The sequence below is a fragment of the Streptomyces sp. NPDC050759 genome (assembly GCF_044456945.1).
GTDB lineage: Bacteria > Actinomycetota > Actinomycetes > Streptomycetales > Streptomycetaceae > Streptomyces.
This window is the reverse complement of the sequence record NZ_JBITGI010000020.1, coordinates 1-112,840: the sequence shown is the minus strand read 5'-3', so window position 1 is coordinate 112,840 and position 112,840 is coordinate 1. Positions and strand designations below refer to the sequence as shown.

101 protein-coding genes and 5 pseudogenes (1 of these 106 cut by a window edge) are annotated in these 112,840 nt (G+C 70.9%); 60 read left to right on the top strand and 46 right to left on the bottom strand.

From position 1 onward, the window contains the following. On the top strand, positions 1–80 hold the final stretch of the coding sequence (locus ACIBJB_RS40290; RefSeq protein ID WP_398938642.1) for an NCS2 family permease. The gene continues 1,315 nt to the left of window position 1, outside the view; 80 of the gene's 1,395 nt are visible here — the last part of the coding sequence; its start codon lies off the left edge, out of view; the stop codon is at positions 78–80. Between the two features lie 21 nt (positions 81–101). On the opposite strand, the gene ACIBJB_RS40285 is transcribed toward ACIBJB_RS40290, so the two are convergent. Then, entirely contained in the window at positions 102–284 is a 183-nt protein-coding gene (locus ACIBJB_RS40285; protein ID WP_030317890.1) for a hypothetical protein, read from the bottom strand. A gap of 151 nt (positions 285–435) precedes the next feature. Between ACIBJB_RS40285 and ACIBJB_RS40280 the strand changes: the two genes are divergently transcribed. Further along, complete coding sequence (locus ACIBJB_RS40280; protein ID WP_057608571.1) at positions 436–873, top strand: MarR family winged helix-turn-helix transcriptional regulator; 438 nt, start codon at positions 436–438, stop codon at positions 871–873. A gap of 91 nt (positions 874–964) precedes the next feature. Then, positions 965–2,239, top strand: a complete 1,275-nt coding sequence (locus tag ACIBJB_RS40275) for an MFS transporter (protein ID WP_398938740.1) — start codon at positions 965–967, stop codon at positions 2,237–2,239. A 3-nt stretch (positions 2,240–2,242) separates the two neighbouring features. Here ACIBJB_RS40275 and ACIBJB_RS40270 read toward each other — a convergent pair whose 3' ends face one another. Then, positions 2,243–2,773 (bottom strand): GNAT family N-acetyltransferase, encoded by a 531-nt coding sequence (locus ACIBJB_RS40270; RefSeq protein ID WP_398938640.1) that lies wholly within the window; start codon positions 2,771–2,773, stop codon positions 2,243–2,245. Positions 2,774–2,799: 26 nt separating this feature from the next. Here ACIBJB_RS40270 and thpR point away from each other — a divergent pair, with 26 nt between their 5' ends. Beyond that, complete coding sequence (gene thpR / locus ACIBJB_RS40265) at positions 2,800–3,372, top strand: RNA 2',3'-cyclic phosphodiesterase (protein WP_398938638.1); 573 nt, start codon at positions 2,800–2,802, stop codon at positions 3,370–3,372. Between the two features lie 197 nt (positions 3,373–3,569). Here the strand turns inward: thpR and ACIBJB_RS40260 are convergent, their stop codons facing one another. Beyond that, positions 3,570–4,562: an aldo/keto reductase gene (locus ACIBJB_RS40260; protein ID WP_398938636.1), complete on the bottom strand. Its 993-nt coding sequence runs from the start codon at positions 4,560–4,562 to the stop codon at positions 3,570–3,572. A 158-nt stretch (positions 4,563–4,720) separates the two neighbouring features. Here ACIBJB_RS40260 and ACIBJB_RS40255 point away from each other — a divergent pair, with 158 nt between their 5' ends. Beyond that, a complete protein-coding gene (locus ACIBJB_RS40255) occupies positions 4,721–5,659 on the top strand; it encodes a nuclear transport factor 2 family protein (protein WP_398938634.1) in 939 nt (312 codons plus the stop codon). Positions 5,660–5,719: 60 nt separating this feature from the next. On the opposite strand, the gene ACIBJB_RS40250 is transcribed toward ACIBJB_RS40255, so the two are convergent. Both ACIBJB_RS40250 and ACIBJB_RS40245 read right to left on the bottom strand, forming a co-directional pair. Continuing rightward, positions 5,720–6,358 carry a 1,4-alpha-glucan branching protein gene (locus tag ACIBJB_RS40250; protein ID WP_398938632.1) on the bottom strand — a complete coding sequence of 213 codons (639 nt, stop codon included), beginning with the start codon at positions 6,356–6,358 and terminating at the stop codon, positions 5,720–5,722. A gap of 17 nt (positions 6,359–6,375) precedes the next feature. Further along, on the bottom strand, positions 6,376–6,966 hold the full coding sequence (locus ACIBJB_RS40245) for a Uma2 family endonuclease (protein WP_057608563.1): 591 nt from the start codon (positions 6,964–6,966) through the stop codon (positions 6,376–6,378). 91 nt (positions 6,967–7,057) lie between these two features. Between ACIBJB_RS40245 and ACIBJB_RS40240 the strand changes: the two genes are divergently transcribed. Then, the gene (locus tag ACIBJB_RS40240; RefSeq protein WP_398938629.1) at positions 7,058–7,816 is read left to right on the top strand and encodes an aminoglycoside adenylyltransferase family protein; all 759 of its coding nucleotides are present in this window, start codon (positions 7,058–7,060) and stop codon (positions 7,814–7,816) included. On the opposite strand, the gene ACIBJB_RS40235 is transcribed toward ACIBJB_RS40240, so the two are convergent. Continuing rightward, positions 7,809–8,543: a helix-turn-helix domain-containing protein gene (locus ACIBJB_RS40235; protein WP_398938627.1), complete on the bottom strand. Its 735-nt coding sequence runs from the start codon at positions 8,541–8,543 to the stop codon at positions 7,809–7,811. The genes ACIBJB_RS40240 and ACIBJB_RS40235 overlap by 8 nt on opposite strands. 223 nt (positions 8,544–8,766) lie before the next feature. Here ACIBJB_RS40235 and ACIBJB_RS40230 point away from each other — a divergent pair, with 223 nt between their 5' ends. Genes ACIBJB_RS40230 through ACIBJB_RS40220 form a run of 3 tightly spaced genes read left to right on the top strand, consistent with a single transcriptional unit; the run spans position 8,767 to position 11,208 of the window. Beyond that, complete coding sequence (locus tag ACIBJB_RS40230; protein ID WP_398938625.1) at positions 8,767–9,435, top strand: DUF4097 family beta strand repeat-containing protein; 669 nt, start codon at positions 8,767–8,769, stop codon at positions 9,433–9,435. A gap of 28 nt (positions 9,436–9,463) precedes the next feature. Further along, positions 9,464–10,426, top strand: a complete 963-nt coding sequence (locus ACIBJB_RS40225; protein ID WP_398938623.1) for an ATP-binding cassette domain-containing protein — start codon at positions 9,464–9,466, stop codon at positions 10,424–10,426. Further along, complete coding sequence (locus ACIBJB_RS40220) at positions 10,423–11,208, top strand: ABC transporter permease (RefSeq protein ID WP_398938621.1); 786 nt, start codon at positions 10,423–10,425, stop codon at positions 11,206–11,208. The genes ACIBJB_RS40225 and ACIBJB_RS40220 overlap by 4 nt, the downstream gene beginning before the upstream one ends. Positions 11,209–11,319: 111 nt before the next feature. Here ACIBJB_RS40220 and ACIBJB_RS40215 read toward each other — a convergent pair whose 3' ends face one another. Then, the gene (locus tag ACIBJB_RS40215; protein WP_398938619.1) at positions 11,320–11,997 is read right to left on the bottom strand and encodes a GDSL-type esterase/lipase family protein; all 678 of its coding nucleotides are present in this window, start codon (positions 11,995–11,997) and stop codon (positions 11,320–11,322) included. A 114-nt stretch (positions 11,998–12,111) separates the two neighbouring features. On the opposite strand from ACIBJB_RS40215, the gene ACIBJB_RS40210 reads away from it, so the two are divergent. Beyond that, positions 12,112–13,104, top strand: coding sequence for a WD40 repeat domain-containing protein (locus tag ACIBJB_RS40210; RefSeq protein ID WP_398938617.1), 993 nt, complete (start codon positions 12,112–12,114; stop codon positions 13,102–13,104). Here the strand turns inward: ACIBJB_RS40210 and ACIBJB_RS40205 are convergent. Further along, positions 13,087–13,860: a TetR/AcrR family transcriptional regulator gene (locus ACIBJB_RS40205; RefSeq protein WP_398938615.1), complete on the bottom strand. Its 774-nt coding sequence runs from the start codon at positions 13,858–13,860 to the stop codon at positions 13,087–13,089. The genes ACIBJB_RS40210 and ACIBJB_RS40205 overlap by 18 nt on opposite strands. A gap of 93 nt (positions 13,861–13,953) precedes the next feature. On the opposite strand from ACIBJB_RS40205, the gene ACIBJB_RS40200 reads away from it, so the two are divergent. The 3 genes from ACIBJB_RS40200 (at position 13,954) to ACIBJB_RS40190 (ending at position 17,372) form a co-directional block, all read left to right on the top strand. After that, positions 13,954–14,919 carry an ATP-binding cassette domain-containing protein gene (locus ACIBJB_RS40200; protein ID WP_398938612.1) on the top strand — a complete coding sequence of 322 codons (966 nt, stop codon included), beginning with the start codon at positions 13,954–13,956 and terminating at the stop codon, positions 14,917–14,919. Then, the gene (locus tag ACIBJB_RS40195) at positions 14,916–15,725 is read left to right on the top strand and encodes an ABC transporter permease (protein WP_398938610.1); all 810 of its coding nucleotides are present in this window, start codon (positions 14,916–14,918) and stop codon (positions 15,723–15,725) included. Before ACIBJB_RS40200 ends, ACIBJB_RS40195 begins: the two co-directional genes overlap by 4 nt. 129 nt (positions 15,726–15,854) lie before the next feature. Then, positions 15,855–17,372, top strand: coding sequence for a cellulase family glycosylhydrolase (locus ACIBJB_RS40190; RefSeq protein ID WP_398938608.1), 1,518 nt, complete (start codon positions 15,855–15,857; stop codon positions 17,370–17,372). 72 nt (positions 17,373–17,444) lie between these two features. On the opposite strand, the gene ACIBJB_RS40185 is transcribed toward ACIBJB_RS40190, so the two are convergent. Continuing rightward, entirely contained in the window at positions 17,445–18,326 is an 882-nt protein-coding gene (locus ACIBJB_RS40185; RefSeq protein WP_398938606.1) for a carbon-nitrogen hydrolase family protein, read from the bottom strand. Positions 18,327–18,985: 659 nt separating this feature from the next. Here ACIBJB_RS40185 and ACIBJB_RS40180 point away from each other — a divergent pair. Beyond that, the gene (locus ACIBJB_RS40180; RefSeq protein ID WP_398938604.1) at positions 18,986–19,864 is read left to right on the top strand and encodes a hypothetical protein; all 879 of its coding nucleotides are present in this window, start codon (positions 18,986–18,988) and stop codon (positions 19,862–19,864) included. A 69-nt stretch (positions 19,865–19,933) separates the two neighbouring features. On the opposite strand, the gene serC is transcribed toward ACIBJB_RS40180, so the two are convergent. Next, on the bottom strand, positions 19,934–21,052 hold the full coding sequence (serC, locus tag ACIBJB_RS40175; RefSeq protein ID WP_398938602.1) for a phosphoserine transaminase: 1,119 nt from the start codon (positions 21,050–21,052) through the stop codon (positions 19,934–19,936). 91 nt (positions 21,053–21,143) lie between these two features. Here serC and ACIBJB_RS40170 point away from each other — a divergent pair, with 91 nt between their 5' ends. From ACIBJB_RS40170 to ACIBJB_RS40155, 4 genes are all read left to right on the top strand, one after another. Then, on the top strand, positions 21,144–24,086 hold the full coding sequence (locus ACIBJB_RS40170; RefSeq protein ID WP_398938600.1) for an FAD-binding and (Fe-S)-binding domain-containing protein: 2,943 nt from the start codon (positions 21,144–21,146) through the stop codon (positions 24,084–24,086). Between the two features lie 99 nt (positions 24,087–24,185). Then, entirely contained in the window at positions 24,186–24,950 is a 765-nt protein-coding gene (locus tag ACIBJB_RS40165; protein WP_398938598.1) for a metallophosphoesterase family protein, read from the top strand. 22 nt (positions 24,951–24,972) lie between these two features. Then, a complete protein-coding gene (locus ACIBJB_RS40160; protein WP_398938596.1) occupies positions 24,973–25,461 on the top strand; it encodes a GNAT family N-acetyltransferase in 489 nt (162 codons plus the stop codon). A gap of 109 nt (positions 25,462–25,570) precedes the next feature. After that, positions 25,571–26,500: an EamA family transporter gene (locus ACIBJB_RS40155; protein ID WP_398938594.1), complete on the top strand. Its 930-nt coding sequence runs from the start codon at positions 25,571–25,573 to the stop codon at positions 26,498–26,500. Positions 26,501–26,524: 24 nt separating this feature from the next. Here the strand turns inward: ACIBJB_RS40155 and ACIBJB_RS40150 are convergent, their stop codons facing one another. Next, a complete protein-coding gene (locus ACIBJB_RS40150; protein WP_398938592.1) occupies positions 26,525–27,271 on the bottom strand; it encodes a class I SAM-dependent DNA methyltransferase in 747 nt (248 codons plus the stop codon). A gap of 85 nt (positions 27,272–27,356) precedes the next feature. Here ACIBJB_RS40150 and ACIBJB_RS40145 point away from each other — a divergent pair, with 85 nt between their 5' ends. The 11 genes and pseudogenes from ACIBJB_RS40145 (at position 27,357) to ACIBJB_RS40095 (ending at position 38,966) form a co-directional block, all read left to right on the top strand. Continuing rightward, positions 27,357–27,716: a DUF6247 family protein gene (locus ACIBJB_RS40145; protein ID WP_398938590.1), complete on the top strand. Its 360-nt coding sequence runs from the start codon at positions 27,357–27,359 to the stop codon at positions 27,714–27,716. A gap of 36 nt (positions 27,717–27,752) precedes the next feature. Continuing rightward, on the top strand, positions 27,753–27,953 hold the full coding sequence (locus ACIBJB_RS40140) for a hypothetical protein (protein ID WP_398938588.1): 201 nt from the start codon (positions 27,753–27,755) through the stop codon (positions 27,951–27,953). A gap of 179 nt (positions 27,954–28,132) precedes the next feature. Then, positions 28,133–28,921 (top strand): annotated as a pseudogene (locus ACIBJB_RS40135) (TIGR03084 family metal-binding protein); the annotation flags it as partial. 137 nt (positions 28,922–29,058) lie between these two features. Further along, positions 29,059–30,726, top strand: coding sequence for an acyclic terpene utilization AtuA family protein (locus tag ACIBJB_RS40130; RefSeq protein ID WP_398938586.1), 1,668 nt, complete (start codon positions 29,059–29,061; stop codon positions 30,724–30,726). Next, positions 30,681–32,321 carry an acyl-CoA carboxylase subunit beta gene (locus tag ACIBJB_RS40125; RefSeq protein WP_398938583.1) on the top strand — a complete coding sequence of 547 codons (1,641 nt, stop codon included), beginning with the start codon at positions 30,681–30,683 and terminating at the stop codon, positions 32,319–32,321. The genes ACIBJB_RS40130 and ACIBJB_RS40125 overlap by 46 nt, the downstream gene beginning before the upstream one ends. A 12-nt stretch (positions 32,322–32,333) precedes the next feature. Further along, the gene (locus tag ACIBJB_RS40120; RefSeq protein WP_398938581.1) at positions 32,334–34,178 is read left to right on the top strand and encodes a biotin carboxylase N-terminal domain-containing protein; all 1,845 of its coding nucleotides are present in this window, start codon (positions 32,334–32,336) and stop codon (positions 34,176–34,178) included. A 68-nt stretch (positions 34,179–34,246) separates the two neighbouring features. Further along, on the top strand, positions 34,247–35,377 hold the full coding sequence (locus ACIBJB_RS40115) for an acyl-CoA dehydrogenase family protein (protein WP_398938579.1): 1,131 nt from the start codon (positions 34,247–34,249) through the stop codon (positions 35,375–35,377). A gap of 17 nt (positions 35,378–35,394) precedes the next feature. Further along, the gene (locus tag ACIBJB_RS40110) at positions 35,395–36,963 is read left to right on the top strand and encodes a 4-coumarate--CoA ligase family protein (protein ID WP_398938577.1); all 1,569 of its coding nucleotides are present in this window, start codon (positions 35,395–35,397) and stop codon (positions 36,961–36,963) included. Then, the gene (locus ACIBJB_RS40105; RefSeq protein ID WP_398938575.1) at positions 36,960–37,694 is read left to right on the top strand and encodes an enoyl-CoA hydratase family protein; all 735 of its coding nucleotides are present in this window, start codon (positions 36,960–36,962) and stop codon (positions 37,692–37,694) included. The genes ACIBJB_RS40110 and ACIBJB_RS40105 overlap by 4 nt, the downstream gene beginning before the upstream one ends. Beyond that, a complete protein-coding gene (locus ACIBJB_RS40100) occupies positions 37,682–38,296 on the top strand; it encodes a TetR/AcrR family transcriptional regulator (RefSeq protein WP_398938573.1) in 615 nt (204 codons plus the stop codon). The genes ACIBJB_RS40105 and ACIBJB_RS40100 overlap by 13 nt, the downstream gene beginning before the upstream one ends. 196 nt (positions 38,297–38,492) lie before the next feature. Beyond that, positions 38,493–38,966 carry an RICIN domain-containing protein gene (locus ACIBJB_RS40095; RefSeq protein ID WP_398938571.1) on the top strand — a complete coding sequence of 158 codons (474 nt, stop codon included), beginning with the start codon at positions 38,493–38,495 and terminating at the stop codon, positions 38,964–38,966. Between the two features lie 74 nt (positions 38,967–39,040). Here ACIBJB_RS40095 and ACIBJB_RS40090 read toward each other — a convergent pair. Beyond that, positions 39,041–39,519, bottom strand: a pseudogene (locus tag ACIBJB_RS40090) (IS5 family transposase); the annotation flags it as partial. A gap of 193 nt (positions 39,520–39,712) precedes the next feature. Continuing rightward, on the bottom strand, positions 39,713–40,825 hold the full coding sequence (locus ACIBJB_RS40085) for a citrate synthase 2 (RefSeq protein ID WP_398938569.1): 1,113 nt from the start codon (positions 40,823–40,825) through the stop codon (positions 39,713–39,715). A 169-nt stretch (positions 40,826–40,994) separates the two neighbouring features. On the opposite strand from ACIBJB_RS40085, the gene pdxH reads away from it, so the two are divergent. Beyond that, positions 40,995–41,624: a pyridoxamine 5'-phosphate oxidase gene (gene pdxH, locus ACIBJB_RS40080; RefSeq protein WP_398938737.1), complete on the top strand. Its 630-nt coding sequence runs from the start codon at positions 40,995–40,997 to the stop codon at positions 41,622–41,624. Positions 41,625–41,684: 60 nt separating this feature from the next. Here the strand turns inward: pdxH and ACIBJB_RS40075 are convergent, their stop codons facing one another. From ACIBJB_RS40075 to ACIBJB_RS40065, 3 genes are all read right to left on the bottom strand, one after another. Next, entirely contained in the window at positions 41,685–43,097 is a 1,413-nt protein-coding gene (locus ACIBJB_RS40075; protein WP_398938567.1) for a PAS domain-containing protein, read from the bottom strand. A 121-nt stretch (positions 43,098–43,218) separates the two neighbouring features. After that, positions 43,219–43,677 carry a GNAT family N-acetyltransferase gene (locus tag ACIBJB_RS40070; protein WP_398938735.1) on the bottom strand — a complete coding sequence of 153 codons (459 nt, stop codon included), beginning with the start codon at positions 43,675–43,677 and terminating at the stop codon, positions 43,219–43,221. After that, positions 43,670–44,068, bottom strand: a complete 399-nt coding sequence (locus ACIBJB_RS40065; RefSeq protein WP_398938563.1) for a RidA family protein — start codon at positions 44,066–44,068, stop codon at positions 43,670–43,672. Before ACIBJB_RS40065 ends, ACIBJB_RS40070 begins: the two co-directional genes overlap by 8 nt. Before the next feature lie 264 nt (positions 44,069–44,332). Here ACIBJB_RS40065 and iscB point away from each other — a divergent pair, with 264 nt between their 5' ends. Next, complete coding sequence (gene iscB, locus ACIBJB_RS40060; protein WP_398938561.1) at positions 44,333–45,964, top strand: RNA-guided endonuclease IscB; 1,632 nt, start codon at positions 44,333–44,335, stop codon at positions 45,962–45,964. Between the two features lie 286 nt (positions 45,965–46,250). Here the strand turns inward: iscB and ACIBJB_RS40055 are convergent, their stop codons facing one another. Further along, positions 46,251–47,027 (bottom strand): SIS domain-containing protein, encoded by a 777-nt coding sequence (locus ACIBJB_RS40055; RefSeq protein WP_398938559.1) that lies wholly within the window; start codon positions 47,025–47,027, stop codon positions 46,251–46,253. A 205-nt stretch (positions 47,028–47,232) separates the two neighbouring features. Between ACIBJB_RS40055 and ACIBJB_RS40050 the strand changes: the two genes are divergently transcribed. After that, positions 47,233–47,925 (top strand): metal-dependent transcriptional regulator, encoded by a 693-nt coding sequence (locus tag ACIBJB_RS40050; protein ID WP_057608532.1) that lies wholly within the window; start codon positions 47,233–47,235, stop codon positions 47,923–47,925. Positions 47,926–48,469: 544 nt separating this feature from the next. Next, the gene (locus ACIBJB_RS40045) at positions 48,470–49,399 is read left to right on the top strand and encodes an alpha/beta fold hydrolase (RefSeq protein ID WP_398938557.1); all 930 of its coding nucleotides are present in this window, start codon (positions 48,470–48,472) and stop codon (positions 49,397–49,399) included. Positions 49,400–49,437: 38 nt separating this feature from the next. On the opposite strand, the gene ACIBJB_RS40040 is transcribed toward ACIBJB_RS40045, so the two are convergent. From ACIBJB_RS40040 to ACIBJB_RS40030, 3 genes are read right to left on the bottom strand one after another with little or no spacing between them, the layout of a single operon-like run. Beyond that, positions 49,438–51,027, bottom strand: a complete 1,590-nt coding sequence (locus ACIBJB_RS40040) for a transporter (protein ID WP_398938555.1) — start codon at positions 51,025–51,027, stop codon at positions 49,438–49,440. Continuing rightward, positions 51,024–51,794 (bottom strand): ABC transporter ATP-binding protein, encoded by a 771-nt coding sequence (locus ACIBJB_RS40035; RefSeq protein WP_398938552.1) that lies wholly within the window; start codon positions 51,792–51,794, stop codon positions 51,024–51,026. Before ACIBJB_RS40035 ends, ACIBJB_RS40040 begins: the two co-directional genes overlap by 4 nt. Before the next feature lie 24 nt (positions 51,795–51,818). Then, on the bottom strand, positions 51,819–52,481 hold the full coding sequence (locus ACIBJB_RS40030; RefSeq protein ID WP_398938550.1) for a bifunctional DNA primase/polymerase: 663 nt from the start codon (positions 52,479–52,481) through the stop codon (positions 51,819–51,821). 468 nt (positions 52,482–52,949) lie between these two features. On the opposite strand from ACIBJB_RS40030, the gene ACIBJB_RS40025 reads away from it, so the two are divergent. Continuing rightward, positions 52,950–54,335, top strand: a complete 1,386-nt coding sequence (locus tag ACIBJB_RS40025; protein WP_398938548.1) for a transcriptional regulator — start codon at positions 52,950–52,952, stop codon at positions 54,333–54,335. 182 nt (positions 54,336–54,517) lie between these two features. Further along, entirely contained in the window at positions 54,518–56,326 is a 1,809-nt protein-coding gene (locus ACIBJB_RS40020; protein ID WP_398938546.1) for a hypothetical protein, read from the top strand. A 33-nt stretch (positions 56,327–56,359) separates the two neighbouring features. On the opposite strand, the gene ACIBJB_RS40015 is transcribed toward ACIBJB_RS40020, so the two are convergent. Beyond that, a complete protein-coding gene (locus ACIBJB_RS40015) occupies positions 56,360–57,709 on the bottom strand; it encodes an ABC transporter substrate-binding protein (RefSeq protein ID WP_398938544.1) in 1,350 nt (449 codons plus the stop codon). A 118-nt stretch (positions 57,710–57,827) separates the two neighbouring features. Between ACIBJB_RS40015 and ACIBJB_RS40010 the strand changes: the two genes are divergently transcribed. Together ACIBJB_RS40010 and purU are read left to right on the top strand one after the other, a co-directional pair. Further along, positions 57,828–58,328 (top strand): hypothetical protein, encoded by a 501-nt coding sequence (locus ACIBJB_RS40010; RefSeq protein WP_398938542.1) that lies wholly within the window; start codon positions 57,828–57,830, stop codon positions 58,326–58,328. Between the two features lie 46 nt (positions 58,329–58,374). Then, entirely contained in the window at positions 58,375–59,244 is an 870-nt protein-coding gene (purU, locus tag ACIBJB_RS40005; RefSeq protein WP_398938540.1) for a formyltetrahydrofolate deformylase, read from the top strand. Between the two features lie 100 nt (positions 59,245–59,344). Here purU and ACIBJB_RS40000 read toward each other — a convergent pair whose 3' ends face one another. Further along, complete coding sequence (locus ACIBJB_RS40000; protein ID WP_398938733.1) at positions 59,345–60,784, bottom strand: zf-HC2 domain-containing protein; 1,440 nt, start codon at positions 60,782–60,784, stop codon at positions 59,345–59,347. Between the two features lie 305 nt (positions 60,785–61,089). Continuing rightward, positions 61,090–61,671 (bottom strand): sigma-70 family RNA polymerase sigma factor, encoded by a 582-nt coding sequence (locus ACIBJB_RS39995; protein ID WP_398938538.1) that lies wholly within the window; start codon positions 61,669–61,671, stop codon positions 61,090–61,092. Positions 61,672–61,985: 314 nt separating this feature from the next. Here ACIBJB_RS39995 and ACIBJB_RS39990 point away from each other — a divergent pair, with 314 nt between their 5' ends. Both ACIBJB_RS39990 and ACIBJB_RS39985 read left to right on the top strand, forming a co-directional pair. After that, positions 61,986–62,366, top strand: coding sequence for an STAS domain-containing protein (locus ACIBJB_RS39990; protein ID WP_398938536.1), 381 nt, complete (start codon positions 61,986–61,988; stop codon positions 62,364–62,366). A gap of 164 nt (positions 62,367–62,530) precedes the next feature. After that, positions 62,531–63,043, top strand: a complete 513-nt coding sequence (locus ACIBJB_RS39985) for an EF-hand domain-containing protein (RefSeq protein WP_398938534.1) — start codon at positions 62,531–62,533, stop codon at positions 63,041–63,043. Here ACIBJB_RS39985 and ACIBJB_RS39980 read toward each other — a convergent pair. Beyond that, positions 63,022–64,530 carry a class I adenylate-forming enzyme family protein gene (locus ACIBJB_RS39980; protein WP_398938532.1) on the bottom strand — a complete coding sequence of 503 codons (1,509 nt, stop codon included), beginning with the start codon at positions 64,528–64,530 and terminating at the stop codon, positions 63,022–63,024. The genes ACIBJB_RS39985 and ACIBJB_RS39980 overlap by 22 nt on opposite strands. A gap of 140 nt (positions 64,531–64,670) precedes the next feature. On the opposite strand from ACIBJB_RS39980, the gene ACIBJB_RS39975 reads away from it, so the two are divergent. From ACIBJB_RS39975 to ACIBJB_RS39960, 4 genes and pseudogenes are all read left to right on the top strand, one after another. After that, entirely contained in the window at positions 64,671–65,804 is a 1,134-nt protein-coding gene (locus ACIBJB_RS39975; RefSeq protein ID WP_398938530.1) for an acyl-CoA dehydrogenase family protein, read from the top strand. A 1-nt stretch (position 65,805) separates the two neighbouring features. Beyond that, a pseudogene (locus tag ACIBJB_RS39970) lies at positions 65,806–66,072 on the top strand (acyl-CoA dehydrogenase family protein); the annotation flags it as partial. 726 nt (positions 66,073–66,798) lie between these two features. Then, positions 66,799–67,212 (top strand): annotated as a pseudogene (locus tag ACIBJB_RS39965) (acyl-CoA dehydrogenase family protein); the annotation flags it as partial. Positions 67,213–67,700: 488 nt separating this feature from the next. Beyond that, the gene (locus ACIBJB_RS39960; protein ID WP_398938731.1) at positions 67,701–68,162 is read left to right on the top strand and encodes an ATP-binding protein; all 462 of its coding nucleotides are present in this window, start codon (positions 67,701–67,703) and stop codon (positions 68,160–68,162) included. A gap of 316 nt (positions 68,163–68,478) precedes the next feature. Here the strand turns inward: ACIBJB_RS39960 and ACIBJB_RS39955 are convergent, their stop codons facing one another. Continuing rightward, positions 68,479–69,405 carry a cyclase family protein gene (locus ACIBJB_RS39955; RefSeq protein WP_398938528.1) on the bottom strand — a complete coding sequence of 309 codons (927 nt, stop codon included), beginning with the start codon at positions 69,403–69,405 and terminating at the stop codon, positions 68,479–68,481. 85 nt (positions 69,406–69,490) lie between these two features. Here ACIBJB_RS39955 and ACIBJB_RS39950 point away from each other — a divergent pair, with 85 nt between their 5' ends. The 4 genes from ACIBJB_RS39950 to ACIBJB_RS39935 all read left to right on the top strand — a co-directional run bounded on the left by ACIBJB_RS39950 (position 69,491) and on the right by ACIBJB_RS39935 (position 74,024). After that, the gene (locus ACIBJB_RS39950) at positions 69,491–70,357 is read left to right on the top strand and encodes an SDR family oxidoreductase (protein ID WP_398938526.1); all 867 of its coding nucleotides are present in this window, start codon (positions 69,491–69,493) and stop codon (positions 70,355–70,357) included. Between the two features lie 109 nt (positions 70,358–70,466). Beyond that, on the top strand, positions 70,467–71,618 hold the full coding sequence (locus ACIBJB_RS39945; protein WP_398938524.1) for an acyl-CoA dehydrogenase family protein: 1,152 nt from the start codon (positions 70,467–70,469) through the stop codon (positions 71,616–71,618). Next, entirely contained in the window at positions 71,618–72,667 is a 1,050-nt protein-coding gene (locus tag ACIBJB_RS39940) for a Zn-dependent alcohol dehydrogenase (protein WP_398938522.1), read from the top strand. The genes ACIBJB_RS39945 and ACIBJB_RS39940 overlap by 1 nt, the downstream gene beginning before the upstream one ends. A 73-nt stretch (positions 72,668–72,740) precedes the next feature. Then, positions 72,741–74,024: an MFS transporter gene (locus ACIBJB_RS39935; RefSeq protein WP_398938520.1), complete on the top strand. Its 1,284-nt coding sequence runs from the start codon at positions 72,741–72,743 to the stop codon at positions 74,022–74,024. Here ACIBJB_RS39935 and ACIBJB_RS39930 read toward each other — a convergent pair. Further along, positions 73,911–74,975 carry a GlxA family transcriptional regulator gene (locus tag ACIBJB_RS39930; protein ID WP_398938518.1) on the bottom strand — a complete coding sequence of 355 codons (1,065 nt, stop codon included), beginning with the start codon at positions 74,973–74,975 and terminating at the stop codon, positions 73,911–73,913. The two genes, ACIBJB_RS39935 and ACIBJB_RS39930, sit on opposite strands and share 114 nt — an antisense overlap. A gap of 71 nt (positions 74,976–75,046) precedes the next feature. Between ACIBJB_RS39930 and ACIBJB_RS39925 the strand changes: the two genes are divergently transcribed. Further along, a complete protein-coding gene (locus tag ACIBJB_RS39925) occupies positions 75,047–76,354 on the top strand; it encodes an MFS transporter (RefSeq protein WP_398938516.1) in 1,308 nt (435 codons plus the stop codon). A gap of 81 nt (positions 76,355–76,435) precedes the next feature. Here the strand turns inward: ACIBJB_RS39925 and ACIBJB_RS39920 are convergent, their stop codons facing one another. The 6 genes from ACIBJB_RS39920 to ACIBJB_RS39895 form a co-directional block, all read right to left on the bottom strand. Further along, the gene (locus ACIBJB_RS39920; RefSeq protein ID WP_398938514.1) at positions 76,436–77,029 is read right to left on the bottom strand and encodes a flavin reductase family protein; all 594 of its coding nucleotides are present in this window, start codon (positions 77,027–77,029) and stop codon (positions 76,436–76,438) included. 59 nt (positions 77,030–77,088) lie between these two features. Then, on the bottom strand, positions 77,089–77,889 hold the full coding sequence (locus ACIBJB_RS39915; protein WP_398938512.1) for an enoyl-CoA hydratase/isomerase family protein: 801 nt from the start codon (positions 77,887–77,889) through the stop codon (positions 77,089–77,091). After that, positions 77,880–80,105, bottom strand: a complete 2,226-nt coding sequence (locus tag ACIBJB_RS39910; protein WP_398938510.1) for an acetate--CoA ligase family protein — start codon at positions 80,103–80,105, stop codon at positions 77,880–77,882. The genes ACIBJB_RS39915 and ACIBJB_RS39910 overlap by 10 nt, the downstream gene beginning before the upstream one ends. Before the next feature lie 105 nt (positions 80,106–80,210). After that, the gene (locus ACIBJB_RS39905; protein ID WP_398938508.1) at positions 80,211–81,716 is read right to left on the bottom strand and encodes a flavin monoamine oxidase family protein; all 1,506 of its coding nucleotides are present in this window, start codon (positions 81,714–81,716) and stop codon (positions 80,211–80,213) included. Positions 81,717–81,864: 148 nt separating this feature from the next. Then, complete coding sequence (locus ACIBJB_RS39900) at positions 81,865–83,079, bottom strand: flavin-containing monooxygenase (protein WP_398938506.1); 1,215 nt, start codon at positions 83,077–83,079, stop codon at positions 81,865–81,867. 312 nt (positions 83,080–83,391) lie between these two features. After that, positions 83,392–85,029 (bottom strand): subtype B tannase, encoded by a 1,638-nt coding sequence (locus ACIBJB_RS39895; protein WP_398938729.1) that lies wholly within the window; start codon positions 85,027–85,029, stop codon positions 83,392–83,394. A gap of 211 nt (positions 85,030–85,240) precedes the next feature. On the opposite strand from ACIBJB_RS39895, the gene ACIBJB_RS39890 reads away from it, so the two are divergent. From ACIBJB_RS39890 to ACIBJB_RS39875, 4 genes are all read left to right on the top strand, one after another. Continuing rightward, positions 85,241–85,687 (top strand): DoxX family protein, encoded by a 447-nt coding sequence (locus ACIBJB_RS39890; RefSeq protein WP_398938505.1) that lies wholly within the window; start codon positions 85,241–85,243, stop codon positions 85,685–85,687. Continuing rightward, positions 85,687–86,100, top strand: a complete 414-nt coding sequence (locus ACIBJB_RS39885; protein WP_398938504.1) for a Zn-ribbon domain-containing OB-fold protein — start codon at positions 85,687–85,689, stop codon at positions 86,098–86,100. The genes ACIBJB_RS39890 and ACIBJB_RS39885 overlap by 1 nt, the downstream gene beginning before the upstream one ends. 317 nt (positions 86,101–86,417) lie before the next feature. Further along, complete coding sequence (locus tag ACIBJB_RS39880; RefSeq protein WP_398938503.1) at positions 86,418–87,014, top strand: GNAT family N-acetyltransferase; 597 nt, start codon at positions 86,418–86,420, stop codon at positions 87,012–87,014. Positions 87,015–87,053: 39 nt separating this feature from the next. Then, positions 87,054–87,932, top strand: a complete 879-nt coding sequence (locus ACIBJB_RS39875; protein WP_398938502.1) for a GNAT family N-acetyltransferase — start codon at positions 87,054–87,056, stop codon at positions 87,930–87,932. Here the strand turns inward: ACIBJB_RS39875 and ACIBJB_RS39870 are convergent. Together ACIBJB_RS39870 and ACIBJB_RS39865 are read right to left on the bottom strand one after the other, a co-directional pair. After that, entirely contained in the window at positions 87,911–88,576 is a 666-nt protein-coding gene (locus ACIBJB_RS39870) for a pyridoxal 5'-phosphate synthase (RefSeq protein ID WP_398938501.1), read from the bottom strand. The two genes, ACIBJB_RS39875 and ACIBJB_RS39870, sit on opposite strands and share 22 nt — an antisense overlap. Positions 88,577–88,579: 3 nt before the next feature. After that, positions 88,580–89,005, bottom strand: a complete 426-nt coding sequence (locus ACIBJB_RS39865; RefSeq protein WP_398938500.1) for a pyridoxamine 5'-phosphate oxidase family protein — start codon at positions 89,003–89,005, stop codon at positions 88,580–88,582. A 41-nt stretch (positions 89,006–89,046) separates the two neighbouring features. On the opposite strand from ACIBJB_RS39865, the gene ACIBJB_RS39860 reads away from it, so the two are divergent. Next, positions 89,047–90,369 (top strand): hypothetical protein, encoded by a 1,323-nt coding sequence (locus ACIBJB_RS39860; RefSeq protein ID WP_398938499.1) that lies wholly within the window; start codon positions 89,047–89,049, stop codon positions 90,367–90,369. 25 nt (positions 90,370–90,394) lie between these two features. On the opposite strand, the gene ACIBJB_RS39855 is transcribed toward ACIBJB_RS39860, so the two are convergent. The 4 genes from ACIBJB_RS39855 to ACIBJB_RS39840 form a co-directional block, all read right to left on the bottom strand. Next, positions 90,395–91,075, bottom strand: a complete 681-nt coding sequence (locus ACIBJB_RS39855; RefSeq protein WP_398938498.1) for a response regulator transcription factor — start codon at positions 91,073–91,075, stop codon at positions 90,395–90,397. Between the two features lie 37 nt (positions 91,076–91,112). After that, complete coding sequence (locus ACIBJB_RS39850; protein WP_398938497.1) at positions 91,113–91,397, bottom strand: hypothetical protein; 285 nt, start codon at positions 91,395–91,397, stop codon at positions 91,113–91,115. Positions 91,398–91,493: 96 nt separating this feature from the next. After that, positions 91,494–95,168 (bottom strand): S8 family serine peptidase, encoded by a 3,675-nt coding sequence (locus ACIBJB_RS39845; RefSeq protein WP_398938496.1) that lies wholly within the window; start codon positions 95,166–95,168, stop codon positions 91,494–91,496. A 195-nt stretch (positions 95,169–95,363) separates the two neighbouring features. Next, entirely contained in the window at positions 95,364–96,533 is a 1,170-nt protein-coding gene (locus ACIBJB_RS39840; RefSeq protein ID WP_398938495.1) for a thiolase C-terminal domain-containing protein, read from the bottom strand. Between the two features lie 81 nt (positions 96,534–96,614). Here ACIBJB_RS39840 and ACIBJB_RS39835 point away from each other — a divergent pair, with 81 nt between their 5' ends. Then, on the top strand, positions 96,615–97,847 hold the full coding sequence (locus ACIBJB_RS39835; RefSeq protein WP_398938494.1) for an acyl-CoA dehydrogenase family protein: 1,233 nt from the start codon (positions 96,615–96,617) through the stop codon (positions 97,845–97,847). Beyond that, positions 97,844–98,314 carry a nitroreductase/quinone reductase family protein gene (locus ACIBJB_RS39830; RefSeq protein WP_398938493.1) on the top strand — a complete coding sequence of 157 codons (471 nt, stop codon included), beginning with the start codon at positions 97,844–97,846 and terminating at the stop codon, positions 98,312–98,314. Before ACIBJB_RS39835 ends, ACIBJB_RS39830 begins: the two co-directional genes overlap by 4 nt. Positions 98,315–98,387: 73 nt before the next feature. Here the strand turns inward: ACIBJB_RS39830 and ACIBJB_RS39825 are convergent, their stop codons facing one another. Continuing rightward, positions 98,388–99,023, bottom strand: a complete 636-nt coding sequence (locus ACIBJB_RS39825) for a TetR family transcriptional regulator (protein WP_398938727.1) — start codon at positions 99,021–99,023, stop codon at positions 98,388–98,390. A gap of 135 nt (positions 99,024–99,158) precedes the next feature. On the opposite strand from ACIBJB_RS39825, the gene ACIBJB_RS39820 reads away from it, so the two are divergent. The 3 genes from ACIBJB_RS39820 (at position 99,159) to ACIBJB_RS39810 (ending at position 102,938) form a co-directional block, all read left to right on the top strand. Next, entirely contained in the window at positions 99,159–99,911 is a 753-nt protein-coding gene (locus ACIBJB_RS39820) for a VOC family protein (protein ID WP_398938492.1), read from the top strand. Between the two features lie 170 nt (positions 99,912–100,081). Beyond that, positions 100,082–102,430 carry a PQQ-binding-like beta-propeller repeat protein gene (locus tag ACIBJB_RS39815; protein WP_398938491.1) on the top strand — a complete coding sequence of 783 codons (2,349 nt, stop codon included), beginning with the start codon at positions 100,082–100,084 and terminating at the stop codon, positions 102,428–102,430. A gap of 73 nt (positions 102,431–102,503) precedes the next feature. Further along, on the top strand, positions 102,504–102,938 hold the full coding sequence (locus tag ACIBJB_RS39810; RefSeq protein WP_398938490.1) for a hypothetical protein: 435 nt from the start codon (positions 102,504–102,506) through the stop codon (positions 102,936–102,938). Here ACIBJB_RS39810 and ACIBJB_RS39805 read toward each other — a convergent pair. The 3 genes from ACIBJB_RS39805 to ACIBJB_RS39795 are packed head-to-tail and all read right to left on the bottom strand — an operon-like array spanning position 102,935 to position 105,265. Then, the gene (locus ACIBJB_RS39805; protein ID WP_398938489.1) at positions 102,935–103,720 is read right to left on the bottom strand and encodes an enoyl-CoA hydratase/isomerase family protein; all 786 of its coding nucleotides are present in this window, start codon (positions 103,718–103,720) and stop codon (positions 102,935–102,937) included. The genes ACIBJB_RS39810 and ACIBJB_RS39805 overlap by 4 nt on opposite strands. Continuing rightward, positions 103,705–104,112, bottom strand: coding sequence for a Zn-ribbon domain-containing OB-fold protein (locus tag ACIBJB_RS39800; protein ID WP_398938488.1), 408 nt, complete (start codon positions 104,110–104,112; stop codon positions 103,705–103,707). Before ACIBJB_RS39800 ends, ACIBJB_RS39805 begins: the two co-directional genes overlap by 16 nt. Before the next feature lies 1 nt (position 104,113). Then, positions 104,114–105,265 (bottom strand): lipid-transfer protein, encoded by a 1,152-nt coding sequence (locus ACIBJB_RS39795; protein ID WP_398938487.1) that lies wholly within the window; start codon positions 105,263–105,265, stop codon positions 104,114–104,116. Positions 105,266–105,370: 105 nt separating this feature from the next. On the opposite strand from ACIBJB_RS39795, the gene ACIBJB_RS39790 reads away from it, so the two are divergent. Further along, the gene (locus tag ACIBJB_RS39790) at positions 105,371–106,921 is read left to right on the top strand and encodes a FadD3 family acyl-CoA ligase (RefSeq protein ID WP_398938486.1); all 1,551 of its coding nucleotides are present in this window, start codon (positions 105,371–105,373) and stop codon (positions 106,919–106,921) included. Between the two features lie 84 nt (positions 106,922–107,005). Here ACIBJB_RS39790 and ACIBJB_RS39785 read toward each other — a convergent pair whose 3' ends face one another. After that, positions 107,006–107,194: a hypothetical protein gene (locus ACIBJB_RS39785; RefSeq protein WP_398938485.1), complete on the bottom strand. Its 189-nt coding sequence runs from the start codon at positions 107,192–107,194 to the stop codon at positions 107,006–107,008. Positions 107,195–107,394: 200 nt separating this feature from the next. Continuing rightward, positions 107,395–110,409 (bottom strand): BTAD domain-containing putative transcriptional regulator, encoded by a 3,015-nt coding sequence (locus ACIBJB_RS39780; RefSeq protein ID WP_398938484.1) that lies wholly within the window; start codon positions 110,407–110,409, stop codon positions 107,395–107,397. Positions 110,410–110,608: 199 nt separating this feature from the next. Here ACIBJB_RS39780 and ACIBJB_RS39775 point away from each other — a divergent pair, with 199 nt between their 5' ends. Further along, positions 110,609–111,856 carry an amidohydrolase family protein gene (locus ACIBJB_RS39775; protein WP_398938483.1) on the top strand — a complete coding sequence of 416 codons (1,248 nt, stop codon included), beginning with the start codon at positions 110,609–110,611 and terminating at the stop codon, positions 111,854–111,856. A 122-nt stretch (positions 111,857–111,978) separates the two neighbouring features. Here the strand turns inward: ACIBJB_RS39775 and ACIBJB_RS39770 are convergent, their stop codons facing one another. Then, on the bottom strand, positions 111,979–112,611 hold the full coding sequence (locus tag ACIBJB_RS39770; RefSeq protein WP_398938482.1) for a DUF2461 family protein: 633 nt from the start codon (positions 112,609–112,611) through the stop codon (positions 111,979–111,981). Between the two features lie 134 nt (positions 112,612–112,745). Next, positions 112,746–112,840: pseudogene (locus tag ACIBJB_RS39765) on the bottom strand (GNAT family N-acetyltransferase); the annotation flags it as partial.

Below are 112,840 nucleotides of genomic sequence, written 5' to 3'. Positions count from 1 at the left end.
GGGAGGTCCCGGTGCCGATGTACGCCGTCGCGGCGGTGTTCGGCTTCTACTACCTGATGCCGGCGCTGGGACTGACGTGACCCGCCCTCACGTGACCGCCCTCACGTGACCCCGTAGAACTTCTCGGTCTCGTCGACGGCGGTCTGGAACCGCTCGTCGAAGTCGTCTCGGATGAGCGTTCGGATCACATAGTCCTGAACGCTCATCCCCCTTTTGGCCGCATGGTCGCGGAGCCGCTCGAGCAGCTCCCCGTCTATCCGCAGGCTGAGCACGCTGGTCCCCATGAGGACGAGGGTCGCCGCCCACGCCGAGCGGCGTTCACATTCCGCCGCCGACTCACTCGTACGGGTGAAGATCGGGTTTCAGTGGCCCGAGTCACGGGAATCCCCGTGCGCGCGAGCTTGTTTAGCGAGAGTAATGAGTTACCCTAAAGAGATGCCGGACCTTACCCATGGCGACGACGTTGCCGCCGTGAACTCCCTGCGATCAGCCGTGATGCGACTGTCCCGTCGGCTCAAGCACCAGCGGGTCGACGAGTCACTCAGCCCCACCGAGATGTCGGTGCTGGGCACCCTCTCCCTCTGCGGCAAGGCCACCCCGGGCGAGCTCGCCCGCAAGGAGCACGTCCAGCCGCCGTCGATGACCCGCATCGTGGCGCTGCTCGAGGCCAAGGGACTCGTCCGGCTGGAGCCGCATCCCGAGGACCGGCGCCAGAAGGTCGTCACGAAGACCGAGCAGGCCGAGGCCATGCTCGCGGAGAGCCGCGCCAAGCGGAACGCCTTCCTGGCCACCCTGGTCGACGGCCTCGACGAGGACGAGTGGGCGAAACTGCGCGCCGCCGCCCCCGTGCTGGAGAAACTCGCACACCTGTAAGCCACAAAGAGGAGGCGAACGCACTTTGAGTACGGGACCCGGAGCACCCTCCGCCCCCGCACCGACCACCCACGACCCCCGCAAGTCCTCGATGTTCAGCTCACTGACGGTCAGGAACTACCGCCTGTTCTTCGTCGGCCAGGTCGTCTCCAACATCGGCACCTGGATGCAGCGCATCGCCCAGGACTGGCTGGTGCTCAGCCTCACCGGCTCCGCCACCGCCGTCGGCGTGACGACGGCCCTGCAGTTCCTGCCGATGCTGCTCTTCGGCCTCTACGGCGGTGTCCTCGTCGACCGGCTGCCCAAGCGCCGCGCGCTGCTGTTCACGCAGTCCGCGATGGGCGCCACCGGTATCGCGCTCGCGGCCCTCACCCTGACCGGCCAGGTCCAGGTCTGGCACGTCTACCTCGCCGCGTTCGCCGTCGGTCTCGCGACCGTCGTCGACAACCCGGCCCGCCAGTCCTTCGTCGCCGAGATGGTCGGCCCGGACCAGCTGCAGAACGCGGTCAGCCTGAACTCCGCGAACTTCCAGTCGGCCCGTCTGGTCGGCCCCGCGGTCGCGGGCGTCATGATCACCGGCGTCGGCACCGGCTGGGCGTTCCTCGCCAACGGCCTGTCCTTCGTCGCCCCGCTCATCGGCCTGATGATGATGCGGGCGCGTGAGCTGTACGTCGTCGAGCGCGCCCCGCGCGCCAAGGGACAGCTGCGGGAGGGCCTGCACTACGTGGCCGGACGCCCCGAGCTGATCTGGACCATCGTCCTGGCCGGGTTCGTCTCCACCTTCGGCTTCAACTTCCCCGTCTACCTGTCCGCCTTCGCCGACGACGTCTTCCACGCGGGCGCCGGCTCCTACAGCCTCTTCAACATACTGATGGCCGTCGGCTCCCTCGCCGGCGCCCTGCTCGCGGCCCGGCGCGGCACTGCCCGGATGCGGGTGCTGGTGGCGGCCGCGGTGGCCTTCGGCGCGCTGGAGATCGTGGCCGCGATCGCCCCCTCGCTGTGGCTGTTCGCCCTGCTCATGGCCCCGATCGGGATGTTCGGCATGACGGTCAACGTCACCGCCAACAGCAGCATCCAGATGAGCACCGACCCGGCCATGCGGGGCCGCGTGATGGCCCTGTACATGATGGTGTTCATGGGCGGATCGCCGGTGGGCGCCCCGATCGCCGGCTGGATCACCGACGCGTACGGCGTCCGCGCCGGCCTCGCGTCGGGCGGCGCGATCGCCGCGGCGGCGGCCGTCACGATCGGCCTGGTACTGGCCAGGGTCGGCAACCTGCGCCTGTCGGTGGGCTGGAACCACGGTCACCCGCACGTCCGGTTCGTGCCGCGCGAGGCGCGGGAGCAGCTGGCCGCCGCGGCCTGAGCACTACGGCAGCACGCGCATGGCCAGTACCTGGCCCGGCCAGTCGTTGTTCGCCCCGGCGGTGTAGGTCTCCGTCGGGGCGAAGCCGTTGGCCTCGTAGTAGGCGACCAGTTTGCGGTCGTCGCCCGCGTAGCAGTCCACCCGCAGCAGGGCGACGCCCGCGCGCCGGGTCTCCTCGGCGGCGTGCGCGAGGAGGGCGCTGCCCACGCCGTGGCCCTTGAAGCGGCGGTCCGAGGCGAGCCAGTGGATGTACCGCTCGGGCTCGCCGGGCGGCGGGAGATGGGCCAGATAGGCGCCGGGCGAGTCGGTGATCGTGAGGGTCGCGGCCGGGACGCCGTCGGCCTCGGCGATGTACACGCTGCCCTCGTCGATGTACCGGGCGACCGACTCCACGGTCCTGGGGCTCCCGGACAGCGGCTGGGTCCCCCACTGCCCTGGACGTCCCTGCGCGACCAGCCACTCCACGCAGCTGTCGAGCATGCCGAGGATCACGGGTATGTCGTCGGGCCCGCCGTCCCTGATGCTGATCTCCATGCCCTCATGGTGACAGGCTGACCTCCATGAGACTCTTCGCCGCGGTGCTGCCTCCGCAGAACGTGTCCGACGAACTCGCGCTGAAGGTCGCCGAGTTGAGGCGGCTCCCCGGAGCGTCCGAGCTGCGCTGGACCGGCGTTCCCGGCTGGCACTTCACCCTTGCCTTCTACGGCGAGGTCGACGAGACCGTCGTACCCGAACTGTCGGCGCGGCTGGAGCGGGCGGCCCGGCGGACCCCGTGTTTCCCGCTGGCCCTGCGCGGTGGCGGGCAGTTCGGGCACGGGCGGGCGTTGTGGACGGGCGCCTTCGGCGATCTGCCGGCGCTGCGGCTGCTGGCGGAGCGGGCGGAGGCGGCGGGGCGGAAGGCGGGGGTGGAAATGGGGGAGCACCGGCGGTACAAGGCGCATCTGACCGTGGCCCGCAGTCGGGAGGCGGTGGATGTACGGCCGTACCTGGAGGTGCTCGACGGATTCACGAGTCGTACGTGGACGGTGGACGAGCTGGCGCTGGTCCGGAGCGACCTTCCGAGGTCCGGGGTACCGGGAGAGCAGCCCCGCTATGAGGTGGTCGGCCGCTGGGCGCTGAGCGGGGCCGGTTAGGCTCGAGGCGTGGACCCGAAGACCCGGAACCGGATCATGGCCGGTGTGCTGGTGATGATGTTCGTCGTTGTCGTGTTGGCCGCGGCGCTCGGTAGGTAGGGGAACTGCGGCCAGTTGTCGGGCTTGCGGGCCCGTTGTGGCTGGTCGCGCCCGCGGGGCGGAGCCCCTGTCGACTCCGCCCCGCGCCCCTGACGGGGCTACCAGGCGAAGGCCTCCGGAGAAGGACCCGGGCCCGGGAAGATCTCGTCCAGGCCCGCCAGGACCTCCTCGCTCAGCTCCAGCTCGACCGCCCTGATCGCCGACTCCAGCTGCTCGGCGGTGCGCGGGCCGACGATCGGACCCGTCACGCCGGGGCGGGTCAGCAGCCACGCCAGGGCCGCCTCGCCGGGCTCCAGGCCGTGCTTCTCCAGCAGGTCCTCGTACGACTGGATCTGGGCGCGCTTGGCCGTGTCCTTGAGCGTGTCGGCGGCGCGGCCCGAGGCGCGGCGGCCGCCCTCGACCTCCTTCTTGATGACCCCGCCGAGGAGACCGCCGTGCAGCGGGGACCAGGGGATCACGCCGAGGCCGTACTCCTGGGAGGCCGGGATGACCTCCATCTCGGCGCGCCGCTCGGCGAGGTTGTACAGGCACTGCTCGCTGACCAGACCGATGGTGCCGCCCCGCCGGGCGGCGATCTCGTTGGCCTGCGCGATCTTGTAGCCGGGGAAGTTGGAGGACCCGACGTACAGGATCTTGCCCTGCTGGACGAGGGTGTCGATCGCTTGCCAGATCTCCTCGAAGGGAGTGGCGCGGTCGACGTGGTGGAACTGGTAGATGTCGATGTGGTCGGTCTGGAGCCGCTTGAGCGAGGCGTCGACGGCACGGCGGATGTTCAGCGCCGACAGCTTGTCGTGGTTCGGCCAGGCCTCGCCGTCCGCGGCCATGTTGCCGTAGACCTTGGTGGCGAGGACGACCTTGTCGCGGTGGGTGGCGCTCTTCGCGAACCAGTTGCCGATGATCTCTTCGGTACGGCCCTTGTTCTCGCCCCAGCCGTACACGTTGGCGGTGTCGAAGTAGTTGATTCCGGCGTCCAGCGCCGCGTCCATGATCGCGTGGCTGTCGGCCTCGTTCGTCTGCGGTCCGAAGTTCATCGTGCCGAGTACGAGCCGGCTGACCTTGAGTCCCGTGCGTCCGAGCTGCGTGTACTTCATGACCACCCAGCCAACGGCTTTGAGTGCGCTCTATGCAAGGGATGCAGCGGGGTACGGGGATTCAAGGGATCTTGACGCTAACTGGTGGTTAGTGCTTACCTGTGGGAAGCGTGCGCTTGAACTTTCAATATCTGATGTCGACGGCTGGAGAGAGTCCCATGCCCCCCACCACGTCTGTCCGCAGGGCGCTTGTCGCCTTCGCCGCCTCCGCTGCTGTGCTGGGCGCTGTCGCTGTGCCTGCTGTTGCGGCGCCGCACATCGCTTCCACGGGTTACGCCCGTCATGGCGGTTACGGCGATTCCGCCCGCCTCAGCTACCAGAAGGCCGTCGCCGTCAGCGTCCTCAAGGGCGTGTTCGAGCGCGGTGACACCGAGGTCGTGGACCGTTTCGTACGACCGGACTACATCCAGCACAACCCGCTCGCGCCGGACGGTGCCGAGACGCTGAAGAACCTGGGCGTCGCCATCCACAAGCAGTTCCCGGACGCCGCGTACGACGTCAAGCGGGTCATCTCCGAGGGGGACCTCGTGCTGGTCCACTCGAACGTCGTCATGACGCCGGGCACGCGGGGCCAGGCCGTCTTCGACATATTCCGCTTCCAGGGCGGGAAGATCGCCGAGCACTGGGATGTGGGACAGGCGGTGCCGGACTCCACGGCCAACGGTAACGACATGTTCTCGACGGTGAGTTGGCCGCGGACGGATCGGCCGACCCAGCATTTCCTCACCGAGTACAACAAGCAGCTGGTCGTGAAGGCCTTCGACGAGCTACTCGTCGACAAGGACGTCTCCGCGATCGACCGGTACTGGGGGCCCGGGTACGAGCAGCACAGCACGAACATCCCGAACGGGGTGGACGGCCTGAAGGCCGGGCTGGGGGCCTACTTCAAGGCGTTCCCGCAGCTGAAGGTGGAGCCCAAGCGGGTCATCGCCGAGGGAGACCTCGTCGCCGTCCACAGCCACTACGTTCCGGCGCCGGGGGAGCGGGGGCAGGCGATCGTGGATCTGTTCCGGGTGCGGGGCGGGAAGATCGTGGAGCACTGGGATGTGATCCAGGACGTTCCGGAAACTTCCGCCAACGGGAACGGGATGTTCTAGGGGCTGGAGGAGGGCGAACTCCGTCCAGGTGGTGGGGGTGGTGACGCGGGGCTTCGGCCTTCAGCCCTGAGGGGCGGTGTGCAGCACGGCGAACACGGCTCGGGCGCGGGTGCCGTCCGGGGCGTTCCAGGCTCCGGAGACGTGGCCGGCCGTGCCCTCGGGGGCCGTGGGCAGCGGGCGTCGGTGCACGCGGAGAACCGTGCCGTCCGGGAGGGCGAGCTCGGTGCCGTCCTGGTCCTCGGTGACCTCCGCGGGGCCGGTGGGGAGGACGGGGCCCGTGTAGGAGTGGGTGACCTCGTGGTCGGGGGTGTCGCTGATGCTCTGTGCCATGGCCTGGGTGCGGCCCTCGAACAGGGCGAGGAGTTCGGTGCGCAGGACGGGGTCGTGGGTGCCGTCGTAGGCCCAGCGGGGGCCCAGGACGCCGTGTTCCATGGTGCCGACGAGGGCGTGGTCCGCGCCGGGGAGCGGGGCGGCGCGGTAGGTGAGGGGGGCCAGGTAGGCGACGGGTTCGGGGCCGGAGGAGTCGACGGCCACCATGAACTCGATCCCGACCTCGCCCTCCGGGTCGTCCAGCCGGAAACCGCCGGCCTTGGTCAACTCGGGGGTGCGGGTGCCGGTGTACCACGGGCGGGTGGGCAGCCAGGTGGTGAGCAGTTCCACCTTGGTGGGCTTGAGCGTGGTGTGATGGATGAGCGCCATACGGCGGATTCTGTCAGTCAGTCGCGGGGGAACTTATCGGATTTGAGGGTGAGGTTGAGGGGGGTGGCGGTCATGTCGACGTCTCCGCCGTAAGTGATGGAGAGGTCGCTGACGTAGTCGCCATCCTTGGGTTGCGTGAACAGGTGGCACTTGCCCGTATAGGGGTCGGCAATTACATAGACGGGCACTTCGGCGAGGGCGTAGGCGGTCTTCTTGGGGCCGTAGTCGTTCTTGGCTGTGTCCTGGGAGATGACCTCGGCGATGAACTCGACGTCTTCGTAGCGCCAGCGGCCCTTGGAGGTCTTCTCGGCGCCGTCGCGCAGTTTCACCACGTCTGGTGCGAGACCGTTCTTGCGGCCGGGGAAGTCGATGCGGACGTCCGAGAGCACCTTGACGTCCATGCCGAACGTGTCTTCAAGGGCTCGGACGATCCTGCGGATGGTCTCCCAGTGGATGTCCCTTTGCGGCGACATGTAGATGGCCCCCTCGACGATCTCGACCTTGTATCCCTCGGGGACCGGCAGTTTCTCAAGCCGCTCGAACATTTCGTCGAGCCAGCTCGTGTCGTCGCTCTCGGCCATCGCGATCCTGTCTTCAAGGACGGTCATCGTGGCGCTCCTCCCCGGCTGCTCCATGGACAAGCACAGCCGCGCAGTACAACGATACGCACGGTGACCAGGACACGGAGGGATGACGCACATGCCAGTCGACGACGGCGCCCCGGCAGTCGCGCGCATCGTCCACCGCACGCTCTCCGACACCCCCCTCGGCATCTACCTCCACGGCTCCGCCGTCCTCGCCGGCCTTCGCCCGTACAGCGACATCGACGTCCTGGTCGTCGTACGGACCTCGCTGACTCGTGACGAACGCCGGGCGCTGGTAGGCGAGTTGATGCGGGTGTCCGGCGTTCCGGGCGCTCGGCCCGTGGAGCTCATCGTCGTCGTACAGGACGAGGTACGGCCGTGGCGGTACCCGCCCGTCTGCGACTTCCTGTACGGCGAGTGGCTGCGCGGGGATTACGAGCGGGGTGTGCTTCCCGAGCCCGAGTCCAGTCCCGATCTCGCGCCCCTGCTCACCATGACCCTGGCCGGGGACACGGCACTGTACGGCCCCCCGCCCGCTCAACTCCTGGACCCCGTACCCCTCGTGGACCTCAGGCGCGCGATCGTCGCCGGGGTGCCGCAGCTCCTGGGCGACCTGGACCACGACACCCGCAACGTCCTGCTCACCCTCGCCCGTATCTGGACCACCCTCGCCACGGACAGCATCCGCTCCAAGGACGCCGCCGCGGACTGGGTACTCGAGCGGCTGCCGTGCGCACACCGGGCTGTCCTCGCCCACGCCCGGGCGGTCTACCTCGGAGAAGAGAAAGAGCGGTGGGACGGCGGGCTGCGTGCCGGTGTCCGGCCCTGCGCCGATCTCCTCGTCGACGCCATCGGGCGTCAGTCGCTCACGTAGCGCTGTCCGAGGGTGTCTCCGGTTTCGTGTGCAGGACCTCGCGGGCCTGGTCCGCGGCGCGGGTGAGGCTCTCGGAGACGAAATCGAGGAAGCGGGCGATGTTCTCCAGGCGGGTGGCGGCCGGGGTGCCCGGGCCGAGGACGCCCACGCCCTGACGGGCCGTCTCGGCGAGCTGGATGGTGCCACGGGCGCTGGCGATCATGGACTGGTACCAGACGTCGTCGTCGGCGACATAGCGCTCGCGGCGCCGGTCGTCGCGTTCGCGGCGGACCAGCCCCTGGTTCTCGAGGTAGCTGATGGCCTTGGAGATGGACGCCGGGCTGACCTGGAGGCGCTGGACGAGTTCGGCGGCGGTGAGGCTGCCGCTGTCGCTGGTGTAGAGGCAGGTCAGCACCCTCGACATCATCTTGGGCGCGCCCTGCCGCATGAGGACGGTGGTGAACGCCTCCTCGTACTCGCGCACCGCCTCGGGATCGCGGCCGTGGGTCGGTTCGGGGGTCTGCGCACCTCGGGGTGCGGTCTGGCGGCGGCGGTGGGCCCGGCGTTCGGTGGCGCGGTGGGCCAGGTCGGCGCGGTAGGCGGTGGGGCCGCCGTTGCGCATGACCTCGCGGGTGATGGTCGAGGTGGGGCGCTCCAGGCGGCGGGCGATCTCCGCGTAGGCGAGGCCGTCGGCCACTCCCAGCGCGATCTGCTGACGTTCCTGCTGGGTGAGCCTGCCTCCCGGCATCGCGGTCTCCTTCGTGGTCCCTGGTGCCCGCAGCATAGCGTTCACCTTCAGCCTATTGCAACGATCGGACGCCTGGCGTTGCGTTACTTTTAGAACCGTTGCAATGAAATCACTGCAACTGCCTGCGGTTATAGCGGTACTTCGCAACGAACCTGTTGCCGGATCTATGAATGCAACGTAGCTTTTCGTTCATCGGAAACAGCGACGAACGCAGGAGCACCTGATGCAGAAGTTCGACACCACCGCCCCCGTCAGCACCGTCATCGACCTTCCCGCCGGCCGCGTCCAGGTCATCGCCGCCGACCGCACCGACACCACCGTGGAGATCCGTCCCGTCGACCCCGCCAAGAGCCGTGACACTCGCGCCGCCGAGCGGATCGAGGTCACCCACGGCGACGACGGTGTCCTGCGGATCGCCGCCCCGGCCGCGAAGAACCAGTACTTCGGGCCCTCCGGCGCCGTCGAGATCACCGTCCAGCTCCCGACCGGCTCTCATGTCGAGGCCAAGACGGCCGCCGCCGAGTTCCGCGCCGTCGGACGCCTCGGGGACGTCGTCTTCCAGGGCGCCCACGGCCCGGTCAAGATCGACGAGGCCGCGAGCATCCGCCTCACCGCCGCCGACAGCGACATCACCGTCGGCCGTCTCGCCGGACCCGCCGAGATCAGCACGCAGAAGGGCGACATCACCATCGCCGAGGCCGTCACCGGCTCGGTCGTCCTGAGCACGCAGCAGGGCGACATCACCGTCGGCACCGCCGCCTCCGCCTCCCTGGACGCCGGCACCTCCTACGGCCGCGTCCACAACACCCTCAAGAACGCCGAAGGAGCCCATGCCGGCCTGGCCATCCGCGCCACCACCGCGCACGGCGACATCACCGCCCGCAGCCTCTGACCCGCAGCCCTCACAAGGAGCACCCACCATGACCGACCTGGCCATCGCGGCGAACGGCCTGCGCAAGTCCTACGGGGACAAGACCGTCCTCGACGGCATCGACATCCAGGTGCCCGCCGGCACGATCTTCTCCCTCCTCGGCCCGAACGGCGCCGGCAAGACCACCGTCGTCAAGATCCTCTCCACGCTCATCTCCGCCGGCCCGGGCACCGGTGACATCCGCATCGGCGGCCACGATCTGGCCACCGACGCGCAGGGTGTGCGAGGCGCGATCGGGGTCACCGGCCAGTTCTCCGCCGTGGACGGGCTGATCACCGGTGAGGAGAACATGCTCCTGATGGCGGACCTGCACCACCTGCCCAAGGCCGAGGGACGGCGGGTCGCCGCCGAACTGCTGGAGCGCTTCGACCTCACCGAGGCCGCGAAGAAGCCCGCCTCCACCTACTCCGGCGGCATGAAGCGCCGCCTCGACATCGCCATGACCCTGGTCGGCGACCCGCGGATCATCTTCCTTGACGAACCGACCACCGGACTCGACCCCCGCTCCCGGCACACCATGTGGCAGATCATCAGAGAGCTGGTGTCCGACGGGGTGACGGTCTTCCTCACCACGCAGTACCTGGAGGAGGCCGACGAACTAGCCGACCGCATCGCCGTCCTCCACGACGGCAGGATCGCCGCCGAGGGCAGCGCCGAGCAGCTCAAGCGGATCGTCCCCGGCGGTCACGTCCGCCTCCGCTTCACCGGCCCGGACGCCTACCGGAACGCCGCCTCCACACTGCGCGACGCCACGCCGGACGACGAATCCCTCGCCCTGCAACTCCCCAGCGACGGCAGCCAGTCCGAGCTGCGGGCGATCCTCGACCGGCTCGACGCGGCCGGCATCGAGGCCGACGAGCTGACCGTGCACACCCCCGACCTCGACGACGTCTTCTTCGCCCTGACCGGCGGCGCCGACGTCACCGACCAGCCCAAGGAGACCGTCCGATGAGCAACCTCTCCCTCGCCGTACGCGACTCGTCCACGATGCTGCGCCGCAACCTCCTGCACGCCCGGCGCTACCCCTCGCTCACCCTGAACCTGCTGCTCACGCCGATCATGCTGTTGCTGCTCTTCGTCTACATCTTCGGCGACACCATGAGCGCGGGCATCGGCGGCGGCGACCGCTCCGACTACATCGCGTATCTCGTCCCGGGCCTGCTGCTGATGACCATCGGCTCCACCACGATCGGCACCGCGGTCTCCGTCTCCAACGACATGACCGAGGGCATCATTGCCCGCTTCCGGACCATGGCGATCCACCGCGGTTCGGTGCTCGTCGGACACGTCGTCGGCAGTGTGCTGCAGTCGATCGTCAGCGTGGTCCTGGTCGGCGCGGTCGGCGTGGCCATCGGCTTCCGTTCCACCGACGCCACCGTCCTGGAGTGGCTCGCGGCCTTCGGACTGCTCGTGCTCTTCGCCACGGCGCTCACCTGGATCGCCGTCGGCATGGGCCTGATCAGCCCCAACGCCGAGGCCGCGAGCAACAACGCCATGCCGCTGATCTTCCTGCCGCTCATCTCCAGCACGTTCGTGCCGGTCGACGCGATGCCGGGCTGGTTCCAGCCGATCGCCGAGTACCAGCCCTTCACCCCGGCCATCGAGACCCTGCGCGGACTGCTCCTGGGGACCGAGATCGGCCACAACGGCTGGCTCGCCGTCGCCTGGTGCCTCGGCCTCGCGGTGCTCGGCTACCGCTGGTCGACCGCGAAGTTCAACGCCGACCCCGAGTAACCGCCATGACAGCGCGGGCCGGCTCCCGCACCCCGACCCACCCCAGGGCGGCGTACACCGACACCTCGTCGGAGTGCGCCGCCCCGTTCCTGTCCGCCTCGAACCGCCGGATCAGCCGACCTGGTACGGCCCGCCCAGGTCCCACGCCTGGTGCATCGCCTCCGCGAAGGCCGCCGCGATCCTGTGCTCGCCGCTCGCGTTCGGGTGGGTGCCGTCGTAGGTGTCGTGGTGGATGTCGTACGACGCCGGGGGCGAGACCGGCAGCAGGGGGGAGCGGGGCTCGTCCAGGTCCGCGATCGCCTTGGCGAGGAGCTCGTTGAAGCGGGTGACCTCCGTCGCGAAGGGCGTGTCCGACTCCGCCCGGACATTGGGGATCACCGGGAGGACGGCCATCCGGATCCGGGGGTCGGCCCGGCGGGCCTCGGCGACGAAGGCGCGGACGTTCTCCGCTGTCTGTTCCGCGTTCGTGTAGAAGCCCAGGTCGATCAGGCCCAGCGACACCAGGAGCACGTTCGCGCGGTGCGCCCGGACCGCGTCGCCGATCAGCGGGGCCATGTGCAGCCAGCCCTCGCCCCAGCCGGCCAGGTGGGCCCGGGGGAAGTCGGGATCGGCGTACTCGTACGACGTCGGGGCGTCCGCCGCCTTGTCGTACAGCGTCTCGCGCGGGCCCACGAGGGCGAAGGGGCCGCCGTAGGTGTCCCGGAGGTGCCGCCACATCCGGTAACGCCAGGTGTGCTCGCCCGCGCTTCCGATCGTCATCGAATCGCCGACCGGCATGAATCTGAGCATCCGCTCATGATGGATCATCGGCGGGGGCGCTGACATGTGAGTCCGGCCACGCTTCCCGCGGGGCCCTTCCGGCCTCTCCCCTCCACACACATGTCGGGATGGCAGGCTGGGGGCATGCGTCGACCCTTCGCCCTCCTCGCCGGGACCCTGCTCGTGGGCGCCTTCACCCTGCCCGCCGCCGTGCCCGCCTCCGCCGCAGACGGAGACGGGAAGGGGGACAAGGGCTTCACGATCTCCGACCCCCGGATCACCGAGTCCAGCGGGCTCGCCGCCTCGCGGCAGCACCCGGGCATCTACTGGACCCACAATGACCAGGACACCGGCGCATATCTGTACGCCGTCGACAGCTCCACCGGCAAGACCGTCGCCAGGATCACCATGACCGGCGTCGGCACCCCGAGGGACGTCGAGGCGATCGCGATGGGGCCCGACAACGAACTCTGGGTCGGCGACGTCGGCGACAACGACGGGGTCACCTGGCCCTATGTGTGGATCTACAAGCTGCCCGAGCCGAAAGTCCTCAAGGACCAGTCCGTCAAGGCCACTCAGTACGTCGTGAAGTACACCGACGGCTCGCGCGACGCCGAGTCGATGGTCGTCCACCCGAAGACCGGGCGCGTCTACATCATCGACAAGCAGGAGGACGGCGGGCACCTCTACGAGGGACCGGCCACCCTCTCCCCCTCGGGGACCAACGTCTTCAAGCCCGTCAAGCCCGTCGACCTGTGGGCGACCGACGCCGCGTTCTCGCCCGACGGCCGGCAGCTCGTCGTACGCGGGTACCTCGGCGGCATCTGGTACGACTGGAACGGCGGCGACATCAAGCGCGGCGGCCGGATCAGCGTGCCGCTCGGCCAGGGGGAGTCCGTCTCCTACTCGCCCGACGGGACCAAGATCCTGCTCGGCATGGAGGGCGCGGACAGCGAGGTGGTGGCGCAGGACGCACCCGGGGACGGCGGGTCCAAGTCGCCCTCCGGGACCGGGAGTTCCTCGGCCTCCGGAGACGACGGCGGCGGGAACTCCGACCGCACGGTGAAGATCGGCGTCCTCGCCCTGGGGGCCGTCGCCGCCCTCTTCGGACTCCGGCGGCTATTCCGCCGCTCGTGAGCCCTCGCGCCGGCCGGCCACGAACACCTCGAGCCCGTCCAGGATCCGCTGCAGCCCGAACTCGAAGTGGTCGAACTCCGGGCTCCACGTGTCCTCGGCGAGGGAGCCGAGGACCGGGTAGCGGCCGGTGGCCATGACCTTCTCGATGAACGGTGCCTGGGCCGCGAAGAAGTCCGCGGTCGTCATGCCCGAGGTGCGCTCCGCCTCCCGCTGGTAGACCTGCGTGCGCGCGGCCCCGACGACGTACCCGTCGACCATGATGACCGCCGACACCAACTCGGGGTCGCTCAGGCCCATCGGGCGGATCCGGCCGAGCACCTTCTCCATGCCGTCCAGCGCGCTCGGGCCGAGCAGCGGGCGGGCCTGGTTGACGCCGAGCAGCCAGGGATGGCGGGTGTAGAGGGCGAGCGTGGCGCGGGCCATGGCCTCCAGGGCGGAGCGCCAGGTGCCGTCGCCGAGGTCGGCCGGGTTCTCGGAGGGCCGCTGGACGCGGTCGAGCATCAGGTCGAGCAGCTCGGCCTTGCCGGGGACATACCTGTACAGGGACATCGCGCCGGTGCCGAGCTCGGTGGCGATCCGGCGCATCGAGACCGCGTCGAACCCCTCTTCGTCCGCGATCCGGACGGCCGCTTCCACGATCCGGTCCAGCGTCAGCCCCGGCTTGGGTCCCCGGCTGGGGCGTGGAGCCCCGTCCCACAGCAGCTCGAGCGTGCGGACGATGTCCCCGCTGCCACTGGTGTCCCCGCTGCTCGTCATGGGGGCAGCTTAGTTCCGACGCAAAATTGAGTACAGCGTACGCGCAATCGGGTACGGTGTACTCAGTTATCTCGGTCCCGAGAAGGGGGAACCATGACCGACGACGGATACGCCGTCCGCGCCGAGGGCCTGGAGAAGCGCTACGGCGAGAAACGCGCCCTCGACGGCTTCGACCTCGCCGTCCGCGAGGGCACCGTGCACGGCCTGCTCGGGCCGAACGGCGCGGGCAAGACCACGGCGGTCCGCATCCTGTCCACGCTGGTCCGGCTGGACGGCGGCCGGGCCACCGTCGCAGGCCTTGACGTGGCCCGGCAGGGGCGCGAGGTGCGGTCGAGGATCGGGCTCACCGGGCAGTACGCCGCCGTGGACGAGGTCCTCACCGGCCGGCAGAACCTGGAGATGTTCGGGCGGCTGTTCCACCTCGGCGGGAAGCGGGCCAGGCAGCGGGCCGCCGAACTCCTGGAACAGTTCGACCTCACCGACGCCGCCGACAAGGGCGTAGGGAAGTACAGCGGCGGTATGCGGCGCCGGCTCGACCTCGCCGCCTCCATGATCCTCGCCCCCGCCGTGCTCTTCCTCGACGAGCCGACGACGGGCCTGGACCCCCGTAGCCGCGGCGAAGTCTGGGAGTCCGTACGGGCGTTGGTGGCAAGCGGCACCACCGTGCTGCTGACCACGCAGTACCTCGAGGAGGCCGACAAGCTCGCCTCCCGCATCACCGTCATCGACCAGGGCCGGGCCATCGCCGACGACACCCCGGACGGGCTCAAGGACCGGGTCGGCGGCGACCGTATCGAGGTCGTGGTCGCCGAACGGTCCGAGATCCCGCGCGTGGTGAAGGTCGTCGCCCGGGTCTCCGACGGCGAACCCGAGGCGGAGGAAGGGGAGTTGCGGGTGCACGCCCCCGTGGCCGACCGCGTCTTGGCGCTCACCGAAGTCGCCCGCACCCTCCAGGACGAGGGCGTGCGGGTCGAGGACATCGGACTGCGCAGGCCGAGCCTCGACGACGTGTTCCTGCGCCTGACCGGACACCGGACGGACAAGGAGACGGCTGCATGAGCACCATGGAGGCCACCCACGGCCGTACCTACTGGGTCCTCGCCGACGTGTGGAACATCGTCCGCCGCGGCCTCACCCACTACCGGCGCCAACCCGTCAACATCGCCTGGCAGCTGGGCTTCCCGATCCTCTCCGTCCTGCTCTACGGCTATGTCTTCGGCAGCGCCATGCAGGTCCCCGGTGGCGGGGACTACAAGGACTTCCTGATGCCCGGCATGTTCGTGATGACGATGGCCTTCGGCTTCATCAACACGGCCACCCTCGTGGTGTACGACGCCACGAAGGGCGTGATCGACCGGTTCCGCTCGATGCCGATGGCCTCGTCCGCGGTGGTCGCGGGGCGTGGGGTGACCGATCTGCTGGTCGCCTGCGCCGAGTTGGCGATCATGATGCTCACCGCGGTGGCCATGGGCTGGCGGCCCGACGGCGGGCTCGGCTTCCTCGCCGCCTTCGGGCTGCTGCTGTGGCTCAGGTTCGCGCTGATCTGGATCGGGGTGTGGCTGGGCCTGATGGTCCCCAACCCGGAGGCGGCGGGCGGCCTGTTCGCGGTCGCCTTCCCGCTCACGATGATCTCCAGCATCTTCGTCGCACCTCAGCTGATGCCCGACTGGCTGGGCGCGGTGGCCGCGTGGAACCCGATCTCCTCGACCGCCGCCGCCAGCCGCGACCTGTTCGGTACGCCGGTCGGCGGCGGGGACTCCTGGGTCGAGCGGCACGCCCTGCTGATGGCCGGCGTGTGGCCCGTCGTTCTCACGGCGATCTTCCTGCCGCTCGCGGTACGGAGGTTCCAGAAGCTGAGTCGGTGACGTCCCGCGCACAAGTGACGTCCCATGTCTTGACGTGTCCATGTGACCTGACTTCCATGGGAGGTGCAGGGTGGTGGGAGCGCTCCCACCGGGTTCCGGGCCCGCGCCTCCCGAGAGGAAGCAGCGAACATGTTCCGCAGCTTGCGAAGAGCGCTGTGCGCGGTGGCGGCGGCGTGCCTGTTACCGCTGGGGACCGCCGGTCTTCAGTCGGCCCAGGCCGCCGAGACGGCCGGCGCCGGCTACTGGCACACCAGCGGCCGCCAGATCCTGGACGCCTCCGGGCAGCCGGTCCGGGTCGCCGGGATCAACTGGTTCGGCTTCGAGACCGGCAACCACGTCGTCCACGGCCTCTGGTCCCGCGACTACAAATCCATGATCGACCAGATGAAGTCGCTGGGTTACAACACCCTCCGCATCCCGTACAGCGACGACATCTTCAAGTCGGGGACGGTCCCCGACAGCATCGACTTCTCCAGCGGCAAGAACGCCGACCTGCAGGGCCTGAACTCCCTCGGCGTCCTGGACAAGATCGTGTCGTACGCCGGTCAGGACGGCCTCAAGGTCATCCTCGACCGGCACCGCCCGGACTCCGGCGGCCAGTCGGCGCTCTGGTACACGGCCGCGGTTCCGGAGTCGACGTGGCTCGCCAACCTCAAGGCACTGGCGACGCGTTACAAGGGCCAGGACACGGTCGTAGGCATAGACCTCCACAACGAGCCGCACGATCCGGCCTGCTGGGGCTGCGGGGACACCTCTGTGGACTGGCGTCTGGCGGCTCAGCGGGCCGGCAACGCGGTGCTGGGGGTCAATCCCGACCTGCTGATCTTCGTCGAGGGCGTGCAGACCTTCAACGGCGTCTCCGGCTGGTGGGGCGGCAACCTGATGGGCGTCGCCCAGTACCCGGTGCAGCTGAACGTCGCGAACCGGGTCGTGTACTCCGCCCACGACTACGCGACGAGCGTGGCCCAGCAGAGCTGGTTCAGCGATCCGTCCTTCCCCGCCAACATGCCGGGGATCTGGGACAAGTACTGGGGCTACATCTTCAAGCAGAACATCGCCCCGGTGTGGGTGGGCGAGTTCGGCACCACCCTTCAGTCGACCGTGGACCAGAAGTGGCTGGCGGCGCTGGTCTCGTATCTGCGGCCGACATCGACGTACGGCGCCGACTCCTTCCACTGGACCTTCTGGTCGTGGAACCCCAACTCCGGTGACACGGGCGGGATTCTGAAGGACGACTGGCAGACCGTGGACACCGTGAAGGACGGGTATCTGGCGAGTGTGAAGGCGCCGGGATTCCCGGGCGGCGGGAGCGACCCCGGTGACCCGGGCGACCCGGGCGGGAGTACGGCGGCCTGTACCGCCGCCTACTCCGTCAGCAGCGACTGGGGCGGCGGCTTCAACGCCGAGGTGAAGGTGACCAATTCGGGTACGACGGCTCTCTCCTCCTGGAAGGTGACCTGGACCTGGCCGGGCTCACAGAAGGTCACCTCCATGTGGAACGCGTCGTACACCCAGACCGGCTCCACCGTGACCGCGACGAACGCCTCGCACAACGGGGCGGTTCCGGTGGGCGGTTCGGCGAGCTTTGGGTTCGGGGGAGCGCCGGGAGGTGGGGGTGTGCCGAGTGTGAGCTGTACGGCGTCGTGAGGTTTGCGTGACGGGGGCGCTCGGTGGGTGCCGAGCGCCCCGGACAGCGACCCCTCGGATTCTGCTTCTGAGCTAGAAGGCCGCTGTCCGGTCTTCGCTGCGCGGGTCGCTCACCTGATGCTCCGTGTAAATGCCCGAGCGCGACTCACGACGCCAGGGACGCGCGTAGGTCAGTGCCGATGTGGCGGCCTCGGAGCTGTCGTCGAGGTTCACGACGGCAACCGATGGCGAACCGTCCGCGGGGCACCGCGCAAGCCAGTCGCCGTTGGGAGCGACGATTCCGGTCGGTGCGGTGACGCTGTCCTGTGCCGGCCCCGACAGGCTGACCCAGTAACTGTTGAACGCGGCGTGGCCTTGGACTTGGGCTTGGGCGGTGGTGTTGCCCGGCGTACCGCTGGTGGAGAGCAGCACGCAGTCGACGTCCAGCTTCTCGTATTCCGCGAACAACTCCGGATAGTGGATCTCCATGCCGAGCAGGCAGCCGAAGCGCACACCGTCGACCTCGAAGGTCACCGGCGAGACGCCCGGCGAGTACATGTACGAGACCTTCGTCTTCGACAGCAAGCGCTCGTCATACCGCGTGACGACCTCGCCGCGATCGGAGATGACGTAGAGGCTGTTGTGCGGACGGTTCGGGCCGCTCAAGCGGTGCACCGAGGGGATCACCGTCCACAGCCGCAACTCCCGGGCCAACTCGGCGATCGCGGCCAACTCCGATCGGAGGACCGGCCACTGGCACCGATCCCAGTCCGCCGGGCCGACCGTGTCCGGGCCGTCGACGGACATGACGAACTTGTTGGGAAAGCAGATCGCGCCTTCCGGAAAGTGCGCGATCCTGGCCCCCTGAACACTGGCCTCGCGCATCAGAGCACGGACCTCACGCCCACTCTCGCGCAGCGCTTCAACGTCTCGGGGGTCCTCGCGTACGAGCGTCTGCGCTACGGCGAGCCGCACGCTCTTGGGATTCCTTGCTTCCGACATGACGTCTCCTGATGGAGTCGGACGGAAGTGCCGGAGGGCGGACGTGTAGGACTCACCGGTCTTGGCGGCGCGGGCACGCACCTGGTGCTTGAAGTTCCTACGGGCTGTCATCGCGGCCTTCCACGCCTTGAGCGACGGCACCCCAGCAACCTCGCCCGAGGCGATCGGGCTGCGAGAACGACCTGAGACGCTGGTCCCTTTGCCTCCGATGGGAGACCGTGCTGGGGACGGTCGCGGGAGGTTCGGCGTAGGCCACGCAGTCGGTCATCATGCCGTCGCCCGCAGGCCCCGTCAACGCTGAAGAGAAGAGTTCGGTCACGTATCCCCGTACCAGGTCGTGGGACGTTGACCAGAGGGGTGGCCGAACCTGCGAAAGGGCCCAGTACCGATGAGTTGATCGACTACACGGCCGGCGGCGTTCGTACGGCCGCGTCCGAGGTCGCCGCGGCCCGCCGCGCGATCGAGGAAAGGCATACCACGGGCAAGGTGGTGCTGGTGCCGTAAGGCGGCGGGGATGACGGGGCGGCGCGTGATCTTCCCGCCGGCAATCGCCAGCGGCATGTTCACTCGTACGGTTGATCACGCGGGCATCTGGGTGTAGGGCGTGTGTTCGCTCGATTACTTTCCGTCGCATGGTCAGTTCGCAGCATGACGCTGTACATCGGATCTTCCGGGAGGAGCCGGATCTCCTGGCCCGTCTCGTGCCGGAGACGGGCGTCACGTTCCCCGAGTACAGCTCGATCGAGCCGCTCGACACCGATCTCACCGAGATCAGGCCGCTGGAGCGCCGGGTGGACAGCTTCTTCCGGGTCCGGACTGTCGACGACGAAGGCGGGTTTCTGCTCGCTGTCGAGTCGCAGAGCAAGCCGGACCCGGACAAGCACAACAGCTGGGCGTACTACTTGGCGCACATGTATGCCAAGTACCGGTTGCCGCCGATCCTTGTGGTGGTGTGCCGGGACAAGAAGACGGCGGAGTGGGCGAGGGAACCCATCCGCATCGGACGCAACTTTCACACGAGCATGAGGGTGTTTCCCTTGGTTCTGGGGCCGACCGGCGTGCGTCCGATCACCGACCCGGAGGAGGCGGCGAAGGACTTGGCGCTCACCACCTTCTCCATTCTCATCAACGCCAACGATCCGGGCATCCTTGCGATACTGGACGCGGTGGCGCCGGTGCTGGGGCCGAACGCGGACTGGGCGGAATACATCGAGGCCGGTCTGGACGAAGGTCCCAGCCGCGATCATTGGAGGGAACTGATGGCCGTGTACACCCCGAACTTCCCCGGTTTCGGCAGCGTGATGGAGGAGACCTGGCGCGAGGTCAAGACCGAGGGCAAGGCCGAGGGCAAGGCCGAGGACATTCTTCGGGTCCTTGAAGTGCGGGGCGTCGAAATCCCCGACTCGGTCCGGGGGCACGTCATGTCCTGCACGGACCTGGAGCTGCTGGGCACCTGGTTCGACCGTTCCCTGACCGTGGAGACCGCTGAGGAACTGTTCGCCGACGAGTAGCCGGACGCACGCGAAGGGCGCCCCGCGGCAATGCGCCGGGCGCCCTCGTCGTCGTAACTCTGGAAGCGGCTACAGCTTCTCGATGACGTAGTCGACGCACTTCGTCAGGGCCTCGACGTCCGCCGGGTCGATCGCCGGGAACATCGCCACGCGCAGCTGGTTGCGGCCGAGCTTGCGGTAGGGCTCGGTGTCCACGATGCCGTTGGCGCGCAGGACCTTGGCGATCGCGGCGGCGTCGATCTCGTCCGAGAAGTCGATCGTGCCGATGACCTGGGAGCGCTTGGCCGGGTCGGTGACGAACGGGGTCGCGTGCTTGGACTCCTCCGCCCAGCTGTACAGACGCGTCGAGGAGTCCTTCGTGCGGGCCGTGGACCAGGCGAGGCCGCCCTGGCCGTTGATCCACTCCAGCTGCTCGTTGAGGAGGAACAGGGTGGCGAGGGCCGGGGTGTTGTACGTCTGGTTCTTGCGGGAGTTGTCGATCGCCGTCGGCAGCGAGAAGAACTCCGGGACGTGGCGGCCGGACGCGTGGATCCGCTCGGCGCGCTCGATCGCGGCCGGGGAGAACACGCCGATCCACAGGCCGCCGTCGGAGGCGAAGGACTTCTGCGGGGCGAAGTAGTAGACGTCCGTCTCGGCGATGTCGACCGGGAGGCCGCCGGCGCCGGAGGTGGCGTCGACCAGGACCAGGGACCCGGCGTCCGCGCCCGCGACCCGCTTGATCGGGGCGGCGACACCCGTCGACGTCTCGTTGTGCGTGAACGCGTACACGTCCACGCCCGCCTCGGCCTGCGGCTCCGGGTGCGTGCCGGGGTCGGAGGAGATGACGGTGGGCTCGGCCAGCCAGGGGGCCAGCTTGGACGCCTTCGCGAACTTCGACGAGAACTCGCCGAAGGTCAGGTGCTGCGACTTGTTCTCGATCAGGCCGTGCGTCGCGATGTCCCAGAACGCGGTGGAGCCGCCGTTGCCGAGGACGACCTCGTAGCCCTCGGGGAGGGAGAACAGCTCACTGATGCCCTCGCGCACCGTGCCGACCAGGTTCTTGACCGGGGCCTGGCGGTGGGAGGTGCCGAGGAGGGAGGTACCGGTTGCGGCCAGCGCGTCCAGCGCTTCCGTCCGCACCTTGGAGGGGCCCGCGCCGAAACGACCGTCGGCGGGCTTGATGTCAGCGGGAATCTGGATCTCAGCCACGGGGGGAGCGTAGCCGCTGGGGGAAACCTGGTCGAAACGTAGTCCGTCGGGTGAGACGCGGCGGTGTTGACCGGACTGGTTTGCTGGAGTCATGACGGATCTTGAGGCCGATCTGCGGAAGGTCGTCCGGGGCGAGGTCGGTTTCGACGTCACCTCCCGGGCCCTGGTCACCATGGACGCGTCCAACTACCGGCGGGTCCCTCTCGGGGTCGTCGCTCCCCGGGACGCCGACGACGTGGCCGCCGTGCTGGAGGTCTGCCGCACCCATGGTGTCCCCGTCGTCCCGCGCGGCGGCGGTACCTCCATCGCCGGACAGGCCACCGGTACCGGGGTCGTGCTGGACTTCACCCGGCACATGAACCAGGTCCTGGCGCTCAACCCCGAGGCGCGTACCGCCGTCGTCCAGCCCGGCCTCGTGCTCGACCGGCTCCAGGACGCCGCCGCCCCGCACGGGCTGCGGTTCGGACCCGACCCCTCCACCCACAGCCGGTGCACGCTCGGCGGGATGATCGGGAACAACTCGTGCGGCTCGCACTCGGTGGCGTGGGGCACCACCGCGGACAGCGTGAGCGAGCTCGCCGTCGTCACCGCGCGCGGTGAGCGGCTGCGGCTCGGACAGGGGTGGGCCGGGGCGCCGACGGGGCTGCGGGAGCTGGTCGACGCGGAGCTGGCACGGCTGCGGACCGGCTTCCCCGAGCTGCCCCGCCGGATCTCCGGGTACGCCCTGGACGCCCTCCTGCCCGAACACCGGGCCGACGTCGCCCGGTCCTTCTGCGGCAGCGAGGGCACCCTCGGCGTCCTCACCGAGGCCGTCGTCCGGCTGGTGGAGGCGCCACACGCGCGTGCGCTCGCGGTGCTCGGGTACGCGGACGAGGGCGCTGCCGCCGAGGCGGCGGCCGGGCTGCTGGTGCACCGCCCCCTGACGGTGGAGGGCATGGCGGCCGACCTGGTGCCCTCGACGGCAGCGCTGCCGCGGGGCGGCGCCTGGCTGTTCGTGGAGACGGGCGGCTCCGCCGAGGGCGAGGCACGCGCGCGTGCGGAGGAGATCGTGCGCGCGGCCGACGTCCTCGACGCGCTCGTGGTGACCGACCCGGCGGGGCAACGCGCCCTGTGGCGCATCCGCGAGGACGCCAGCGGCACGGCGACCCGGATGCCCGACGGCACCGAGGCCTGGCCCGGCTGGGAGGACTGCGCGGTGCCGCCGCGGCGGCTGGGCGCGTATCTGCGGGACTTCCGCGGACTGCTGGGCGCCCATGGGCTGCGCGGGACGCCTTACGGCCACTTCGGTGACGGCTGCATCCACGTCCGCATCGACTTCGACCTGCTGACGCGGGCGGGGATCGGGAGGTTCCGCCGCTTCTCCGAGGAGCTCGCCGACCTGGTGGCCGCGCACGGCGGGTCGCTGTCCGGAGAACACGGTGACGGCCAGGCGCGCGCCGAACTGCTGCCGAAAATGTACGGCGACGAGATGGTCGCCCTCTTCGAGCGGGCGAAGGGCATCTGGGACCCGGACGACCTGCTCAACCCGGGAATGCTGGTCCGCCCGGCCCCCCTCGACACCAACCTTCGCTTCTCCGTCCTGCCCCGCGAGCCGGTCGAGGTCGCCTTCGGCTACCCGGCCGACGGCGGTGACTTCTCCGCCGCCGTACGCCGCTGCGTCGGGGTCGCGAAATGTCGTACGACATCGGCGTCCGGGTCCGCCGTCATGTGCCCGTCCTTCCGGGCCACCGGCGAGGAGGAGCACTCCACGCGCGGGCGTGCCCGGCTGCTGCACGAGATGCTGGCCGGTGAGGCGGGCGGACTGGTCACCGACGGCTGGCGGTCCGAGGAGGTGCGCGAGGCGTTGGATCTGTGCCTGTCCTGCAAGGGCTGCCGCTCCGACTGCCCGGTCGGGGTCGACATGGCCACGTACAAGGCGGAGTTCCTGCACCACCACTACGCGGGGCGACGGCGCCCGGCCGCCCACCACAGCATGGGCCGGCTGCCGGAGTGGCTGCGCTGGCTGGACCGGCTGCGGATGGCTCCTGTGGCCAATGCCCTCGCCTTGGTACGGCCGTTGGCGGCCGTCGCCAAGCGGCTCGGCGGGATCGCGCCCGAGCGGCGGATCCCGAAGGTGGCAACGGAGACGTTCAGCCGGTGGCTGCGGCGGCGGAACAGGGAGCGGATGCGGGAGTGGGCGGCCGAGGTGCGGGCGGGAGGGAAACCCGAGGTGCCCGGGAAGACGGTTTTCCTGTGGCCGGACACCTTCACCGAGCACCTCTCGCCGGACGTCGGCCGGGCGGCGGTGCGGGTGCTGGAGGCGGCCGGGATCGAGGCGGTCGAGCTGCCGACGCGGCCGTGGAATGTGCACCGGTCGGAGGACGGCGAGGTCGAGGGCGTCGGTGCGTCCGCGCCGCGGGGACGCCTCCGGGTCCGCGCCTGCTGCGGTCTCACGTATCTCTCCACGGGCCAACTTGACCGTGCCCGGGCGGTGTTGCTCCGCACGCTGGACCTGGTGGAGCCGTTCCTGCTGCCGGAGCTGGACGACGTGGAGGAGGGGCCGGTGTTCGTCGTCCTGGAACCGAGCTGCGCGGCCGCCCTCCGCACCGACCTGCCGGAACTGCTGCACGACGATCCGCGGGCCGCCCTTCTCGCCTCCCGGGTCCTCACCTTCGCGGAGGCGCTGGAGCAACTCGCCCCCGGCTGGCGGCCGCCGGCCCTGAACCGGCCGGTCGCCGGCCAGACCCACTGCCACCAGCACGCCGTCCTGGGCGACCTGGCCGACCGTCGGCTGCGCGAGGCCGCGGGACTCACCGGCGACCTGGCCGGCGGCTGCTGCGGACTTGCGGGCAACTTCGGCTTCGAGAAAGGGCACTTCGAGGTGTCGCGGGCCTGCGCGGAGGATCAACTGCTGCCGTCGGTACGGCAGGCACCCGAGGGCGCGGTGGTGCTGGCCGACGGATTCTCCTGCCGTACACAGCTGGAGCAGCTGGCGGGAGTGCGGGGCAGACACCTGGCGGAGGTGCTGGCGGAGGGACTCGCTCCGAAGCCCTGAACAGGCGGCGCCCCGGCGTGAGTCCCTCCCGCTCGGTGCCCCGCTCGGTGCCCCGGTCGGTGCCCCGTTCGGTGCCCCGTTCGGTGCAGACTCATCACCATGCCCGCCTTCGACCGCATCGCCGTCCTCTCCGACATCCACGGTGTCCTGCCCGCCCTGGAAGCCGTCCTCGCCGAGCCGGAGGTGGCCGCCGCCGACCGGATCGTGCTGACCGGGGACATCACCGCGGGACCGCAACCGGCGGAAGTCCTGGCCCTGTTGAGAGCGCAGGGAGAGCGCGTGCTGTGGGTCGCGGGCAACGCGGACCGGGAACTCGTCGAGTACCGCAGGGGAGAAAGGTCGGAGATCCCCGACCCCATCGGCCCCTACGCCGCCTCCCAACTCACCGACGTCGACGTGGAGTTCCTGGCCACGCTCGCCACCACCCGCACCCTCACCGTCCACGGCCTCGGCGAAGTCCTCTTCTGCCACGCCACTCCCCGCGACGACGAGGAGATCGTCCTGGTCGACTCACGCCCCGCCCGCTGGACGGAGGTCCTCGCGGACGTCCCCGACACCGTCCGCACGATCGTCTGCGGCCACACCCACATGCCGTACGTCCGCCTCGCCCACGGCCGCCTGGTCGTGAACCCCGGCAGCGTCGGCATGCCGTACGGCCGCCCGGGCGCCCACTGGTGCCTGCTCGGCCCCGGCACCGACCTGCGGGTGACGCCGTACGACATCCCGGCGGCCGTCGAACGAGTCGTCGCGGAGTGCGACTGGCCGGGGATCGCGGAGTGGGCGGACTACTACCTCAACGCGCGGGCGACGGACGCGGAGGCGCTGGAGGTGTTCGGGGTGCGGGACGGGAGGGCGGGCTCGTAGGCCCTGTTGGGATACTCCGGCAGTGGAAACGAACACACGTCTCACCGACTGGACCCTGCGTGCCGCGACTCCGGCCGATGTCGAGCCGATAGCCGAACTGCGGGCCGTGGTGATGCGCCCCGATCTGGAGCGGCTGGGCCGGTTCGACGAGCACCGGGTGCGGCAGCGGTTCCGGGACGCCTTCGTCGAGCGGCACATGTCGATCATCATGGCCGGGGTGCGTTTCGGGGGCTGTGTCGCGCTGCGGCCGGCCGAGGACGGCCACTGGCTGGAGCACTTCTTCATCGCCCCGGACCTCCAGGGCCAGGGCCTTGGATCGGCCGTCCTGCGCAGTCTGCTCGCACGGACCGACGCCGGCGGCGAACTCGTCCGCCTGGACGTCCTCCAGGGCAGCGCGGCGCGGCGGTTGTACGAGCGCCACGGCTTCACCGTGGAGAGGGAGGACCCGGTGGATGTCTTCATGGTGCGGCACCCGCGCCGCGCCGGTAGCCGTTCGGGGCGCGGCCACTGAGCCCTGGGGACAGTCGTATAACGGGTTTACGCACATGACCAGGTCCACTATCGTGAACCAGGTAGTGCAGCACGTTGGACGAAACCCGAGCCGATCCCTGGAACCTCCCGTGACCCCCTCCAGCAGCGCCCCGACCTCGTCGCCGACCTCGGTGGCCGCCACCCCCGCCGGCGGACCCCGCCGCTCCGCCTCCCTCGGTCCCGTCGGTCTGGTGCTCGCCGGGGGCGTCTCCGTGCAGTTCGGCGCGGCGCTGGCCGTGACCCTGATGCCGAGGGCGGGCGCCCTCGGGGTCGTGGCCCTGCGGTTGCTTGCGGCCGCGGTCGTCCTCCTCGTCGTCTGCCGACCCCGGCTGCGCGGGTACTCCCCCAGCGACTGGGGCACGGTCGTCGTCTTCGGCCTCACCCTGGCCGCCATGAACGGCCTCTTCTACGAGGCCGTCGACCGCATCTCGCTCGGTGCCGCCGTGACCCTGGAGTTCCTCGGGCCCCTCGCCCTCTCGGTGCTCGCCTCCCGCCGTGCGGTCAACACCGTCTGGGCCGCACTCGCGCTCGCCGGTGTCTTCCTCCTGGGCGGCGGGGACTTCGGCGACCTGGACCCGGCGGGCGTGGCCTTCGCGCTGGGCGCGGGCGCCATGTGGGCGTCGTACATCGTCGTCAGTGCGCGGACCGGCCGCCGCTTCCCGCAGGCCGACGGCCTTGCCCTGGCGATGGCGGTCGGCGCGCTGGCGTTCCTGCCGCTCGGCATCGCGGAGTCCGGCACCAGGCTCCTCGACCCGGTGACCGTGGGCCTCGGCGCGGCCGTGGCCCTGATGTCCTCCGTCCTGCCCTACACCCTCGAACTCCTCGCCCTGCGCAACCTGCCCGCCTCCGCCTTCGCGATCCTCATGAGCCTGGAGCCGGCCATGGCCGCCCTCGCGGGCTTCCTGATCCTCGACCAGGCCTTGTCCGCGCTTCAGGCCCTCGCCGTCGCGCTCGTGATCGCGGCGAGCATGGGAGCGGTGCGGACGCAGGTGGGACGGGGCAAGGCGATCACCCCGTGAGCCTGGCCCGGACCGTACACGGCGTCAGTCCGTGACCTTCTCCCACACCGAGACGCATGACTCGCTCTCGCTCGTGAACTGCGCCCCGCTCCAGTCGGCCCACCGCTCCCGCAGCCGCATCCCGGCCAGCCGGGCCATCAGGTCGAGTTCGGCGGGCCAGACGTAACGGAAGGGGATGGACCGGAAGGAGCCCTGGCCGTCCTCCGTGACTCTGACATGGTGGGAGGCCATCGCCTGGGTGGCGGTGTCGTAGGTGTCGAACCCGAGGCGGTCCGTGCCGACGTGGAACGGCACCGCGTTCTGCCCGGGAGGCAGCTTGCGCAGCTGGGGGACCATGACCTCGACGACGAAGGTTCCACCGGGTCCCAGATGGGCCGCGACATTGCGGAAGCAGTCCACCTGGGCGTCCTGGGTCGTCAGGTTCATGATCGTGTTGAAGACCAGACAGGCGACCGAGAAGGTGCCGGGCGCCCGGGCCGTCGCGAAGTCCCCGATCGTCACCCCGACCGCCTCACCGCCGGGCTTGGCCCGCAGCCGGTCCACCATCGCCCGGGACAGGTCGATGCCGTGCACCTCGACCCCGCGCCGCACCAACGGCAACGCGATGCGCCCGGTGCCTACGCCCAGTTCCAGGGCCCGCCCGCCTGCCCCGGCGAGCTCCGCCAGCACCTCCACGGCCGGCTCGACCGCATCCGGCGAGAACATCTCCGCCAACGACTCGTCGTACGTCGCCGCCACGGGCTCTCCGAAGTAACCGTCGTCATCGATCACCGGGGGACCGTACTGCGGGGGAGGGTGCGGGCGCGCGCGATTTTTCCCAGTACGGCCGAGGCCGGGTGGGGCTACAGTCGGGTCCATGAGCGTGCAGCACCCCGAGCCGTCCGAGGGGGCCCTGATCCCACGCCCGGAGCGCACTCCGGATGCGCTGCGCGCCGCCTGCGCGGTCGTGGCCCCGAACCTTCTGGCCGCCTATGACCAGGCCAAGGACCAGTCACTCGCACAAGCGGTGGAGCATGGCTCGCTCGGTCCGGTGCACGCGTACCTCGCCCACTGGGCCGCCGTGCTGGAGATCGAGCGGCACCCCGAGACGGCGAGGGCTTATCACCGGGCCGAGTACCTGGCCCAGGTCGCGACCACGGCCGAGGAGGCGCGGAAGCACCTGACGGAGGCCGCCGCCCTCTACCGTGAGGCGAGCCGGGCGGTACACGCGGAGTGACCTGGCACTGGGAAGTACGTTCCTGACGAGGAGACCGTGGCGGCCGGGGCGCCTCCATCCTTCCTCGCGGAGGTCGAGAAGAAGGCCGACGAACTGGTCCGGGCCGCCGAGGCACTGCACCTGCACGGAGCCGCCTGGCAAGGGGCGGACGAAGGAGCCAGACACGCGTTCGTGGCGGGCGGATTCTTCGTCTACATGGTCACGCCACGCTCGGAGCTGGTCAGTATCCGCAAGTGACGCCGGATCCGCTTTCCTGATCCGCCTCGCGGTCAGCCTGCCCCGGGGGCGACGTCGTCGGTGTTGGCTGCCTGCCCTGCGACACCATCAGGAGTCTCCCTGGCTCACTCCGAGGTCGCAGAGAACAAATTAATGCAAGCGTGCTTGCTTGTTTCTGGGGTCGCTGCCATCCTCGCCCCATGGCAGACCCCACGCCCGTCATCGACGACCTGTTTGCGGAGAGCGAGGAGCTCGACCTGCTGGTAGCCGGATTGAGCCAGGAGCAGTGGTCGCTGCCGACCCCCGCCCCCGGCTGGACCGTCGCCCACCAGATCGCCCACCTCGCCTGGACCGACCACGCCTCCCTGCTCGCCGTCACCGACCAGGACGCCTTCTCCCGTCAGGTCGAGAAGGCGCTCGCCGCGCCCGGGGACTTCGTGGACGACGGCGCGGAAGAGGGCGCCCGAAAGCCTCCGGCACGACTGCTCGCCTACTGGCGGGCGGGACGCGAGGACCTGGCCGAGGCCCTGCGGAACGCCCCCGAGGGCGCCCGCTTCCCCTGGTACGGCCCGCCCATGTCCACCGCCTCCATGGCCACCGCCCGCCTCATGGAGACCTGGGCCCACGGCCTGGACGTGGCGGACGCGCTGGGGGTGACCCGTGAGGCGACCGACCGGATCCGGCACATCGTCCGCCTCGGCGTCCGCACCCGCGACTTCGCCTTCGGGGTGCACGGACTGACCCCGCCGTTCGAGGAGTTCCGCATCGAACTCACCGCACCTTCCGGTGAGTTGTGGACCTCCGGCCCCGAGAACGCCGGCGACCGCGTCACCGGCCCCGCCCTCGACCTCTGCCTCCTGGTCACCCAACGGGCCCACCGCGCCGACCTCGCCCTGCGCGCGGAGGGCGAGGACGCCGACCGGTGGCTCGACATCGCCCAGGCCTTCGCGGGCCCACCCGGCGCCGGACGCCCGGCAAAGGGAACGGCTTCCGGCGGTCCGGGGGAGGGAATGCCTCCCGGCGGCTCGAGGGAGGGGGCGCCTCCCGCCGACGCGGCGGAGGGGACGGCTTCCCGCGGCCCGGCGGAGGGAACGCCTCCCGGCGACCCGGCAGGGGGAGTTGCCGGATGACCCTGCGCATAGGCAACGCCTCCGGCTTCTACGGCGACCGCTTCGACGCGATGCGCGAGATGCTCACCGGCGGTGAACTCGACGTCCTCACCGGCGACTACCTCGCCGAGCTGACCATGCTCATCCTGGGCCGGGGCCGGCTCAAGGACCCCGACGGCGGTTACGCCCGCACCTTCCTGCGCCAGCTCGAGGAATCCCTCGGCCTCGCGCACGAGCGGCGCGTCCGGATCGTCACCAACGCGGGTGGCCTCAATCCCGCCGGACTCGCCGCCCGGATACGGGAGTTGGCGGACCGGCTCGGCCTGGACGTGAACGTCGCCCACGTCGAGGGCGACGACCTGACCGCCGAGCACCCCGGCAGCCTCGCCGCCCACGCCTACCTCGGCGGCTTCGGCATCGCGACCTGTCTGCGCGAGGGCGCGGACGTCGTCGTGACCGGCCGGGTGACGGACGCGGCCCTGGTCACCGGGCCCGCCGCCGCCCACTTCGGCTGGGGGCCGACGGACTACGACCGGCTCGCCGGAGCCGTCGTCGCCGGGCACGTCCTGGAGTGCGGGACACAGGCGACCGGCGGGAACTACGCCTTCTTCCACGAGGGAGACGTCCGCCGCCCCGGCTTCCCCCTCGCCGAACTCCACGAGGACGGCACCGCCGTCATCACCAAGCACCCCGGCACCGGCGGCTTCGTCGACGTCGGCACGGTGACGGCCCAGCTGCTGTACGAGACGCAGGGCGCCCGGTACGCGGGTCCCGACGTCACCGCACGCCTCGACACGGTCCGGCTCACCCAGGACGGCCCCGACCGCGTCCGGATCTCCGGCGTACGCGGCGAGGCCCCGCCCCCCACCCTCAAGGTCGGCCTCAACCGCCTCGGCGGCTTCCGCAACGAGGTCGCCTTCGTCCTGACCGGCCTCGACATCGAGGCCAAGGCCGCGCTGGTGCGGGAGCAGATGGAGCCACACCTGGCCAAGGTCACCGACGTGCGCTGGGACCTGGTCCGCACCGACCGCCCCGACGCCGGGACGGAGGAGACCGCGAGCGCCCTGCTGCGGCTGGTCGTCCGGGACCCCGACCAGGAGGCCGTCGGGCGGGCCCTCAGCGGAGCGGCCGTAGAACTGGCGCTCGCGAGCTACCCCGGATTCCATGTGCTGGCGCCACCGGGGAAGGGCTCGCCCTATGGGGTCTTCGAGGATGTGTACGTCCCCCATGGGGCCGTGGACCATGTGGCCGTCCTCCACGACGGGCGACGGATCCATGTGACACCGGCCCAGGAGACCGCCGTACTCGAAAACCCACCGGTACCGCCCCTGCCCGAGCCCCTATCGGCCGGCCCGACCCGGCGGGCCCCCCTCGGCCTCGTCGCCGGCGCCCGCAGCGGCGACAAGGGCGGCAACGCCAACATCGGGGTCTGGACCCGGACGGACGAGGCCTGGCGGTGGCTCGCCCACACCCTCACCGTCGACCGTCTCCGTGAACTCCTCCCGGAAACAGCGGAGTTGCCCGTCACCCGCCACGACCTCCCCCACCTCCGCGCCCTCAACTTCGTCGTCGGGGGCATCCTCGGCGAGGGCGTCGCCGCCCAGCACCGCTTCGACCCGCAGGCCAAGGCCCTCGGCGAATGGCTGCGCTCCCGCCACCTGGACATCCCGGAGGCCCTGCTGTGACCGTCATCGACTCCGGCCTGGACACGGCAGGTTCGGACTACCGCGACAACCGCGAGGCCATGCTCGCCAAGCTGGAACAGCTGACCGCCGAGCACGCGAAGGCTCTAGCGGGCGGCGGAGAGAAGTACGTCGAGCGGCACCGGGGCCGCGGCAAGCTGCTCGCCCGCGAGCGCATCGAACTGCTCCTCGACCCGGACACGCCCTTCCTCGAGCTGTCGCCGCTCGCCGCCTGGGGCAGCGAGTACACGGTCGGCGCCTCCCTCGTCACCGGCATCGGGGTCGTCGCGGGCGTGGAGTGCCTGATCACCGCGAACGACCCGACCGTGCGCGGCGGCGCCAGCAACCCCTGGTCGCTGAAGAAGGCCCTGCGCGCCAACGACATCGCCCTCGCCAACCGGCTGCCCTGCATCAGCCTCGTGGAGTCGGGCGGCGCGGACCTCCCCTCCCAGAAGGAGATCTTCATCCCCGGGGGTGCCATCTTCCGGGACCTGACCAGGCTGTCGGCCGCCGGAATCCCCACCCTCGCCGTCGTCTTCGGCAACTCCACGGCCGGCGGCGCCTACGTCCCCGGAATGTCCGACCACGTGATCATGGTCAAGGAGCGGGCCAAGGTGTTCCTCGGCGGCCCGCCCCTCGTCAAGATGGCCACCGGCGAGGAGAGCGACGACGAGTCCCTCGGCGGCGCCGAGATGCACGCACGCGTGTCGGGCCTCGCGGACTACTTCGCCGTGGACGAGCAGGACGCGCTCCGGCAGGCCCGGCGGGTCGTGGCCCGCCTCAACCACCGCAAGGCGTACGGTGATCCGGGCCCCGCAGCACCCCCCAAGTACGACGCCGACGAGCTCCTCGGCATCGTCCCCGGCGACCTCCGAACCCCCTTCGACCCGCGCGAGGTGATCGCCCGGATCGTCGACGCCTCCGACTTCGACGAGTTCAAGCCGCTGTACGGGACGAGCCTGGTGACGGGGTGGGCGGCGCTCCACGGATACCCGGTCGGCGTGCTGGCGAACGCCCAAGGGGTCCTGTTCTCCGAGGAGTCCCAGAAGGCGGCCCAGTTCATCCAGCTGGCCAACCAGCGCGACATCCCGCTGCTCTTCCTGCACAACACCACCGGCTACATGGTCGGCAGGGAGTACGAGCAGGGCGGCATCATCAAGCACGGCGCGATGATGATCAACGCGGTGAGCAACTCGAAGGTCCCGCACCTCTCCGTCCTGATGGGTGCCTCCTACGGGGCCGGCCACTACGGCATGTGCGGCCGCGCCCACGACCCCCGCTTCCTCTTCGCCTGGCCCAGCGCCAAGTCGGCCGTCATGGGCCCTCAGCAGCTCGCGGGCGTGCTCTCCATCGTCGCCCGCCAGTCGGCGGCCGCGAAGGGACTGCCGTACGACGAAGAGGGCGACGCCGCCCTGCGCGCCATGGTGGAGCAGCAGATCGAGTCCGAGTCGCTGCCCATGTTCCTGTCCGGGCGGCTCTACGACGACGGCGTCATCGACCCCCGCGACACCCGGACGGTACTGGGGATGTGCCTGTCCGCGATCCACACCGCGCCCTACGAGGGCGCACGTGGCGGCTTCGGCGTCTTCCGGATGTGAGGAAACCCTTCAGTGATCACTTCTGTGCTCGTCGCCAACCGGGGCGAGATCGCCTGCCGGATCTTCCGCACCTGTGGTGAGTTGGGAATCCGAACCTTCGCGGTGCACTCGGACCCGGACGCGAACGCCCTCCACACGCGCGTGGCGGACGCGGCCGTACGACTCCCGGGAGCGGCCCCCGCCGACACCTACCTGCGCGCCGACCTGATCGTGAAGGCGGCGATCGCCTCCGGTGCCGACGCCGTGCACCCCGGCTACGGCTTCCTCTCCGAGAACGCCGACTTCGCGCGGGCGGTCCTGGACGCGGGCCTGGTCTGGATCGGCCCGCCGCCGTCCGCGATCGAGGCGATGGCGTCCAAGACACGGGCCAAGGAACTGATGGGCCTCGCGCCCCTCACGGACGTGACGCCGGCCGATCTGCCGGTGCTGGTGAAGGCGGCCGCGGGCGGCGGAGGCCGCGGAATGCGCGTCGTCCGCCGCATCGAGGACCTGGCCGCCGCCCTGGAGAGCGCACGCGCCGAGGCCGCGAGCGCCTTCGGCGACGGCGAGGTCTTCGTCGAGCCGTACGTCGAGGACGGCCGCCACGTCGAGGTCCAGATCCTCGCCGACACCCACGGCACGGTGTGGGCCCTGGGCACCCGCGACTGCTCCCTCCAGCGCCGCCACCAGAAGGTGATCGAGGAGGCCCCGGCCCCCGGACTCCCGGACGACCTCAGGGAGGAACTGCACGAGCTGGCGGTACGAGCCGCGCGCGCGGTGGACTACGTGGGCGCGGGCACGGTCGAGTTCCTGGTCTCCGGCACCCGGGCGCACTTCCTGGAGATGAACACCCGCCTCCAGGTCGAACACCCGGTGACGGAGGCGGTGTTCGGCATCGACCTGGTGGCGGAACAGATCCGCGTCGCCGAAGGGGCCCCGCTGCCCGACGAGCCCCCACGCGCGCGTGGCCACGCCGTCGAAGCGCGCCTCTACGCCGAGGACCCCGCGCGGGACTGGACCCCCCAGACCGGCACCCTGCACCACCTGTCGCTCCCCCCGTCCGTCCGCCTGGACACGGGCTACGAGAGCGGCGACGACATCGGCGTCCACTACGACCCGATGCTCGCGAAGGTCGTCGCGCACGCCCCCACGCGCGCGGAGGCGGTCCGCAAACTGGCGGGCGCCCTGGAAAGGGCGACGATCCACGGCCCGACGACGAACCGGGACCTGCTGGTGAACTCCCTGCGCCACAAGGAGTTCACGACGGCCCGCATGGACACGGGCTTCTACGACCGTCACCTGCCCGCCCTAACGGAGCCGCACTCCGACCCGTACGCCCCCCTGGCGGCGGCCCTCGCGGACGCGGTCGGCCACTCCCGCTTCGGAGGCTTCCGCAACCTGCCCTCGGCCCCGCAGACGAAGCGGTACGCGATGGCGGGCGAGGAGCACGAGGTCCACTACCGCCACACGAGGCAGGGCGGCCTGGAGGCGGACGGGGTGCGCGTGCTCCACGCGGACGCGGGCCGGGTCGTACTCGAAGTGGAGGGTGTGCGGCGGACGTTCGAGGTGGCGAGGTACGGCGACCAGGTGTACGTCAACGGGGCAACTCTGACGGCACTGCCCCGCTTCCCCGACCCCACCACGCAACACGCCCCGGGCTCCCTCCTGGCTCCTATGCCGGGAACGGTGGTCCGCATCGCCGAGGGCTTGGCCGAGGGAGCCGCAGTAGAGGCCGGAGAGCCTTTGGTGTGGCTGGAGGCAATGAAGATGGAACACAAGATCACGGCACCGCACACAGGAACGCTCAGCGAACTGAATGCAGTTGTCGGCCAGCAAGTAACGGTCGGCTCTCTATTGGCGGTAGTCGAACCCACGTAGGGGCGCGGGGCTGCGTCAATTTGCGGCTACCGCCGCGCGGGCGCGCCCAGCCCCCACGAAGGAGCCACATGCCCACGACCGAAACCCACGAGCACAAGTCCCTACGAGAAGCAGTAGCCGCCCTCGGCAAACGCCACGGCCGCGACTTCAACCGAGAAGAACTCTGGTCCGAGGCAGCCAAACTCGGCTACCTGGGAGTCAACCTCCCCGAGGCATACGGAGGAGGCGGCGGCGGCATCGCCGAACTCTCCATCGTCCTCGAGGAGCTGGGCGCAGCCGGCTGCCCCCTCCTCATGATGGTCGTGTCTCCAGCCATCTGCGGCACAGTGATCGCCCGCTTCGGCACCGAGGAACAGAAGCGAGAGTGGCTCCCCGCCCTCGCCGACGGCACCCGCACCATGGCCTTCGGCATCACCGAGCCGGACGCCGGCTCCAACTCCCACCGCATCACCACCACGGCCCACCGCGACGGAGCCGACTGGCTGCTCACCGGCCGCAAGGTCTTCATCTCCGGTGTGGACATAGCCGACGCCACCCTTATTGTCGGCCGCACCGAAGACTCCCGCACCGGCCGCCTCAAGCCCTGCCTCTTCATCGTCCCCCGGGACGCCCCCGGCTTCACCCGCCGCCAGATCGACATGGAACTCCAGGCGGCGGAAAAGCAGTTCGAGCTGACCCTCGACGACGTACGCCTCCCCGCCGAGGCCCTCGTGGGAGACGAGGACGCGGGCCTCCTCCAGCTCTTCGCCGGCCTCAACCCCGAACGCATCATGACGGCCGCCTTCGCGATCGGCATGGGCCGCTACGCCCTCTCCCAGGCGATCACCTACGCCAGGGACCGCACGGTCTGGAACACCCCCATCGGCGCCCACCAGGCCATCGCCCACCCCCTCGCCCAGGCCCACATCGACCTCGAACTGGCCCGCCTGATGATGCAGAAGGCCGCGTACCTCTACGACGCGGGAGACGACGTGGCCGCGGGAGAGGCCGCCAACATGGCGAAGTACGCCGCGGGGGAGGCCTGTGTGAAGGCGGTGGACCAGGCGGTCCACACCCTCGGCGGCAACGGCCTCACCCGGGAGTTCGGGCTCGCCTCGTTGATAACGGCCGCGCGCGTGGCTCGTATCGCACCGGTGAGCAGGGAGATGATTCTCAACTACGTCTCCCACCAGACCCTGGGCCTGCCCAAGTCGTACTAGCCCGCCTTGGAGGAACCGTGTTCCGCAGCGAGTACGCAGACGTCCCACCCGTCGAACTCCCCATCCACGACGCGGTCCTCGCCCGCGCCCCCGAGTTCGGTGACGCGCCCGCCCTGATCGACGGAACCGACGGGGCCACCCTCACCTACGGACAGCTCGACCGGTTCCACCGCCGGGTCGCCGCCGGTCTCGCGGAGGCGGGCGTCGCCAAGGGTGACGTGCTCGCGCTGCACAGCCCCAACACGATCGCCTTCCCGGCCGCGTTCTACGCCGCCACGCGCGCGGGTGCCTCCGTCACGACCGTGCACCCGCTCTCCACCCCGGAGGAGTTCGCCAAGCAGCTCAGTGACTCCGCGGCCCGCTGGATCGTCACCGTCTCCCCACTCCTGGAGACGGCACGGCGTGCCGCCGAACTCGCCGGCGGGGTACGGGAGATCTTCGTCTGCGACAGCGCGCCCGGCCACCGCTCCCTGACCGACATGCTGTCCTCGACGGCCCCCGAGCCGGACCTCGCCATCGACCCGGTCACGGACGTGGCGGCACTGCCGTACTCCTCGGGCACCACCGGCACCCCCAAGGGCGTGATGCTCACCCACCGGCAGATCGCCACCAACCTCGCCCAGCTCGAACCGCTGATGGGGGCCGGCCCCGATGACCGCATCCTGGCGGTTCTTCCCTTTTTTCACATTTACGGCCTCACGGCCCTCATGAACGCACCCCTGCGCCTCGGCGCCTCCGTCGTCGTCCTGCCCCGCTTCGACCTGGAGACCTTCCTCGCCGCGATCCAGAACCACCGCATCACCGGCCTGTACGTGGCCCCGCCGATCGTCCTCGCCCTCGCCAAGCACCCCTTGGTCGAGCACTACGACCTGTCGTCCCTGCGCTACATCGTCAGCGCCGCCGCCCCCCTGGACGCCCGGCTCGCCGCCGCCTGTTCGGCCCGGCTCGGCCTGCCGCCCGTCGGCCAGGCCTACGGCATGACCGAACTCTCGCCCGGCACCCACGTCGTCCCCCTGTCCGCCATGCACGAGGCACCCCCGGGAACGGTGGGCAAGCTCATCGCCGGCACCGAGATGCGGATCGTCTCCCTCGACGACCCCGACAAGGACCTCGACATCGGCGAACCCGGCGAGATCCTGATCCGCGGCCCGCAGATCATGAAGGGCTACCTCGGCCGCCCCGACGACACCGCCGCGATGATCGACCCCGACGGCTGGCTGCACACCGGCGACATCGGCCACGTCGACGCCGACGGCTGGCTGTTCGTCGTCGACCGGGTCAAGGAGCTGATCAAGTACAAGGGCTTCCAGGTGGCCCCAGCCGAACTGGAGGCCCTCCTGCTCACCCACCCCGGCATCGCCGACGCGGCCGTCATCGGCACCTACAACGACGACGGCAACGAGGTCCCGCACGCCTTCGTCGTCCGTCAGCCGACCGCCACCGGGCTCTCCGAGGGCGAGGTCATGATGTACGTCGCCGAGCGCGTCGCCCCCTACAAACGCGTCCGCCAGGTCACCTTCATCGACGCGGTGCCCCGGGCCGCCTCCGGCAAGATCCTCCGACGACAGCTCAGGGAGCGCGCATGACACTGATCGGCCGCACACGCGCGCGTGGCATCGAAACCCTCACCCTCGACTCCCCGCACAACCGCAACGCCCTCTCGGCGGCGCTCGTGGGGGAGCTGGCCTCCAGCCTGGCGGATTGCGCCAAGGACGACGCCGTACGCGCGATCGCCCTCACCCACACCGGCAACACCTTCTCCGCGGGCGCCGATCTGAAGGACCCCCCGGACCCGGCCGCCCTGGTGGGGCTCCTGCGGCAGATCGTGGAACTCGGCAAACCGGTCGTCGCACGCGTCACCGGCCACGTCCGCGCGGGCGGCCTCGGCCTCCTCGCCGCCTGCGACATCGCGGCCGCGTCCACGGAGTCGACCTTCGCCTTCACCGAGGTACGCATCGGGGTGGCCCCCGCGGTCATCTCACTGACGCTGCTGCCCCGCACCGACCCCCGCGCCCTCGCCCGCCACTACCTCACCGGCGAGCGCTTCGACGCCGCCGAGGCGGCCCGCATCGGCCTGGTCACGACGGCGGGCGACGACGTGGACGCCGTACTCGAACCGATCCTGGACGGTCTGCGCCGGGCCGCCCCCGAGGCCCTGGCCGAGACGAAACGGCTGCTCACGGCTAGGGTGCTGGAGACCTTCGACCGGGACGCGGCCCACCTGACCGCGCTCTCGGCCCGGCTGTTCGCCTCACCGCACGCGCGCGAGGGCATGACGGCCTTCCTGGAACGACGGGATCCCTCATGGCTGGTGTGACCACGATCGGCGACCGCGCCGAACGCGTACCCAAGCAGGACCGCAGCCGGGCCACCCGGCAGCGCCTCCTCGAAGCCGCCGTGGCCTGCCTCGCCGAACACGGCTGGGCCGGCTCCACCGTCACCGTCGTCGCCGAACGCGCCGGCGTCTCCCGAGGCGCCGCCCAGCACCACTTCCCCACGCGGGAGGACCTCTTCACCGCAGCGGTCGAATACGTGGCGGAGGAGCGCTCCACAGCCCTGCGCGCCCTGTTCCCGCAGGGCGCGGCACAAGACCGCCGCGCGGTGATCTCAGCCCTCGTGGACCTCTACACCGGCCCGCTGTTCCGCGCCGCCCTCCACCTCTGGGTCGCCGCCTCCAACGAGGAACAACTGCGCCCCCAGGTCACCGAACTGGAGGCCCGCGTAGGCCGCGAGACCCACCGCATCGCCGTGGACCTGCTCGGCGCGGACGAGTCCCGCCCCGGAGTCCGCGAAACGGTCCAGGGACTCCTGGACATGGCAAGAGGCCTGGGCCTGGCCAACCTCCTCACCGACGACGCGGCCAGACGCGACCGTGTGGTGGCGCAGTGGACGGTCCTGCTGAACGAGGCTCTGGCCTAGAACTGGCCTAGAGGTGTCTCTTTGATGGGTTGGTCAGTTGATCGGATGTGTCTGATCGGCCCAGCGCCGTCCCCGGGACCGGATCGGCCGGCAAGAGCCGCTCGATCAGGGGGTTTTCCCCATTTTTCAGGCATAGGCGGTGGTGTTCGGGAATCCTGTCGAGGTACCTCTGAAAGCCACTGCAAGGAGACCCCCAGTGCGCCGCCCGCCCCGGAAAGCCTTCGCCGCCCTCATCGCCGCAGCCACCCTCGCCCTCCCCCTCCTCACCCCCACACCCGCCTCGGCTGCCACCACCACCAGCCACTTCGCGAACTACCGCTACGGTGACTGCCTGCGCGAGATGGACGAAACCGGCCTCAAGGGCGACCGCTGCAACAGCGGACGCGGCAGCATCCTGTGGCATTGGAACGGCCGCCTCAACACCAGCACCACTCTTAAGAACTACACTTGGGACCGCTGCCTCGACAGCAATGACCGGGGCGACGTCTACCCCCTGCGCTGTAACGGCGGCTCATACCAGAAATGGCGCACCGTCCAGCCCGCCGCCCGCAGCGCCGTCATGCTCCAAAGCGTCGGCACGGGCCGCTGCCTCTACCAGCAGGACGACGGCTACTACCGCACTGCCCGCTGCGACCGAGGCGCCCAGAACCAGCGCTTCACCATCGGCTGAACGGCTCTCTCGACCGCTTCAAGATGCCGCCGTGCGAGCAGCTCTTCCTTGACGCGAGGCCGGAAGGCGGTCCGGTGGCGGCGGATCGCGCGGGATGAGTACGCGCGATCCGCCAGGACCATGATGGGGCGAGTCCGGGGCCGGCCGGGGCCCGTCCTGGGCACCCGGATGCGGGCCATGACCGTCTCGAAAGCGGGCGCGTCACCGGCCTGCCCCGCGGTGACGGCCAGAGCCAGGGGCCGTGCATGACTGTCTGCGGTCAGGTGGATCTTTGTGCTCAGCCCGCCGCGGGAGCGTCCGAGTGCGTGATCGGGTGGCTCGTTACGGCCCGCGGCCCCCCTTTTGAGTGCTCCCGCGGCGGGCTGGTGGGCCCGGACGACGGTGGAGTCGACCGATACGGTCCAGCCGATGTCGTCGACGGCCCACCTGATCAGCCGCTTGTGGGCCGCTGGGACGAGCCGAGCTCCTCGGGGAGGTCCCGCCAGGGCGAGTTGGTGCGGTACATCCACGCGATGGCCTCGAGCGTGCCGCGGTGACCGGCCCAGCGCCGTCCCGGGCTCTAGGGCCTGTCCGGCGGATCATGCCGACGTCGCGGGGTCTGGCACGCGCATCTGCGGCGTTGTCGTCGGTTGCCGACGCTCCGCGTCGACGCCCTCCTCCGCCTTGCAGCTGCACGCACCAGACCCCGCTCACCTGCACGGATCAGGCACCGTTGCTTGCAGTCGGCCTGATCCGCCGGACAGGCCCTAGTCGGCGATGTCCCCGAACCCCTCGATGTCCCGCGGATCCCGCGCCGAGGGCCCCACATACCGCGCCGAAGGCCGCACCAGCCGCCCCGTCCGCTTCTGCTCGAGAATGTGCGCCGACCACCCCGCCGTACGCGCACACGTGAACATCGACGTGAACATGTGCGCCGGCACCTCCGCGAAGTCGAGCACGATGGCCGCCCAGAACTCCACGTTCGTGGCCAGCACCCGGTCCGGCCGCCGCGCATGCAACTCCGCCAGCGCCGCCTTCTCCAGCGCCTCCGCGATCTCGAACCGCGGCGCCCCCAGCTCCCGCGCGGTACGACGCAACACACGCGCGCGGGGATCCTCGGCCCGGTACACCCGGTGCCCGAACCCCATCAGCCGCTCACCCCGGTCCAGCGCCTGCCTGACGTACGCCTCCGCGTCCCCCGTCCGCTCGATCTCCTCGATCATCCCGAGCACCCGCGAGGGCGCCCCGCCGTGCAGCGGCCCGGACATGGCACCCACCGCCCCCGAGAGCGCGGCGGCGACATCGGCCCCCGTGGAGGCGATCACGCGCGCGGTGAACGTCGACGCGTTCATCCCGTGCTCCGCGGCCGACGTCCAGTAGGCGTCCACCGCGGCCACATGCTTGGGATCCGGCTCCCCCCGCCAGCGGATCATGAACCGCTCGACGACCGACTGCGCCTTGTCGATCTCCCGCTGCGGCACCATCGGCAGCCCCTGCCCACGCGCGGACTGCGCGACGTACGACAGAGCCATCACGGCAGCCCGGGCGAGGTCGGCACGCGCCTGCCCGGCATCGATGTCGAGCAGCGGCTTGAGCCCCCACACCGGGGCGAGCATGGCGAGCGCCGACTGGACGTCCACACGGATGTCCCCGGAGTGCACCGGGATCGGGAACGGCTCGGCGGGCGGCAGACCCGGATTGAAGGCGCCGTCGACCAACAGCCCCCACACGTTGCCGAACGAGACATGACCGACCAGATCCTCGATGTCGACGCCCCGGTACCGCAGCGCGCCGCCCTCCTTGTCCGGTTCGGCGATCTCCGTCTCGAACGCGATGACTCCTTCGAGGCCAGGGACAAAGCCGGGGTCGAAGTCGGACATCAGGCGGCTCCTCATGATGTGGACGACGGATGACTTCACGATATCCCCGAGTGCCACCTTTGGGGAGCCTCCGCGGCACTCAGTGCCACCATCGGTGGGCGAGTCATCCGTACGGCAAGATGACCGCGTGACCGAAGCAGCAGACGCCGCCGCCCCGGACCCCGCCTCCATGCGCCGGCAGTACCGCATGGAAGGTCTCGCCGAGACCGACCTCGCCGCCACCCCCGTCGAACAGTTCGCGCGCTGGTTCAAGCAGGCGGCCACCGAGGCGCACCTCTTCGAGCCCAACGCCATGGTCGTCTCCACCGCCGACGCCGAGGGCCGCCCCAGCTCCCGCACGGTGCTCCTCAAGCAGTTCGACGAACAGGGCTTCGTCTTCTACACGAACTACGACTCCCGCAAGGCGAAAGACCTCGCACAGAACCCGTACGTCTGCCTGCTCTTCCCCTGGCACCCCATGGGCCGCCAGGTCATCGTCACCGGCCTCGCCCGCCGCACCGGCCGCGACGAGACCGCCGCCTACTTCCGCACCCGCCCCCACGGCTCCCAGCTCGGCGCCTGGGCCAGCGCCCAGTCCTCCGTCATCGACACACGCGACCAGGTCGACACCGCCTACGCCGAACTCGCCGCCCGCTACCCCGAGGGCGCACAGGTCCCGGTCCCCCCGAACTGGGGCGGCTTCCGAGTCGCGCCGGAGACCATCGAGTTCTGGCAGGGCCGCGAAAACCGCCTCCACGACCGGCTGAGGTACGTGACGGAGCCGGACGGGAGCTGGCGGGTGGAGCGGCTTAGCCCCTGAAGAAGCGGCTCAGCCCCTGAAGAAGCGGCTCAGCGCCTGAGGAAGCAGCTCAAGGCAGCCCTACGCCCGCCCCACCACCCCACCCAGATCCAGCGCCGCAGCGATCCGGACCGCCACGTCCTCCGCGTACACCGCGTCGCCCCGCTCGAACTGTCCCCTCCCGGACCCCCGCAGGAACGTCACCACGCCCAGCGTCCGCCCCCGGCTCCGCAGCACCGCGCACAACGCGTGCACCACATCCGGGGGCCACTGCCGGGCCTCGGCCCACTCACGGGCCCGTTCACCCGACACCGACCCCACACTCGCCCGCACCGAACCGATCCGGTCCACGCACTGCAGCGCCGGATGTCCCTCGCCGTACCGCACGGGCAACCCAGCCTTGCCCGACGCCTGCAGACTCGGCCCGGGCGCCCCGGAGGGCGTCGCGGCGACCCGTACGAGACGTACCGGATCCGTCTCCTCGCCGTCGGCCACCGCGCCCCCGGCGACCCGGTCGATCAGCGCGTGGTCGGCGAACCCGGCGAGGGCGAAGTCCAGGTGTACGACGGCGGCCTCGACCGGATCCTCGCACTCCGCGGCCGCCCGGGCCGCCCGGTGCAGCTGATTCGTCCGGAACCGCAGCAGCGACGCCTCCTGCTCGCTCTGCTTGGCCTCGGTGACGTCCTGGAACAGCCAGCCGACGCCCAACGGCACCGGCTCCTCCGCGAGCGGCGAGGACAGCCGTACGAACCCGCAGCGCCAGCAGCGCCGCTTCTCGCCGTCCGGAGTCCGCACTCCCACCCAGATCTCGGCCGGCGCCGGTGGCGCGCCCTCGGCCAGCACATGCGTGAGCGCGCTCTCCAGCTCCTCCACGCCCTGCGCGAGGAGCTCCCCGAGGGGCCGCCCCAGCACGGACGTACGCCCGATCCCCAGCGACCGGGCCGCGTGCGCGTTGACCACCGCGGGCCGCAGATCTGCGTCGACGAGCACGACACCCCACGAGGCGTCCTCGAACAGGGCCTCGCTCAGCGCGATCGACCGCTCCAGATCGATCTGCGTGTGCACCTCACTGAAGGCGCAGTACACCCCGGCCGGCTTCCCGTCGGGCCCGCGTACTGCCGCGGACTGGGTGCGTACGAGCACCCGGCCGCCGTCCTTGGTCAGCAGCGCGAACTCGTGCACCTGCCGCCCGGGCGACTGCATGGCGGACATCAGCCGCGCCTCGACCTCCTCGGCGTCCGCCCGCCGTACCGCCCACCCGGCGAACCCGTGCCGCCCCACGGCCTCGGCCGCGGTCCAGCCGAGGATCCGCTCCGCCTCACGATTCCAATGGGTGACGACACCGTCCGCGTCGAAGGCACACAGTGCCGCGTCCATCCCGTCGAGGAGCGCGGCGAGCAGGTCCGAGCCGCCGTCCGATCCCTCCGGACCGTCCGGCCCGGGCCCGTCCGGACCCAGCTCGTCGGTGGTCCCACTACGCCGGGAAGCACTCACCTGGACCCCCTGCCGGCTGCTTCACTCACTAACAATCATTCAACTCGAACGTGACGCAGCACACACCTGGTTCCCGCAAGATTGAAGGAATCGTTGTACGCCGGAAACGCTCCGAATCCCCTTAAACAGGCTTCCGGTCCGGCTCCAGCCGCAGGTCGATCCACTCGTCGCTCTCGCCGTCCAGCACGTACCGGTCGACCTCGACGAACCCGCGCGCCAGCGCGAACCGCACTCCGTCCCCATTGACGGTCAGCACACATGTCTCGATCACCCTGGCGCCGAGCACACGCGCATGATCAAGACCCTTCTCGTACAGAGCCGCCCCGAAACCCCGCCCCCGGTAATCGGGCAGCACGCGCGCGATGACGGTCGCCACGGCGTCGTCTCCGTCCGGCGGCCGCACCGTCGAGCACCCCACGAGCGTGTCCCCGAGATACGCGTTCTCCAGCCGATACCGCCGGCCACGCTCGCGTACGCCCTCGGCGCTCATGGCAGCCGGCGGAACAATCACGTTGTGCACATACCGCCACTGCTCGAGCATGCCGTCCCCTACGACGGGCTCGATCCGCAGATCAGTCACGGTCACCACTTCCCCTTCGCGCGTCCACCTCTATCTCGATCTTCATCCGGGGATCGGCGAGGCCGCACACGAGCATCGTGGCGGCCGGCCGGACATCGCCGAAGTGGCGGCGCAGGACCGGCCAGCAGGGCTCGAAGTCGTCCCGATCGGGCAACAGGTAGCGCACCCGCACCACATCCGCCAAGGTGCACCCCGCCTCGGCCAGCGCGGCCCCGATGTTCCAGAGACACTGCTCGGCCTGCTCCACCACGTCGTCCGAGATCGTCATCGCGGCATAGTCGAACCCGGTCGTCCCGGACACATGCACCCGGTCCCCGTCGACCACGGCGCGCGCGTACCCGATCCGTTCCTCGAAGGAGGAACCGCTCGTGATCGCTCGTCGAGTTGTCATGCACGGAACGCTAATCGCTGTCACGCCCTCCTGGCGGACAAGTCGGCTTGACGAGATCCCCTAACAGGTGGATCGACTACGCGTTCGGCTGTTTGCGATCTTTCGCACTGATGAGTGCCTTCTGGTGATTCAACAGATCGGCTGGCACTTGATCACTAACGTTGCAGGCGCACCGAAGAGGGGAGGTCACTCGCTCCCCAACCGCACGGTTGTCGAGTGACCAGCCCCAGTCATCGCGATCCGCAAGATCAGGGAGGTGCCCCGATGACTACGTTCCCCGCAGGCGAGCAGACCCACCAGGCTGTGCTTCCTCAGCAGCCTGCTCTGGAATCCGTGAGAGTAGACACCCCTGGGAGCAGGGACGAAACGGCTCACGGACACCCCGCCACCGCGCGGGGCACCGGCCGGGAACATGGGCGAGGGGAGACCGACGGGCGCAGCACCAGGCCCCGTCGGCGTCACGCCAAGAGCGCTGCCACGGCAGCGGAGGCGGCAGAGAACGGAAGCGGTGACGCTTCCCCGCACAACCCGTCATACGCAGGCGGCATCGGCGCGAGCAGGGTTTTCGTGCTGTCCAAGGAGGGAGACCCCCTCATGCCCTGCCATCCGGCCAGAGCCCGCGAACTCCTGGGCAAGGGAAGGGCTGTCGTCGCTCGACAAGTGCCGTTCACCATCCGCCTGAAGGACCGCGCACGCGCTGAATCCGAGGTCGATGGCGTCCAGTTACGTATCGATCCCGGCTCCAAGGGCACCGGTCTCGCCCTCACCGACGAGAAGAAAGAAATCGATGAGCACGGCGCCGTCGTCACCGTCAGACGCGGCCTCGTAGCGCTCGAACTCCAGCACCGCGGCGACCAGATCCACCGATCCATGCAACAGCGAGCCGGCTACCGACACCGCCGACGCTCCGGCAACTGCCGCTACCGAAAACCCCGCTCAAACAACCGAACACGCCCCACCGGCTGGCTACCACCCTCCCGGCGCCACCGCGTCGACACCACCTACTCCCAGGCCGCCCGCCTCTGCCGCTACGCACCCGTCACCGACATCCACATCGAACGCGTAGCCTTCGACACCCACGCCATGAGTGAGGGAAGAGCCCTCACCGCAAGCGAATACCAACAGGGCACACTCGCCGGAACCGAAGCCCGCGCCTACCTACGCGCACAGTGGAACAACGCCTGCGCCTACTGCGGCATTACTGGCGTGCCCTTGAACATCGACCACGTCAGCCCCCGCAGCCGAGGCGGCTCCAACCGCATCTCCAACCTCGTCCTCGCCTGCGCCCCCTGCAACCAGGCCAAGAACAACACCCCTGTCGAGATCTTCCTCGCCGACCAGCCCGACCGGCTCGCGAAGATCGTCCGACAGCTCAGAACGCCACTCCAGGACGCCGCAGCCATGAACGCGACCCGATGGCAGCTCACGGAGAGACTCAGCGACCTCGGCAAGCCTGTTCACGCCTGGTCAGGTGGCCGTACCAAATGGAACCGCAGCGCCATGGGGCTGCCGAAGACGCACACCTTGGACGCGCTGTCCGTCGGGCGTCTGGACCATGAGAGCGGCGATGCCATCGTGCGGTATCCCGGGCAGGTGCTCGTCGTCAGAGCGACAGGACGTGGGTCGTACGCCCGCACCACTCCGGACCGCTTCGGATTTCCGCGTCTTCGCCGAGCCCGTGCCAAACAGCACTTCGGGTACGTGACCGGCGATCTCGTACGGGCCGATGTCCCGACGGGCAAGTGGGCAGGCGCCTGGACCGGCCGCATCTCCGTGCGTGCCAGGGGACAGCACAGCATGACGACGCCGGAAGGCCGTATCAACGTTTCCCACTGGAATCTGAAGCTGCTGCAGCGGGGTGACGGATACGGCTACAGCACCCGCCCGGAGCCGTAGGAGTCGACATCTCGAAAAATTGGTTGATCGCCGCCGGAACGCTTCCTAGTGTGTGGCTTACGCGAGAAAGGAGGTGATCCGGTACATGAATGAAACCCGGACTAGCGAGGTGGCTGCGGGCTAGCGCCCGTCACCCACTGAGTGCGGTGCCGGACCCGCGTGCACGAGATGCACGCAGCCGGCCAATTCAACGCAGTCACCCGACCCGCGAGCTCGCCGGTACGTCCGGCCGGCTCCCTCGCCGCAAGGCGGAGGGACCAGAGCTCGCGGGTCGTCTGCGTTCTGTTTACTGCCGGTAGAAGATCCGGTCCCCGTACTCCTCGAACACCCGCTCGTTCCACTCAAGACCGCCGTCCACGTTGCCCGACCGCAGCAGTGGCGGCTCGATCCCCCGTTCCGCCAGTGCTCCCGCCGCCGTGGCCATAACCGCCTGGAGCAGTGCCGAGGTCACGACCGTGGAGGCGGGGGCGAAGGGGGCCGGGATGGTGTCCAGGGAGAGTTCCGCGTCGCCGACGGCGATCTTGGAGTCGAGGACGACGTCGCAGTGGTCCTTGAGGAAGGTGCCGGAGCTGTGGCGGGGCTTCGTCTCCGTCGTGTAGGCGACCGACGTGACGCCGATGACCTTCACGCCCAGTGAGCGCGCGGTCAGGGCCATTTCCACGGGGAGGGCGTTGCGGCCGGAGAGGGAGATGATCACGAGGGCGTCGCCCGCGCGGAGGGGCGAGCAGTTCAGGACGGCGCTCGCGAGGCCGTCGACGCGTTCGAGGGCGGAGCCGAGGGTGGCCGGCATGACGTCGACGCCGACGGCTCCCGGGACGGTGAGCAGGTTCATGAGGGCGAGTCCGCCGGCGCGGTAGACGAGGTCCTGTGCGGCGAGTGAGGAGTGTCCGGCGCCGAAGGCGAAGAGGCGGCCTCCGTTGGCGACGGTGTCGGCGAGGAGTTCACCGGCTGTCGCGACGGACTCGGCCTCTTCGTCCCGGACCCGTTGGAGCAGTTCGATCGCGGCGTCGAGGAACTGTCCGGACAGCTTGCCGTCAGCGTTCGCGGAGCCCGTCTCGCCCATGAGTCGTCCAACCCTTCGTCGCCGTGTCGCGGATCACCGTGCGGTCTGGACCAGTGGGATGTCAATACGGCCGCGCGCCTGGTCGTAACCGCTTGGTTTCAACGGCGCGGCACGCTTGTCAGTGGTATCCGGCAGAATTGATGTCAGGGCCAGCGCACGAGCCGGGAAGCTGTCGTGCTTCCGGCGATCTCATCAAGGGGCACGTATGTCCGGACTGATCGACACTACGGAGATGTATCTCCGCACCATCCTCGAGCTGGAGGAGGAAGGTGTGGTCCCCATGCGCGCCCGGATCGCCGAGCGGCTCGACCAGAGTGGGCCGACGGTCAGCCAGACCGTGGCGCGGATGGAGCGGGACGGGCTGGTGTCGGTCGCCAGTGACCGGCATCTGGAGCTGACGGACGAGGGCCGGCGGCTGGCCACGCGTGTGATGCGCAAGCACCGGTTGGCGGAGTGCCTGTTGGTGGATGTGATCGGCCTGGAGTGGGAGCAGGTCCATGCGGAGGCGTGTCGCTGGGAGCATGTGATGAGTGAGGCGGTGGAGCGTCGGGTGCTGGAGCTGTTGCGTCATCCCACCGAGTCGCCGTACGGCAATCCGATCCCGGGTCTGGAGGAGCTGGGTGAGAAGGACGGTGCCGATCCGTTCCTGGACGAGGGCATGGTGTCGCTGGCCGAGCTGGACCCGGGTCTCGACGGCAAGACGGTCGTCGTACGCCGTATCGGTGAGCCGATTCAGACGGACGCGCAGTTGATGTACACGTTGCGTCGGGCGGGTGTGCAGCCCGGTTCGGTGGTGAGTGTGACGGAGTCGGCGGGCGGGGTGCTGGTGGGCAGCGGTGGCGAGGCCGCGGAGCTGGAGTCGGATGTTGCCTCGCATGTGTTCGTGGCCAAGCGCTGACGGCGGCCGGGGGGTTCAATTGCCGGGAGCTGTGGGGCAGTTGTGGCTTTGCTGGGTCTCTTCCCGGGGGCTGTCGGGTCCAGGATTCGCTGTGCGGAATCGCAGCGCTGTGACGCTTCCCGTGCGAGGCTGTCGCGTGGGGCATATGACCTGAGGGGGCGGGCGGATGTGCCGTAGGCGTATGGATGGCCCCGGCACCTTTCGGTGCCGGGGCCGGTCCTCCCCTGTGTTGACCCGGAGCCCCGAGCTCTCAGGGTCGTTCCCCTCGGACCGATTTCCCCGAGCGGTCCGCCTCCCGCTGAAGATCTCCCCTCGGCGGCGGCGATCATTCCTTGAGTGCGGTCACTCGAACGAGGGGTGTTGCCGCGCCGAGGGCGCATCTTCGAATGTGTATTCGATAGTCTGCGAGTGACGGGACGCACGGGACGTGCGCTGCAGAGATGTACAGCACAACGACAGACAGGACAGGCACGGCAGTCAGGACACGGTTCACAGGGCGGCTCGAGCGGGAGTGGGCGGTCCGGGCGGAGCTAGGGGGGTGCCAATGGCGCGGCGTATCGACGTGACCGGGGCGGGCGGCGTACGTCTTGCGGCCTGGGAGTTCGGGGACCCTCCCAAGACCGACCCGACCGATCCGACCGATCCGACGGATCCGGCGAGGGGGCTCCCGCAGGCCCCGGAGAAACGATCACCCGGGGTGCTGTTACTCCACGGCCTGATGGGCCGAGCCTCGCACTGGGCGTCGACCGCCCGCTGGCTCTCCGAGCGCTACCGTGCCATCGCGCTCGACCAGCGCGGTCACGGCCAGAGCGACAAGCCCCCTCGGGCCGCTTTCACCCGTGACGCGTACGTCGAGGACGCCGAGGCGGCCCTCGAACAGCTCGACCTCGCCCCGACCGTCCTCATCGGCCACGCGATGGGCGCCCTCACCGCCTGGCAGCTCGCCGCGCGTCGACCCGACCTGGTCCGCGGAGTGATCATCTGCGACATGCGGGCCTCCGCGCTCGGCGCCGCCTCGCAGCGGGAGTGGGGCGAGTGGTTCAAGGCCTGGCCCGTCCCCTTCGCCACGCTCGCCGACGTACGCAAGTGGTTCGGCGAGGACGACCCCTGGGTGGAGCGGCCCAACCCGGCGCGCGGCGAGTTCTACGCCGAGGTGATGGCCGAGTCTCCCGACGGCTGGCGCCCCGTCTTCGAGCCCGAGCAGATGCTGTCGTCCCGCGAGACCTGGGTCTACGACGCCCACTGGGAGGAACTCACCCAGGTCAGGTGCCCCGCCCTGGTCGTCCGCGGCCTCGACGGCGAACTGGGCCGCGCCGAGGCCCAGGAGATGGTCCGCGTCCTGCCCCGCGGCGAGTACGCCGAGGTCGCCGACGCCGGCCACCTCGTCCACTACGACCAGCCGGAGGCATGGCGGGCCGCCATAGAGCCCTTCCTGGACGGTTTGGACGGCCTGGACGCCCCGGTCAACGACTGACGGGCCTGCGCGGCCCCCGGACCCGGACCACGGCCCGGTCAGCCCTTGCTGACCGCCACCAGGATCTCCGGAAGTTGGCGGGCCGTTCGTGGGGCCGCCAGGCGTAGGCCCGCCAGTGTGATCACGGTGCCGTACACCGCGCCGACCGGCAGCAGTATCCAGCTCCACTCGTCGCCGTCCGCGCTGAGGTTGGCCCAGATCGTCAGGGCGATCACGGGAGCGCACAGCAGGGCGGCCGAGACCATCCCCCCGACGACGGCGGCAGCGGCGAGACCGGACTGTCCCGGGGCCACGTTCTTGTAGCCCTCCTGCGGGATCGAGTACGGAAAGCGCGCCGACGTCCACGCCCCGGTCGCCAGCATCGCCCCGAGCAGCGCGAAGGACACGCCGAGCACCTCGGGGAGCTTCGGCCAGTCGTCGATCAGCGCGGTCGTCAGCACCGTGACGAGGGTGGCGTACGGCAATGTGATCACCAGCAGCGCCAGCGCCCGCCCCCGCAGTTCGACATAGGCGTCCCGCGTCGAGGAGATGGTCATCGCGACCATCCAGAACGCGGAGGTGTCCTGCCCGAACTGGTTGTACATCTGCACGCCGAGCATGCCCGCGGCGAAGCACGAGAAATAGATGGACCCCGTGCCCTGCACCGCGTTGAACACCGGCACGATCAGCCCGATGGCCAGCGAGGTCACCCACGCGGCCTTGGTCTTGGGATCGCGCCACACATAGCGCAGGCTGCGTTCCATGACGGTGCCGGTGCGGCCGGCCGGCAGCAGCCGGGCGAGCCCCGTCGAGTTCCGCTCACGGGCGGCACCTTGGGAGGAGGGGAGGGTGGAGCCGTCGGGGGAGGTCATCAACCGGGTCAGATGGCGGGACCAGAGGGCGAGCAGGCCGGTCAACGCGGCCACCGAGAGAGCCAGTTGGAGGGTCGCGATCCCGTACGACCCCTCGCTCGCCGAGTCGACCGCTCCGATCGCCGAGGCGGGCGGGATCCACTTCAGCACCTCGGCGGGCCCGTCCAGCTGCCCCAGTCCGCCCGAGCCGAGCCGCTGCGCGCCGAAGTTCACCACCTGCGCGCCGACCGCGATGACCAGTCCGCTCAGCACCGCCAGATCGCGGCCCTTGCGGCTGGTCAGCAGCCGGATGTTGGCCACGGCGACGGCCCGCGCGAGGGCCACGCAGACCAGCAGCGCGAGCACGACACCGAGCACGGCGAAGACGTACGCCATCGCGCCGTGCGCGACGGAGACGACGGATCCCACCAGCATGCAGAGCGTGAACACCGGCCCGATGCCGACCAGCGAGGCCACCAGCAGCGCCCGTACGAGGGGCCGGGGCCGCAGCGGCAGCATCACCAGGCGGGTGGGGTCGAGGGTTTCGTCTCCGCCGGGGAAGAACAGCGGCATCACGGCCCAGCCGACCGTCAGCACGGCGACCAGCGGGACGACGACGGAGGCGGCGTGCTCGTCGCCGCGCAGGGCGATGAGGCCGAGCAGCTGGAGGACGGAGATGAGGAGTACGGCGACGGCCGAGGCGATGTAGGCGGCCCGCCGCCCGCCGGACTGCCGCAGGCCGTTCCTGAGCAGCGACAGCTTCAGCCGTACGACGACCGGGGTGATGTCTCCCGTCATCGGGCCCCGCCGCCCAGCCAGTCGAGGTTCGCGCCGGTGTCCTGCCCCTGTGCGCCGACCAGTTCGAGGAACGCCCGTTGCAGGGAGGGCGCGCCGCCGCGCACCTCGTCGAGCGGCCCGTGGGCGCGGATGCGCCCGGCGGCCATGACGGCCACCCAGTCGCACAGGGACTCCACGAGCTCCATCACATGCGAGGAGAAGACGACGGTGGCGCCGGAGGAGGTGTACCGCTCGAGGACGCCCCGGATGGTCTGTGCGGAGACGGGGTCGACGCCCTCGAACGGCTCGTCGAGAAAGAGCACTTCGGGGTTGTGGAGGAGGGCCGCCGCGAGCCCGATTTTCTTCCGCATGCCGGTCGAGTAGTCGACGACCAGTTTGTGCTGGGCCCCGGCCAGATCGAGTACGTCGAGCAGCTGAGCGGCCCGCCGGTCGACCTCGGCCCCGGGCAGCCCCCGCAACCGGCCGGAATAGGCGAGCAGTTCACGGCCGGACAGCCGCTCGAACAGCCGCAGTCCCTCGGGCAGGACCCCGATCCGCGCCTTGACGTTCACCGGGTCCCGCCAGACGTCCTGCCCGACGATCTCGACCGACCCCTGATCGGGGCGGAGCAGCCCGGTGACCATGGAGAGCGTGGTGGTCTTGCCGGCTCCGTTGGGCCCGACAAGCCCGATGAACTTCCCGGCAGGCAGTTCGAGATCAATCCCGGCGACAGCGACCTGCTGCCCGAACCGCTTCCAGAGCCCACGCACACTCACAGCCGACGTCATGAACGCCAACCCTACGGGCGCACGTCACCGATCCCGACCGCAGGCATAGGCGAGCGGGGAGATCAACTCCTCGGCATCCGGAAGCCAGCGGTTCGCGGGCGTCGGACGGCAGGCCCACTGAACGGCGCCGGACGATCCGTACCGAGTAGGAGGCCCGGCGACGTACGCCCCTTCCCCGAGCGCGACCAGATCGAGCGACGAGGGCGTCCAGCCGAGCTTCCGTACCAGCTCCGGCACCTTCACCGACGCCCCCGGCAACACGAAGAAGTGCATCCGGCGGTCAGGCGTCAACGTCACGGGCCCCAGGGTCAACTCCATCCGCTCCATGCGGGCCAGCGCCAGGAACCCCGCCGACTCCGGGACGGAGATCGCGTCGAACGTCCGGCCGGTCGGCAGCAGAATGGAAGCCGTCGGCTGCTTCTGCCACATCCGGCGCGCGACCGTCGCACTGCCGGTGGCCTGCGTCGCCCAGTCCTCCCGAGAGGGGTGTGCCCCGGGCACGGCGCACGCGGCGTCACCGCAGGAGCACCGCTGCACCCCGTCGACGGCTTCCAGCCAGGTGCCGGGGAAGACGTCCCAGTGGCGCTCCTCGGCGTATCGAACGGCTGTCTCCAGCAGCGATTCCCCGCGCTGCTTCGGAATCTGAGCGGCTTCGGTGCCCGCGATCGTCTCTTCCACGCTCAGCACAACTCCCGCGCCCACCTCGGGTTACGGCCGGGCCGCGGCGTCGGACCGACTTCTGCCGCGCGTTCGCCGGCACGCATTCCCCCGTTCTCGGCCGCGCTCGCGCGGGGGATCGCGGGGGGATCCCCGTCGCCACCGGCGAGGCACGCCCTTCGGGCGGACGGAGCCGGTCCGACGCCAGGACCTGCGCGCGCGGGGGAGGAGCATTGATCGGGCATCTGGGGCGCATGGGTGCACGGGTGGGGGCGCGCGAGAGGAACCGGGGCGTGAGCTGGGTAACCACGAGGGGGGCAGGCTTCTGCCTTTACCCCGGCAATCCTCGCATGCCTCGCATTTTAGACGTCATGGTGGGGCATTGATCTTCACGGCCGGATCTTTTCGGTGGGTTCGAAGGGATCCGACGGACCGATCCGGTGGAAGACACGTCAACTCGGTGCGTGGGCAGGCACCGCAGCCACAGGGGGTACGCCAATGGCCGCAAGGCCTCTCGTCGCGCGGCAGCCGAACGAACGGCTGCAGGCGCTCATCCAGGAGGCGGGGTGCTCGAACGCCGGGCTCGCCCGCCGGGTCAACATGTGCGGCGCCGAGCACGGCCTCGACCTGCGCTACGACAAGACGTCCGTGGCCCGCTGGCTGCGCGGACAGCAGCCGCGGGGCAGGGCGCCCGCGATCATCGCGGAGGCCCTCGGGCGCAAGCTCGGCCGTACGGTCACGATCGACGAGATCGGCATGGCCAACGGCAAGAACCTCGCCTCCGGCGTCGGGCTCCAGTTCTCGCCGACGGTACTGGGCGCCATCGAGCAGGTGTGTGAGCTGTGGCGCAGTGACGTGGGCCGCCGGGACTTCCTGTCCGGCTCCTCGGTCGCCGCGTCCGCGCTGGTGGAGCCGAGCCGTGACTGGCTGATCTCGTCGCCCGACTCGCAGGTGGCGCGCCAGGCGGGCCCGCGCGTGGGGCAGTCCGACGTGGCGGCCGTGCGCGCGATGACCCAGGCGCTCGTCGACCTCGACCACCAGTACGGCAGCGGGCATGTGCGCCCGGTCGTCGTGCACTACCTCAACAGCGTGGTCTCCGGGCTGCTCGCGGGGTCGTACCGGGAGGCGATCGGGCGTGAACTGTTCGCCGCCGTCGCGCGGTTGACGGAGCTCGCCGGGTACATGGCGATCGACACCGGGCAACCGGGCCTGGCCCAGCGGTACTACATCCAGGCGCTGCGGCTCGCTCAGGCCGCGGGCGACCGCGGATACGGCGGCTATGTGCTCGCCGCGTCCATGAGCCACCTCGCCGCGCAGCTCGGGAACCCGCGCGAGATCGCCCAGTTGGCGCGGGCGGCGCAGGAGGGGGCGCGGGGCCGGGTGACACCGCGCGCGGAGGCGATGTTCTACGCGGCGGAGGCCCGCGGGCACGCGCTCATGGGCGACGCGCGGGCCACCCAGGTGGCGTCCGGACGGGCCGTGCACGCGCTGGAGGCGGCGGACCCCTCCTCCGGCGACGACCCCGCCTGGATCGCGCACTTCGACGAGGCCTATCTGGCGGACGAGTTGGCCCACTGCCACCGTGACCTCGGCCAGGCCGAGGCGGCGGCGCGGTGCGCGCAGGAGTCCCTGGACGGGCTTCCCGAGAACAAGGCGCGTCGGCGGGCCATCGGGCTGGTCCTGCTCGCCTCCGCGCAGGTGCAGCAGCGCGAGGTCGAACAGGCCTGCAACACCGGCCTGAAAGCGGTCGAGTTGCTGGAGACCCTGCGCTCCAACCGGGGCGCGGAGTACCTCGACGACTTCCAGCAGCGCCTCGAGCCGTTCCGGGACGAGGCCGTCGTCAGGGAGTTCGGGGCCCGGCTCGACCTTCAGGCGGCCGCGTAAAGGAGGACGTATACGAGGACATATACAGCGGATGCGGGCCCGGAACTGTCACGTGATCTCCCGGGATTTGTTACTGCGGTCACAGGGACGCAGGTCACGTCCTGTGCTACGTGGCACCGGGCTCGGAGGACCCGGTAGCGTGAGCCGACGATTCCGAAGTTCCCGCATCAGTAGGAGTCCCGGTGACGCAGAGTGGACAGGGCGAGCAGCCCTCGGCGCGCGAAGCGCGCGAAGGCATCGTGCTGCCCTCCGACGGTGGGGAACCCCTGCTGCCGGGACAGACGGGTGGACACGGCGGTCCGCAGCCCGGATACGGCCCCCCGCAGCAGGGCGGTCACGGCGGCCCTCCGCAGCCGGGCCCGTCCGGCCCGGCGCCCGACGCGGCGTACGGCCGGCCTTCCGACGCCCCGTCCTACGGCCAGCCGCCCGGCGGTCAGGCGTGGGGCACCCCATGGGGCCCCGACCAGCAGCAGGGCCAGGACCGGCAGAGCCAGGACCAGCCGCAGGCCCAGGACTGGTCGCAGCCGCCCGCCCAGACCTGGGGCACGCCCCAGCAGCCCGGCGGCATACCGCCCCAGTCCCAGTCCCAGTCCCAGCCGCAGCCCGCGCCGGGGTATGACACGGACGAACCGACCTCGTACTACCTGCCGCCGGTCGGCCAACCTGCTCCCCAGTCCCAGTCCCAGCCGCTGCCCCCGCAGCAGGGCCAGGTCGCGCCCTACGAGGCTCCCGGGGCCGGTGCACCGCAGCAGCAGCCCGCGCCCGGCTTTGACTCCAACGAGCCGACCTCCTACTACCTCCCGCCCGTGGGCCGGCCGCTCCCGTCGGGTCCCGGCATACCCGCGTCCGCGCCCCTGCCGCCCGCCGACGAGGGCGCCACGCAGTTCATACCGCCGGTCACGGGCGCTCCCGCCGGCCACGAGGGAGCCACCCAGTACCTCCCGCCCGTCCGCCCCGGCGCGCTCCCACCCGAGGTGTCCCCCGAGGCGGCGCACTACCCGCGGCAGCACCCGCAGGCCCCGTACGGCGCGCAGCCCCCGCAGAACGCGGCCCCCGGACCGTTCCCGCCCAGCGCGCCGACCGGCCCCGACGCCGAGGCCACGCAGTTCATCGCGCCCGTGCCCGCGCAGACCGCCGGCGCGCCCTACGGCGGGGAACGGCAGCCGCCCTCCGAGTTCGACAACCTCTTCCGCGGTGGGCCGGGCGGTGACGGCGGGGCCGCGTCCACGCAGCAGATGCCACGGTTCGCCCAGCCCGAGGCCGTACCGCCCGCGTACGGGGCCCAGCAGCCGTCGTACGGTGCCCAGCCGCCGTACGGGCCGCCGGGCGGTGACGTCTACGACGACGGCGGCCGAGGTGGCCGCAGGCGGTCGCGGGTGCCGGTCATCGCCGCCGTGGGCATCGGGATCGTCGTGCTCGGCATCGGGGCGGGCGCGCTGCTCGCCGGGGGCGGGGGCGGCGACGGGGGCGACAAGAACCAGACCGTGTCGGCGACGGCCCCCGCGACCGACGGCTCCGCCTCTCCTTCAGCCGATCCCGCGAAGGCGCAGGCCGCGGAGCTGGACAAGCTGCTCGCCGACAGTGGCAACAGCCGTTCCTCGGTGATCAGCGCGGTGGCGAACGTGAAGTCCTGCAAGAACCTCGGCCAGGCGGCCAAGGACCTGCGGGACGCGGCGGCCCAGCGCACCGGTCTGGTGACCCGGCTCAAGGCGCTCCCCGTCGACCGGTTGCCGAGCCACGCCGAGCTGACCGACGCCCTCACCAAGGCCTGGCAGGCGTCCGCGTCCGCCGACAACCACTACGCGTCCTGGGCCGACCAGGCCGGCGGCAAGAAGGGCTGCAAGAAGGGCCAGGCCCGCACCACGGGCCAGACCCAGGCCGGCAACCGGGACAGCGGCACCGCCAGCATCGAGAAGGCCAAGGCGGCCCGGCTGTGGAACGCGATCGCCAGGAAGTACAGCCTGACCGAGCGCACGGCGACCCAGCTGTGAGCGGTCCGCGGGGGGCGTCGCGCCCCCCGCGGGTCAGTTGACGTCCGCGTTCTTGAGTGTCGTCGTCACGTCGGTGAAGCCCTTGCGTGCCGCCACGAGCTGGCCCTGGCGGACCACCTGGAGCGTCACGTGGGCGTTGACCATGCGCGGGAAGCCGACCGAGGCGAGGTCGTCGGCGGAGCTCCAGGTGTCCCGGGTGGTCCACTGGAGAGTCGGCGTCAGACCGCCGGTCGGGATCTTGAGGCCGTTGTTGAGGGCGGCGCGGATGCTGCCGGCGGAGACCTCGCCGCCGCCGAGCGACTCGACGGCCTTCGTGAACACCGTGTAGGCGATCCAGGTGGTCTGCACCCCCGCGTCCGCCGAGTCGATGCGGTTGTCGCCGAAGGCCTCCTTGTTGATGACCTTCTTCATCGCGGCCCAGCGGGCATCGCTCTCCACGGGGTACCAGCCGGTGATGTACGACCCCTCGTAGGGCCCCGACGCCCCGCCGGACGCGTCGATCACCGTCTGGTCGACGCTGCCCATCGCCATGGCCGTGCGCACCTGCGGGTAGTCCTCGCGGGCGCGCCGGAAGGAGTCCATGAAGGTGCTGGTGCGGTCGCCGAGCGCGGGCACCACACACCCCTGCTTCGAGGCGGAGCCCGAGGCGGAAGCCGAGGCACCGGACGTCGAGCCGTCGAGCGCCTTCGTGGACTGCGCCGAGTACTCGGTGGCGTCGTCCGCCGCCCGCACGTCGCCCGCGGCCCGGTGTCCGCCGGTGGTCAGCCCGGAGTCCAGCAGGACGGGCAGCTCGTCGCCCGCGATGGTGTCGGGCCGTACGAGGGTGACGTTGCCGCAGGCCGTGGCGAGCGCCTTGCCGAGGCCGGCCAGCAGGGTGGGCTGGCCGCCGTTGACGGGGTAGGACAGCGGGCTGGTGAACTCGGCGTTGGTGACGCCGTAGCCGCCGATGTAGGGGATGCCGGCGCCCTCGAGGGGCGGGAAGAAGGAGTCGGCGTACTGGCTGTAGGAGCCGACGACCGCGACGACGTTCTCCTTGACCGCGCGCCGGGCGCACTTCGCCGCGGACACCCCGTCGTTGTGGTCGTTGCAGGTCAGGACGGTGAGCTTACGGCCGTTGATGCCGCCCTTGGAGTTGATCCAGCGGGCGTACGCCTGGGCGAAGGCGGGCATGCCGGGCTTGTTGGTCGCCTTGGTGTCCGACGGGGCCCAGGTCATGACCTTGATCGGACCGTCCCCGGAACCCCCCGTGGTACCGGGGACGACCCCGCAACCGGCGGCGAGGGAAGCACACGCCACCAGTGCCCCCGCCGCGAGGGCGGTGGCTCTGACGGGCCGGTGGTGCTGGGGGAGGAAGGTGCTGCGGATGCGTCGCCTGCCGGTCATGGACACACACGCTTCCGTCACATCGCCAACTCGAAAGTGACCCTCGGTAGATGAAGGGTGACGTAAAGGTGAACAGCGGGGGCCTGTGAGGCACGTATGGGGGAAGAACGTACGATCGGTGACCGTGCAAGGTTCGGAGAACTCTTCCCGTCGCGGCCGTCGCTCCTCCACCATGGGCGGCATGCCACTGAACGACATGCCGTGGTGGCGCTGGCGCAGCAATGTGCGCTCCGCGCTGCACATGCTCTCCGACCCCGGGTTCCAGCAGAACGTCTGGCTGGCCGGCGTCGAGGGGTACGGGGACGTCACCGACGCCGTGTACCGCCTCGTCGAGGACACCTGGCTCGACAATTGGTCCGCCGAGAAATACGTGGGCACGATCTTCCGGGACTCCCAGGAGGCGGCCCTCGTCGACACCGCCGTCCTGCGGGTGCTGCGGATCATGCACCAGGTCGGTCCAGACGCCCCCGTCTCCGTGTACATGGAGAACCCGGGGTGGCCGGACGCGGTGCGGGCGGCGCGGGACGCGCACGTGCGCATGGCGACGGCCGACGGGGAGGACCCGGACGTGCCGCCGCGCACGCTCGAGGTGCTGCAGATCATGACCCGGTCCGCGTGACGGACGCGCTGTCTGCCGCACCGGCGGATATGCGACCCTGTCCTGCATGAACGAGCAGTCCACCCCCGCCGACCAGTACGTCCTGACGCTGTCCTGCCCCGACAAGAAGGGCATCGTGCACGCCGTGTCGAGCTATCTCTTCATGACCGGCTGCAACATCGAGGACAGCCAGCAGTTCGGCGACCACGACACGGGGCTGTTCTTCATGCGCGTCCACTTCTCGGGGGACGCGCCGCTGACGGTGGACAAGCTGCGGGCGTCGTTCGCCGCGATCGGTGACTCCTTCCACATGGACTGGCAGATCAACCGGGTCGAGGACCGGATGCGGGTCGTGCTGATGGTCAGCAGGTTCGGGCACTGCCTGAACGACCTGCTCTTCCGCACGAGCATCGGTGCGCTGCCGGTGGAGATCGCCGCGGTGGTGTCCAATCACACTGACTTCGCCGAGCTCGTGGGGTCGTACAACATTCCCTTCCACCACATTCCGGTGACGCGGGAGAACAAGGCCGAAGCGGAGGCGCGGCTGCTGGAGCTGGTGCGCGAGCAGGACGTCGAGCTCGTCGTGCTCGCCCGGTACATGCAGGTGCTGTCCGACGATCTGTGCAAGCAGCTCAGCGGCAGGATCATCAACATCCACCACTCGTTCCTGCCGAGCTTCAAGGGCGCGAAGCCGTATCACCAGGCTCATGCGCGCGGGGTCAAGCTGATCGGGGCGACGGCGCACTATGTGACCGCGGACCTCGACGAGGGGCCGATCATCGAGCAGGAGGTCGAGCGGGTGGGGCATGGCGTGACGCCGGACCAGCTCGTGGCGATCGGGCGGGATGTGGAGTGCCAGGCGCTGGCGCGGGCCGTTAAGTGGCATGCCGAGCGCAGGATTCTGCTGAACGGGCGGCGGACGGTGGTGTTCGCCTAGGAGCTCGGGGGTTGCGGGTTCGTGGGCGGCTGCGGGTGGTTCGTGGTTGCTCGCGCAGTTCCCACCGGCCCGCAGCGGCCGACGAGCCCCCCGCCCGCCCCTACATCCGGCTCAAGCTCGCCGCCGCGAACAGTACGTCTCTGATGGCCTCGCGATCACCCAGTTGCCCCGCCGCCGCCTCCGCCGGAGGCACATGGCCCGCGGCCAGCTGGCAGAACTCCACGCCGTCCAGCGCCACATGGGCCACCTCGTGCTCCGCCGAACCCACCGCCGCGGGGGAGTCCAGGGGGATCAGCCACTCACCCCCACCCAGGCCCTCGATCTCCAGACGCAGGGTGCGGCCAGGGCCTCCGGCGCTCACGAGATGCCGTCCATGGGCCGGTGACGCCAAACCCTTCTGTCGCCGTTCCGCCAGCACCGCGGGCAACACCCGGGCCGCCAGGTCGATCATGCGGTTGAGGTGGCGGGGGGACGGCGGCTCGTAGGGGTAGTCGACCGCCTCCGCGATGTCCTCCGCGTGGACCCAGCACTCGAAGGCGCGGTCCAGCATCGCGTCGTGGAGGGGCAGGACGAAGTCGCCGTAGGCCACCTCGAGTTTGCCGGCGGTGCCGCCGGTGAACGACACCGTCCGGACGAGGTCGTGGCTCTGCTCACGCCAGGGGGTGCGGACGGAGCGGGTCGGCGGGAAGTGCGACGCGCGCCAGTACGCCTCGGTGCGGCCGGCCGGCGTGGGAGCGTCCGCGGAGACCTCGCCCATCGGATCGTCCAGGCCCAGGGCGATCGCGACGAGGCCGTCGACCGACATCAGGTGGGCTATGACGCCGGCGACCGTCGTACGGCGGCTCGTCGCCTCGTCGGCGTCGAACCAGCGCAGCCGCACCGGCGCGTGCCACTCGGCGTCGCCGAAGTCCTGCAGCAGCGCGTCGAGGCGGGCGGTCTCGGCGTCGTACGGCGTGGCCCACTCGGGCATCGGGATGCGCGGCGGGCGCCGGTCGAGGCAGCCGTCGAGGACGCGGGTGCGCAGGCCGGGGTCCAGGTCGAGGCTCTCGGGGCGCTGCAGCAGGCCCACCGCCCCGCGCAGCCGCAGTGCCTCGTCGGCGCAGGCGCCGCAGACGCCGAGGTGGTCCTCCACGGCGGCCGTCTCCTCCGCCGAACACGCGGCCAGCGCCCATGCCCCGAGCAGCGCCTTCAGCACACGGTGCTCCAGGAAGAGGGGAGCGGAGGGGGCCGGCTCCTCCAGCACGGGCAGCGGACGGCCGGTGTCCTCGACGGAGGCGCGGGGGAGCGGTATGCGGGGCGGGTGGTGGGCGTCGGTGCCGTGCGAGGTGGTGCCCGCCGGGTCGTCGGGGTCGTGGGGACCGCCGTCACCCGCGCTGCCCACGCCTCCGGCGCCAGGACGGGCCGGGTCACCGCTGCCGTCGGTTCCACCGGGGCCGGGGCTGCCCGGTCCGCCTGCGCCCAGGGGGGTCGGGTCGCCGGTGCCTGCCGTGCCGGGGCTGTTCGGGTCGGCGTTGCGCTGCTCGCCTGTGCCGGAGCGCATCGGGTCGGCGTTGCCGTCGGTTCCGCGGGGGGCGGGGCTGCCGGGTCCGTCTGCGCCCAGGGTGGTCGGGTCGCCGGTGCCTGCCGGGTCAGGGTGGGTCGGGGCGCCGTTGCCGTGGTCGTCCGTGTCCCGGCCGTCCTCGTGGTCGTCGTCCGGGTTGCGGGTGCCGGCGTCACCGTTTCCGAGGTCGTCGGTCATTTTCTCCGTGCTCTCGGGGAAAACCCCGCCGTCCCCCGAACCCTCCCGCGGCCCCCTGCCCTCGTACCCGTCCTGCTCGTCCTGTGCCTCGAAACCGCCGGCTCCGCTCACGCCGCGCCTCCGTATCCCGGCGGCGCCCCAGGCGCTCCCGTGTCGTGGGCCGTGGACAGGAGTTGGAGGCCCAGGCGGAGGCGGCGGCGGGCCTCGTCCTCGGTGATGCTGAGGTCGGCGGCCGCCTGGCGGTAGTCACGGCGCTGGAAGTAGGCCAGCTCTAGCGCGGCCCGCAGCGGGGTGGGCATGGACTGCACGATGTAGTCGGCGCGCGCGGCGACCGAGGCGTGGCGCACCTTGCGCTCCAGTTCCTCGGTGGAGCCCTCGGCGCCCTGGGTGAGCGCGGCGGTCTCGGTGGCGCGCAGCCGCTGCACGGCCAGGCGGTGGGTCAGCCCGGCGACCCAGGAGCGCAGCGGGCCCTGTTGGGGGTCGTAGGCCTCGGGGTGCTCCCAGACGTGGACGAAGACCTCCCGTGTGACGCCGTCGGCGGCGCGCTCGTCTCCGAGCACGCGGTGGGCGAGACCGTGCACGAGTGAAGCGAAACGGTCGTAGAGCTCGCCGAGGGCGGCCGCCTCACCGCGTGCGAGCCGCTGCTGCATCTTGCGGTCCCAGCGGGGCGGTGCGTCCTTCTTCGCCATGCGGCCCCCTCACCCCTGGAAGTGTCCGGGTCAAGCCTGCGCCCACCGTCTTCTCGAATGTAGTCGGCACCTCCGGCAGCGCACGCCCCTTTGTTCCAATGCACGCCCCCCGAGGGGCCGCAGGTGGTAGTGGACCTTCCCCTACCCGCCCACTCACTGATCAGACCTGATCGAACAGGGTCGAAGCCGACTAAAACAAGCCTCTTTCGAACGATTTCCGTTTCTCCGTCTTTGTTTCAGGGAACGGCCGCTGGGCAGCCGCGCTGCAAGGAAGCGTAGGAAAGGCTTCCGTTTGTTTCCGGCGAGCGAAGGGCATGGTGGTGGCGTTCAATGTGACCGGCAACGAGCAGGGCGACTGGACCGTGCTCAGTGTGACGGGCGAGCTGGACCTGGTGACCTCGCCGGTGCTCCGCCAGCGCGTCCACGACGTGGTGGCCGAGGGGCGCCACAGTCTCGTCCTCGACCTCTCGGACGTGTACTTCTGTGACTCCAGCGGTGTCGGCGTCCTCATCGCCTCCCGCCGCCTGATCCGCTCCTGCCAGGGCGATCTGCGCCTGATCCTCCCGGCCCAGGGCGCCGCCGACGGCTCCCACGTCAACCGCGTCCTCGGTGCCCTCGGCGTCCGCCGCCTGTTCGAGGTCCACCCGGACGTGGACTCGGCGACCGACGAGAAGGCGGGACCGCTGTCGGCCTGAGCGCGTACGCCGGCTGTGACCCGGGGCACCCCGACTGCCACACCGTTGTCCCGAAATTCTCCCGGTCTTGGCACAGGCGCCGCCTTCCGGCCCCCGGGGCGCCGCCCACGTCGTACGCTCCGTGCGAGACGCACCCGATGTGATGTGAGGCGGCCCGAAGAGACATGGTCAGCAGCGAGTACGAGCGCAGGATCGCCGGCCGGTTCGTCACCTTCGACCAGGACGGCAACGGTTACATCGATCGCGAGGACTTCAACGTGGCGGCCAAGGCGCTGCTCACCGAGTTCGACACCGCGGCACGCTCCGACAAGGGACAGGCGCTGTACATCGGCGCGGAGGCGTTCTGGCAGGGCATGGCCGGGATCGCGGACCGGGACGGCGACCAGCGGATCACCCGGGACGAGTTCGTGAACGGCGCGGTCAAGCGGCTGCGCGACAACCCGGAACGCTTCGCCGAGATCGCCCGGCCCTTCCTGCACGCCGCGCTCGCCGTCGCGGACCAGGACGGCGACGGACGCGCCACCGTCGAGGACACCGCGCGGGTGCTGAGGATCCTCGGCGTGAGCGAGGACATCGCACTGGCCGCCGCGGCCACCCTGGACACGGACGGCGACGGCAAGGTCGGCGAGGAAGAGATCGTGCCCGCCTTCGCCCGCTACTTCACCGTGCCCGAATAGCGCTCCCTGAGCTTGTACTTCAGGACCTTGCGCAGGGTCTCGTTGCGCGGAAGGGCGTCCACCACCTCCACCTGCTCCGGCAGCTTGTGGGTCGACAGCCCTTCCGCCCGCAGATACGCGGTCACGGCGTCCAGGGTCAGCTCCCCGGCACCCTCGGGCTGTTCCACCACGGCACACACGCGTTCCCCGCGCTCGGCGTCCGGCAGCCCGATCACCGCCACGTCCCCGACGGCCGGATGCGCGGCCAGCAGGTCCTCGATCTCCTTCGCCGAGATGTTCTCGCCCTTGCGGATGATCACGTCCTTGAGCCGTCCGGTGAGCACCAGGTGGCCGGTGGCCGTAAGGTGTCCGAGATCACCGGTGCGCAGATAGCCCTCCTCGTCGAAGGCCTCCGCCGTCTGGGACGGGTCGAGATACCCCTGGCACACCGCCTCCCCCTTCAGCCGCACCTCCCCGTCCACGATCCGCACGGACATCCCCTCCGGCGGCCGTCCCTCGGTCGTCGCCAGGTTCTCCACCGTGTCGTCCGGGTCACCCATGGTGATCATCGGCACCTCGGTCATGCCGTACCCGTGCGTCAGCTGCACCCCCAGCTCCCGTACGACGGCGTGATAGACCTCCGGCGGCTTGGGCGCCCCGCCGCCCGCGAGCAGCCGCAGGGAGGGGATGATCCTCTCGCCCGGCCGCTTGCGCTGCTCGGTGAGGAACATGGAGTAGAACGCCGTCGAACCGCCCGCCACCGTCACCCCGTGGCGGCGGTATCCCTCCAGCGCCTCCGGCAGGGCGAACTGCTCGAACATCACCGCCGGGAAGCCGTACAACAGCAGCATCACGGTGTAGTCCGGGCCCGCGATGTGCGCGTACGGGAAGGCCATCGACCCCACGTCGTCCGCCGTGAGGCGCAGCGCGTGCGCGAGGCAGGAGCCGCCCGCGATCAGTGAACGGTCCGTGTGGAGAACGCCCTTGGGGTCGGAGGTGGTTCCCGAGGTCCAGTAGATCCACCGGACCGAGGTGCCGTCGGCGGGCGGGGCGGGCAGGACGGCCGGGTCGCCGTCCGGGAGGTCGTCGTACGCCTCGAAGATCCCCTTCGCGCCGAGCCGCCGGGCCATCTCCGTGTGGTCGAAGCCGCGCCAGACGCCCGGTACGGCGAAGAACTCCGCCTTGGACTCCCGCAGGGCGAAGGCGACTTCGCGGTCCCGGTAGAAGGGGATGACGGGCGACTGCACGGCGCCCAGACGGGCGAGCGCGAAGGAGAGCAGGGCCGTCTCGATACGGGTGGGCAGCTGCCAGGCGACGACCGTGCCGGGGCGTACGCCCATGTCGTACAGGCCGGCCGCCACCCGCTCGCCGCGCGCGCGTAGCTCGCCGAAGGTGAGCGTGCGGTCGTCCTGGAGGAGGACCCGGCGGTCGGGGGTCAGGTCGGCGCGGCGGGCGACCAGCTCCCAGAGGGTGCGGGACGCGCTGAGCGCGTGGGCGGTGTCGGTCACGGCGGCCCCCTCGTGGAGCTGACGGGTAGTCAGATCGTGGGCAGAGCGTAGGGCGCCACGCCTTGTCGGTCCAGGGGTGCGGGACTTAGCCTTCCGGTGCGAGCAGTATCTGACGGGCTATCAGATATGGAGTGCCGTCCATGGATCTCGCGTACACGCCGGAAGAGGAGGAGTTCCGGGCGCGGCTGCGGGAGTGGCTCGCCAAGGCGCTCCCCACGCTGCCGCCGAAGCCGTCCCCGGAGGACTGGCCCGGACGCAGGAGCTACGACCTCGGCTGGCAGCGCATGCTGTACGACGCCGGGTACGCGCACGTGCACTGGGACGCCTCGCCCACCACGCGGCTGATCTTCCTGGAGGAGACGGAGGCCGCGGGCGCGCCCTATGTGGGCGCCGGGTTCGTGGGACTGCTCCACGCGGGACCGACGATCGCCGCCGAGGGCACCGCCGGGCAGCGGGCACGCTGGCTGCCGCCGATCCTGCGGGGCGAGGAGGTCTGGTGCCAGGGGTTCAGCGAACCGGACGCCGGGAGCGACCTCGCGGCGCTGCGCACGCGCGCGCGTAGGGACGGCGACGACTATGTGGTGACCGGGTCCAAGATCTGGACCTCGCACGCCGAAGTGGCCGACTGGTGCGAGCTGCTGGTGCGCACGGACCCGGCGGCCCCGAAGCACCGGGGGATCAGCTGGCTTGCGATGCCCATGTCCGCGCCGGGGGTCGTGGTGCGTCCTCTCCGCACGCTCGCCGGGTCCACCGAGTTCGCCGAGGTGTTCCTCGACGAGGTGCGGGTGCCGGTGGCGAACCGGGTGGGCGAGGAGAACGACGGCTGGCGCGTGACCATGGTGACGCTGTCCTTCGAGCGCGGTACGGCCTTCGTGGGCGAGGTCGTCGCCTGTCGGCGGGTGCTGGGCGAACTCGCCCGTACGGCACGGGAGAACGGGCGCTGGGACGATCCCGTGCTGAGACGGCGGCTGGGGAGGCTGAACGCCGAGTTCCGTGCGCTGTGGCGGCTGACGCAGTGGAACGTGAGCGAGGCCGAGGCGAGTGGCGGGGTGCCGGGGGTGGGGGGTTCGGTTTTCAAACTCCGCTACTCGCACGCCCGCCAGGAGTTGTACGACGCCGCCGCGGACGTACTGGGGCCGGACAGCCTGGATCTCGACCGGCCCTGGGTGCTCGACCGGTTGTCCTCGCTGTCGTACACGATCGCGGCCGGGACCTCGCAGATTCAGCGGAACATCGTGGCCGAGCGGATTCTCGGGCTGCCGAAGGGGCGTTGACGTGCGCTTTCAACTGACCGAGGAGCAGCAGGCGTTGCGCGCCGGGATGCGGGAGCTGCTCGCCCGGCGCTTCGACGGGGCCGCGCTGCGGGCCGCCGCGGAGGAACCCCGTCTGGACCGGGCGCTGTGGCGGGAGTTGGGTGCGGCCGGGTTCTTCGCGCTGCGGGTGCCGGAAGCGGACGGCGGGGTCGGGCTGGGGTTGCCGGAAGCAGTGCTGGTCTTCGAGGAGGCCGGGCGGGCCCTGCTGCCGGGACCGCTGGTGGCGACCCACCTCGCGGCGGGCACGGTACCGGGGGCGGCCTCCGGCGAGGCGGTGGTGACGGACGTCGACAACGGCGGGCTGGTCGAGTGGCTGTCCGAGGCGGACGTCGTACACGGGGACGCCAGGGCGGCCGTATCCCTGCGGTCCATGGACCCGTTGACGCCGCTGCACCGGGTTCCCGGAGCGGGGGGCGGGGGACCGCGTCCGGCCGAGCCCGCGGGCGACCCTGGGGCCGGCGTGGAGCGGGGCTCCTCCGTGCGGCGCCCGGGGACGGGGGTGGGACAGGAATCCTCCGCGCGGCTCCCGGGGACGGGCCCGTCGGCGGCGCCCGGGGCGTCTACGGCTGCCGGGCCCGGGGCGTCGTCGGCTGCCGCGTCCGGTTCGGCTTTCGTCGCTGCTGCCGGTTCTTCCTCGGTGACTGCGTCTGGCTCGTCTTCCGGCGAGGCTGCCGGTTCGTCTTCCGCGGCCGCCGGCCGGTCCTCGAAGACCGCTCCCGGCCGGTATTCAGCAGCCGTCCCTGGCCGGTCCTCCACCACTGCCCCTGGCCAGTCCTCCGCAGCCGTCCCTGGCCGGTCCTCCGCGGACGCCCCCGGGGAGTCCTCGACGACCGCTCCGGGCCAGTCCTCTGCGGTGGTCCCCGGGCAGTCCTCCGCGGCGATCCCTGGGCAGTCCTCCACCACTGCCCCTGCGCGCGCCCCCTCACCGTCAGTCGGCCCAGGGTCTCGATCCCTCCCCGACCCCGTCGCCGTACTCCTGACCGCGGCCGAGCAGCTCGGTACCGCCACGCGTGTGTGTGAGCTCGCCGTGCAACACGCCGGGGCGCGGGAGCAGTTCGGGCAGCCGATCGGGGCCTTCCAGGCGGTCAAGCATCTGTGCGCCCAGATGCTGGTGCGGGCGGAGACGGCCCGGGCCGCGGTGTACGCGGCCGCCGTGACCGCCGACCCGGTGGACGTCGCCGCGGCCCGGCTGCTGGCCGACGAGGCGGCCGAGCGGGGTGCCCGGGACTGTCTCCAGGTGCACGGCGGGATGGGCTTCACCTGGGAGTGCGAGGTGCAGCTGCATCTGAAGCGGGCCTGGGTGCGGGCCCGGAGGACCGGCGGCGGTGCGGAGAGTGAGGAGTTGCTCGCCGTCGATCTGTTGGCCTGAGGCGCCCGCGACCGGAGCGGATGTCGCGGATTGTGGCATACCGGAATCACGGAGCGTTGGTATCGGGTTGTGTCCTATGTGTGACTCGTCACGTCCTGGAGTCGGCGCCCCGCTCCGGTACCTTGTGTGAGATGCGAGTGGTTCCGAGCATGAGCCATGCCGGTGTTGCCGAAGAGGCGGCCCCGGACCCGGCGATGCGCGCCGCTGCTCGCGGGGCGGAAGGCCCTGCGGTCACCGCCTGTTCGACTTCCCAGGACGGGCGTCGCACAGTATCCCGCACGGGTACTCCTTCGCGCTGGAATATGCCCGAAGCGCTTGTTGGCGTGACTGTACGTCAACCATGCTGTCCTGTAAGGGATTCACGTTCTGTGACCCCGGCTTTGGTCATTGTTCTGGTCATGCAAAAAATGGCTACGATCGTGGCCCTCGTGAGGCGCGAGGCCATGTGCCCGCCGGTTCGGATGGTGTGAGCGGTGCAGGTGCTTCAAGTGCAGCTGGAGATCCGGCCCGACCCCGCAGAGGTGGGGCGAGCCCGGCGGTGGGCCCGTTCGCGGCTCGCCGTATGCGGGATAGAGGTCGACGAACCGCTCGCCGAGATCCTGATCCTGCTCGTGTCGGAGCTCGTCACCAACGCCGTGGTGCACACCGGCCGACCGGCCGTCCTGCGGCTGTCCCTGCCGGATGCCGAGGTGGAGCCGGCCACCGTACGCCTCGAGGTCGCCGACCGCAGTGGCCGCGCCCCGGTGCCGCGCTGCGTCGACGGTGAGGCGACCGGCGGCCGCGGCCTCGCCCTCGTCGACGGCCTCGCGGACCGCTGGGGCTGGAGCCCCGAAGGCGCGGGCAAGAGCATCTGGTGCGAACTCGACCGCTGCGAGCAGCCGCGAAAGAGCGCCCAGGCCTACGACATCGAGGCCTCGGCCTACGAGGGGTTCGCGTTCGAGGCGGTGTGACCGGCGCACGGTCGCAGAGAGCGCCGTCCCCCTTTGCTCGAGGCCGGTCGGTGCGCCGGGACGTGCATCCGTGCGCGGTCGTGACAAATAGGTCGTAAGTAATAAATCCTCGTACGTGTGTTGACGCAGCGTGTTCGATTGATGACGCTGGTGGTCGGCGATTCGCCGCGAGGGGACGCCGAGGGCTTCGGTGACGGAAGCCCCCGACGAGTGCGGATCGTGACGCGGTGTCGATTTCCTCAGGGCGGAAGGAAGTCGATGACGGCGGCGCGCGAGACCGTGCTCGGGGCGGACCTGCGCGCCGCCGGCCGACCGCTCACAGAACGGCCACCGGGGCCACGGGTGTTCCGGTGCCGCCGGCGAACGGCTCGGGCATCGCCGACAGCAGGAACGCGTACCGGCCAAGTTGTCCACAGGCTGTGGACAACTCTTCCAGGTTCCAGTTCTGGCCCTGCAGCATCCCCATCTCCACCAGGTCCAGGGCGTGCACCGGCAGCCACAGGTCCTCGATCTCGGGCGGGAAGATCTCGAACGTGAGCGTGTCGTTGGCGACCGCCGCGACGTCACGCGCGTGGAACCACTCCGGAGTGCGGACCGACAGGCCCGGCGACGGATACGCGTACGCCTCCTTGTCCCCGGCGAGATACACCTGGATCTGTCCGGTCCGTACGAGCACGATGTCACCGGCACGCACGCGCGTGCCCGCGAGTTCCTCGGCGGCCTCCAGGTCCTCGGGGGTCACGGCGTGGCCGCCGTCGAGCCGGTCCACGCCCCGCGCGCGGGCCACGTCGAGCAGCACCCCGCGCGAGACGACGTGCCGGGCCTTGTCGATCCCGCTGAACTCGGCGCCGCCGTGCGGGGTGATGGTGCCGGCCGGGCGGCCGTTGTAGAGCATGCCGGAGTGCGAGACATGGGTGAGCGCGTCCCAGTGGGTGGCGGCCTGCAGGCCCATGGTCACCGCGTCGTCGCTGCACGCGACCGTCCCCGGGCCGAAGATCTCCTGGTTGATCTGCACCATCGTGTGCAGGGGGTTGACCCGGCCCGGCATCATCCCGGTCTGCACGCCGTCCTGCCTGAGGGGCAGCGCGAGAGGGATGCGACGACCCGTGCGGACGGTCGCGGCGGCCTCGCGGACGACCTCGTCGGTGATCAGGTTCAGGGTGCCGATCTCGTCGTCGGCGCCCCAACGACCCCAGTTGTTCACGCGCTTGGCGATGTCGTGGAACGCGGCCGGAAGTGACATCGGGCCCTCCCCGGGGCTTGTGTCCGCACATCTGACGGGTCATAAAATCTAACGGTCCGTCAGAAACCGCGGGAAGGGGCCGGGCATGGGGAACTTCTTGGCAGGCAGGGTCGTCGCCGTGACCGGCGCGGGGCGGGGGATCGGGCGGGCGGTCGCGCTGGCCGCGGCGGGGGAGGGGGCGCGCGTCGTCGTCAACGACTACGGCGTGTCCGTGGACGGGGCGTCTCCCCAGAGCGATGTCGCTTCCGGTGTCGTGAAGGAGATCGAGGCGGCCGGGGGTGAGGCCGTCGCCGTGGCCGACGACATCTCGACGATGGCGGGCGGGCAGCGGGTCGTCGATGCCGCGTTGTCCTCCTACGGGCGGATCGACGGTGTCGTCTGTGTCGCCGGGATCCTGCGTGAGCGGATGTTGTTCAACATGACCGAGGAGGAGTGGGATCCGGTCGTCGCCACGCATCTGAAGGGGACGTTCACGGTGTTCCGGGCGGCCTCCGCGGTGATGCGGAAGCAGCGGGCGGGGACGTTGATCGGGTTCACCAGCGGGAATCACCAGGGGTCGTATTCGCAGGCGAATTACAGCGCGGCGAAAGGCGGGATCATCTCGCTGGTGCGCAGCGCGGCATTGGGGCTGCACAAGTACGGGGTGACCGCGAACGCGGTGGCGCCCGTCGCTCGTACGCGGATGTCGGCGAACGTTCCCTTCGAGCTCGCGGAGATCGGGGAGCCGGAGGATGTGGCGCCCATGGTGGTCTATCTGCTGTCCGAGCGGGCTCAGGAGATCACCGGGCAGGTGTACACCGTGGCGGGGGCGAAGATCGCGGTGTGGGCTCAGCCTCGGGAGTTGCGTGCCGCGTATGCCTCCGGCGGGTGGACGGCGGAAATGATCGCGGAGTTCTTGCCGGGGAGCGTGGGGGTGGATCCGATGCCGTTGCTTTCGGGGCCGGATGCCTAGTGGGTCGGGGGTGTGTCTTGTTTGGCGGCTGCGGGTCGTCTGTGGTTGCTCGCGCAGTTCCCCGCGCCCCTGGGTGGGTTGTCGGGGCCGGTGTTGAGAGGAGGACCCCGTGGACTTTGCGTTTGCCGCTGAGGATGAGGCGTTTCGCTCCGAGGTGCGGGAATGGCTGTCCAGCCATGTGGACGGGGCGCAGGATCGGCGTACCTGGGAACGTACTCTCGGGAAGTCCGGGTGGATCGGGCTCGGTTGGTCGGAGGCCGGGTATGGGAACCGGACCGCCACGCTGACGCAGCAGGTTGTCTGGGCCGAGGAGTACGCGGGGTCGGGGGCGCCGGCGCGGTCCGGGCATATCGGGGAGAAGCTGCTCGCGCCCACTCTTCTCGCGCACGGCACCGACGAGCAGAAGGCGCGCTTTCTTCCTCCCGTCGCCGCCGGGGAGGAGTTGTGGTGCCAGGGATACAGCGAGCCCGGGGCGGGGTCCGACCTCGCGGGGGTGCGGACCAGGGCCACGCGGGTCGAGGACGGGACGTATCGGATCAGCGGGCAGAAGATCTGGACGTCCCTCGCTCATGAGGCGGACTGGTGTTTCGTCCTCGCACGGACCGATCCGGAGTCCCGTCGGCATCACGGGCTGTCGTTCCTCCTCGTTCCCATGGACCAGCCGGGGCGCATCGAGGTGCGGCCCATTCGGCAGCTGACCGGGACCAGTGAGTTCAACGAGGTCTTCTTCGACGGGGCACACGCGCGTGCGGAGCATGTCGTCGGGGGTGAGGGGCGCGGCTGGCAGGTGGCGATGAGTCTGCTGGGGTTCGAGCGCGGGGTGTCCACGCTGGCCCAACAGATCGGGTTCGCCGAGGAGTTGACGCGGGTGGTGCAGACCGCCGTACGCACTGGCGCGGTCTCCGATCCGGTCGTGCAGGGGCTGCTCGTGCGGCAGTGGGCCGAGCTGCGGACCATGCGGTGGAACGCCCTGCGGACGCTGGGGGGTTCCGGGGACGCCGGGGCGTCCAGTGTGGCCAAGCTGCTGTGGTCGGGGTGGCACCAACGGCTCGGGGAGCTGGCGATGCTCGTCCGGGGGGCGGAGGCGACGGTCGGGCCCGGGGACTGGTCCCCCTCCTCGCCGTACGAACTCGACGCCCTGCAGCATCTGTTCCTGTTCTCGCGGGCCGACACCATCTACGGCGGCTCGGACCAGATCCAGCGCACCATCATCGCCGAGCGGGTGCTCGGTCTGCCCAGGGAACCCAAGGGGGTCGTCTGATGCGCGGCGTGCTGTTCGACGGGAGGCAGATCCAGGTCGTCGACGATCTGGAGGTGCGGGACCCGGGGCCGGGCGAGGTGCAGGTCGCGATCTCGGCGGCCGGGCTGTGCCACAGCGACCTGTCCGTGGTGGACGGAACCATTCCGTTTCCGGTTCCGGTGGTGCTGGGGCATGAGGGCGCGGGCGTGGTGGAGGCGGTGGGGGACGGGGTCACCCATGTCGGGCCCGGCGACCATGTGGCGCTGTCCACGCTCGCCAACTGCGGTGCCTGCGCCGACTGCGACCGGGGGCGGCCGACCATGTGCCGCAAAGCCATCGGGCGGCCCCAGAAACCCTTTTCCCGGGGCGGGGAGCGGGTGTTCCAGTTCGCGTGCAACTCCGCCTTCGCGGAACGGACGGTGGTGAAGGCCGTCCAGGCGGTCCGGATACCGAAGGACATTCCGCTGTCGTCCGCCGCGCTCATCGGGTGCGGGGTGCTGACCGGGGTGGGGGCCGTGCTCAACCGGGCCCGGGTGGACCGAGGCGAGAGCGTGCTCGTCATCGGGACCGGGGGGATCGGGCTCAACGTCATCCAGGGCGCGCGGATCGCGGGGGCGTCGCGGATCGTCGCGGTGGACGCCAATCCGGCGAAGGAGGCGATGGCCCGGCAGTTCGGGGCGACCGACTTCCTGACGTCGGCGGAGGGGGCGCGGGAGCTGCTGCCGCACGGCGTGGACCACGCCTTCGAGTGCGTCGGCCGGGTCGAACTCGTGCGCACCGCCGTCGACCTGCTGGACCGGCACGGCCAGGCGGTCCTGCTGGGGGTTCCGGCGGCGGGAGCGGAGGCGTCCTTCGTCGTCGCGTCGATGTTCCTCGACAAGTCCATCCTCGGCTGCCGCTACGGATCCTCGCGGCCGCAGCGGGACATCCCGCTGTACGCGGAGCTCTACCGTCAGGGACGGCTGTTCCTCGACGAACTGGTCACGGAGACCTATCCCATCGAGGACTTCGAGAAGGCGGTGGGGGACGCGGAGGCGGGGCGGGTGGCCCGAGGGGTGCTCACCTTCTAGGCAGGTACGGGGTTTTCCACAGGCCCTGGAAAACCCTTGGGGCGATGTCAGTGCCGGGCCCTAGCTTCGACGCATGACTTACCGAGACGTCGCCTCCCCACAGGTCCTGGTCTGGGCCTGCACGTCCGTCGGCGCCCGTATGCCGGTGGCGATGGCTCCGCTCGCCCTCGTCTTCCTGGTGCGTGAGAGACCAGGAGGGTATGCGCTGGGAGCGGTGCTCGCGGCGGCCTATGTGATCGGTGAGATCGTCGGCGCCCCGGTGCTCGGGATGCGGCTGCTCCCCGAGCGTGCCCGGCCCCAACTGGCAGCGGGGCTCGCGACCGGGGCCTTCGGGTTCGCGGGGCTCGGGGTGTTTCCCGACGCCCCCTCCCTGGTCCTTGGCGCGTTCGCCTTCCTGGCCGGCGCCGCTCCCGCCGCCGCGACCGGCGGGCTGCGCGCACTGCTCACCGAGCTGGTGCCTCAGCGGGCCGTCGCGCAGGCGCTGTCCACCGAGTCGATGCTCAACTCCGTCATCTGGGCCGTCTCCCCGGCCGCCGTCGCCGGCCTCGCCCTCCAAGTCGCGCCGCGTGTCCCCCTGTTGCTCGCCGCCGCGCTGATGGCGGCGTCGGTCGCGGGACTGTGGCTGCTCCCGGCCGGTTGGACGGTGGACGACTCGGCGGGCGGCGCGTGGTCCGGCGGATCGCTGCCCCGGCTGCTGCTGGGCGCCTGGCCGGTGTACGTCACGGGCGCGGCCAGCCTCAGCCTGCTGGGCCTCGCCGAACTCGTCCTGCCCGCCCTGCTCGAACAGCGTGGCATCCGAGTCGGCTGGTCGGGACCGCTGCTGACCGGGCTTGCGGTGGGCGGCGGACTCGGGGCGTTCCTCTACGGCCTGCGCACCTGGCCCGGTCTGCTGCGCACCCGCAGTGCCGTGCTGATGTGCGGCACCTCGGTCTGCGTGACGCTCATCGCGCTGATACCGAACACCGCCGGGATCGCGACCGCACTCGCCGTGGGCGGCCTGCTCCAGTCGGGCGCGCTGCTCACCCGCAACCTCGCCTTGCGCGACGCGCTGCCGCCCGGCGCCCTGGCCGCCGGGTACTCCGTGATGTACGCGGCGGCGGGCGCGGGGTACGCGGCCACGGGTTCGCTCGCCGGAGCCCTGCTCAAGGTGACGGTGCCGTCCACCGCCGTCCTGGCCGGCGTGGCGTTGACGCTCGCGCTGACGGGAATCGGCTGGTGGGGGGAGGTGCGCCGCGCGGGGAGCTCAGCGCTCGGCGCCGACGTCGTCGTAGTGCCCGGACGTGTGGTCGAGGATCCCGGTCCCGGTCCGGAAGGTACGGCGATAGGCGGTCGGTGTGACGCCGAGGGCTGTTTGTAGGTGCTGGCGCATGGACTGTGCGGTGCCGAAGCCGGCGTCGTGGGCGACCTGGTCGACGGAGAGGTCGGTGGACTCCAGGAGGTGCCGGGCGCGTTCCACCCGCTGCTGGGTGAGCCACTGGCCGGGGCTGACGCCGACCTCCTCGCGGAAGCGGCGCGTGAAGGTGCGTACGGACATGGCCTCCTGCTCGGCCATGTCGCGGAGCTGGATCGGCTCATGGAGGCGGCCGAGGGCCCACGCGCGGGCCGCGGTCGTCGTCGCCTGCTGCGGGTCGGGCACGGGCCGGTGGATGTACTGCGCCTGACCGCCGTCGCGGTGCGGCGGTACGACGGTGCGGCGGGCCACCTCGTTGGCGACCGCCGTGCCGTGGTCGCGGCGCACCATGTGCAGGCACAGGTCGATCCCGGCGGCGACGCCCGCCGAGGTCAGGACGTCCCCGTCGTCGATGAACAGGACCTCCGGGTCGACCCTGACCTGCGGGAAGAGCCGCTGGAGACGGTCGGAGTCGGCCCAGTGCGTGGTGGCCGGGCGGCCGTCGAGGAGGCCGGCGGCGGCCAGGACGTAGACGCCGGTGCAGATGGAGGCGAGCCGGGTGCCGGGGCGGATGTGGGCGAGGGCGGCGGCCAGTTCGTCGGTCAGCACGCCCTGCTCGAAGACCGGGCCCAGTTCGTACGACGCCGGGACGATCACGGTGTCGGCGGTGGCCAGGATCTCCGGGCCGTGCTCGACCTGGATGGCGAAGTCGGCGTCGGTCCACACCGGGCCCGGCGGGCGGATCGAGCAGGTGACGACCTCGTACAGCAGGCGCCCCTCGGCGTCCCTGGGGCGGCCGAAGATCCGGTGCGGGATGCCCAGCTCGAACGGCAGGACACCGTCCATGGCGAGGACGACCACGCGGTGCGGGCGGAACTCCGGGACCGGGGCAGGACGGGCACGACGGTCAGGGCTCATGGCCCGATCCTAACGAATGCTGTCCTTCGGGCCAATGGATTCCAGGCGGCGCAGGACGGAAGCTCTATGACGTGACCGAGACAACCGAAGCCGCCCTCCAGGCGCCCCCGACGGAAAAGCGGCCCACTCGCATCCACCGCGCCTGGTTCGTCGCCGCCGTCACCTTCGTGACGATCATCGGCGCGGCCGCCTTCCGCTCCCTGCCGGGCCTGCTCATCGACCCCCTGCACGACGACTTCGGCTGGTCGCGCGGCACCATCAGCGCGGCCGTCTCCGTCAACCTCGCGCTGTACGGCCTGACCGCCCCCTTCGCGGCGGCGCTGATGGACCGCTTCGGCATCCGGCGGGTGGTCGCGGTCGCGCTGACCGTGATCGCGGTCGGTTCGGGCCTGACCGTGTGGATGACGGCGGCCTGGCAGCTGATGCTGTACTGGGGTCTGCTGGTCGGTCTCGGCAGCGGCTCGATGGCACTGGCGTTCGCCGCGACCGTCACCAACCGCTGGTTCACCGAGCGGCGCGGCCTGGTCACCGGCATCCTGACCGCGGCCTCCGCCTCCGGCCAGCTGATCTTCCTGCCGGTGCTGTCCTGGATGGTCGAGAAGCACGACTGGCGCCCGGCCGCGATCACGGTCGCCCTCGCGGCCCTCGCGGTCGTCCCCTTCGTCTGGCTGCTGCTGCGCGACCACCCGGCCGACGTGGGCCTGAAGCCGTACGGCGCGACGGAGTTCGTGCCGAAGCCGGAGCCGGTCCCGGGCGCCGCGCGCCGAGCGGTGACGGTCCTGTTCAAGGCCGCCCGGACCGGTCCCTTCTGGCTGCTGGCCGGCACCTTCGCGATCTGCGGTGCCTCCACCAACGGCCTGATCCAGACCCACTTCGTGCCCGCCGCCCACGACCACGGCATGCCCGTCACCGCGGCCGCCTCGCTGCTCGCGGTGATCGGCGTGTTCGACGTGGTCGGCACGATCGCCTCCGGCTGGTTCACCGACCGCTTCGAGCCCCGCCGCCTGCTCGCCGTCTACTACGCCCTGCGCGGCATCTCGCTGCTGTTCCTGCCCATGCTGCTGGCCCCGTCGGTCCACCCGCCGATGCTCTTCTTCATCGTCTTCTACGGCCTCGACTGGGTCGCCACCGTCCCGCCCACCGTCGCCCTGTGCCGCGAGCACTACGGCGACGACAGCGCGATCGTCTTCGGCTGGGTCCTCGCCTCCCACCAGGTCGGCGCGGCGCTGATCGCCTTCCTCGGCGGTGTCGCCCGGGACGTGTTCGGCTCGTACGACATGATCTGGTACGCGTCGGGCGCGCTGTGCGCGGCGGCGGCGCTGATGGCGCTGGTGATCAGGAGGCGACCGGCCGCGATGCCCTTGGCGGCGACCGCTTAGACCCCGGAGACCCCGGAGACCCCGGAGACCCCGGAGACCCCGGAGACCCCGGAGACCCCGGAGACCGCGGAAAAACCAGCCCTAGAGGAACCGCCCCTTGTGGAACAGCAGGGGCGGTTCGCCGTCTCCGTCGCCCGGTCCGAGCGCGTCCACCCGTCCCACGACGATCAGATGGTCCCCGCCGGTGTGCACCGCGTGGATCGTGCAGTCGATCCAGGCGAGGGTGCCCGCGAGGCGGGGTGAGCCGGAGGCCGGGGCCGGGTCGTGGGGGACGCCCGCGAACTTGTCCGCGCCGCTCACCGCGAACGCCCTGCACAACTCGCCCTGTGCCGCGCTCAGGATGTTCACGCAGAAGACGCCCGCCTGGGCGATGCGGGGCCAGGTCGTCGACGTGCGGCCCACCATGAAGGCGACGAGCGGTGGCTCGAGGGAGAGGGAGGAGAAGGACTGGCAGGCGAAACCGGCCGGCGCCTCGCCGGGCGCTCCGGGTGCCGTCACCACGGTGACGCCGGTCGCGAAGTTCCCCAGCACACGCCGGAACTCGGCCGGGTCGACCGGCGCCCGTTCGTCCTCGCGCACACACCGCAGCTCCGGCCGGGGCAGAGCCTCGACCGCGAGGCTCCTGCCGGAACGGAGGTAACGGACGGCAGCCTCGGCCATTCCTGCTTGTCCCATCACACCACCCATTGAAGCTGACGGCTCGTCAGATAGGAAGGGTTGTCCCCGCCTGACCGTCAACGGCCCCGGTACCCGGGGCTCCTGCGCTCCACGAAGCTCGCCACGCCCTCCTGCGCGTCCTGCGTCGTCATGTTGATCTCCTGGGCGGCGGCCTCCGCGGCGAAGGCGGTGGCGCGGTCGGTGTCCAGAGAGGCGTTCACGAGGTGTTTCGTCAGGGCGAGGGCGCGGGTCGGACCGGTGGCGAGACGTCCGGCCCATTCGCGGGCCGTCTTGGTCAGCTCCTCGTCCTCCAGGACCCGGTTGACCAGACCCAGACGTTCGGCTTCGCGAGCGGTGAGCGCCTCACCGAAGAACATCAGCTCCTTCGCCCGCTGCGGACCGATCAGACGGGGGAGGAGATAGGCGCCGCCGCCGTCGGGGACCAGGCCCCGGCGGACGAAGACCTCGATGAACTTCGCCGACTCGGCGGCCAGTACGAGATCGCAGGCGAAGGCGAGGTGCGCGCCGAGACCGGCCGCGGTGCCGTTCACCGCGGCGATCACCGGCTTCTCGCAGTCGAGGACGGCCGCGATCAGCCGTTGGGCCCCCAGCCGCAGAGTGCGGGCCACGTCGCCGGTGACGCGTTCTCCCGTACCGGAGGCCCCTCGCAGGTCGGCACCCGCGCAGAAGCCGCGGCCGGTTCCGGTGAGGACGACGGCCCGCACGTCCGGATCGGCGGAGGCTTGGTCCAACAGTTCGACGAGCAGGTCCCGTTGGCCGGGCGTGAGGGCGTTGAGCACCTCGGGCCTGTTGAGGGTGATGTAGGAGACCTGGCCGTCGACGGTGTGCCGCACCTCGCTCAGTTCGGTCACCGGCACACCACCAACGCGTCCAGCGCCACCGCCCCCTGCCCCCGGGGCAGCACCATCAGCGGGTTGATGTCGAGCTCCGCGACCTCGTCCCCCAGCTCCAGGGCCATGCGCTGCACGCGCAGGACGACCTCCACGAGGGCGTCGAGATCCGCGGGCGGCCGCCCCCTGACCCCGTCGAGCAGGGCCCGCCCGCGCAGGTCGTCCAGCATGTCCCGGGCCTGCTCCTCACCGAAGGGCGGCACGCGTACGGCCGTGTCCCGCAGCACCTCGACCAGCACCCCGCCGAGCCCGACCGTCACCGTCGGCCCGAACAGCTCGTCGTGCGCGGCCCCGACGACCATCTCGACGCCCCGCTCGACCATCTGGCAGACCAGGACGCCGTCCAGCGTGACGTCCTCGTAGCGGGCGATGTCGGTCAGCTCGCGGTAGGCGTCCCGGACCTGGCTGGCCGAGGTCAGGCCGATCTTCACCAGGCCCAGCTCGGTCTTGTGGGCGATCCTCGCGCCGGACGCCTTCATCACGACCGGGTAGCCCACCAGGCCCGCCGCGCGGACGGCCGCCGCCGCGCTGGTCACCAGTTGCTCGCGCGGCACCCGGATCCCGTACGCCCGCAGCAGTTGCTTCGCCGCGTGCTCGCTCAGCTGCTGGCCCGGGCGCATCAGGGCCTGCGCCTTGCGGAAGGAGGGCGAAGGGGTGCGCGGGGCCTCGTCGAAGGGGGAGCGGTAGCCGCTGACGAAGCGGTGGTGGTCGAGGTAGGCGCGGACCGCGGTGATGCAGTTGCCGACCGTGCGGAAGGTGGCCACCCGGGAGGAACCGAGCAGGACCTCGCGGTAGGCCGGCTCGGTGCCCACGGGCGAGCCCCACACGACGCAGACCAGCTTGTCGGTCTGCTCGGCCGCGTCCACCAGGTCCCGCACCAGCCGGTCGCTCAGGGGAGGAAAGGGCCCGGTGACCGGACAGATCAGCACCCCGACCGCGGGGTCGGCGAGGATCGCGTCGATGATCTTCCGGCCGCGTTCGTCACCGACCGGGTGGCCGCCGTTGTCGACCGGGTTGGCCACGCTCAGGAACTCCGGTATCCACTGGTGCAGTTCGGTCTGCTTCGCCTCCGAGAGGGCGGGCAGCCTGAGGCCCGCCTCCGTCGCCAGGTCGGCGAAGTGCGCACCCGTGCCGCCCGAGATCGAGTAGACGACGACCCCCTCGGCGCGCGGCGGCCTCGCGCGGGCCAACAGGGCCGCGGTGTCCTGGAGTTCGTCGAGACCGTCGACGCGGATCACACCGTACTGCCGCATCGCCGCGTCCACCACCGCGTCCGCGCCGGTGAGTTTGCCGGTGTGGGAGGCGGCCGTGCGGGCGCCGGTCTCGGTGCGGCCGACCTTGACCGCGACCACCGGCACCTTGCGGCGGGCGGCCCGGTCGGCGGCGAGCAGGAAGGAGCGGCCGTCCTTCAGGCCCTCGAGGTAGCAGGCGATGGCGCCGACCTCGGGACGCTCGGCGAAGTAGGAGAGGAAGTCGGCGCTCTCCAGATCGGCCTCGTTGCCGGTGGGGGCCCAGTGGGTGAGGCGGATGCCGAGCTCCTGGAGGGCGAAGACCGGGCGGCCCTGGTGGCCGGACTGGGTGATGAGGGCGATCCCGGGCCCGTCGAGGTCGTCGCGGAACGACGAGAAGGCGTTCAGGTTGGTGTTGGGCCCCAGCAGCCGCATCCCGGACTCCGCCACGGCGGCGGCGAGACGCTCCTGCGCCACCGCCCCCTCCTCGCCGGTCTCCGCGAAGCCGGAGGCGAAGACGACCGCGAACTTCACCTTGGCCTCGGCCAGTTGCCCGATCAGCGGAAGCGGCTCAGCGACCAGCAGGACGGCGAGATCGACCTGCTCGGGCAGGTCGGCGACGGATGCCACGCAGGGGATGCCGAAGACCGAAGGGCGGGTCGGATGCACCGGGTGCAGCCGGGCTCCCACCCGGTCCGCCCAGTCGATCAACTGCTGGGTGACACCGGTGTTCGGGCGGCCCTCGGCGTCCGAGGCGCCGATCACGGCGACCGACTCCGGCCGGAAGAAGCGGTCCAGATCGGGGACGTCGGCGTACAGCGGACGGCCGCCGACGTCGAGATCGTCGACCTCGGCGGGCCGGCCGTGGACGGCGGGCCCGGGTTGCTCGCCGCACGCGACGACCCGGGCCCGGCGGGAGTCGGTGGTGAGGGTGCCGTGGGTTGATCCAAGCATCGGTCCGCCCGCTCCTGTGTGACAGCTCGATTAACTGACGCTGTGTCAGATTACAGAACTGACGGGATGTCAGGAACGGGCGTGCACGCAAAGTTGATGCGCCGACTACAGCACCGCGAGAACCTCCTTGGCCACCCGCTCGCCGGAGCGGACGGCTCCGTCCATGAAGCCGTTCCAGTGGATCGACGTCTCCGTCCCGGCCCAGTGGATGCCGCCGACGGGGGCGCGCAGGGCGGGACCGTACTGGGTGAGCACTCCGGGCGCGCCGATGGAGACGGGGCCGCCGCGGGTGTAGGCCTCGTTGTTCCAGCGTTGCAGGACGAACGAGGTGGGGGAGGCCGCTTTCGAGCCGAAGTAGGTCACGTAGTCCTTGAGGACGGCCGCCTTGACCTCCGCCTCGCTCGCCGCGTCGTACTTGCGGGCCTCGTCGGCCTCGATGAAGCCCATCAGGGCACCGTAGGAGGCGTCGGGCGGGGAGTTGTCGAAGGTCGAGCTGATCACGCCGGTGTCGCTGACGACCTGGCCGTTGAGGCCGTCCGCCCGCCAGAAGGGGGTGTCGTAGATCGCGATCGCCTTGCCGACCGAGGCCATCGGGAGGCGCTGGGTGAGCTGGTCGCGGGCGGCGGGCAGCAGCGGGTCGTAGGTGATGCGGGCCGCGAGCGGCGGCGGTACGGCGACGACGACCCGCTTTGCCGTGACGGTCACCCCGTCGGCCGTGACGACGTACTTCGCGCCGGACTTGGCGATCGTGCGCACCGGGGCGTTCAGCACCACCCGGTCGCCCAGCGTGGCGGCGAGCTTGATCGGCACCAGCTGAGAGCCGCCGACGAAGCGCAGTTCCTGGGCGCCGCCCGCGGTCTCGGTGAGGCGTTCCAGGGTGCCGGGAGTGGTCTCGTTGCCGGCGGCGGCGATGTAGAAGAGGACGAACAGGAGGGAGAGTTCGCGGGGTTCGGCCGAGAAGATCGACGTGCAGGCCACGTCCAGGAGGAACTTGGCCGACGGGATCACGGCATTGGCGCGCAGCCAGGTCTCGAAGGTCTGCCGGTCCCACTCCTCGGCCTTGGCGGCGGTCCAGGGCGCGTCGAGCGGGATCGTCTTGGCCATGTCGTCGAGGGAGGCCTGGACGATCGCCGCGTTGGCGAGACCGGCCGCGTCGATCGGCGGGACCGAGCCGAGGAGGCCGTCGGTGGCGTAGGGGGTTTTCTTGCCGTCCTTGTAGAGGAGGTTCTTGCCGGTGTTGTAGGTGGGGAAGGTTCCCACCCCGAGCGAGTCGGCGAGGGCCTTGATGCGGTCCTGGGTGGGGCCGATGAACTCGCCGCCGCCCTCGGTGACACCGCCGCCCGCCAGGGGCAGGTTGAGGACCCGGCCGCCGACCCGGTCACGGGCCTCCAGGACGGCGACGGTCTTTCCGCCCGCGACCAGGTCACGGGCCGCGGTGAGCCCGGCGAGACCGCCGCCGACGATCGCCACGTCCACGTCACGGGTGGCGGCGGAGGCGGGGGAGGCGGCGGTGCCGGTCAGGGTGACGGCACCGGCCGCCGCGGCGGCACCGCCGAGCAGGGAGCGCCGGGAGAGCCGGGAGGGCTGGGGGAGCTGTCTTTCGCGTGCCACGTGCGTCCTCCGTAGTGGAGAGAGTGTGGAGCTAGAACATGAGAAGTGTTCACATTCTGGCCCCGTACGACGGCACACGACAACGCTCCCGTCACATCTCTCACAGATGTAACAGGAGCGCCGGTGAAGCGAGTTGGGGTCTTCTCCGTCAGACGGGAAGCCGCGAGAGCCTGCCCGCGCCGTTCTTCTCGCCGTCCTTCTCGATGGCCTTCGCGATCTTCTCCGCGTCGATCGCGACCTCGCGGAAGGTGCCGCTGATGGGAGTGACGTAGCCGGTGAAGAACAGTCCTGGGGTGTCGGCAGGGCAGCGGGAGCCGTTGACGACCGGTCTGCCGCGGTCGTCGAGGACGCCGAGGTGGCCGACCAGGCCCTCCAGTGAGCGGGCGTAACCGGTGGCCGCGATCACCGCGTCCGGGCTGACGCGGGTGCCGTCGGCGAGCAGTACCTCGCCGTCCTCGAAGCCCTCCACGGCGGCCACCACCTCGACCTTGCCCGTGCGGATCGCGTTGATGAGGCCGACGTCCTGGACCGGGATGGCGCCCTCCTTGACCCGGCTGTAGAGACCGGTGTCGGGGCGGGGCAGTCCGTGCTCGGACAGGTCGGGCACGCTGAGCTTCGCCATGGGCCGGGCCAGCCGGTCCACGAGGCCGACCGGCAGCCGCCGTACCAGAACGCCCGTGTACTGGGCGGCCCAGCCGGCCGTGGAGCGGCGGACGATGTGCGGGGCGGTGCGCACGGACAGCCGTACCCGCGAGGCGCCGCCCTCGACCAGGTCCACGGCGATCTCGGCGCCCGTGTTGCCCACGCCGACGACGAGCACGTCACGGCCGGCGTAGGGCTCGGGGTTGCGGTACTCGCCGGCGTGCCGGAGCTCGCCCTTGTAGGTGTCGCGGCCCGGCCAGTCCGGCAGCAGCGGGGTGTGGTTGTAGCCGGTGGCGACGACCACCGCGGCGCCGGTCAGCTCGCGGCCGCCGGTGGCGTGCAGCAGCCAGCCGGTGCCGTCGGGGGTGCGCTCGACGCGCGAGACCTCGACGCCGGTGACGGTCTCCAGTTCGTGGAACTCGGCGTACTTCTCCAGGTAGCGCACCACGTCGTCGCGGGCGACCCAGCGGCCGAAGCGGCGGGGCATCGGGAGGCCCGGCAGGGCCGACAGGCGGCGTGTCGTGTGCAGGTGGAGGCGGTCGTAGTGGCGCCGCCAGGACGCGCCGACGTGCTCGGACTTCTCCAGGACGACCGCACGGATGCCCCGGGCGCGCAGCGCGTACGCGACGGAGAGTCCGGCCGGACCGCCGCCGATGACGTAGACGGGGCGATCGGGCTGCCCGGGCTGCTCGGGGCGGTCTGCGGGTGTGGAGTCGGCCATGAGCGCGAGCGTAATCAGACAGCGCGTTGATGGGTCTCGGTCAAGACGGGAATTGGTTGCGGATCGATCACGCCTGTAGGAGGAGTGCGTGGGACCTGTGGCGTATGTCACCTGGTTGTGCGTGGACGGAAAAGTCACGTGGACGGGAAAGTCCCGGGGAAAGGACACGGGGAAAGGACACGGGGAAAGGCCACGGCGCCGGGTCCGCGGGTGCGGAGCTCGGCGCCGTGGCGTGCGGCGGCCGGAAACTGACGGGAAACCGGGGCGGCGGTACGGGGTGCCTTGCGGTACGGGGTGCCTTACGGCACGGGGTTACTTCCTGCCGGCCTTCTTGTAGCCCGTGACCTTGGCGATCCAGGTGATGAAGTCGCCGGGGTCGGTGTTGGCGCCGTGGCCCTGGTCCCAGTAGTAGAGGTGGTTCACCTCGTCGCCGAGGTTCTCGGCGCGGGCGGCGAGGTTCGCGGAGATGACGTGCGAGGTGTCGGTGTCGTTGGTGCCGAGGCGGATCCACCAGTGCTTGGAGCGCTTGCCGTTGACCTTCTCCACCAGGTGGTACATGGGGTTCATCAGGTTCAGCAGCTCGGGGATGTCGCTCTCGACGCGCTTGGTGGACAGGCCCGTGGTGTCGTTCTTGGCGCCGTACGCGGTGAAGTGGCGGTTCGCGGTGGTGGCCGAGCCGAACTCGTTGTTCTCGCCGGCCGACAGGTCGAAGGCGTCGAAGGCCGGCACGGTCTTCTTGCGGGCGCCGACGTGGGTGAGGAAGCCGGCCCAGGTGAAGCCGGCCTTCTCGCCGTCCCAGGTGATGAAGGTGTTCTTGGCGAGGTAGGTCTCGCGGTCGGAGTCCGACAGGGCCGCGAGATAGGTGGTGGCCGAGGGCTCCATGTACTGCTTGAGCAGGTACTCGTCGTAGTTGCGGGCGGTGAGGGTGCCGAAGCCCGAGCCCCTGAGGCCGCGCAGCCGCAACTTCGCCTGGTACTCGGCGAACTGCGACCGGAGATCCTTGGAGACCGTCTGGTCGACCTGCTTGCCGGTGCTGAGGGCGTTGGTCCCCCAGTTCCACTCGTAGGCGCCGTCGGCGTGCTCCAGGTCGGTGATCGGGCACCAGGCGCCCACCGCGAAGATCGCGTCGGAGGTGTCGGCCGCGCCGATCTCCTTCAGGTACGTGTCGTAGATCGGGCTGTCGCCGGAGGCGCCGAGCAGGGTGGACACGGCGCCGCCCGCGCTGGTGCCGGAGGAGACGATCCGGTCGACGTTGCCGGGGATGCGGCCCTTGTTGGACCGCACGTACCGGACGGCCGCCTTGAGGTCGACGATCACGGCCGGGGCGCTGCCGTAGTACTCGCCGGCGGAGTTCTTCAGGCCGCGGCCACGGGCGCCGGGCTCGACGACGACGTACCCGGCGGCCAGGGCCAGGAACTGGTTGGTGTTCAGGGCGCCGCCGTTGGCGTTGGTGTTCCCGTTGGTCCCCGGCGCGGAGGCGGAGGCGCTCGCGGTGGGCGAGGCGGAGGAGCTCGGCGAGGCGGAGGCGCTCGCGGTGGGAGCGCCGCTGGGAGCGCCGCCGCCCGGCCCGCCGCCCGTGCCCGCGGCCCCGACGCCGGTGGCGTCCGCCACGGAGGACGGCATGTAACCGCCGACGGAGTTCGCGAACAGGATGGGGGCGTTGCTCGCGTCGACCGCGGTGCCGTCGATCTCGACCGGCACGCTGACGTTCAGCGACTGGTAGGTCGCGTCGACCGGCTTGGAGACGTAGGTGATCGCCTTCCAGAAGTGGTAGGTGACCGCGTGCTCGGTGCCCTCCGCGTCCGTGACGGTCGTCGTCAGCTTCGTGTAGGCGTCGGGGTCGAAGACGAGGCTGCTGTCGCCGCTCCCGGTGGAGCTCGCGGTCGCCGCGCCGGCGTTCAGCGTGATGCCTCCGACAGCCGCGGCCCCGGCCGCCGCACCGATCCCCATGACGACGTTCCTGCGCTTGATTGCCCTGTGCTTCACGGTTGGCTCCCTCGGCGTTTTTGCTGGCGGGAACGAACGTAGACTCGCTTCCGACAAAATTGCCAACAATCCCGGGGTATTCATGGGGGACCCACAGCTTCTCGGTGCGCGCACAGGATTCTCGCCGCGACCGCGGTCTTCCCGGGCCCTGCGATCTGACGTACCGTCAGATTCCATGGACACGATCTGGCTGACCGGCGCGCAATGGCTGGCCGTCCTGCGCATCGGCCTCGGGCTGTGGTGGCTGGAGAGCTGGCGGCACAAGGACAAGAGCACGTGGTTCGAGGGCGGCGGCATCACCTGGGCCGCGGACATCGCCGCCAAGCACCGCTGGACCCCGGTCCGCAGCGGCTTCGACGTGCTGGTCGCGCCCCGCCCCAGGACGATGGCGTACGTCGTCGCGTACGCCGAACTCGCCCTCGGCGCGGGCCTGATCCTCGGCTTCCTGACCCCGCTCGCGCTGGTCGGCGGCCTGCTCCTGAACGTCCTCTACTTCACGCTCATGATCCATGACTGGGCCGAACAGGGGCAGAACTCGATGATGGCCCTCATCTCGCTCGTGGCCCTGTTCGCGATGTCCTGGCAGACGTGGTCGCTCGACGCCGCGCTGGGCTGGTTCTGATGGCCACGAGGTACGACCTCCCGGAGGCGGACGCCTTCACGCGGACCTACTGGGACGCGGCGGCGCGGGGCGTCCTGCTGCTCAGGACCTGCGGAACCTGCGCCCAAGTCCACTACTACCCCCGCGAATTCTGCCCCCACTGCTGGAGCGAGGACGTCTCCTGGTCCCCGGCGACCGGCCGCGCCACGCTCCACACCTGGTCCGTCGTCCACCGCAACGACCTGCCGCCCTTCAAGGACCGCACCCCGTACGTCGCCGCCGTGGTCGACCTCGCCGAGGGGCCCCGGATGATGACGGAGATCGTGGACTGCGCGCACGAGGACCTGCGGGCCGGGCTGGAGCTGGAGGCGGTGTTCCCGGAGGGAGTGCCGAAATTCAGGCCGCGCGGGGCGACTGTGGCGGTTGGGGGGTGAGTGACGGGCGTCGGCGTTGCCGGGGCCCGTTGGTGGTGACGGAGGTCGTCGATCGTGCCGGTGAGGACCTGCGGGCCGGCCTCGGCCTGGAGGTGGTCTTGCCGGACGGGTACCGAGATTCAGGCCGCGCGCGACGTCTGCGGCGGTTGGGGGGTGAGTGACGGGCGTCGGCGTTGCCGGGGCCCGTTGGTGGTGACGGAGATCGTCGACGGCGCGCACCAGGATCTGCGGGCCGGCCTCGGCCTGGAGGCGGTCCTCCCCGACGGGGTACCGAAATTCAGGCCGCGCGCGATGTCCAGGGCGGTTTGAATGGGCGGATGACCGACGTCGACGATCAGCACCTCATCCGCCCCTTCACCCCGCTGCACGGCCACGGCCTGCGCCTGTGCGCCTGGGACGCGGACTCCGACACCCAGGCCCAGGACTGGCTGCGCGGCGCGCTGGACCCCGAGTTCGGGCGCTGGAACACCCCTATCACCCTGATCCACGACCTCGACGGCGCCCGGGCCGGCATCCGACGCAGGGCCGAACAGACGGCGCAGGGCACGAGCGTGTCGTACCGGATCACGGACGAGTCGAGCGGTACGACGCTCGGACACCTCGGCATCAACATGATCGACCACGTCTTCCGCACCGCCCGCGTCGGCTACTGGGTGCTCCCTGAGGCCCGCGGACACGGGGTCGCCACCCGCGCCCTCCGCCTCGGCGCCCACTGGGCCCTCACCGACCTCGGCCTGCACCGGCTGGAACTGGGGCACGCCCTCGGCCACGGCGCCTCCTGCACCGTCGCCGAACGCTGCGGCTTCCGCTACGAGGGCACGCTGCGAGGCGCGATGTTCGAGGCGGGGCGGCGCGACGCGTTCCGGGACGTGCACTTGCACGCCCGACTGGCGACCGACCCCGAGCCGTCGTAATTCGGAGGCGTCCGGCGCGGTCGCGCAGGATCATGAGACATGCGTCCCACAACCTGGCACTCCACCCACGACCTCGACGAGTTCCTCACCCGCGCCGGTGACTTCCTGCGCTCCCGCCCGGACCTGCACACCGTCGTCCTCACCGTGACCGAGGGGCTGCGCACCCGCGGGCTCCGGGCGTACGGCGACGAGGCGCCCCTCTTCGGGCTGCTGGAGGAGGACGGAAGCGTACAGGGGGCCTACTTCCGGACACCGCCGTACCGGCTGTATCTCACGCCCCTGACCACCGCGGCTGCCGACTCCCTCGCCGCCCATCTGGCGGCCCGGGGCCACGCTTTCCCCGGCGTCAGCGCCGAGGCCGAGACCGCGGCCGGTTTCGCCGGGGCCTGGCGGCGCCGGACCGGGGTCGAGGCCGTGCCGTATCAGCGCCAGCGGCTGTACCGGCTGGACACGCTGACCGAGCCGGAGCCGGTGCCGCCGGGGCGGCCGAGGATCGCGGGGGAGGGCGACCGGGAGCTGCTGGTGCGCTGGTTCGGGGAGTTCGTCCGGGACATCGGAGAGAGCGAGAGCGACTCCATGCGCGCCGAGTCCTGGGCCGACGCCCGCCTCGCCTACGGCGGAGTCACCCTCTGGGAGGCCCCCGACGGCACCCCCGTCTCCATGGCCGGCCTCACCCCACCGGTCGCCGGTCAGATCCGGGTGGCGCCCGTCTACACACCGGCCTGTCTCCGCGGCCGCGGGTACGCCGGTGCCGCCACCGCCGAGGTCAGCCGGCTGGCGCGGGAGTGGGGCGCCGACGAGGTGCTGCTCTTCACCGACCTGGCCAACCCGACCAGCAACGGCCTCTACCAGCGCATCGGTTACCGGCCGGTGGCGGACTTCGCGGTGTACGACTTTCAGGGCCAGAGCAGTTCCTGAGACCAACCCCCGTCCGACCGACGGTAGTTGAGCCTGATGTGGCGCCTGCGCTCGTCTCCCTGGAAGAACTCCACCTCGTCCGGAAGCAGCCGGTACAGCGTCCACGACGGGACCGGTACCTCCGGCTCCCGCTGCGCCCGCTCCCAGGCCTCCTCGGACACCCGCGCCAACTCGCCGAGCGAGCCCAGTACTTCGCTCTGCCGTCCGGTGAGCGCGGCGGCCAGCGCGCCGGTCGAGCGGGCGTGCAGGTCGGCCTGGCCCTCCTCGGAGGGCGCGGCGGTCACCGGCCCCTTCACACGTACCTGGCGGCCGAGGACCGGCCAGTAGAAGCCGAGGGCGGCGTACGGCCGTACCGACAGGTGCCCTCCCTTGCGGCTGTGGGAGTGGCTCGCGAAGGCCCAGCCGTCCTCGTCCGCGCCGTGCAGCATCACGGTGCGCACGTCGGGCCGACCCTCCGCGTCCGCCGTAGCGAGGGACATGGTGTGCGGCTCGGTCTGCCCGGCGGCCAACGCCTCCGCGAACCAGGTGGTGAAGAGCTCCAGCGGGGTCGCGGGCGCGGTCGCGGGGTCGAAGGAGGGCAGCGAGGTGACCTCCGGGTCCCACACCCGCAGTGACCTGAGCAGCTCGTGAAGATCGGTTGCCATGCCTCAGACGGTACCGAGGTCGGACGTCACCCACCTCTCGGGCCGCATCCGGATGATCACCTGCTCGCCGTGGTTCTTCGAGGCGAACTCCACGTACCCATCTACCTTCTCGGCCGGCAGATAGCGGGCGGACATCTCCCGGAGGTCTTCGACGCTGCCCGGCCGGGTGTCGACGACCGGCCCCTCCACGGACACGTACCGGATGGTGGGCTCGACGCGCTCGACCAGCAGGGAGAAACGGCCGGCCGCCCGGATCAGCTCGTGCTTGCGGGAATCGCGCCCGGTCATGATCCAGATGTCATCACCGGGCCTGTACTGGTACCAGATCGGCAGAACGAGCGGCGCGCGCCCCTCTCCGGCGTCGACCGCCAGCGCGGCGACATGGGGCTCGGCCAGGAACTGTTCACGTTGCTCAAGAGTCAGGGCCATACAGTTCAGGGTACTTCGCACACGTGAGGGAGGGATGGCCGGTGAATCGCCTGTCCGGTACGGCAGTTGGTGCCGCCGGAGTACTGCTGCTCGCGTCCCTCGCCGCCTGCGACTCCGGGACGCCGCACTCCTTCCTCAGCGTCCCTGAGGTCTACTACCTGCGCCCCTACGGCGACAAGTCGGGCCTCAAGGACAAGATGCCCTTCGCCGTGACCGCCGAGGACGGGAACGAGCCCGGGGTCCGCCGGCTCACGGTGGAGGTGGCTCCCGACGGGCGGGACGTGGTCCGGCTGAAGAAGTACGGCCCCTGCGAGGGCGACTCCGCGCAGCTGACCTGCGAGGTCGACGGCGACTACAGCAACTGGGCGGACAGTGCCCGTGCGCAGCCGCACGCGGTCAAGGGCGCGAAGGCCGGTGCGTCGGCCGTCGTCCGGTTCATGTACACCACGAAGGACGGCAGAAAGCTCGTCGCGCGCACCCGGTTCGTCGTCGGGGAGCCGGTGGTCGAGGCGGTGGCGCCCGAGTACTCGAAGGATCTTTTGCGGCCCGGCTCCGAGCTGGCCTCCCCGCTCGTCGTGCGCAACACCGGCGAGGTGCCGGTCAAGGGGCTGGGGATCGCGATGACCGTCAACGGGACGAGGTTCGCGCAGCAGTACGACAACTGCCGGTACCCCGGGCTGAGAAAGGGCCACCTCGCGGTGTGCGAGCTGCCGGAGGTGACGATCGACCCGGGAGAGACGCTCGTCGTCCGCCCCGCCATACGACTGCGCGTCCCCACCGCGCAGATGTATCCCTCCTACGGCCGGGACGTGTGGGCACTGGACATGGGCCCGGGTCAGTACCACAGCTTCACCAAGGGCGGCGGCCCCGGCGACGGACCGACCCTGGAGGCGGAACCCACCGCGGACACCGAGGGCACCTTCGTCGGGGGCGGCGGGGACACCCACCTCGTCGTCGACACCCACGCCGACTACCAGGTCTCCGACGTCGAGCTGCGCGGCGCTCCCGGCACCCGGCGCACCTTCCGCATCGAGGTCCGCAACAACGGGCCCGCCGACCCCGGCACCACGGCCGACCTGGTCTTCGAGCCGCCTTTCGAGCTGATGGTGGTGAAGGAGCCCATGGAGGAGTACGACGACGGCGTCTACCGGGCGTACTGCGACAACAACGGCTTCACCTACAACTGCGAGGTGCCCGACCTGAAGCCGGGCGAGACGCGCTCCTTCGAGTTCACGGCCGAACTCGGCGCCCCCGGAGAGGGCACCCTGAGCCTCCTGGAGAAGGACCCCTCCAGCCCGTGGGACGTGGGCCGCAGGGACCCGGACTCCTCCAATGACAAGGCGACCATCAGAGTCGTGCATTAGGGGCCGGGAGCGGCCGATATCGCTGTTACACCCACCCCCGTTGGGAAGCCCGCATCCCCAGCTGGAATCTGCTCGCCGCACCCAGCCGCTCCTGCAGCTCGCTCACCCGCCGCCGTAGGGTCCGCAGACTCACTCCCAGATGGCGAGCCACCGCCTCGTCCTTCATTCCGGCCGCCAGCAGCCGGATCAACGTCCTCTCGCTCTCGGAGAGCCCACCGTCGTCGACCGCCTGACCCAGCGGCGCGGCCTGCTGCCAGGCCAGTTCGAAGAGCTTCTGCAGGGCCTCGGTCACCGCCGAGTGCCACACCACGACGGCACAGTAGCCGCCGGCCGCGGAGGCGGTCAGCGGCAGCAGCGCCCGGCATCCGTCGACCACCAGCAGCTTGAGCGGCACGGACGGCAACACCCGGGCCTGCTCGCCGAGTTCGACCATCCTGAAGGCGCGGGACAGGATCTTCGGATCCTCCAGGCCGGTCGCCGAGTAGATCGCACGAGAGAGGATCCCGCGGCTGAGCAGATCGGCCTGGCGGTCCACCTGCGGACCGGCCGGGGCGAGATACGGCGGTGTGTCGAAAAGGCACACCTCGTGCTCCGCGCGCGCGTACATCTCCTCCAGGCGTGCCGCGATGGCGCCCTCGCCGGAGGCCACCTCGACCAGCCGGGACGGTTCCTCGCGCAGCAGCCCCGCCTCGTACGCGGTCGCCATCTCCTCGGCGGTGGCGGCCAGCAGCTCGGACTCCGTCTCACGCCGCCCTGATCAGCGCGCGGATCGCCACCCGGGGGTCGACGGCTCGTAACCCGCCCATGGAGTCCGGTGGTTGCAGCAGCCCGAGCGTGAGCAGCCGGTTGCAGGCCTCACGGACCCGGCCCGGGGAGGCACCCGTCAGCAACGCCCAGCCGGCCGCGCCGGCGTCGGGTTGGTTGAGGATGGCCTGGTACAGCACCTCGTCGAACGCGGAGACCCCCACCGCGGCCCAGGGGCTCGCGGCGGGGCTCTGCCCTGCCGTGTCGTACGCCGTGTTCACCATGGCTCGGCACGGTAGGCGATCTTTGTTAAGGCCGTTTGTCCGCCTGCACGCCGTTCACTTCAGGCCGTCTCCTTCAGGCCATCGACGTCCGTCCGTCTACTTCAGACCGAACGCCCGCAGCACGGTCTGGTCGACCGCGTTGCCGTTCCGGTCGGCGGCCCGCACGCGCAGCGACACGGACGTGGCGCCCTTCGGGTGCTTGAGTTCCAGCTCGCCGCGTTTCACCTTCACCTCCTTCCAGGACGTGGCGTCGTCGTAGGAGACCCAGACCTTCAGGTCACCGGCCGTGACGCCGCCCGACTGGTTCCGGACGGAGAGTCCGAGCTTCGACGTGTGCCCCGCTGCGGTACGGCCCAGGAGGTCGAGCCCGTCCACGTCGTAGTCGATCGAGAGCAGCGGCAGCGCCGTCCGCTGGTCCGTGTGCGCCGAGGCGAAGGACCACTCGGTGTGGGTGCCGGTGGAGTACGCGGCCCAGTCGGCCGTGCGCCGGGCGTCGAGCACGAGGCGGTACGAGGCCTTCGCCGCCGGGACGTCGAAGGTGCCGATTCCGCCGAGCGCGGTGTCGCCGACCAGTTGTCCGTCCGCGTACAGCGTGCCCTTCGCGGTGTCCTGGACGTTGTCCACCGACCCGTAGTGACCCGGTGTGGCGTCGCTCAACTCCGGGACGCCGAAGGTGAGTTTGTCGCCAGTGCGCTGGGAGAGGGCGTACTGCTCACTGGTCGCCGGGCGGACGACCGGGCGCAGCCAGTCCTCGGTGGGCAGTCTGCCCGCCTTGTCGAAGGTCTGCAGGGAATCCCACTGCGGCCTGTTCGCCTTCGTGTCCGGGTAGACGGCGTGCCAGATCCGGTTGTCGGAGACGTTGTAGTACTCCGTGCGCTCCGTGCCGAGCCGCACATTGTCGGTGGTCGCGATGTCGGAGCTCTGCCCGGGACGGAACCTGTACACGGCGTCCTTGCCGACCCGACCGGCCTTGTCCGCGTGGTAGCGAACCGTCTGCTTCACCGTGTTGGAGCTGTTCAGGTGGTACGTCTGCTGGTCCGAGACGGCGCCTGTCTGCGTGAACATCACGCTGTACACGTACGGGCTGACCGCGGTGCCGTCCAGCTTCAGCCTGACCTTCTTCCCGCTCTTCAGCAGGGCCCCGAGCTTCGCGCCGTCCTCGCCGGTGGCGGTCATCAGCGGGATGGTCGCGCTCTTCACCCAGGAGATCCAGTACCCGGGCGTCTCGTGGTAGGCGAGGACGTAACCGGCCCCGGCCGCGGTCGCGTTGGCCAGTGCCTCGTCGGCCGTCGCACCGGCGGCCACCCGGACGACCGCCACCTTGCCCTTGACGTCGAGCCCGTCGAAGTCGGCCGCGCTGCCGCTGCCCGCGTCCACCGCACGGACCGTGCGGGCACCGCTGAACCTCACCGGGAACCCGCTGGACGTCTGCGCGTAGTCGAGGGGCAGCGCGTACTTCTCGGGGCTGGTGACGCTCGCCGTCAGCTCCTTGGCGTACAGACGGAACTTCGAGGAGAACTCGAGCGTGCCTTCGGTGACCTTCTCGGTGGGCGCCACGTAGACGTGGTCGGTCCACCAGCCCTGGCTGTAGGTCAGGCCCCAGTTGCTGCCCGGGCCCTCTCGGTGCCAGGTGGTGCTGAAGCCCTGGAACTCGGAGTCCTCCTTGGTCTTCGGCTTGATCTCGACCGCCGTGCGGGCGTCGAGGACGACCTCGGTGTCCTTGTCGACCTTGATCTGCGGATCGCCGACGACCGAGGTGCTCATCTCCAGCCCGGCCGCGTCCCGCTGCGAGATCCAGGACGCCGTGGAGTACGTACCGGCCGGCACCTTGAAGGTGTAGCCGCCGCCGAGGTATCCGTAGGTTTCGTAGGCGCCGTTCAGTTCCTGCAGCGTGAAGATCGACGCCGAGGTGGACGGCTTGCCGTCCCGGCCCACCAGCGACAGCTTCAGGTCGTAGGTCTTCGCCAGCTTCTCGAAACCGATGGCGGTGGTGACCTGGACGCCGTCGGCGCTCGCGGTGATGTGGCCCGCGTACCGGCCCGTCGCCTCCTCGGCCGGGTCGACCGTGACCGAGACGGTGGCGCTGCCCTTCGCCGGGACGGTCACGGTGTCCGCGTTCAGGGCGGCGTCGGGGAGCGACGAGGAGACCTTCAACTCCACCGCTTTGTCGGTGGTGTTGGTGTAGGTGACGTCCTTGGTGTCGACTTCGGCGTCGCTCTCCTCGTACGTGCCGAAGCTCAGGGTCGGTGTCGCGAAGACGCCCTGGTTGACGGCCCGTACGGCGTCGACCCGGCCGTCGCCCTGTTCGAAGACGGAGTTGACGGTGTTCGTCTTCGCGGTGGTCGCCAGCGCCTGCTTGATCTGCTGTCCCGTCCAGTCCGGATGGGCCTGCGCGATCAGCGCCGCCGCCCCCGAGACATGCGGGGTCGCCATCGACGTACCGCTCGCGGTCGTGTAAGAGGCGTCGACCGGCGTGCCCATGGTGGTGCCGGCGGCACGGGCCGCTGTGATGGCCACGCCCGGAGCGGTGATCTCCGGCTTGATGGCGTAGTCGCCGATGCGCGGACCGCGGCTGGAGGACGCGGCCAGCTTGTCGGACTTGTCGACCGAGCCCACCGTCAGCGCCGAGTCGGCGATGCCCGGAGTGCCGATGGTCTGCTCGGACGGGCCGGAGTTGCCCGCCGCGATCACGAAGAGGGTGCCGGTGGACGCGGACAGCTCGTCGACGGTCTCACTCAGTACGTCCGAGGGGCCGGACGCGTCACCGCCCAGCGACATCGACACGATCTTCGCGCCGGAGTGCGCGGCCCACTCCATGCCCGCGATGATCCAGGAGTCCTGGCCGCGACCGTCGTTGCCCAGCACCTTGCCGACCAGCAGCTCCGCGCCTGGCGCCACACCCTTGCGCCTGCCGTCGGAGGCCGCGCCCGAGCCGACGATCGTGGACGCCACATGGGTGCCGTGACCGTGGCCGTCCTGCACCGCCTGGCCCGGCACGAAGCTCGTCGACTCGGCGATCTTCCCGGCGAGATCCGGATGACCGGCGTCCACGCCCGTGTCCAGGACGGCGACCTTGACGCCCTTGCCGTCGTAGCCCGACTTCCACACCTCGGGCGCGCCGATCTGCGGCACGCTCACGTCGAGGGACGCCTCGACCTTGCCGTCGAGCCAGATCTTGTCGATCCCCTCGCCGAGCTGTCGCGCGGCCTTCGCGGTCGGTGCGGTGCCGAGCGCGGGGGCGATGTCTGCCCAGAAGGCGCTCGACTTCTTCGCGCTGAGCGCGGCGCCGTTGATCGTGGGCAGCTTGAGGATCCGGCGAGCGCCGTCGGGGGTCGCGTTGCCCTTCGCGTACGTCGCGATCACCGGGGTGTCGCCGGTCTTCGCGTCGGCGTACCCCTGCTTCACCAGCCGGGTGACGTTGAAGAGGGCCGGGTCGAGACGGCCCGCGTTCACGAGCGGGATCGCGTCCGACGGTAGGACACTGACCTCGCCGTCCTTCTCGCTGGACAGGAAGGTGGCGGCCTCACGGCCCTTGCCGCGCTGGACGTCGACGGCGTACTTGCCGTCCGGTCCGGCGCTGAGGGACACGGTGTCACCGGTGATGAGGGTGACGGTCTGCGTACTCGTGGCACCGGTCCCGGCGCCGCTCCGCACGGGCGTGGATTCCGGTGCGGTGACCTGCGATCCGGAACCGGCCGCGGCGGGCGTGATCGCGCCCGTGAGCAGTCCGGCCGCTCCTGCCACGGCCCAGAAGGCATGGTGTCTTCGCATGGGTGGCGTCCTCCCCTGAACACTGACGGCGCTTCCGGCCTGGTGAGCGGAAGCCAGTGATCAGAGTGAGCTCTGCGCGGAAAGCGGCTCAAGGGAATCCTGTGGCCGAGGAGTGCCAATGCCCCCTTTGGCCAGGGCGATTGGGGGTCTCCGTGGACCCACCGATCAGGTGTCTGAGTTACTCGTAGACGGACCCTAACGCCCCAGCACCACCGTCCCCGACGAGCAGAACCAGCCCCCCGTCCCGGACGCCACCGCCAGCCCCGGCGCCGACCCATTCGCGCGCCGCACCTGCCGTGCGCCCGCCTCGCCGCGCAGCTGCCGTACGGCCTCCACCAGAAGGAACAGCCCGCGCATGCCCGGGTGTTGGGCGGACAGTCCGCCGCCGTCGGTGTTCACCGGCAGGTCCCCGCCCTCGACCTTCAGCCGTCCCTTCTCCACGAAGGCACCGCCCTCGCCCTTCGCACAGAAGCCGAGGTCCTCCAGCGTCACCAGCGTCATGTAGGTGAACGCGTCGTAAATCTGGGCGAGTTCGATCTCCTCGGGGCGTACGCCCGCCCGCTCGAAGGCCAGCCGTCCGCTCACCGCCGCCGGGGACACCGTGAAGTCGGGCCACTCGGACATGCTGACGTGCGAGACGTACTCCCCGGTGCCCAGCACCCAGACGGGAGCGGTACGGCAGTCCCGTACGTACTCCTCGGCCGCGAGCAGCACCGCCGCGCCGCCGTCGGAGCGGATGCAGCAGTGCAGCTTGGTGAAGGGGTCCGCGATCATCGGGCCGGCGAGGACGTCGTCGACGGTGATCGGGTCGCGGAACATCGCCTCGGGGTTGAGGGCGGCGTTGGCGCGGGCCTGGACGGCGATCTGCGCCAACTGCTCGATGGCCGTGCCGTGTTGGATCATGTGGCGGCGGGCCGCCATCGCGTACTTGGCGATCAGGGTGTGGCCGTAGGGCACCTCGAACTGGAGTGGACCGCGGGCGCCGAAGGAGAGGGTGCCGGTGCGGCGGCCCGCCCTGATGTCGGCGCGGGCCGTGGAGCCGTAGACCAGCAGGACCGCGTTCGCGTGTCCGGCGGCGATCGCGTCGGCCGCGTGCGCCGCCATGACCTCCCAGGTGGAGCCGCCGACCGAGGTCGAGTCGACCCAGGTGGGGCGCAGGCCCAGGTACTCGGCGATCTCGACGGGGGCGAGGGTGCCGGTGCCCGCGGAGGCCACACCGTCGATCAGCTCGCGGTCCAGGCCCGCGTCGGCCAGGGCGCGGCGGGCGGCCTGGGCGTGCAGGGCGTAGGGGGTCGCGTCGTCCACGCGGCCGCAGTCGGCCAGGGCCACGCCGGTGATCGCGACTTTCCGGCTCCCGGGGGGCATGAGGGCCTCCTGCCTCTGGGCATCTGGTGCGGGCGCTCCTAATATGACGGACCGTCAGATCGGGAGGGAAGAGGAAGAGCCATGGACGCTCGCTTCACCGCCGAACAGGACGAGATCCGGAGTGCGTTGCGGGACCTGCTGCGGAAGCGGTGCGGGCCCGGGGAGTCGAGGAGCGCTGCCGACACACCGGCCGGGTACGACCCGGCACTGTGGACGGCCCTCGCCGAACAGCTGGGACTGCCGGGGCTGGCGCTTCCCGAGGCGTACGGCGGTGTGGGGTGCTCGGTGACGGAACTGGCACTGGCCTGCGAGGAGACGGGACGGGTGCTGGCGGCCACGCCGTTGCTGGGCACGGCGGTGCTCGTGGCCCCGCTGGTGCTGGCCCTGGGGACCGAGAAGCAGCGCGCCGATCTGCTGCCCCGCATGGCTTCCGGCACTCTGACCGCCGCCCTCGCCGTGCCACCGGGGGCGGCGTTGGGACTCACCGGCGACAACAGGGCCGAGTGGGCGGGCGGAGGACGCGCGGGCGGGGTCCAGGCCCGGCGGTCCGGCGGTGCGGGTGGGGGGGCGGGGCGATCTCGTCCCGAAGGCCAACCCCTCTCTTCCGGCTGGCGGTTGTACGGCGAAGTCGACCAGGTCCTCGGTGGGCACAGCGCCGACCTCCTGCTCGTGGCCGCCCATGCCGGAGGGTTCGTCCGGTCCCGTACTCTCCTCTTCCTCGTCCCCGGTGACGCCCCCGGGCTCGTGCGCACCCGGCAGCGTGCTCTCGACGCCACCCGCCCTCAGGCCCGTCTCCAACTGCGCGAGGTGGAAGCGGAGTTGCTCGGTGACGATGACGGGGCCGATGTGCTGGGGGCCCTCGCCCGCACGGGGGAGACCGCCGCCGCCGTCCTTGCGTGTGAGGCCGTCGGGGCCGCCGACCGTGTGCTGGAGATGACCGTCGAGTACGTCAAGCAGCGGGAGCAGTTCGGGCGGGCGGTCGGGTCCTTCCAGGCCGTGAAGCACCGGCTCGCCGATGTGTACGTCCAGCTTCAGGCGGCCCGTTCCGCGGCCTACTTCGCCGCCTGGGCCGCCGTTCACGACGAGCGGCGGGTCGGTGGGCTCGCCCTCGCCCAGGCCCTGGAAGCCCTGCGGACCGCCGCCGCCGAGGGCATTCAGCTGCACGGAGGCATCGGGTTCACCTGGGAGCACGAGGCGCAGCGGTACTTCAAGCGCGCCACCGCGGACGAACTGCTCTTCGGCCCCGCGCACCGGCTGCGGGCGCACGCCGCCGACGCGGCGCGGCTCTTCGAGCGGGCGGAGGTGTCGGTGTGATCGGGGCGCGGGTGGTCCAGCGGGTGTCGTCCACGCGCGGCTTCGCCAAGGTCGCGCCGCATGTGATTCCGGCCCTGGACCGGGCCGTGCACCGGATCACGCGGGGGAAGTTCCTGCTCAGCGCGCAGATGCTGCCGGGGGTCGTGCTCACCTCGACCGGGGCGAGGAGCGGGTTGCCGCGCCGGACCCCGCTCGCCTGCATGCCCGAGGAGGACGGCCGTACCTGGATTCTCATCGGCTCCAACTTCGGCCGCGACGGCCACCCCGCCTGGACCGCCAACCTCCTCGCCCACCCCGAGGCCTCGGTCAGCTGGAAGGGACAGGACATCGACGTGACGGCGGCCCTGCTGACCGGGGAGGAGCGAGCGGCCGTGTGGAAGACCGCGCTGGCGTTCTGGCCGCCGTACGCCACCTATCAGGCACGGGTCGAGCGGGAGATACGGCTCTTCCGGATCACCCGGAGGTGACGGCCGGACGCACGACAGGCGGCTGTCCACCCGTGTGAACAGCCGCCTGCCAGACAGGACTCGAAAAGGGACGCTACTTGGTCGGCTTCCTGCCCGTGACGCCCATGTGCACCAACAACGCCAGATTCGGCTTGAGTTCGGCCTGCTTGACGCCCCAGGTCTGGAAGCCCTTCTGGTGCGAGGCCACCGCCGCGAGCATCGCGACGAGGGAACCCGCGATCGCGGCCGGGTTGACGTCCTTGTCGACCTTGCCCTTCGACTGGAGCCCGGTGACCGCGTCCACGAGGGAGTTGTTCACCGAGTTGAGGATCTTCATGCGGATCTTGTAGAAGCGTTTGTCGCCCTCGGCGGCGCCGAGGTCGACCACGCGCAGGATCGCGTCGTTCTTGCGCCAGAACTCCAGGAAACCGTCCACGAGTTCCTGCGCGGTCTGCCATCCCGCCTTGCCGACCCACGACCGGCCCTCGAGCAGCTGCGTCAACTGACCGCCCTCGGTGGCCATTTGCTCGGCGATCTCCAGGACGGCGCCCTCGACGTCCGGGAAGTACTGGTAGAAGGTCGCGGGTGAAGTGCCCGCCTTCCGGGCGACATCGATGACCTTGACGTCCCGGTAGGGGGAGGAGCTGAGCATCTCGCTGAGGCAGTCGAGCAGCTTCTGCCGGGTCGCCTGCCCACGCCGGCCGGCCACGCGGCCGTCGACGGTACGCACTTGTCCTGTCATGCCGTCAGCTTACCGAGGGGTGATCGGAGCGCGATTCGGCCGACTGCAAATGGGGTGCACGGGGCCGGGGAGACGGGTGTGCCTGGTCCTGCGGGGTGTGTGCGACGCCGTTACTTTGACGGTATGGCCGAAAACAGGGCATCCGCAGACGGAACGGGATACGGCGAGGGCGTCCCCTGCTGGGTGGACGCGCAGCTTCCCGACGTGGCCGCCGGACAGCGGTTCTACGGTGAGCTCTTCGGCTGGACCTTCCACGACCGGCCGGACGCCCACGGGGGTGCCGTGTGGGCCCACCACAAGGGCCGGGCCGTCGCCGCCCTCGCCCACAAGACGGACGGCCGGATGCCCACCGTGTGGACGGTCTACTTCGCCACCCCGGACATCGAGAGCCTCGCCGACCGGATCTGGGCGGCCGGCGGCCAGGTCGTCACCGCGCCCACGCCGGTGGCGGAGCTGGGGACGGCCGCGCTGGTCACCGATCCGGAGGGGGCCGTCTTCGGCCTCTGGGAGCCGGGCAGCCACCCCGGTTTCGGTGTGCGGCACGAGCCCGGCACCTTCGCCTGGGCCGAGCTGTACGCGCGGGACACCGAGGCCGCCAACACCTTCTACGGCGGGCTCTTCCACGACGCCCTCTTCGGACCCGAGGCCCACCCCGACTTCGGCCGCGCCCCGGTCTCCGACGTGTTCCCCGCCGAGATGCCGCCCCACTTCCTCGTGCACTTCGGGATCGAGGACTGCGAGGCCGCGCTCGGGACGGTCGGCCGGCTCGGCGGGCGGGTCCAGGCGCCGCCATTCGAGACGTCGTACGGAAAAGTGGCCGTCGTCACCGACAATCAGGGAGCGTCGTTCGCGCTTCTGGAGCGATCGGAGCGGTAGAAGGTTCCGCTTTGAGGTGAGACACCCCAATTGACCCCGGGTTCGCCACCGGGCCTCCGGCCAGGAAGAATCAGGGTTGCGTGCCGCCATGGCGGTGCGGTGGTGAGACGCTGCACGGGGTCGCGTACATATGTGGGTGGCGCGGCTTGTACGGGGAGGTGGCAGGCAGAGTGGTGGATCAGCTGACGCAGCACGATCCGCGCAGGATCGGGCCGTTCGAGGTGCTGGGACGGCTGGGTGCCGGCGGCATGGGGCTGGTCTATCTCGCGCGCTCGGCGTCGGGCCGACGGGTGGCGATCAAGACGGTCCGTACGGAACTCGCCGAGGACCAGCTCTTCCGGGTCCGCTTCACCCGTGAGGTGGAGGCGGCCCGGGCGGTCTCCGGTTTCTACACGGCCGCCGTGGTCGACGCCGACCCGCGCGCGGCCGTGCCGTGGCTGGCCACGGCGTACGTCCCCGCGCCCTCCCTCGAGGAGATAGTGAACGACTGCGGGCCGCTCCCGGCCCAGGCGGTGCGCTGGCTCGCGGCGGGCGTAGCGGAGGCGCTGCAGTCCATCCACGGCGCCGGGCTGGTCCACCGTGACCTCAAGCCCTCCAACGTCCTGGTGGTCGAGGACGGCCCCCGGGTGATCGACTTCGGCATCGCGTCCGGCGTCTCGAACACGCGTTTGACGATGACGAACGTCGCCGTCGGCACCCCTGCCTACATGTCCCCCGAGCAGGCGAAGGACTCCCGCAGCGTCACCGGCGCCAGCGACGTCTTCTCGCTCGGCTCCATGCTGGTCTTCGCCGCCACCGGCCACCCGCCCTTCCACGGCGCCAACCCGGTCGAGACGGTCTTCATGCTGCTGCGCGAGGGCCCCGACCTCGAGGGCCTCCCGGACGAGCTGCGTCCGCTCATCGAGTCCTGTATGCAGATGGAGGCCACGGCGCGTCCCAACCCCGCCGACCTCCAGGCCCAGCTGGCACCCCACCTCTTCGGCTCCGGCTCCGACGACAGCGGTACGGCGTCGGCGTGGCTGCCCGAGAAGGCCGTCGCCATGATCGAGTCGCGGCGCGGCGGGCGCCCGGCGCCCGCCCAGCCCGCTGGTGCCCGCAGCGGAGGCGGCCGCCCCGCCGTACCGCCACCGCCCGCCTACGACCCGCCGCAGCCCGCTCCCGTCCCCGTCGGCGCCCCCGACACCGGCCCCGTGCGGCTCGCCGGCGCCCAGGTGCCCATCGGGCCCGGACCGCGCGTCGCCGACGCCCGTGCCGCCGCCGTGAAGGCGCCCCCGCCGGAGGCCGGCCTGGTCGCTACCTGGTCCCGGCCGCGCCCCGGCGTCAACGGCACGGAACCCGCCGTGGGCCCCGCCGTACCGGCACCTCCGCCCGCGCCGCCGGAGAACCCGGGCGGCTGGCGGCCCTGGCGGTTCCGCATGTCGAACGACGTGTGGGGCACCCCGGCCGTCGCCGGGGACCTCGTCTACGTCACCTCCTTCGAGGTGCACGCCCTCGACGTCGGCACCGGCCGCCGCCGCTTCAAGACGCGGGACGTGGCCTGGTCGATGGCGGTCGCGGACGGCCGTATCCACGCCTCCGACGGCCCCACGCTCTTCGCCCTCGACGCCCGGGAGGGCGCCGACCAGTGGCGGCTGAACACGGACGCGTGGGTGTACTCGCTCAAGGCCGAACGCGGGACGGTGATCACCGGGACCCGCGGCGGCGGCGTACAGGCCTGGGAGGCCGCCACCGGACACAAGCTCTGGGAGCTGGCCGGCTGCCAGACCGAGTTCGAGTCCCCCGAGGCCGGACCCGCGCTCCACGAGGGCACGGTCTACGTCTGGCAGGAGGGCCGTCTGCGGGCCCTGGACGCCCGCACCGGCGAGGAGCGCTGGGCGTTCCCCATCGGCGACGCGGCCTCCTGCGGCGGGGTGCCGATCCGGGTGGCCCAGGCCCACGACGGGTTCGTGTACCTCTCGGCCGGGACGCGCGTCATGGCCCTCGACGTGGCGAGCGGACGGGTGCGCTGGCACTTCGAGGCCCCGGCGGTCTTCCTGTGCCCGCCGACCTTCGTACCGGGGGCCGCGGTCACGGGCGGCGGGGTCTACCTCGCCGACTACCTCGGCACGGTGTACGCCCTCGACGCGACCGACGGCCGCGACCGCTGGCGCATCGCCACCGAGGCCCGGACGTCCGTCGAGCCGGTGCTGGTGGCCGGAGGCCACGTCCATGTGGGCAGCGGCAAGGGGCTGTACACGCTGGACGCCGTCACCGGTACGCCGAAGTGGCGGTTCCAGGCGGGCGGGGACATCGTGGGGGCGCCCGCGGTGGCCGAGGGACGGATCCATTTCGGGTCCACGGACCACCTGCTCTACACCCTGAAGGCCGACGACGGCCGGCTGCGCTGGAAGCTCGCGACCGGCGGGGAGATCACCGGGTCGCCGGTGGTCAGGGACGGCGTCGTGTACGCGTGCAGCAAGGACCGGTGCGTGTACGCGCTGGACGCGGAGAAGGGGACGGGGACCGCCAGGGCCACCTGAGCGCGATGTCGGAGGCCCCCGTTAGAGTGATCGCATGCATTCACGGGGGCGTGTTCTCAGGTTTACGGCAGTCATGGCAGCGGTGGTGCTCGCGCTGACCGGGTTCTCCAGCGGGCACAAGAGCGGGCGGCACAAGAGCAGCCACCGGGACAGTGACGGCGGTGGTGGCTGCAGCAGCTCCAGCCAGAAGCACGACAGCTATACACCTCGCTCCACCAGCACCCGCAGCAGCTCGACGCTCAGGGACGGCACCGCGCTGGTGGTGAGCTGCGCGACGAAGGCGACCCCGTACTCGACGGCCGAAGTCACCAACCCGAACAGTCGCAAGGGCACGTTCAAGGTGTCCTTCTCCTTCGACGACAAGGGCGGGCACCTGCTGTCGGTCGAGTACCCGGAGGTCACGGTGCCCGCGAAAGGCACGGCGACCGTCCGTGTGAATGCGAGTGCCGCCCTTCTCAAGCACCTCGACCACTGCCGGGTCGAGCCGGAAGCCGACCTGGTGCGCTAACGCACCCGGAATCCGGACTGCCGGGAACGGAACAGCTCCGCCTGCCGGTCCGGCGGGAGATTCCCGAGCGCGACGAGGTGCGGCGCCTGCGCGAAGCCCTGTTTCACGGCGGCCTCCTTGGCCGCCCAGAGGGCCCGGACCGTGCCCTGCACCCCTTCCGGCGGATACCCGGCGATGACCTCGGCGGCGGCGGCCGCGGCGGCCAACGCCCCGCCCGGTGACGTGAGTTCGGTGACCAGCCCGATGGCGTGGGCGCGTTCGGCGGAGAGCCGTTCCGCCGTCCCCATCAGCGCCATGCGCGCGGCCTCCCCGTGCGGCATGACCTGCGCCATGAGCACCGACTCGTAGGCGCTGACCATCCCGTAGGTGGTGTGCGGGTCGAAGAAGGTGGCGGCCGGGTCGGCGACGAGGAAGTCGCTCTCCCCCAGGAGGTAGAAGGCGCCACCGCAGGCCATCCCGTTCACGGCGGCGATGACCGGTTTCCAGAGGTCGTTGGACTTCGGGCCGATGTGCAGGAGCGGATCGTCCGCCATGTAGGGGGAGCCCGGCTGCGGAACCTCGGCGTCCCGGTCAAGGCCCGTGCAGAAGGCGCGCTCCCCGGCACCGGTCAGGACCACGGCCCGTACGGATTCGTCGAAGCGCAACTCCCGCCAGGTGGCGACGAGTTCGTCCCGCATACCCAGGTCGATGGCGTTCAGCCGGTGCGGCCGGTCGAGGGTGACGACGGCGACACCGGTGTCCTTGTCGGCGGTGACCCGCAGGCCGGTCACGACAGCACCCACTGCGGCAGCCCCTCGGCGAACACCACGTGCACCCGGGCGCCGATCCTGATCCGGCCCGGATCGAGGGAGTTCAGCGGCGCCCCGGCCGCGGCGACCAGGTTCCCGACCAGCCGTATCCGAGGGGCCTCCTCCAACTCGACGACGACCACGTTGTACGGCGCCTGCGCCGCGTAGTCGGGCAGGAGGGGCGGGTGGGGGACGACGTAGGACCAGACGCGGCCGCGCCCTGAGACCGGGCGCCACTCCTCGGCGAACGACTGGCAGTGCGGGCAGCAGGGCCGGGGCGGAAAGCGGAGTTCCCCGCAGTCGGCGCAGGCCTGGACGCGCAGCTCGCCCCGGGCGGCGTACTCCCAGAAGGGGGCGCCCGTGGCATCCTTCACCGGTTCGAGCATGTCAGCTCCTGTTGGTCAGCAGCAGGGCGGAGGTGGGGACGCCCTCGCCGGCGGTGACGAGGCAGGTGGTGGCGTCCGGCACCTGGGCGGTGCTGGTCCCGCGCAGCTGCCGTACGCCCTCGTCGATGAGGTTGAAGCCGTGCACGTAGGCCTCGGACAGCCCGCCGCCCGAGGTGTTGATCGGCAGCCGTCCGCCGATCTCCAGGGCGCCGCCCTCCGTGAAGGCACCCCCCTCTCCGCGACCGCAGAATCCGTAGCCCTCCAGGGAGAGCGGGACGAGGGAGGTGAACGCGTCGTAGATCTGGGCCACGTCGACGTCCTGCGGGGTGAAGTCGGCGTGCTTCCACAGGTGCCGGGCGGCCGTCCAGGCGGGCCCGGTGAGCGGGTCGTCGTTCCAGTAGTTGACCATGCCGTGGTGCTGGGCGGGCAGGCCCTGGGCGGCGGAGTGGACGTAGACGGGGGTGTTCGGGCAGTCGCGGGCGCGCTCCCTGCTGACGAGCACGCAGGCCAACGCCCCGTCGGTCTCCAGGCAGTTGTCGAAGAGGCAGAGGGGTTCGCTGATCCAGCGGGAGGTCATGTACATCTCGCGGGTCAGGGGGCGGTCGTACATGATCGCGGCGGGGTTCTGGTTGGCGCGGTTGCGGCAGGCGAGGGCGACGTTGAAGAGGTGGTCGCGGGTGGCGCCGTACTCGTGCAGGTAGCGGCGGGTGAGCATGGCGATCTCGTCGGCGGGCCGGAGCAGGCCGAAGGGCCTCGTCCACTGGGCCGGGGTGGGGAGTTGGACGGTGGTGTTGGTCCAGGGGCGGGGCCCGGAGCCGCGCTTGCGCGACCGCCAGGCGACACCGACGCTCGCCTGGCCGCTCGCTATCGCCGCCGCGAGATGGGCGACCGTGGCACAGGAACCACCGCCCCCGTAACCGACCTTGCTGAAGAAGGTGAGGTCACCGAGACCGACGGCCTTGGCCAGCTCGACCTCGTCCGTCTCCTCCATGGTGTACGAGGCCAGGGCGTCGACCTCGCCGGGGGCGATCCCGGCGTCGTCGAGGGCGGCGAGCACGGCCCGGCAGGCCAGGGTCCGCTCGTCCTCGGCGAGGTGTTTGGCGAACGGGGTCCGTCCGATACCGACGATCGCCGTGGCGTCCTTGAGGGTCACGCTGCACGCACCTCCGCACACTGTGAGGCCTGCTGACAGCCCGTCAGGCTACAGCTAATCTGACGGGTAGTCAGCTCATGCGTTTCCGCTTTCGGGGAGGCCGATGTGGAGTGGCGGAGCATCCCGGAGCTGGTCGCCCGGGCCGCAAAGCGGTACGGCGACGCCGAGGCGGTCGTGGAGGGCCGGAACCGGGTCACGTACGGCGAGTTGGGCGCCCGCGTGGAGCGGGCGGCGGCCGCCTGCATCGCGAACGGCGTGCGGCCGGGCGACCGGGTGGCCGTCTGGGCCCCCAACTCCCTGGACTGGATGGTCTCGGCGCTGGGCGCGGTGTCGGCGGGCGCGGTCCTGGTGCCCCTCAACACCCGCTTCAAGGGCGCCGAGGCGGCGGACGTGCTGCGCCGGAGCGGGACCCGGCTGCTGTTCGTTACCGGCACCTTCCTGGGGACGTCGTACGTCGCGTCCCTGCGCCGGGCGGTCGCGGAGGGTCCGGCGCTGCCGGAGCTGGAGCAGGTGGTGGTGCTGTCGGACGACGCCCCGGCGGACTTCCGTACCTGGAAGGACTTCCTGGCGAGCGGGGACGGGGTCGGGCAGGCCGAGGTACGGGCGAGGGCCTCGGCGGTCGAGGGCTCCTGGCCCTCGGACATCGTCTTCACGTCCGGCACCACCGGCCGCCCCAAGGGCGCGGTGATCACCCACGAGCAGACCCTGCGGGCGTACGACGTCTGGTGCGAACTGGCCGGGCTGCGGCAGGGCGACCGCTACCTCATCGTGAACCCGTTCTTCCACACCTTCGGTTACAAGGCCGGGGTGATCGCCTGCCTGATGCGCGGGGCGACGATGATCCCGCAGCCGGTGTTCGACGTCGACACCGTACTGGCGAACATCGCGGCGGAACGCGTCTCGGTACTGCCGGGCCCGCCGACCCTCCACCAGTCGCTCCTCGACCATCCGGCGCGGTCCTCCTACGACCTGTCCGCCCTGCGCCTGGTGGTGACGGGCGCGGCGGTCGTGCCGCTGCGTCTGGTCGAGCAACTGCACGGCGAGCTCGGCGTGGAGACGGTCCTGACCGCGTACGGCCTCTCGGAGGCGAGCGGCATCGTGACGATGTGCCGGCGCGGCGACCCGCTGCCGGTGATCGCGTCGACGTCCGGGCGGGCCATCCCCGGGACGGAGGTGCGGGTCGAGGCGCCGCCCGGCGAGCCCGGCGAGGTCCTGGTCCGCGGCTTCAACGTGATGCGCGGCTACTACGAGGACGAGGCGGCCACCGCGGAGGCCGTGACGGAGGACGGCTGGCTGCGCACGGGTGACATCGGCGTCCTGGACGCGGCCGGCAACCTGCGGATCACCGACCGGCTGAAGGACATGTTCATCGTGGGCGGCTTCAACGCCTACCCGGCGGAGATAGAGCAACTGCTCGGGCTGCACCCGGCGGTGGCCGACGTGGCGGTCGTCGGCGTACCCGACGCACGGCTCGGCGAGGTCGGCAAGGCGTACGTGGTCCGCCGCCCGGGCTCGGTCCTCACCGCCGACGACCTCATCGCCTGGGCCCGCCGGGAGATGGCGAACTACAAGGTGCCGAGGACCGTGGAGTTCGTGGCGACGCTGCCCAGGAACGCGAGCGGGAAGGTGGTCAAGGGGGAGCTGCGCCGGCCCTGAGCGACCGCCCCCCGGACACGCCTCGGCCGCGACGGCTCCCCCTCCGCGCCGCCGCGGCCGATCCCCGTGCGAGGAAAGTCCTGGTCAGGCCTTCTCGTCCGTGGCGTGGTTGTCGAGCGGCTTGACCGTGCCGTCCGTCGTGCCGGCGGCCAGGGTGACGACCTTCTCGGCGTCCGTGGCGTGGTTGTCGAGCGGCTTGACCTCGTCCTCGGTCCCCGTGGCGTGGTTGTCGAGCGGCTTGATGGTGCCGTCCTGCTTCTCGGTTGCACTCATGGGTGGTGACTCTCCCGTTCGTGTGATGGGCGATGCCCGCCCGGCGACTCCCCCGAGGGCCGCCGGGCGGGCATGTCAGGGTCGGTAACCCTAGCGATGGAGGCCACCGCTGACCCGTCTGCCCCCCGACGCGACGGATCGACAACCTGAGGGTGCCGTGCGGCGATAAACGAACGATGAACGCCGGTCCGCCGGGCGCCCTACACGGTGGCCGACGGGGTGAGCAGGAGCCGGACGTCGGCCGCTTCGGGCGAGCCCAGCTGCTCGAAGATGCCGAGCGCCTCCTGCCAGCACGCCTCCGCCCGGCCGGGCTGCCCGAGCCCGCTGAGGGCGCGGCCGAGGACCGTCAGGACGTTGCCGCGCCGCCACTCGCCGCCGATGCCCCGCAGTACGGCCAGGGCCTGCTCGGTCAGAGCGGCGGCCTGCGCGGGACGGTGGCCGGCGAGGTGCGCCTCGGCGAGCCGGAAGAGCGTCATGCCCTCCCACAGCCGCTGCCGGCTGTCACGGAAGACCTCGAGCGCCTCCGTCAGCCGGTCCACGGCGGCGTCCAGGCGCCCCTGCCCGGTGAGCGCCAGGCCCAGCGCGTACCGGCCGTTCGCGCCGCGCAGCGCATGCCCCAGCCGGTCGTAGATGACGATGCCCTGCTGGGCGAGTTCCACCGCACTGGTGCTCTGCCCCATGGCCAGGTGGATGCGGGAGAGGTTGCACAGCGCGCTGGCCTCGCCCGCGAGGTTCCGGTCGAGCCGGAAGCTCTCGATGGCCTCCTTCAGGTACGCCTCGCCCTCGGGGTGGCGCCCTTGGTAGAGCGCGATGATGCCGCGGTCGTTGGCGGCCCAGCAACGGGGTGCCAGGTCGTCCGCCGCGCGGGCGAGCTCCATGGCCAGACGGGCCTCCGTGTCGGCCTGCTCGAAGCGGCCGGCGACGAGATGGACGTTGGTCAGCGTGGTGAGCGCACGCGCGCGGCTGCGCGGGTCGTCCGCCGCGTCGGCCGCGTCCCGCAGGGCGACGGCGGCGACCTCGTACTGCTTCGAGTTGGCCCCCGACTCGGCCAGGTCCTTCGCCACCCACAACAGATCCACCGCGCGTCGCAGCAGGGCCCCCTTGGCGCACTGCTGGACGAAGGCGAGCAGGGCGTTGGCCTCCGCGTACAGCCAGTCCTGGGCGGTGTGGCGGTCCCCGAAGGACAGCCCGGGGTAGCGGATCTCCTCCAGGTGCTCCACCAGCCGGTCGCCGGGCCGCTCGAGGGCGTACACGGCCGCCGCGGTCGCGAGATAGAAGTCCAGCAGCCGCGACAGCGCGGCCTCACGCTCGCTCGGCGGCCACTCGTCCCGCTCGGCGCACGCACGCGCGTAGAGCCGTACGAGATCGTGGAACCGGTAGCGGCCGGGCGCCGCCGATTCCAGCAGGGAGGTGTCGACCAGGGCCTCCAGGAGGTCCTCGGTGTCCTCGACGGGCAGGTCCAGTACGGCGGCGGCCGCGGCCAGCGAGATGTCCGGGCCGTCGGCGAGGCCCAGCAGCCGGAAGGCGCGGGCCTGGGCGGGCTCCAGCTGGCCGTAGCCGAGTTCGAAGGTGGCCTTCACGGCGAGGTCACCGGCCTGCAACTCGTCCAGCCGCCGCCGCTCGTCCGCGAGCTTCGCCGCGAGGACGGACACCGTCCAGGTGCGGCGGGCCGCCAGACGGGAGGCGGCGATGCGGATGGCGAGCGGGAGGAATCCGCAGGCGGCGACCACGTCGAGGGCGGCCTTGCGCTCGGAGGCGACCCGTTCCTCACCGACGATCTTGGTGAACAGCTGGAGGGCCTCCTCGGGGGACATCACGTCCAGGTCGACCAGATGGGCCCCGGCGAGGTCGACCATGCGGACCCGGGAGGTCACCAGGGCCGCGCAGCCTTCCGTGCCCGGCAGCAGAGGCCGTACCTGGGCCGCGTCGCGCGCGTTGTCGAGCAGGACGAGGACCCGGCGGCCGTCGAGGACCGAGCGGTACAGGGCGGACCGCTCCTGGAGGGAGTCCGGGATCGCGGAGTCGGCGGTGCCGAGGGCTCTGAGGAAGGCGCCCAGGACCGTCTCCGGCTCGGCCGCCCGGGAGCCCGCGCCCTGGAGGTCGACGTAGAGCTGCCCGTCGGGGAAGGCCGCGCGGCACTGGTGGGCCACGTGCACCGCGAGGGTCGTCTTGCCGACGCCGCCGATGCCGGCCAGCGCGGAGACCGCCATCACGCGGCCCTCGGAGCCGGAGGCGAGCACCTGGCTCAGTTCGGTGACGAAGGACGCGCGGCCGGTGAAGTCCGGGACGGTCGCCGGGAGTTGTGCGGGCCGGACGGGCGCGGCGACCGGTTCGGGCTGCGGGGAGGAGGGGGCCGCGAGGCCGGGGTCGGCCTGGAGGATGCGCTGCTGGAGTTCGCGCAGGCCGGGGCGGGGGTCGACGCCGAGTTCGTCGGCGAGCAGGCGGCGGGTGTCGGCGTAGACCGCGAGGGCCTCGGCCTGCCGGCCGCTGCGGTAGAGGGCGAGCATGAGGAGTTCCCTGAGCCTCTCGCGCAGGGGGTGCTCGGCGGTGAGGGCGGTGAGTTCGGAGACGGCCTCCGCGTGGCAGCCCTGCTCCAGGTCCATCTCGAGGCGGGTTTCGAGGAGTTGCAGCCGCCACTCCTGAAGGCGCACGCGCTGTGCCTCGGCGTACGGCCCCGGCACGCCCGCGAGCACTTCGCCGTCCCACAGGGCCAGCGCCCGGGTCAGCGCGTTGCGCGCCTGGCACAGGTCAGCGGTGTTGCGGGCCTTCTCCGCCTCGGTGGCGAGTTCCTGGGCGGCGGCCAGGTCGAGCGCGTCCTCGCCGAGCCCGCGGATCGCGTACCCGCCGGACTCGCTGACCAGGATCCCGGGGTCGAGGATCTTGCGGAGCCGGGAGGCGTACGTGCGCACGGCGGCCAGCGCCTGCGACGGGGGCTCGTCGCCCCACAGGGCGTCGATCAGCTCGGCGGCGGTCGCGGTACGGCCCTCGCGCAGCAACAGGGCGGCGAGGAGGGCGCGTTGCTGCGGCGAACCGGTGTTCAGCAGCTCCTCGCCGCGCCGGGCCCGCACGGGGCCGAGCACGCTGAAGCGCAGGGGCGGGGGTGTTGCCGCGGGGCTGGTGTCCTGCCCGGCTCCCGCCACCGACCCCATGTCCTCCCCGGCCCCCGTCGAGGAGCCGGGACGCCTCTGCTCCGGCACCCGCGGTACACCGTCCATCGCCGTCCCCCTAGGGCCTGTTTACAACCCCGTCAGTTTGCCTTGTCCATGGCGGATGCGTCAGCTGTGGGGAGGCTGATCACAGATGGGCGCGCGGTATATCACAAGGCCCTCACTCTCTCTCCGCACACTTCCGCACAGAAACCGGCGCCATCGGCCACCGCACACCCAGCTGACGGACCGTCAGATCGGCGCTACCGTGAGCGCCATGGAGACCACGACGGCACTTCCGAAGATCATTTCCGTCGACGACCACACGGTGGAGCCCTCCGACGTCTGGCAGAACCGGCTCCCGAAGAAGTACCTCGACACCGGCCCTCGCGTCGTCCGCGCCCCGCTCAAGGAGATCAGCTTCCTGGGCGGCCGTTTCAAGCCCGTGATGGGTGCCCCCGGGGACGACGGCCCCCTCGGCGACTGGTGGCTGTACGAGGGACTCCAGCGCCCCCTCACCCGCCTCGACACGGCGGTCGGCTACAGCAGGGACGAGATCAAGCTGGAGGTCATCACCTACGAGCAGATGCGCCCGGGGTCGTACGACGTTCCCGCCCGCCTCGCCGACATGGACGTCAACCACGTCCAGTCGGCGGTCTGCTTCCCGACCTTCCCGCGCTTCTGCGGCCAGACCTTCACCGAGGCCAAGGACCACGAGCTGGGCCTGCTGTGCGTCCAGGCCTACAACGACTGGATGGTGGAGGAGTGGTGCGGGCCGGCGGCCCAGGGGCGCCTCATCCCCCTCACCCTCATCCCGCTCTGGGACGCCGAGCTGGCCGCCGCCGAGGTCCGCCGCAACGCCGCCCGCGGCGTCCGCGCCGTCGCCTTCTCCGAGATACCCCCGCACCTGGGCCTGCCCTCCGTCCACTCCGACGACTGGGACCCCTTCCTCGCCGCCTGCGACGAGACCGGCACGGTCATCTCGATGCACATCGGCTCCAGCAGCCGTATGCCCTCCACCTCCGCCGACGCCCCGCCCGCCGTCGGCTCCACGATCACCTTCGCCAACTGCTGCTTCTCGATGGTCGACTGGCTGATGAGCGGCAAGTTCGAGCGCTTCCCGAACCTCAAGGTCATGTACGCGGAAGGCCAGATCGGCTGGATCCCCTACATCCTGGAGCGCGCCGACGTCGTCTGGGAGGAGAACCGCGGCTGGGGCGGCGTCGCCGACAAGGTCCACCGCCCGCCGTCCGAACTCTTCACCGAGCATGTCTACGGCTGCTTCTTCGACGACGCCTTCGGCCTGAAGAACCTCGACGCGATCGGCGTGGGCAACGTGTTGTACGAGACCGACTACCCGCACTCCGACTCGACGTGGCCGAAGTCCCGCGAGGTCGGCGAGGCCCAGATGGGGCACCTGGACGCCGACGTCGTGGAGCGGATCGTCCGCGGCAACGCCATCGACCTGCTGGGGCTGACCGCCGACGGCCTGTGGGCGGGGCCGGCCGGCCGGTGAGGCGACCGGCACCGCCCACTTGCCTCGGCCAAGTGGCCGTTTGGCTGCATGCCGTCTGATGACGGCGGGAGCATGCGCTGGATGTGCGAGTTCCTCCCGTGCCGCGCGGCGCCCTCGTGACGTCAGGCGGCGCGCTTGACATGGCGGACCAGCCACATCAGCAAGGTGTCCAGGTCGGCGGCGGCCGAGAGGACCCGGTCGACCGCCTCGGGGGTGTGCAGCCACTTCTCACAGCCGAGGGGGCGGGCGGCGATCAGCGAACGGTGGCGCAGCAGGTTCGTACGGGGGTGGTCCGTCGGGTAGCCGCGCGGGGGGCGTTTCATCACGTCCCCGGAGATGTCGTAGCCCTTGTTCCGTACGTCCTCGACGATGGCGGACAGTTCGCGGCCGCTCCTCTCGGAGGCCACGGCTTTGCGGAACGTGTCCACCTGGCCGGGGTCGGGGTACCACCAGGCGCCCTGGATCCGCAGGCCGTCCAGGTCGAACCGGAGATTGATCTCGATCTTGCGGCCGAGTCGGATCACCGCGCCCTGGTGCTGCCACCACCAGGAGTTGGTGCGGTAGTGCCAGACGGAGAAGTCCTCGTACCGGGGGTCGGTGTCCGCGACCTCGTTGAGCAGCGCGATCATCGGCTGTCGGACCAGGCGTTCGCGGTCCGCGCGGTAGAGCTCGCGGGTCGCGTGGGTCGGTTCGCCCTGGAGCTGCCACAACACGTCCATGGCCTGCTCCGGCCAGCCGGTGAACTGTCCGCGCATGCGGGCAGGTTAGCCCACCCATGCTCCGCGCGCGGAGACTGAGACGGGTAGGGAGGCATGGCCCCGGACAAGGTGGGAGGTGCTGCGGCGGGGTTCGTCGGCCAGTCGACAAGCTTGATCGTTTGAGGAGACGTTCAACTGGACGGCGTGGCGGGGGACCGCTGGCCGAGCCACTGCTCGGCGTCCCAGGCATGGAACCGCTCTGCCTCGGTGAACCCCAGCTTTGCCG

Coding starts and splice junctions, on each gene's coding strand:
- ACIBJB_RS40085 (WP_398938569.1), bottom strand. CDS start 40,825: ATGTCCGACTTCGACCCCGGCTTTGTCCCTGGCCTCGAAGGAGTCATC.
- ACIBJB_RS40035 (WP_398938552.1), bottom strand. CDS start 51,794: ATGACGTCGGCTGTGAGTGTGCGTGGGCTCTGGAAGCGGTTCGGGCAG.
- ACIBJB_RS39845 (WP_398938496.1), bottom strand. CDS start 95,168: ATGCGAAGACACCATGCCTTCTGGGCCGTGGCAGGAGCGGCCGGACTG.
- ACIBJB_RS40195 (WP_398938610.1), top strand. CDS start 14,916: ATGAGCACCATGGAGGCCACCCACGGCCGTACCTACTGGGTCCTCGCC.
- ACIBJB_RS39935 (WP_398938520.1), top strand. CDS start 72,741: ATGACTTACCGAGACGTCGCCTCCCCACAGGTCCTGGTCTGGGCCTGC.
- pdxH (WP_398938737.1), top strand. CDS start 40,995: ATGCGCCGGCAGTACCGCATGGAAGGTCTCGCCGAGACCGACCTCGCC.
- ACIBJB_RS39870 (WP_398938501.1), bottom strand. CDS start 88,576: ATGGCAACCGATCTTCACGAGCTGCTCAGGTCACTGCGGGTGTGGGAC.
- ACIBJB_RS40105 (WP_398938575.1), top strand. CDS start 36,960: ATGACACTGATCGGCCGCACACGCGCGCGTGGCATCGAAACCCTCACC.
- ACIBJB_RS40015 (WP_398938544.1), bottom strand. CDS start 57,709: ATGACCGGCAGGCGACGCATCCGCAGCACCTTCCTCCCCCAGCACCAC.
- ACIBJB_RS39840 (WP_398938495.1), bottom strand. CDS start 96,533: ATGCCCCCCGGGAGCCGGAAAGTCGCGATCACCGGCGTGGCCCTGGCC.
- ACIBJB_RS40115 (WP_398938579.1), top strand. CDS start 34,247: ATGCCCACGACCGAAACCCACGAGCACAAGTCCCTACGAGAAGCAGTA.
- ACIBJB_RS39900 (WP_398938506.1), bottom strand. CDS start 83,079: ATGGCCGACTCCACACCCGCAGACCGCCCCGAGCAGCCCGGGCAGCCC.
- ACIBJB_RS40190 (WP_398938608.1), top strand. CDS start 15,855: ATGTTCCGCAGCTTGCGAAGAGCGCTGTGCGCGGTGGCGGCGGCGTGC.
- ACIBJB_RS40165 (WP_398938598.1), top strand. CDS start 24,186: ATGCCCGCCTTCGACCGCATCGCCGTCCTCTCCGACATCCACGGTGTC.
- ACIBJB_RS40130 (WP_398938586.1), top strand. CDS start 29,059: ATGACCCTGCGCATAGGCAACGCCTCCGGCTTCTACGGCGACCGCTTC.
- ACIBJB_RS39810 (WP_398938490.1), top strand. CDS start 102,504: ATGGCAGCGGTGGTGCTCGCGCTGACCGGGTTCTCCAGCGGGCACAAG.
- ACIBJB_RS39975 (WP_398938530.1), top strand. CDS start 64,671: ATGGATCTCGCGTACACGCCGGAAGAGGAGGAGTTCCGGGCGCGGCTG.
- ACIBJB_RS39785 (WP_398938485.1), bottom strand. CDS start 107,194: ATGAGTGCAACCGAGAAGCAGGACGGCACCATCAAGCCGCTCGACAAC.
- thpR (WP_398938638.1), top strand. CDS start 2,800: ATGAGACTCTTCGCCGCGGTGCTGCCTCCGCAGAACGTGTCCGACGAA.
- ACIBJB_RS40040 (WP_398938555.1), bottom strand. CDS start 51,027: ATGACGGGAGACATCACCCCGGTCGTCGTACGGCTGAAGCTGTCGCTG.
- ACIBJB_RS40240 (WP_398938629.1), top strand. CDS start 7,058: ATGCCAGTCGACGACGGCGCCCCGGCAGTCGCGCGCATCGTCCACCGC.
- ACIBJB_RS40225 (WP_398938623.1), top strand. CDS start 9,464: ATGACCGACCTGGCCATCGCGGCGAACGGCCTGCGCAAGTCCTACGGG.
- ACIBJB_RS40025 (WP_398938548.1), top strand. CDS start 52,950: ATGGCCGCAAGGCCTCTCGTCGCGCGGCAGCCGAACGAACGGCTGCAG.
- ACIBJB_RS40200 (WP_398938612.1), top strand. CDS start 13,954: ATGACCGACGACGGATACGCCGTCCGCGCCGAGGGCCTGGAGAAGCGC.
- ACIBJB_RS40255 (WP_398938634.1), top strand. CDS start 4,721: ATGCCCCCCACCACGTCTGTCCGCAGGGCGCTTGTCGCCTTCGCCGCC.
- ACIBJB_RS39800 (WP_398938488.1), bottom strand. CDS start 104,112: ATGCTCGAACCGGTGAAGGATGCCACGGGCGCCCCCTTCTGGGAGTAC.
- ACIBJB_RS39950 (WP_398938526.1), top strand. CDS start 69,491: ATGGGGAACTTCTTGGCAGGCAGGGTCGTCGCCGTGACCGGCGCGGGG.
- ACIBJB_RS40245 (WP_057608563.1), bottom strand. CDS start 6,966: ATGACCGTCCTTGAAGACAGGATCGCGATGGCCGAGAGCGACGACACG.
- ACIBJB_RS40000 (WP_398938733.1), bottom strand. CDS start 60,784: ATGCGCTCCGGCACAGGCGAGCAGCGCAACGCCGACCCGAACAGCCCC.
- ACIBJB_RS40125 (WP_398938583.1), top strand. CDS start 30,681: ATGGCTGCGCTCCCGCCACCTGGACATCCCGGAGGCCCTGCTGTGACC.
- ACIBJB_RS40210 (WP_398938617.1), top strand. CDS start 12,112: ATGCGTCGACCCTTCGCCCTCCTCGCCGGGACCCTGCTCGTGGGCGCC.
- ACIBJB_RS39940 (WP_398938522.1), top strand. CDS start 71,618: ATGCGCGGCGTGCTGTTCGACGGGAGGCAGATCCAGGTCGTCGACGAT.
- ACIBJB_RS39770 (WP_398938482.1), bottom strand. CDS start 112,611: ATGCGCGGACAGTTCACCGGCTGGCCGGAGCAGGCCATGGACGTGTTG.
- ACIBJB_RS39985 (WP_398938534.1), top strand. CDS start 62,531: ATGGTCAGCAGCGAGTACGAGCGCAGGATCGCCGGCCGGTTCGTCACC.
- ACIBJB_RS40180 (WP_398938604.1), top strand. CDS start 18,986: ATGGTCAGTTCGCAGCATGACGCTGTACATCGGATCTTCCGGGAGGAG.
- ACIBJB_RS40230 (WP_398938625.1), top strand. CDS start 8,767: ATGCAGAAGTTCGACACCACCGCCCCCGTCAGCACCGTCATCGACCTT.
- ACIBJB_RS39885 (WP_398938504.1), top strand. CDS start 85,687: ATGGCCACGAGGTACGACCTCCCGGAGGCGGACGCCTTCACGCGGACC.
- ACIBJB_RS40065 (WP_398938563.1), bottom strand. CDS start 44,068: ATGACAACTCGACGAGCGATCACGAGCGGTTCCTCCTTCGAGGAACGG.
- ACIBJB_RS40055 (WP_398938559.1), bottom strand. CDS start 47,027: ATGGGCGAGACGGGCTCCGCGAACGCTGACGGCAAGCTGTCCGGACAG.
- ACIBJB_RS39875 (WP_398938502.1), top strand. CDS start 87,054: ATGCGTCCCACAACCTGGCACTCCACCCACGACCTCGACGAGTTCCTC.
- ACIBJB_RS40275 (WP_398938740.1), top strand. CDS start 965: ATGTTCAGCTCACTGACGGTCAGGAACTACCGCCTGTTCTTCGTCGGC.
- ACIBJB_RS39955 (WP_398938528.1), bottom strand. CDS start 69,405: ATGTCACTTCCGGCCGCGTTCCACGACATCGCCAAGCGCGTGAACAAC.
- ACIBJB_RS40235 (WP_398938627.1), bottom strand. CDS start 8,543: ATGCCGGGAGGCAGGCTCACCCAGCAGGAACGTCAGCAGATCGCGCTG.
- ACIBJB_RS39820 (WP_398938492.1), top strand. CDS start 99,159: ATGGCCGAAAACAGGGCATCCGCAGACGGAACGGGATACGGCGAGGGC.
- ACIBJB_RS39995 (WP_398938538.1), bottom strand. CDS start 61,671: ATGGCGAAGAAGGACGCACCGCCCCGCTGGGACCGCAAGATGCAGCAG.
- ACIBJB_RS40215 (WP_398938619.1), bottom strand. CDS start 11,997: ATGCTCAGATTCATGCCGGTCGGCGATTCGATGACGATCGGAAGCGCG.
- purU (WP_398938540.1), top strand. CDS start 58,375: ATGAACGAGCAGTCCACCCCCGCCGACCAGTACGTCCTGACGCTGTCC.
- ACIBJB_RS39990 (WP_398938536.1), top strand. CDS start 61,986: ATGGTGGTGGCGTTCAATGTGACCGGCAACGAGCAGGGCGACTGGACC.
- ACIBJB_RS39910 (WP_398938510.1), bottom strand. CDS start 80,105: ATGCTTGGATCAACCCACGGCACCCTCACCACCGACTCCCGCCGGGCC.
- ACIBJB_RS39880 (WP_398938503.1), top strand. CDS start 86,418: ATGACCGACGTCGACGATCAGCACCTCATCCGCCCCTTCACCCCGCTG.
- ACIBJB_RS40050 (WP_057608532.1), top strand. CDS start 47,233: ATGTCCGGACTGATCGACACTACGGAGATGTATCTCCGCACCATCCTC.
- ACIBJB_RS40260 (WP_398938636.1), bottom strand. CDS start 4,562: ATGAAGTACACGCAGCTCGGACGCACGGGACTCAAGGTCAGCCGGCTC.
- ACIBJB_RS40220 (WP_398938621.1), top strand. CDS start 10,423: ATGAGCAACCTCTCCCTCGCCGTACGCGACTCGTCCACGATGCTGCGC.
- ACIBJB_RS39855 (WP_398938498.1), bottom strand. CDS start 91,075: ATGGCGACCGCGTACGAGGCGGGGCTGCTGCGCGAGGAACCGTCCCGG.
- ACIBJB_RS39920 (WP_398938514.1), bottom strand. CDS start 77,029: ATGGGACAAGCAGGAATGGCCGAGGCTGCCGTCCGTTACCTCCGTTCC.
- ACIBJB_RS40270 (WP_398938640.1), bottom strand. CDS start 2,773: ATGGAGATCAGCATCAGGGACGGCGGGCCCGACGACATACCCGTGATC.
- ACIBJB_RS40100 (WP_398938573.1), top strand. CDS start 37,682: ATGGCTGGTGTGACCACGATCGGCGACCGCGCCGAACGCGTACCCAAG.
- ACIBJB_RS39780 (WP_398938484.1), bottom strand. CDS start 110,409: ATGGACGGTGTACCGCGGGTGCCGGAGCAGAGGCGTCCCGGCTCCTCG.
- ACIBJB_RS40250 (WP_398938632.1), bottom strand. CDS start 6,358: ATGGCGCTCATCCATCACACCACGCTCAAGCCCACCAAGGTGGAACTG.
- ACIBJB_RS39930 (WP_398938518.1), bottom strand. CDS start 74,975: ATGAGCCCTGACCGTCGTGCCCGTCCTGCCCCGGTCCCGGAGTTCCGC.
- iscB (WP_398938561.1), top strand. CDS start 44,333: ATGACTACGTTCCCCGCAGGCGAGCAGACCCACCAGGCTGTGCTTCCT.
- ACIBJB_RS39850 (WP_398938497.1), bottom strand. CDS start 91,397: ATGGTGAACACGGCGTACGACACGGCAGGGCAGAGCCCCGCCGCGAGC.
- ACIBJB_RS40170 (WP_398938600.1), top strand. CDS start 21,144: ATGACGGATCTTGAGGCCGATCTGCGGAAGGTCGTCCGGGGCGAGGTC.
- ACIBJB_RS40045 (WP_398938557.1), top strand. CDS start 48,470: ATGGCGCGGCGTATCGACGTGACCGGGGCGGGCGGCGTACGTCTTGCG.
- ACIBJB_RS40205 (WP_398938615.1), bottom strand. CDS start 13,860: ATGACGAGCAGCGGGGACACCAGTGGCAGCGGGGACATCGTCCGCACG.
- ACIBJB_RS39895 (WP_398938729.1), bottom strand. CDS start 85,029: ATGGGGATCGGTGCGGCGGCCGGGGCCGCGGCTGTCGGAGGCATCACG.
- ACIBJB_RS39890 (WP_398938505.1), top strand. CDS start 85,241: ATGGACACGATCTGGCTGACCGGCGCGCAATGGCTGGCCGTCCTGCGC.
- ACIBJB_RS40145 (WP_398938590.1), top strand. CDS start 27,357: ATGAGCGTGCAGCACCCCGAGCCGTCCGAGGGGGCCCTGATCCCACGC.
- ACIBJB_RS39835 (WP_398938494.1), top strand. CDS start 96,615: ATGGACGCTCGCTTCACCGCCGAACAGGACGAGATCCGGAGTGCGTTG.
- ACIBJB_RS40285 (WP_030317890.1), bottom strand. CDS start 284: ATGGGGACCAGCGTGCTCAGCCTGCGGATAGACGGGGAGCTGCTCGAG.
- ACIBJB_RS39865 (WP_398938500.1), bottom strand. CDS start 89,005: ATGGCCCTGACTCTTGAGCAACGTGAACAGTTCCTGGCCGAGCCCCAT.
- ACIBJB_RS40280 (WP_057608571.1), top strand. CDS start 436: ATGCCGGACCTTACCCATGGCGACGACGTTGCCGCCGTGAACTCCCTG.